Annotated in this window: 108 protein-coding genes (2 of these 108 running past the window's edge); 65 read left to right on the top strand and 43 right to left on the bottom strand. The window is 58.7% G+C overall.

The genetic code is table 11. From position 1 onward, the window contains the following. From QA646_RS26180 to QA646_RS26140, 9 genes are all read left to right on the top strand, one after another. Positions 1-1,057 carry the 3' portion of a LarC family nickel insertion protein gene (locus QA646_RS26180; RefSeq protein WP_283059643.1) on the top strand. Its footprint begins 221 nt before the window's first position, so the window shows 1,057 of its 1,278 coding nt (coding positions 222-1,278); its start codon lies off the left edge, out of view; the stop codon is at positions 1,055-1,057. Continuing rightward, positions 1,054-1,860 (top strand): adenine nucleotide alpha hydrolase, encoded by an 807-nt coding sequence (locus QA646_RS26175; RefSeq protein ID WP_283059642.1) that lies wholly within the window; start codon positions 1,054-1,056, stop codon positions 1,858-1,860. Before QA646_RS26180 ends, QA646_RS26175 begins: the two co-directional genes overlap by 4 nt. Further along, on the top strand, positions 1,857-2,537 hold the full coding sequence (larB, locus tag QA646_RS26170) for a nickel pincer cofactor biosynthesis protein LarB (RefSeq protein WP_283059641.1): 681 nt from the start codon (positions 1,857-1,859) through the stop codon (positions 2,535-2,537). The genes QA646_RS26175 and larB overlap by 4 nt, the downstream gene beginning before the upstream one ends. Positions 2,538-2,595: 58 nt before the next feature. Beyond that, positions 2,596-3,642, top strand: coding sequence for a HoxN/HupN/NixA family nickel/cobalt transporter (locus QA646_RS26165; protein ID WP_283059640.1), 1,047 nt, complete (start codon positions 2,596-2,598; stop codon positions 3,640-3,642). A gap of 102 nt (positions 3,643-3,744) precedes the next feature. Next, complete coding sequence (gene gcvA / locus QA646_RS26160) at positions 3,745-4,668, top strand: transcriptional regulator GcvA (protein WP_283059639.1); 924 nt, start codon at positions 3,745-3,747, stop codon at positions 4,666-4,668. Between the two features lie 225 nt (positions 4,669-4,893). After that, complete coding sequence (locus QA646_RS26155; protein WP_283059638.1) at positions 4,894-5,172, top strand: hypothetical protein; 279 nt, start codon at positions 4,894-4,896, stop codon at positions 5,170-5,172. Between the two features lie 60 nt (positions 5,173-5,232). Further along, entirely contained in the window at positions 5,233-6,387 is a 1,155-nt protein-coding gene (locus tag QA646_RS26150) for an FAD-dependent oxidoreductase (RefSeq protein ID WP_283059637.1), read from the top strand. Further along, positions 6,384-7,424: an alcohol dehydrogenase catalytic domain-containing protein gene (locus QA646_RS26145; RefSeq protein WP_283059636.1), complete on the top strand. Its 1,041-nt coding sequence runs from the start codon at positions 6,384-6,386 to the stop codon at positions 7,422-7,424. The genes QA646_RS26150 and QA646_RS26145 overlap by 4 nt, the downstream gene beginning before the upstream one ends. Next, positions 7,411-8,091: a cupin domain-containing protein gene (locus QA646_RS26140; RefSeq protein ID WP_283059635.1), complete on the top strand. Its 681-nt coding sequence runs from the start codon at positions 7,411-7,413 to the stop codon at positions 8,089-8,091. Before QA646_RS26145 ends, QA646_RS26140 begins: the two co-directional genes overlap by 14 nt. A gap of 98 nt (positions 8,092-8,189) precedes the next feature. Here QA646_RS26140 and QA646_RS26135 read toward each other — a convergent pair whose 3' ends face one another. From QA646_RS26135 to QA646_RS26110, 6 genes are all read right to left on the bottom strand, one after another. Then, positions 8,190-8,969: an amino acid ABC transporter ATP-binding protein gene (locus QA646_RS26135; protein WP_283060566.1), complete on the bottom strand. Its 780-nt coding sequence runs from the start codon at positions 8,967-8,969 to the stop codon at positions 8,190-8,192. A 23-nt stretch (positions 8,970-8,992) separates the two neighbouring features. Continuing rightward, positions 8,993-10,282: an amino acid ABC transporter permease gene (locus QA646_RS26130; RefSeq protein ID WP_283059634.1), complete on the bottom strand. Its 1,290-nt coding sequence runs from the start codon at positions 10,280-10,282 to the stop codon at positions 8,993-8,995. Between the two features lies 1 nt (position 10,283). Further along, the gene (locus QA646_RS26125; RefSeq protein ID WP_283059633.1) at positions 10,284-11,537 is read right to left on the bottom strand and encodes an ABC transporter permease subunit; all 1,254 of its coding nucleotides are present in this window, start codon (positions 11,535-11,537) and stop codon (positions 10,284-10,286) included. Positions 11,538-11,648: 111 nt separating this feature from the next. Next, positions 11,649-12,665 (bottom strand): amino acid ABC transporter substrate-binding protein, encoded by a 1,017-nt coding sequence (locus tag QA646_RS26120; protein WP_283059632.1) that lies wholly within the window; start codon positions 12,663-12,665, stop codon positions 11,649-11,651. A gap of 117 nt (positions 12,666-12,782) precedes the next feature. Beyond that, on the bottom strand, positions 12,783-13,250 hold the full coding sequence (locus QA646_RS26115) for a RidA family protein (protein ID WP_283059631.1): 468 nt from the start codon (positions 13,248-13,250) through the stop codon (positions 12,783-12,785). A gap of 12 nt (positions 13,251-13,262) precedes the next feature. Then, positions 13,263-14,501 (bottom strand): MalY/PatB family protein, encoded by a 1,239-nt coding sequence (locus tag QA646_RS26110; RefSeq protein WP_283059630.1) that lies wholly within the window; start codon positions 14,499-14,501, stop codon positions 13,263-13,265. A gap of 119 nt (positions 14,502-14,620) precedes the next feature. On the opposite strand from QA646_RS26110, the gene QA646_RS26105 reads away from it, so the two are divergent. After that, entirely contained in the window at positions 14,621-15,520 is a 900-nt protein-coding gene (locus tag QA646_RS26105; RefSeq protein WP_283059629.1) for a LysR family transcriptional regulator, read from the top strand. 31 nt (positions 15,521-15,551) lie between these two features. Here QA646_RS26105 and QA646_RS26100 read toward each other — a convergent pair whose 3' ends face one another. Continuing rightward, complete coding sequence (locus QA646_RS26100) at positions 15,552-15,893, bottom strand: carboxymuconolactone decarboxylase family protein (RefSeq protein WP_283060565.1); 342 nt, start codon at positions 15,891-15,893, stop codon at positions 15,552-15,554. A 128-nt stretch (positions 15,894-16,021) separates the two neighbouring features. Further along, on the bottom strand, positions 16,022-16,789 hold the full coding sequence (locus QA646_RS26095) for an SDR family NAD(P)-dependent oxidoreductase (RefSeq protein WP_283059628.1): 768 nt from the start codon (positions 16,787-16,789) through the stop codon (positions 16,022-16,024). Positions 16,790-16,895: 106 nt separating this feature from the next. Between QA646_RS26095 and QA646_RS26090 the strand changes: the two genes are divergently transcribed. After that, positions 16,896-17,435, top strand: coding sequence for a TetR/AcrR family transcriptional regulator (locus QA646_RS26090; protein WP_283059627.1), 540 nt, complete (start codon positions 16,896-16,898; stop codon positions 17,433-17,435). 148 nt (positions 17,436-17,583) lie between these two features. On the opposite strand, the gene QA646_RS26085 is transcribed toward QA646_RS26090, so the two are convergent. Next, a complete protein-coding gene (locus QA646_RS26085; RefSeq protein WP_283059626.1) occupies positions 17,584-18,465 on the bottom strand; it encodes a LysR substrate-binding domain-containing protein in 882 nt (293 codons plus the stop codon). A 151-nt stretch (positions 18,466-18,616) separates the two neighbouring features. Here QA646_RS26085 and QA646_RS26080 point away from each other — a divergent pair, with 151 nt between their 5' ends. Genes QA646_RS26080 through QA646_RS26060 form a run of 5 tightly spaced genes read left to right on the top strand, consistent with a single transcriptional unit; the run spans position 18,617 to position 23,565 of the window. Further along, positions 18,617-19,804, top strand: a complete 1,188-nt coding sequence (locus QA646_RS26080; RefSeq protein ID WP_283060564.1) for an acyl-CoA dehydrogenase — start codon at positions 18,617-18,619, stop codon at positions 19,802-19,804. Continuing rightward, positions 19,804-20,979 (top strand): CoA transferase, encoded by a 1,176-nt coding sequence (locus tag QA646_RS26075; protein WP_283059625.1) that lies wholly within the window; start codon positions 19,804-19,806, stop codon positions 20,977-20,979. The genes QA646_RS26080 and QA646_RS26075 overlap by 1 nt, the downstream gene beginning before the upstream one ends. Continuing rightward, on the top strand, positions 20,969-21,844 hold the full coding sequence (locus QA646_RS26070; RefSeq protein ID WP_283059624.1) for a 3-hydroxybutyryl-CoA dehydrogenase: 876 nt from the start codon (positions 20,969-20,971) through the stop codon (positions 21,842-21,844). The genes QA646_RS26075 and QA646_RS26070 overlap by 11 nt, the downstream gene beginning before the upstream one ends. A gap of 18 nt (positions 21,845-21,862) precedes the next feature. Beyond that, positions 21,863-22,612 (top strand): electron transfer flavoprotein subunit beta/FixA family protein, encoded by a 750-nt coding sequence (locus QA646_RS26065; RefSeq protein WP_283059623.1) that lies wholly within the window; start codon positions 21,863-21,865, stop codon positions 22,610-22,612. Positions 22,613-22,635: 23 nt separating this feature from the next. Beyond that, positions 22,636-23,565, top strand: a complete 930-nt coding sequence (locus tag QA646_RS26060) for an electron transfer flavoprotein subunit alpha/FixB family protein (protein ID WP_283059622.1) — start codon at positions 22,636-22,638, stop codon at positions 23,563-23,565. Between the two features lie 90 nt (positions 23,566-23,655). On the opposite strand, the gene QA646_RS26055 is transcribed toward QA646_RS26060, so the two are convergent. Genes QA646_RS26055 through QA646_RS26045 form a run of 3 tightly spaced genes read right to left on the bottom strand, consistent with a single transcriptional unit; the run spans position 23,656 to position 26,338 of the window. Further along, the gene (locus QA646_RS26055) at positions 23,656-24,804 is read right to left on the bottom strand and encodes an FAD-dependent oxidoreductase (protein ID WP_283059621.1); all 1,149 of its coding nucleotides are present in this window, start codon (positions 24,802-24,804) and stop codon (positions 23,656-23,658) included. 3 nt (positions 24,805-24,807) lie between these two features. Then, positions 24,808-25,128 (bottom strand): 2Fe-2S iron-sulfur cluster-binding protein, encoded by a 321-nt coding sequence (locus QA646_RS26050; protein ID WP_283059620.1) that lies wholly within the window; start codon positions 25,126-25,128, stop codon positions 24,808-24,810. Positions 25,129-25,141: 13 nt separating this feature from the next. After that, the gene (locus QA646_RS26045) at positions 25,142-26,338 is read right to left on the bottom strand and encodes a cytochrome P450 (RefSeq protein ID WP_283059619.1); all 1,197 of its coding nucleotides are present in this window, start codon (positions 26,336-26,338) and stop codon (positions 25,142-25,144) included. A 140-nt stretch (positions 26,339-26,478) separates the two neighbouring features. Here QA646_RS26045 and QA646_RS26040 point away from each other — a divergent pair, with 140 nt between their 5' ends. Both QA646_RS26040 and QA646_RS26035 read left to right on the top strand, forming a co-directional pair. Then, positions 26,479-27,402: a LysR family transcriptional regulator gene (locus tag QA646_RS26040; RefSeq protein ID WP_283059618.1), complete on the top strand. Its 924-nt coding sequence runs from the start codon at positions 26,479-26,481 to the stop codon at positions 27,400-27,402. 110 nt (positions 27,403-27,512) lie between these two features. Beyond that, positions 27,513-28,276 (top strand): IS5 family transposase gene (locus QA646_RS26035; protein ID WP_283055990.1). Its coding sequence is split into 2 segments (ribosomal slippage): positions 27,513-27,843 and positions 27,843-28,276, totalling 765 coding nucleotides; the frame shifts between segments, so codons are not numbered across the junction. Positions 28,277-28,339: 63 nt separating this feature from the next. Here QA646_RS26035 and QA646_RS26030 read toward each other — a convergent pair. The 3 genes from QA646_RS26030 to QA646_RS26020 all read right to left on the bottom strand — a co-directional run bounded on the left by QA646_RS26030 (position 28,340) and on the right by QA646_RS26020 (position 31,008). Continuing rightward, positions 28,340-28,879 (bottom strand): cupin domain-containing protein, encoded by a 540-nt coding sequence (locus QA646_RS26030; protein WP_283059617.1) that lies wholly within the window; start codon positions 28,877-28,879, stop codon positions 28,340-28,342. Positions 28,880-28,946: 67 nt separating this feature from the next. After that, a complete protein-coding gene (locus tag QA646_RS26025; protein WP_283059616.1) occupies positions 28,947-30,062 on the bottom strand; it encodes an alcohol dehydrogenase catalytic domain-containing protein in 1,116 nt (371 codons plus the stop codon). Positions 30,063-30,267: 205 nt separating this feature from the next. Beyond that, on the bottom strand, positions 30,268-31,008 hold the full coding sequence (locus QA646_RS26020; protein ID WP_283059615.1) for an FCD domain-containing protein: 741 nt from the start codon (positions 31,006-31,008) through the stop codon (positions 30,268-30,270). 166 nt (positions 31,009-31,174) lie between these two features. Between QA646_RS26020 and QA646_RS26015 the strand changes: the two genes are divergently transcribed. The 5 genes from QA646_RS26015 to QA646_RS25995 all read left to right on the top strand — a co-directional run bounded on the left by QA646_RS26015 (position 31,175) and on the right by QA646_RS25995 (position 35,309). Next, entirely contained in the window at positions 31,175-32,023 is an 849-nt protein-coding gene (locus tag QA646_RS26015) for a fumarylacetoacetate hydrolase family protein (protein WP_283059614.1), read from the top strand. Positions 32,024-32,120: 97 nt separating this feature from the next. After that, positions 32,121-33,026 carry a VOC family protein gene (locus QA646_RS26010; RefSeq protein WP_283059613.1) on the top strand — a complete coding sequence of 302 codons (906 nt, stop codon included), beginning with the start codon at positions 32,121-32,123 and terminating at the stop codon, positions 33,024-33,026. A gap of 19 nt (positions 33,027-33,045) precedes the next feature. Further along, positions 33,046-33,933, top strand: a complete 888-nt coding sequence (locus tag QA646_RS26005; protein ID WP_283059612.1) for an alpha/beta fold hydrolase — start codon at positions 33,046-33,048, stop codon at positions 33,931-33,933. Beyond that, positions 33,930-34,979: an Ldh family oxidoreductase gene (locus QA646_RS26000; protein ID WP_283059611.1), complete on the top strand. Its 1,050-nt coding sequence runs from the start codon at positions 33,930-33,932 to the stop codon at positions 34,977-34,979. Before QA646_RS26005 ends, QA646_RS26000 begins: the two co-directional genes overlap by 4 nt. Positions 34,980-35,054: 75 nt before the next feature. Further along, the gene (locus tag QA646_RS25995; protein WP_283059610.1) at positions 35,055-35,309 is read left to right on the top strand and encodes an SRPBCC family protein; all 255 of its coding nucleotides are present in this window, start codon (positions 35,055-35,057) and stop codon (positions 35,307-35,309) included. Here the strand turns inward: QA646_RS25995 and QA646_RS25990 are convergent. The 5 genes from QA646_RS25990 to QA646_RS25970 all read right to left on the bottom strand — a co-directional run bounded on the left by QA646_RS25990 (position 35,237) and on the right by QA646_RS25970 (position 40,211). Continuing rightward, the gene (locus QA646_RS25990) at positions 35,237-35,980 is read right to left on the bottom strand and encodes an aspartate/glutamate racemase family protein (protein WP_283059609.1); all 744 of its coding nucleotides are present in this window, start codon (positions 35,978-35,980) and stop codon (positions 35,237-35,239) included. The genes QA646_RS25995 and QA646_RS25990 overlap by 73 nt on opposite strands. A gap of 4 nt (positions 35,981-35,984) precedes the next feature. Further along, the gene (locus QA646_RS25985; RefSeq protein WP_283059608.1) at positions 35,985-36,806 is read right to left on the bottom strand and encodes an ABC transporter permease; all 822 of its coding nucleotides are present in this window, start codon (positions 36,804-36,806) and stop codon (positions 35,985-35,987) included. 1 nt (position 36,807) lies between these two features. After that, the gene (locus tag QA646_RS25980) at positions 36,808-37,725 is read right to left on the bottom strand and encodes an ABC transporter permease (protein ID WP_283059607.1); all 918 of its coding nucleotides are present in this window, start codon (positions 37,723-37,725) and stop codon (positions 36,808-36,810) included. Positions 37,726-37,794: 69 nt separating this feature from the next. Next, complete coding sequence (locus tag QA646_RS25975; protein ID WP_283059606.1) at positions 37,795-39,093, bottom strand: PotD/PotF family extracellular solute-binding protein; 1,299 nt, start codon at positions 39,091-39,093, stop codon at positions 37,795-37,797. A gap of 29 nt (positions 39,094-39,122) precedes the next feature. Further along, a complete protein-coding gene (locus QA646_RS25970) occupies positions 39,123-40,211 on the bottom strand; it encodes an ABC transporter ATP-binding protein (RefSeq protein ID WP_283059605.1) in 1,089 nt (362 codons plus the stop codon). Positions 40,212-40,478: 267 nt separating this feature from the next. Here QA646_RS25970 and QA646_RS25965 point away from each other — a divergent pair, with 267 nt between their 5' ends. Continuing rightward, positions 40,479-41,192, top strand: coding sequence for a GntR family transcriptional regulator (locus QA646_RS25965; RefSeq protein ID WP_283059604.1), 714 nt, complete (start codon positions 40,479-40,481; stop codon positions 41,190-41,192). 82 nt (positions 41,193-41,274) lie between these two features. On the opposite strand, the gene QA646_RS25960 is transcribed toward QA646_RS25965, so the two are convergent. From QA646_RS25960 to QA646_RS25945, 4 genes are read right to left on the bottom strand one after another with little or no spacing between them, the layout of a single operon-like run. After that, complete coding sequence (locus QA646_RS25960) at positions 41,275-41,805, bottom strand: sarcosine oxidase subunit gamma family protein (RefSeq protein WP_283059603.1); 531 nt, start codon at positions 41,803-41,805, stop codon at positions 41,275-41,277. A 15-nt stretch (positions 41,806-41,820) separates the two neighbouring features. After that, a complete protein-coding gene (locus QA646_RS25955; protein ID WP_283059602.1) occupies positions 41,821-44,784 on the bottom strand; it encodes a sarcosine oxidase subunit alpha family protein in 2,964 nt (987 codons plus the stop codon). After that, positions 44,781-45,053: a sarcosine oxidase subunit delta gene (locus QA646_RS25950; protein WP_283059601.1), complete on the bottom strand. Its 273-nt coding sequence runs from the start codon at positions 45,051-45,053 to the stop codon at positions 44,781-44,783. The genes QA646_RS25955 and QA646_RS25950 overlap by 4 nt, the downstream gene beginning before the upstream one ends. Before the next feature lie 23 nt (positions 45,054-45,076). Beyond that, the gene (locus QA646_RS25945; RefSeq protein WP_283059600.1) at positions 45,077-46,327 is read right to left on the bottom strand and encodes a sarcosine oxidase subunit beta family protein; all 1,251 of its coding nucleotides are present in this window, start codon (positions 46,325-46,327) and stop codon (positions 45,077-45,079) included. Positions 46,328-46,416: 89 nt separating this feature from the next. Between QA646_RS25945 and QA646_RS25940 the strand changes: the two genes are divergently transcribed. The 7 genes from QA646_RS25940 (at position 46,417) to purU (ending at position 53,733) form a co-directional block, all read left to right on the top strand. Further along, positions 46,417-47,409: a GlxA family transcriptional regulator gene (locus tag QA646_RS25940; RefSeq protein WP_283059599.1), complete on the top strand. Its 993-nt coding sequence runs from the start codon at positions 46,417-46,419 to the stop codon at positions 47,407-47,409. Between the two features lie 37 nt (positions 47,410-47,446). Further along, a complete protein-coding gene (locus tag QA646_RS25935; RefSeq protein ID WP_181316011.1) occupies positions 47,447-48,118 on the top strand; it encodes an XRE family transcriptional regulator in 672 nt (223 codons plus the stop codon). 274 nt (positions 48,119-48,392) lie between these two features. Then, positions 48,393-49,298 carry a glutamine amidotransferase family protein gene (locus QA646_RS25930; protein WP_283059598.1) on the top strand — a complete coding sequence of 302 codons (906 nt, stop codon included), beginning with the start codon at positions 48,393-48,395 and terminating at the stop codon, positions 49,296-49,298. 57 nt (positions 49,299-49,355) lie between these two features. Further along, the gene (locus QA646_RS25925; RefSeq protein ID WP_283059597.1) at positions 49,356-50,042 is read left to right on the top strand and encodes a GXGXG domain-containing protein; all 687 of its coding nucleotides are present in this window, start codon (positions 49,356-49,358) and stop codon (positions 50,040-50,042) included. A gap of 14 nt (positions 50,043-50,056) precedes the next feature. Beyond that, positions 50,057-51,385: an FMN-binding glutamate synthase family protein gene (locus QA646_RS25920; RefSeq protein WP_183939070.1), complete on the top strand. Its 1,329-nt coding sequence runs from the start codon at positions 50,057-50,059 to the stop codon at positions 51,383-51,385. An 80-nt stretch (positions 51,386-51,465) separates the two neighbouring features. After that, positions 51,466-52,773, top strand: coding sequence for a type III glutamate--ammonia ligase (glnT, locus tag QA646_RS25915; protein ID WP_283059596.1), 1,308 nt, complete (start codon positions 51,466-51,468; stop codon positions 52,771-52,773). A gap of 75 nt (positions 52,774-52,848) precedes the next feature. Continuing rightward, positions 52,849-53,733 carry a formyltetrahydrofolate deformylase gene (gene purU / locus QA646_RS25910; RefSeq protein ID WP_283059595.1) on the top strand — a complete coding sequence of 295 codons (885 nt, stop codon included), beginning with the start codon at positions 52,849-52,851 and terminating at the stop codon, positions 53,731-53,733. Between the two features lie 69 nt (positions 53,734-53,802). Here the strand turns inward: purU and QA646_RS25905 are convergent, their stop codons facing one another. Further along, a complete protein-coding gene (locus QA646_RS25905) occupies positions 53,803-54,987 on the bottom strand; it encodes an FAD-binding domain (protein WP_283059594.1) in 1,185 nt (394 codons plus the stop codon). Between the two features lie 372 nt (positions 54,988-55,359). On the opposite strand from QA646_RS25905, the gene QA646_RS25900 reads away from it, so the two are divergent. From QA646_RS25900 to QA646_RS25885, 4 genes are all read left to right on the top strand, one after another. Continuing rightward, positions 55,360-55,764: a response regulator gene (locus tag QA646_RS25900; protein ID WP_283059593.1), complete on the top strand. Its 405-nt coding sequence runs from the start codon at positions 55,360-55,362 to the stop codon at positions 55,762-55,764. A gap of 42 nt (positions 55,765-55,806) precedes the next feature. After that, the gene (locus QA646_RS25895; RefSeq protein ID WP_283059592.1) at positions 55,807-56,154 is read left to right on the top strand and encodes a hypothetical protein; all 348 of its coding nucleotides are present in this window, start codon (positions 55,807-55,809) and stop codon (positions 56,152-56,154) included. Between the two features lie 214 nt (positions 56,155-56,368). Then, the gene (locus QA646_RS25890; RefSeq protein ID WP_283059591.1) at positions 56,369-57,853 is read left to right on the top strand and encodes a lipopolysaccharide biosynthesis protein; all 1,485 of its coding nucleotides are present in this window, start codon (positions 56,369-56,371) and stop codon (positions 57,851-57,853) included. A 57-nt stretch (positions 57,854-57,910) separates the two neighbouring features. Beyond that, positions 57,911-58,921, top strand: coding sequence for a polysaccharide pyruvyl transferase family protein (locus tag QA646_RS25885; RefSeq protein WP_283059590.1), 1,011 nt, complete (start codon positions 57,911-57,913; stop codon positions 58,919-58,921). Positions 58,922-59,012: 91 nt separating this feature from the next. Here QA646_RS25885 and QA646_RS25880 read toward each other — a convergent pair whose 3' ends face one another. Then, positions 59,013-59,150, bottom strand: coding sequence for a hypothetical protein (locus QA646_RS25880; protein ID WP_283059589.1), 138 nt, complete (start codon positions 59,148-59,150; stop codon positions 59,013-59,015). A 125-nt stretch (positions 59,151-59,275) separates the two neighbouring features. Here QA646_RS25880 and QA646_RS25875 point away from each other — a divergent pair, with 125 nt between their 5' ends. After that, on the top strand, positions 59,276-59,545 hold the full coding sequence (locus QA646_RS25875) for a hypothetical protein (RefSeq protein ID WP_283059588.1): 270 nt from the start codon (positions 59,276-59,278) through the stop codon (positions 59,543-59,545). Between the two features lie 82 nt (positions 59,546-59,627). Here QA646_RS25875 and QA646_RS25870 read toward each other — a convergent pair whose 3' ends face one another. Further along, the gene (locus tag QA646_RS25870; RefSeq protein WP_283059587.1) at positions 59,628-60,755 is read right to left on the bottom strand and encodes a site-2 protease family protein; all 1,128 of its coding nucleotides are present in this window, start codon (positions 60,753-60,755) and stop codon (positions 59,628-59,630) included. 453 nt (positions 60,756-61,208) lie between these two features. On the opposite strand from QA646_RS25870, the gene QA646_RS25865 reads away from it, so the two are divergent. The 3 genes from QA646_RS25865 (at position 61,209) to QA646_RS25855 (ending at position 64,765) form a co-directional block, all read left to right on the top strand. Next, positions 61,209-62,762 (top strand): bifunctional aminoglycoside phosphotransferase/ATP-binding protein, encoded by a 1,554-nt coding sequence (locus QA646_RS25865; RefSeq protein WP_283059586.1) that lies wholly within the window; start codon positions 61,209-61,211, stop codon positions 62,760-62,762. A gap of 260 nt (positions 62,763-63,022) precedes the next feature. Then, a complete protein-coding gene (locus tag QA646_RS25860) occupies positions 63,023-63,670 on the top strand; it encodes a phosphoribosyltransferase family protein (RefSeq protein ID WP_283059585.1) in 648 nt (215 codons plus the stop codon). A 108-nt stretch (positions 63,671-63,778) separates the two neighbouring features. Continuing rightward, positions 63,779-64,765, top strand: coding sequence for a zinc-dependent alcohol dehydrogenase family protein (locus tag QA646_RS25855; protein WP_283059584.1), 987 nt, complete (start codon positions 63,779-63,781; stop codon positions 64,763-64,765). Between the two features lie 118 nt (positions 64,766-64,883). On the opposite strand, the gene QA646_RS25850 is transcribed toward QA646_RS25855, so the two are convergent. Continuing rightward, positions 64,884-65,219, bottom strand: a complete 336-nt coding sequence (locus QA646_RS25850) for a TraR/DksA C4-type zinc finger protein (RefSeq protein ID WP_283059583.1) — start codon at positions 65,217-65,219, stop codon at positions 64,884-64,886. 134 nt (positions 65,220-65,353) lie between these two features. Then, positions 65,354-65,638: a hypothetical protein gene (locus QA646_RS25845; RefSeq protein ID WP_283059582.1), complete on the bottom strand. Its 285-nt coding sequence runs from the start codon at positions 65,636-65,638 to the stop codon at positions 65,354-65,356. 310 nt (positions 65,639-65,948) lie between these two features. Between QA646_RS25845 and QA646_RS25840 the strand changes: the two genes are divergently transcribed. From QA646_RS25840 to QA646_RS25815, 6 genes are read left to right on the top strand one after another with little or no spacing between them, the layout of a single operon-like run. Beyond that, positions 65,949-68,033, top strand: a complete 2,085-nt coding sequence (locus QA646_RS25840; RefSeq protein ID WP_283059581.1) for a hydantoinase/oxoprolinase family protein — start codon at positions 65,949-65,951, stop codon at positions 68,031-68,033. Positions 68,034-68,043: 10 nt separating this feature from the next. Further along, the gene (locus QA646_RS25835; protein ID WP_283059580.1) at positions 68,044-69,711 is read left to right on the top strand and encodes a hydantoinase B/oxoprolinase family protein; all 1,668 of its coding nucleotides are present in this window, start codon (positions 68,044-68,046) and stop codon (positions 69,709-69,711) included. After that, entirely contained in the window at positions 69,708-70,919 is a 1,212-nt protein-coding gene (locus QA646_RS25830; protein ID WP_283059579.1) for a pyridoxal phosphate-dependent aminotransferase, read from the top strand. The genes QA646_RS25835 and QA646_RS25830 overlap by 4 nt, the downstream gene beginning before the upstream one ends. Before the next feature lie 15 nt (positions 70,920-70,934). Beyond that, positions 70,935-71,747, top strand: a complete 813-nt coding sequence (locus QA646_RS25825; protein WP_283059578.1) for an NAD(P)-dependent oxidoreductase — start codon at positions 70,935-70,937, stop codon at positions 71,745-71,747. Positions 71,748-71,756: 9 nt separating this feature from the next. Beyond that, a complete protein-coding gene (locus QA646_RS25820) occupies positions 71,757-72,950 on the top strand; it encodes an FAD-binding oxidoreductase (protein WP_283059577.1) in 1,194 nt (397 codons plus the stop codon). 20 nt (positions 72,951-72,970) lie between these two features. Beyond that, on the top strand, positions 72,971-74,656 hold the full coding sequence (locus QA646_RS25815; RefSeq protein WP_283059576.1) for a thiamine pyrophosphate-binding protein: 1,686 nt from the start codon (positions 72,971-72,973) through the stop codon (positions 74,654-74,656). Positions 74,657-74,720: 64 nt separating this feature from the next. Here QA646_RS25815 and QA646_RS25810 read toward each other — a convergent pair whose 3' ends face one another. Both QA646_RS25810 and QA646_RS25805 read right to left on the bottom strand, forming a co-directional pair. After that, the gene (locus QA646_RS25810) at positions 74,721-75,452 is read right to left on the bottom strand and encodes a FadR/GntR family transcriptional regulator (RefSeq protein ID WP_283059575.1); all 732 of its coding nucleotides are present in this window, start codon (positions 75,450-75,452) and stop codon (positions 74,721-74,723) included. Positions 75,453-75,530: 78 nt separating this feature from the next. Beyond that, the gene (locus QA646_RS25805) at positions 75,531-78,569 is read right to left on the bottom strand and encodes an FAD-binding and (Fe-S)-binding domain-containing protein (RefSeq protein ID WP_283059574.1); all 3,039 of its coding nucleotides are present in this window, start codon (positions 78,567-78,569) and stop codon (positions 75,531-75,533) included. Between the two features lie 97 nt (positions 78,570-78,666). On the opposite strand from QA646_RS25805, the gene QA646_RS25800 reads away from it, so the two are divergent. The 4 genes from QA646_RS25800 to QA646_RS25785 all read left to right on the top strand — a co-directional run bounded on the left by QA646_RS25800 (position 78,667) and on the right by QA646_RS25785 (position 82,049). After that, on the top strand, positions 78,667-79,416 hold the full coding sequence (locus QA646_RS25800; RefSeq protein WP_283059573.1) for an SDR family oxidoreductase: 750 nt from the start codon (positions 78,667-78,669) through the stop codon (positions 79,414-79,416). Continuing rightward, the gene (locus QA646_RS25795) at positions 79,409-80,146 is read left to right on the top strand and encodes an SDR family oxidoreductase (protein WP_283059572.1); all 738 of its coding nucleotides are present in this window, start codon (positions 79,409-79,411) and stop codon (positions 80,144-80,146) included. Before QA646_RS25800 ends, QA646_RS25795 begins: the two co-directional genes overlap by 8 nt. Before the next feature lie 370 nt (positions 80,147-80,516). Further along, positions 80,517-81,275 (top strand): SDR family oxidoreductase, encoded by a 759-nt coding sequence (locus QA646_RS25790; RefSeq protein WP_283059571.1) that lies wholly within the window; start codon positions 80,517-80,519, stop codon positions 81,273-81,275. A gap of 18 nt (positions 81,276-81,293) precedes the next feature. Beyond that, the gene (locus QA646_RS25785) at positions 81,294-82,049 is read left to right on the top strand and encodes an SDR family NAD(P)-dependent oxidoreductase (RefSeq protein WP_283059570.1); all 756 of its coding nucleotides are present in this window, start codon (positions 81,294-81,296) and stop codon (positions 82,047-82,049) included. A 137-nt stretch (positions 82,050-82,186) separates the two neighbouring features. On the opposite strand, the gene QA646_RS25780 is transcribed toward QA646_RS25785, so the two are convergent. Then, complete coding sequence (locus QA646_RS25780) at positions 82,187-83,440, bottom strand: D-amino acid dehydrogenase (RefSeq protein WP_283059569.1); 1,254 nt, start codon at positions 83,438-83,440, stop codon at positions 82,187-82,189. A gap of 23 nt (positions 83,441-83,463) precedes the next feature. Further along, positions 83,464-84,597, bottom strand: coding sequence for an alanine racemase (alr, locus tag QA646_RS25775; RefSeq protein WP_283059568.1), 1,134 nt, complete (start codon positions 84,595-84,597; stop codon positions 83,464-83,466). 133 nt (positions 84,598-84,730) lie between these two features. On the opposite strand from alr, the gene QA646_RS25770 reads away from it, so the two are divergent. Next, positions 84,731-85,192 (top strand): Lrp/AsnC family transcriptional regulator, encoded by a 462-nt coding sequence (locus QA646_RS25770; protein WP_283059567.1) that lies wholly within the window; start codon positions 84,731-84,733, stop codon positions 85,190-85,192. 132 nt (positions 85,193-85,324) lie between these two features. Here QA646_RS25770 and QA646_RS25765 read toward each other — a convergent pair whose 3' ends face one another. Next, positions 85,325-86,107, bottom strand: a complete 783-nt coding sequence (locus QA646_RS25765; protein ID WP_283059566.1) for a pyrroline-5-carboxylate reductase — start codon at positions 86,105-86,107, stop codon at positions 85,325-85,327. Further along, complete coding sequence (locus QA646_RS25760) at positions 86,104-86,820, bottom strand: GntR family transcriptional regulator (protein ID WP_283059565.1); 717 nt, start codon at positions 86,818-86,820, stop codon at positions 86,104-86,106. The genes QA646_RS25765 and QA646_RS25760 overlap by 4 nt, the downstream gene beginning before the upstream one ends. Positions 86,821-87,043: 223 nt before the next feature. Between QA646_RS25760 and dapA the strand changes: the two genes are divergently transcribed. From dapA to QA646_RS25740, 4 genes are read left to right on the top strand one after another with little or no spacing between them, the layout of a single operon-like run. Continuing rightward, a complete protein-coding gene (dapA, locus tag QA646_RS25755; protein WP_283059564.1) occupies positions 87,044-87,925 on the top strand; it encodes a 4-hydroxy-tetrahydrodipicolinate synthase in 882 nt (293 codons plus the stop codon). A 44-nt stretch (positions 87,926-87,969) separates the two neighbouring features. Then, entirely contained in the window at positions 87,970-89,004 is a 1,035-nt protein-coding gene (locus QA646_RS25750) for a proline racemase family protein (RefSeq protein WP_283059563.1), read from the top strand. Positions 89,005-89,017: 13 nt separating this feature from the next. Then, positions 89,018-90,268 carry an FAD-binding oxidoreductase gene (locus QA646_RS25745; protein WP_283060563.1) on the top strand — a complete coding sequence of 417 codons (1,251 nt, stop codon included), beginning with the start codon at positions 89,018-89,020 and terminating at the stop codon, positions 90,266-90,268. 27 nt (positions 90,269-90,295) lie between these two features. After that, the gene (locus QA646_RS25740) at positions 90,296-91,786 is read left to right on the top strand and encodes an aldehyde dehydrogenase family protein (protein WP_283059562.1); all 1,491 of its coding nucleotides are present in this window, start codon (positions 90,296-90,298) and stop codon (positions 91,784-91,786) included. A gap of 246 nt (positions 91,787-92,032) precedes the next feature. Here the strand turns inward: QA646_RS25740 and QA646_RS25735 are convergent, their stop codons facing one another. The 4 genes from QA646_RS25735 to QA646_RS25720 all read right to left on the bottom strand — a co-directional run bounded on the left by QA646_RS25735 (position 92,033) and on the right by QA646_RS25720 (position 98,297). Beyond that, positions 92,033-94,270 (bottom strand): HAMP domain-containing methyl-accepting chemotaxis protein, encoded by a 2,238-nt coding sequence (locus QA646_RS25735; protein ID WP_283059561.1) that lies wholly within the window; start codon positions 94,268-94,270, stop codon positions 92,033-92,035. A gap of 165 nt (positions 94,271-94,435) precedes the next feature. After that, on the bottom strand, positions 94,436-95,557 hold the full coding sequence (locus QA646_RS25730) for a tyramine oxidase subunit B (protein WP_283059560.1): 1,122 nt from the start codon (positions 95,555-95,557) through the stop codon (positions 94,436-94,438). A gap of 54 nt (positions 95,558-95,611) precedes the next feature. Beyond that, positions 95,612-96,886 (bottom strand): enolase C-terminal domain-like protein, encoded by a 1,275-nt coding sequence (locus tag QA646_RS25725; protein ID WP_283059559.1) that lies wholly within the window; start codon positions 96,884-96,886, stop codon positions 95,612-95,614. Between the two features lies 1 nt (position 96,887). Beyond that, positions 96,888-98,297 (bottom strand): DUF4147 domain-containing protein, encoded by a 1,410-nt coding sequence (locus QA646_RS25720; protein WP_283059558.1) that lies wholly within the window; start codon positions 98,295-98,297, stop codon positions 96,888-96,890. Between the two features lie 262 nt (positions 98,298-98,559). Between QA646_RS25720 and QA646_RS25715 the strand changes: the two genes are divergently transcribed. The 7 genes from QA646_RS25715 (at position 98,560) to QA646_RS25685 (ending at position 106,704) form a co-directional block, all read left to right on the top strand. Then, positions 98,560-99,228, top strand: a complete 669-nt coding sequence (locus tag QA646_RS25715; RefSeq protein WP_283059557.1) for a GntR family transcriptional regulator — start codon at positions 98,560-98,562, stop codon at positions 99,226-99,228. 596 nt (positions 99,229-99,824) lie between these two features. Next, on the top strand, positions 99,825-100,859 hold the full coding sequence (locus tag QA646_RS25710; RefSeq protein WP_283059556.1) for an amino acid ABC transporter substrate-binding protein: 1,035 nt from the start codon (positions 99,825-99,827) through the stop codon (positions 100,857-100,859). Positions 100,860-101,021: 162 nt separating this feature from the next. Then, complete coding sequence (locus QA646_RS25705; protein WP_283059555.1) at positions 101,022-102,077, top strand: ABC transporter permease subunit; 1,056 nt, start codon at positions 101,022-101,024, stop codon at positions 102,075-102,077. Continuing rightward, positions 102,074-103,171 (top strand): amino acid ABC transporter permease, encoded by a 1,098-nt coding sequence (locus QA646_RS25700; protein WP_283059554.1) that lies wholly within the window; start codon positions 102,074-102,076, stop codon positions 103,169-103,171. Before QA646_RS25705 ends, QA646_RS25700 begins: the two co-directional genes overlap by 4 nt. A gap of 107 nt (positions 103,172-103,278) precedes the next feature. Further along, positions 103,279-104,025, top strand: a complete 747-nt coding sequence (locus QA646_RS25695) for an amino acid ABC transporter ATP-binding protein (RefSeq protein ID WP_283059553.1) — start codon at positions 103,279-103,281, stop codon at positions 104,023-104,025. 13 nt (positions 104,026-104,038) lie between these two features. Then, positions 104,039-105,586: a choline-sulfatase gene (betC, locus tag QA646_RS25690; RefSeq protein ID WP_283059552.1), complete on the top strand. Its 1,548-nt coding sequence runs from the start codon at positions 104,039-104,041 to the stop codon at positions 105,584-105,586. A gap of 83 nt (positions 105,587-105,669) precedes the next feature. After that, complete coding sequence (locus QA646_RS25685) at positions 105,670-106,704, top strand: proline racemase family protein (protein ID WP_283059551.1); 1,035 nt, start codon at positions 105,670-105,672, stop codon at positions 106,702-106,704. A gap of 55 nt (positions 106,705-106,759) precedes the next feature. On the opposite strand, the gene QA646_RS25680 is transcribed toward QA646_RS25685, so the two are convergent. Next, positions 106,760-107,398: a TetR family transcriptional regulator gene (locus tag QA646_RS25680; RefSeq protein WP_283059550.1), complete on the bottom strand. Its 639-nt coding sequence runs from the start codon at positions 107,396-107,398 to the stop codon at positions 106,760-106,762. 339 nt (positions 107,399-107,737) lie between these two features. Here QA646_RS25680 and QA646_RS25675 point away from each other — a divergent pair, with 339 nt between their 5' ends. Genes QA646_RS25675 through QA646_RS25665 form a run of 3 tightly spaced genes read left to right on the top strand, consistent with a single transcriptional unit; the run spans position 107,738 to position 112,415 of the window. Next, a complete protein-coding gene (locus tag QA646_RS25675) occupies positions 107,738-109,810 on the top strand; it encodes a hydantoinase/oxoprolinase family protein (RefSeq protein WP_283059549.1) in 2,073 nt (690 codons plus the stop codon). 38 nt (positions 109,811-109,848) lie between these two features. Continuing rightward, a complete protein-coding gene (locus QA646_RS25670) occupies positions 109,849-111,576 on the top strand; it encodes a hydantoinase B/oxoprolinase family protein (RefSeq protein ID WP_283059548.1) in 1,728 nt (575 codons plus the stop codon). Then, positions 111,576-112,415, top strand: a complete 840-nt coding sequence (locus tag QA646_RS25665) for a sugar phosphate isomerase/epimerase family protein (protein ID WP_283059547.1) — start codon at positions 111,576-111,578, stop codon at positions 112,413-112,415. Before QA646_RS25670 ends, QA646_RS25665 begins: the two co-directional genes overlap by 1 nt. Before the next feature lie 39 nt (positions 112,416-112,454). On the opposite strand, the gene QA646_RS25660 is transcribed toward QA646_RS25665, so the two are convergent. After that, positions 112,455-113,756, bottom strand: a complete 1,302-nt coding sequence (locus tag QA646_RS25660; RefSeq protein WP_283059546.1) for an FAD-dependent oxidoreductase — start codon at positions 113,754-113,756, stop codon at positions 112,455-112,457. Next, positions 113,749-113,976: a tautomerase family protein gene (locus tag QA646_RS25655; protein ID WP_283059545.1), complete on the bottom strand. Its 228-nt coding sequence runs from the start codon at positions 113,974-113,976 to the stop codon at positions 113,749-113,751. Before QA646_RS25655 ends, QA646_RS25660 begins: the two co-directional genes overlap by 8 nt. Before the next feature lie 210 nt (positions 113,977-114,186). Here QA646_RS25655 and QA646_RS25650 point away from each other — a divergent pair, with 210 nt between their 5' ends. Then, positions 114,187-114,975 (top strand): shikimate dehydrogenase, encoded by a 789-nt coding sequence (locus tag QA646_RS25650; RefSeq protein WP_283059544.1) that lies wholly within the window; start codon positions 114,187-114,189, stop codon positions 114,973-114,975. A gap of 105 nt (positions 114,976-115,080) precedes the next feature. On the opposite strand, the gene QA646_RS25645 is transcribed toward QA646_RS25650, so the two are convergent. Beyond that, positions 115,081-115,343, bottom strand: the 3' end of a protein-coding gene (locus QA646_RS25645; RefSeq protein ID WP_283059543.1) for a GntR family transcriptional regulator. It continues 484 nt past the right edge of the window; the window shows 263 of its 747 coding nt (coding positions 485-747); its start codon lies beyond the right edge, outside the window; the stop codon is at positions 115,081-115,083.

Raw genomic sequence — 115,343 nt, 5'->3', positions numbered from 1 at the left:
GGATTCAAGCGCGCATGGGCATGATCACCACGATCACGAGCACCGCCATGACCATAGTCATCATCACCACCATCATCATCATGACGGCCACGCGCATCATGATCACACCCATTGGCGGGATCTTCGGGCGAGCCTCGAACGCAGCCATCTTCCCGAAGACGTCAAGCAGGCTGCGATCGGCATATTCTCCCGCCTGGCGGAAGCCGAGGCCACTGTCCACGGCAAGGCGGTAGAGGATGTCGCCTTCCATGAGGTCGGCAACTGGGATTCGATCGCCGATATCGTGGCGGCGGCGACGCTGATTGTCGCGGTCGGCGCGACGAGCTGGTCGGTAAACTCCCTGCCCGTCGGACGCGGCTTCGTGCAAACCCAGCACGGAAGGCTTCCGGTTCCTGCGCCGGCCACGACGCTGCTCCTGCGCGGTTTCGCCTTCCACGACGACGGCAGGCAGGGCGAACGGATCACGCCGACCGGCGCGGCGATCCTCAGGTATATCGCGCCAACTTCGGGTCTCGGGAGCGGACCCCGTCTGCTCGATCGCACTGGAATTGGCTTTGGCACCAAGCGCTTCGAAGGCATGAGCAACGTACTACGCATCCTGGCCTTTACGTCCGAAAAGGCGGCGGAAGATCAGGTCGGTGTTCTGCAGTTCGAGATTGATGACCAGTCCGGCGAGGAACTGGCGGTCGCATTGGACTATCTGCGCGCCACTGACGGCGTAATCGACGTGATCCAGACGCCTGCCTTCGGAAAAAAGGGACGCATGCTGGTCTCAGTTCAGATCCTCACGCGGCCTGAGGCAATCGAGCCGGTCAGCGCGATCTGCTTCCAACAGACAACCACGCTTGGTCTACGCAGCCGCATCGAGAAACGCTCGGTCTTGCCACGGCAATCGGTAACGACGGCAGACGGCGTGCGAGTGAAGATTGCGTACCGGCCCGGCGGTCTGACAGCAAAGGCGGAGATCGACGATATACGTGAACGAGGGGAAAGCCACAAGGCGCGCGCCGACACGCGGCATTGCGCGGAAACGCTGGCACTGGAGACGAAATCATGACCCGCAATGAAGACCTTCTCAATCGTCTCAATGCCATCTTCGACAGCGCTCGCCCTGCGGCAATCGCTCTTTCCGGTGGCGTCGATAGCATGACGCTTGCCTTTGTCGCCCACCGAAGGATGGGCGCCGACGCGACCATGTTCCATGCTGCTTCCGCTGCCGTACCTGCAACCGCAACAGAACGGGTCAAATCCTACGCCGATCGACATGGCTGGAACCTACATATCATCGACGCGGGCGAATTTTCCGACGAGCGCTATCTCGCCAACCCGTCTAACCGTTGCTTCTTCTGCAAGTCGAATCTCTACAGCACGCTCGCGTCCCATACCGAGGCACAGCTGTTTTCCGGCACCAACACGGATGACCTGGGTGATTGGCGGCCAGGCCTGAAGGCGGCAGAGGCAAACCAGGTGCGCCATCCCTTTGTCGAAGCGGACATATCGAAAGCCGACGTCCGAGCGATCGCCGCCGCCCATGGCCTTACCGATCTTGCCGAACTGCCCTCGGCGCCCTGCCTTTCCAGCCGCGTCGAAACGGCGCTCCGTATCGAGCCTGACATGCTCAGGGCTATCGACGAGGTCGAGACCTTCCTACGCCAGGAACTGGCAGCCGAAACTGTGCGCTGTCGGGTTCGCAGCATCGGTGTGGTGGTGGAACTGGACGAAGGCGCTTTGACAAGCCTTACCGCGACCAAGAGGTCGACCCTGAGCACGCGGATCGAGAGGGCTTTTGGTAGCAAAAAGTCGATCTTTTTTGAGCATTACGTGCGCGGAAGCGCTTTCTTGCGGGAGCATCACCCATGAGCGATGAAATCCGGTTGGACTTCCAGCGCTCCGAGCGGGTTGGCTTCGATGAGGCGATCCTCTGCGCGCGCAAATCCGACGCACAGCTTGCGGCGATCATGGATCGCGTGCTTGCGCGCGGCGCACGTTGCCTGATGACGCGGCTGGAGCCTGACGTCTTTGCGCGCATCGCTCCCGATTATCTCGAAAGACTGGATTACGACCCGGTATCTCGCACGGCCTATCTCAACTGGTCGCCGCCCGTGGACATCGGGGAAGCGCAGATTGTGGTGGTGTCGGCGGGCAGTTCCGACATGCCACAGGCCGCTGAAGTAATTCGGACACTGACTTATCTCGGCGTCCCGACACAGCAATTCATCGACATCGGCGTTGCCGGCCTGTGGCGGCTACTGGAGCGGGTCGAGGAACTGAAGAGATTTCCGGTGATCGTCGCGGTGGCTGGCATGGATGGGGCATTGCCAAGCGTACTCGGCGGGCTGGTTCCAGGCGTCATCATCTGCCTTCCGACATCAACGGGCTACGGTGTCTCGAACGGCGGGGAAACGGCGCTGCACGCAGCACTCGCCTCCTGCGCTCCAGGTCTCGCTGTCGTCAACATCGACAATGGTTACGGCGCCGCCTGCGCTGCCTTCAGGGCTCTGAACATGATCCGCAGGGCCGCCAGTGCCAATCGATGAGCGCGCTACGGGCATGCATTACCTGAGGCGGCACTCTTTGCACGCAGAGGAAATCTAGATGCGTCGCCTCTTCGATGACAGATCAGTCGGCGCGGAGTCGAAAATCATACTGGTTTTCGGCATTCTGATCGTTGCCAATATGCTCTCCTGGATATGGGCCTGGAATGCGTTCGCCGATCAACCCGCCCTGCTTGGCACCGCGCTCCTCGCCTACATGCTGGGTGTTCGCCACGCTTTCGATGCCGACCACATTGCCGCGATCGATAATGTGGTTCGAAAATTGACGCAGGAGGGAAAACAACCTTTTTCCGCAGGTTTGTTTTTCTCGCTTGGCCACTCGAGCGTTGTCGTGCTCACCTCCGTCGCCATTGCCGCAACCGCCGCCGCTATGCAAGGGCAGCTCGCTGCGTTCCACGACGTCGGTAGCGTGATTGGCACATCGGTGTCGGCGCTATTCTTGCTCGCGCTTGGCGTCGCCAACCTGTTCATCCTGAAGGGCATCTGGGCGGCATTTTCGCGCGCGCGGCGCGGCGAGCAGATCGTCGAAGAAGACCTCAACGCCTTGCTCGCTGGTCGTGGCCTGCTCGCGCGCCTCTTTCGCCGAACGTTCCGGATTGTCGCTCGATCCTGGCATATGTATCCGATCGGCTTCCTCTTCGGTCTGGGCTTCGATACGGCGACTGAAATTAGCCTTCTCGGGATTTCGGCGACACAGGCGTCGCAAGGCACCTCGCTATCAGCCGTGCTTGTTTTTCCGGCTTTGTTTACCGCTGGCATGTCCTTGATGGATACCGCCGATAGCACGCTGATGAGCGAGGCCTATGGTTGGGCCCTCGTCAATCCCGTCCGCAAGCTCTGGTATAACATCACGATAACGGCTGCTTCTGTGATCGTCGCGATCTTTATTGGCGGCCTTGAAGCTCTCGCCCTGATTTCGGAAAAGCTCGATCTTCAGGGCAATACCTGGAAGGCAGTTGCGGGTTTCAACGACAGTCTCGGGAATCTCGGTTTTGCAGTCGTGGGGATTTTTGCCGTTAGCTGGGTCGTCTCGACCATGATCTATAGAGCAAAGGGCTTTGATCGCATTCAGGTCAATCCGACATAACTCCACCGCTTCTCGTTCTCGGCCGCACCAAAGCGGCTTCTGCTGGCCGATTGCGTCTTGAATGCCTATGAATAGCTATAATACCTCTCTCGTGTGATCGTCATGACGCGAAAGTCACCCATCTATCTCAATGCTCTACGCGCATTCGAAGCGAGTGCGCGTCACGGCAGCTTTTCCGGAGCCGCCGAAGAGCTCAATGTCACAGCAGCGGCCGTCGGCCAGATGGTGCGTGGACTCGAGGACTGGCTCGGCATGCCGCTGTTTCATCGGAGTGCTACGGGGAAGGCCAGACTGACTTTGACGGAAAACGCAGAGCGCGCGTTGCCAGACATTCGCGCGGGACTGGACCGTCTTGGGATCGGCCTGGACCGACTTCGAGAGTCCGCAACCGGCGGCATCCTCAACGTTACCGTCAGTCCCGCTTTCGCCGCCAAGTGGCTGCTACCCCGGATTGACCGCTTCCAGGCCAAATGCCCTGAAACCGACATTCGGCTCGAGACGAGCTTAAGGCTTGTCGACTATAAGGCGCATGGCGTCGACATCGGTGTGCGCTATGGGGACGGCAACTGGCCGGGGCTCGTTTCGGAAAAATTGATGGACGAGGAGGTTTTTCCGGTCTGTTCGCCTGGTTTTCCTGACATAGCAAATCTGACGCAGCCAGCTGATTTTACCCGAACCACGCTGATCCACGATCTCTCCGTCGATCCGGCGATCGGCTTTGTCACCTGGGAGATGTGGCTCAGCGCGGCCGGCGTCCCGGGAGGGCAACCGCAAAGAGGCATGAGGATTGACAATTCCGCTGCTGTTCTGCAAGCCGCGATCGAGGGTCGCGGCGTGGCGCTGGCGCGAAGTATCCTGGCACGCGACGACTTGGCCGCCGGTCGCCTACTGAGGCTTTTCCCCGCCGTCCAGGTTCCTTCAAAGCTTGCCTATTTCGTTGTCTATCGGGCGGAATATGCGTCTCTGCCGAAACTGCGGACGTTTCGTGACTGGCTGATCGACGAGGCGAAGACCTTGCGATCCTGAGGAAGAACCTGCTCGACGCGAGGGTCCAGGAAAGCTGTCCCGCAAAGTTTTTCTTTTCGGCGGGCAAGAAACTCTCATTTGTCAAAACAGCTTTCGAGCGGCATCTCAGTGTCCGTGGCGCACATGCTGGCACTGGACAATCACCGTCGTCCGGGCTGCGTCACAAAGAAGCTCCGCTGACCCGTCTGTGCAGCTCATGCCAGGGCGACACCTGAGAGGACAATCATGGCTTACCTTGAAATCACACTGCAGATCGCAGCCGAAAACCGCAGCGCAGCCGCGGGCGTTTATCAGAAGAAGGCGCCGTTTCTTTCGCAGATTGCCGGTGCCACGTCAAAGGACCTTCTCGTCCGTGACGAAGACGTCCATGTCCTTCACGGCTTCAACAGCGTCGAAGACACAAAAGCCTACCTCGACAGCAAATTGTTCAATGACGATGTCGTCGAAGGGCTGAAGCCGCTCCTGGCTGTCGCACCGGAAGTCCGCATCTACGCCGTAGCTTGAGTTAAGCCGATCAAAAGGGGCCCGGATTTCCGGCCCTTCAGCTCCACAAGGAGGTCATTCGTGTCACAACCTATTCTGATCGTTGGCGGAGGGCTTGCCGGCCTGACCGCAGCCCGGCTCTTCCATCAGGCCGGTATCGGATTCAAGCTCCTGGAGGCCCGTGAGCGCCTGGGCGGCCGAATTTTCTCCGCCGATGCCGACGGCGCACCCTCCGATGACGGCTTCGACCTCGGGCCCTCATGGTTCTGGCCCGGCATGCAGCCGGCAATGGGCCACCTCGTCGACGAACTCGGGCTCGACTATTTTGAGCAGCACAGCGCAGGCGACGTCATCTTTCAGCGGATGCCTCATGAGGCCCCGCAACGCTATCGCGGCATGCGGCAAGAGCCACGCTCGATGCGGCTGGTCGGCGGCACCGGGGCAATCATCTCGGCCTTGGCCGCAAGCCTGCCGGCAGACAGTATCCAGCTCGGCGCGCGGGTGACGCATGTCTCGCTCGACGACGAAGATGTCGTCGTTCAGTCTGTCGACACCAGCGGATCGTCCCATAAGGAGCGGGTATCGCACGTTCTCTTCGCGCTGCCGCCGCGCCTTATCGAGGCGAAGATATTGTTTTCGCCGGCACTCGACTTGGCGACCTCCGAGCGCTGGCAGCGAACGCCGACCTGGATGGCACCACATGCAAAGTTCTTTGCGCTCTATGACCGCCCCTTCTGGCGCGAGGCGGGCCTCTCGGGCACGGGCCAAAGCATGGTAGGTCCGCTGGTTGAGATCCATGATGCAACGACCGCGTCTGGTCAGGCCGCCCTGTTCGGCTTCGTCGGCGTACCGGCAAGCGAACGCGCAGCCGTCGGCCGCGAAACCATTGTCGATGCTTCAGTTCAGCAGCTTGCCCGGATGTTCGGGGCTGAGGCCGCAAGCCTCCGCGCGACCCTCTATAAGGACTGGTCGGACGATCCGCTGACCGCAACCGTGGATGACACGCAGGCCAGCGGCCATCCAACTCCCGATCGGCGGCCTTGGGTGACTGGCAGATGGCGGGATTTCATCTCGCTCGCTGGAAGCGAGACCAGTGTCACCGAACCCGGATACCTGGCCGGCGCGATCGAAGCGGCCAGCCGTACGGCCAAAGATATCATCGGCAGGGTGATCAAAGATGAGAGACCTGCTTCGGCCTCGGCAGCAGCAGTAGCCTTAGAGGAGAGCGCACGATGAACGCAACCTATCGAGCCATTCAGGTCGGAGCAGCTGGAGAGCTTGAGCTGACTGAGCGGATGACGCCAGCCCCGGGCGCCGGTGAAGTGCTGATCGCCGTCGAAGTCTGTGGCATCTGCGGCGCGGATGCCAGCGACATCGACAGGGCGGATCCGGCGTTACAACCGCCTCGTGTGCCCGGCCATGAGGTGGTCGGCCGCATCATTGCCCTCGGGCCGAATACGCCTTCGATCTGGAAGATCGGGCAACGCGTGGGCGTCGGACGACTCGGCGGCCACTGCAACGAATGCAGCGAATGCCGGCGAGGCCATTTCAATCTCTGCCGCAACCAGCCTGTTCTCGGATCCTCATGCGACGGCGGCTACGCCGAGATGATGATTGCGCGCGCGACCGGCCTCGTTTCCATTCCGGACGAACTCTCGTCCGAAGAGGCCGCGCCGATCCTCTGCGCCGGCATCGCTACCTTCAACGCGCTGAAAAAGTGCGGCGCCGAAGCGGGCGACACTGTCGTCATCCTCGGCATCGGCGGGCTAGGTCATATGGCATTGCAATATGCCCGCAAGATGGGATTTCGGGTGGTGGCCGTAGGCCGCGGCGAAGACATCGCCGCCGATGCGCTGGAACTCGGGGCGCATCGCTATATCGACACGAACAAGGAGCACGCTGCCGACGAGATCAACGCAATGGGCAGTGCAAAGGCAATTCTGACCACGATCGCCAATCCCGTGGCGGTGACCGCTTTGATGCCCGCACTTTCGCCGGAAGGTCGCCTGATCGTGCTTGGCGTCGGCAAGGACCCGCTGCCGGTCTCGACGGGCTACCTAGTGGGGGCCGAACGCGGTGTGATCGGCTCGATGACGGGCGCCCCGTTCGAAAACGAGAAGACGTTGAACTTCAGTGCCCTAAGCGGGGTGCGGCCGAGGATCGAGACAATGCCGCTTGAGCGTGCCAGCGAGGCTGTTCAGAAAATGAGATCTGGTGCCGCGAACTTCCGAATAGTCCTGACGATGGGAGATCAATCCAATGCGCATCAATGAAGACCTGACGAAACCGGTGATCGTTCATTCAGCCAAGCTTGAATGGGTTCCCAGTCCATCAGCCGGCGTTGATCGTCGGATGCTCTACCGCGTCGGCGGCGAGGTCGCACGCGCGACGACAATCGTGCGCTATGCACCGGGGAGCGCCTTTCCGCGCCATGTCCATAGCGGCGGCGAGGAGATACTCGTGCTCACGGGCACGTTCCAGGACGAGCATGGCGATTACCCGGCTGGGTGCTATTTCCGCAACCCGCCCGGCACCTCGCATGTGCCGGCATCGAAAGATGGCTGCACGATCTTCGTGCGGCTCTGGCAATATCGCGAGGGCGACCATACCCAGATCGTCCGCCAGCCTGGTGAGGGCGAGCCGGTCCCATTGCGCGACGGCGCCAATGCAGCCCGTCTCCTGTTCGACGATGGAGAGGAACGTGTTTCGATCGAAGAGTGGCAGCCTGGTTCGACGGTGAGGGTCGAAAATCGCCGCGGCCTCGAATTGCTCGTGCTTTCCGGCAGTTTGGCTGCCCGGGGCGAGCAACTGCAGCCGCAGAGTTGGAGCCGGCTGCCTGCCGGCGAGTGGCTTGAAGCTGTGACCGGTCCTGAGGGCGTACAAATTTGGATGAAGGAAGCCCCGCTTCAGCATCCCAATGTGTTGCAGATACCTGGCTGATGCCTCATCGATGGTCCCTTCTTGCGCTAAGGTCAACGTGGACTCCGCCGCGCTGAAACTATGACCCGGCGGAAGTTGGCACGATGCGCGGCGTCACCTCAGTGTCCGAGGATTTGGCCGAGGAATGTGCGTGTGCGATCGGATTGGGGGTTGCTGAAGAATGCCTTGGGTTCGTTCTGTTCGACGATCTGGCCCTGGTCCATGAAGATGACGCGATCCGCCACGGCCTGGGCAAAGCCCATTTCGTGGGTGACGCAGAGCATGGTCATGCCTTCCTCTGCGAGCGCGATCATCGTGTCGAGTACCTCCTTGATCATCTCCGGATCGAGCGCCGAGGTCGGCTCGTCGAACAGCATGATCTTGGGTTTCATGCACAGCGACCGCGCGATCGCCACGCGCTGCTGCTGACCGCCGGAAAGCTGGCCGGGATATTTATGCGCCTGGTCGGGTATCTTGACCTTCTCCAGGAAATGCATCGCCGCGTCGATCGCTTCCTTCCGTGGCACTTTGCGCACCCAGATCGGCGCCAGCGTACAGTTCTCCAGGATCGTCAGATGCGGGAAGAGATTGAAGTGCTGGAACACCATGCCGACTTCGCGGCGCACCTCGTCGATCTTCTTGAGATCGCTGCTGAGTTCGATGCCGTCGACGACGATCGTGCCGGACTGGTGCTCCTCGAGCCGGTTGATGCAGCGGATCATCGTCGATTTGCCCGAGCCGGAGGGGCCGCATATGACGATGCGTTCGCCACGTTTGACGGTGAGATCGATATCGCGCAGAACATGGAAGTCGCCATACCACTTGTTCATCGCGGTGATCTCGACGGCAGAGTCTGCCAGCCGGGGCCTGTCGCCGTGCGAGAATGCCTGTTTCATCATGGTGTTGGTCATGGATATTCCTCCTAACGATGGTCGGTTTTCAGCCGGTGCTCGAGATGGATCGAGTAACGCGACATGGAAAAGCAGAAGACGAAAAACACCGCGCCGATGAAGATGAAGAGTTCCCAATAGATCCCCTGCCAATTGGTATCGGCGCGGATGGAATTGGAAAGCGCGATCGGGTCGAGAAGGCCGATGAACACCACGAGCGTCGTGTCCTTGAAGAGGCCGATGAAGGAATTGACGATGCCGGGAATGGAGATCTTCAGCGCCTGCGGCAGAATGACCAGCCGCTGCGCCTTCCAGAAGTCCAGCCCAAGCGCTTCGGCTGCCTCATACTGGCCGCGCGGCAGGGCTGCGAGGCCGCCGCGAATGACTTCGGCCATGTAGGCGCTGGCAAACAGCGTCACCATGATGACCACCCGCAGGATCAGGTCGAAGTTCGTCCCCGGCGGCAGGAAGTAGTTGAGCAGCAGCGAGGCGGTGAACAGCAGCGTGATCAGCGGCACGCCGCGGATGAACTCGATGAAGGTGACGCTCGAGAGATGGATGAGCGGCAGGCTCGAGCGACGACCGAGCGCCAGCAGGATCCCGAGCGGCAGCGACAAGGCAATGCCTGTGACACCGATGATGATCGACAGCAGGAAGCCGCCGACCTCGCGCGAGGTCACAGGAGCAAGCGTGATCGGAAGTATGGTGCTTATCTGCGTCGAGACCGGCTGGACGGTGTAGATCCACCAGAGCGCGGCGCCGAGCATGGCGGCCGCGACGGCAAGGCCTTGATTGGTGCGCGCCGTCACCAGGAAAAGCCCGGCGGCGACCGCGAAACCGCAATAGATGACAGCCGGAAACCACAGGCTTCCGCCCCAGATCAGCCAATAGGCAAGGCCGGGATAAACGATGCTGAACCAGAGCGCCCGTTGCGGGACACTGCGAAACAGGATCGGTGCGAGTGCTGCAAACAACAGGGCGAAGGCCAGAACCGGCCGCCAGTAAAGCTGCGACGGATAGAAGCCGAACAGGAGCTGCGGCCAACGGTCCCGGATGACGCCCCAGCAGGCGCCGGGCGCGCCGTCGAGGATCTGGCGACATTCGGCGAGCGAATTGGCCCGCCAGATCGAATGACCGAGCCACGGTGCGATCGCCATCGCCATCCAGGCGACCGCGACCACCGAGGCGAGCGTCAGGACCGTGCTGAGCCAGCCATTGAACAGGTTGTTTCTGGCCCACCGGACAACACTTGCCTGGCCGGTCGGCCGCGCCGAAGCCGTCACCATGTCCTGGCGTACCCAGGAGACGTTATGCATGTTCATCTCAACGCTCCTTCAGCCTGACGCGGCTGTTGTAGATGTTCATGACGGCGGAGATGGTGAGGCTGATTGAGACATAGATCAGCATCATCAAGAGCATGCCCTCGAGCTCGCGGCCGGTCTGGTTGATGGTGATGCCGCCGAGCGTGGAGCGCAGGTCCATGTAACCGACGGCGAGGCCCAGCGAGGTGTTCTTGGTGATGTTGAGATATTGCGAGATCAGCGGTGGAACGATGATTCTGAGTGCCTGCGGCAGGATCACCAGCCGCATCGTGCGTGCCGGCGAAAGGCCAAGTGCCTGCGCGGCTTCGGACTGGCCGCGGGAGATCGCCAGAATGCCGGAGCGAACGTTCTCGGCGATGAAGGCGCCGGTATAGACGCTGAGCCCGATCCAGAGCGCGATGAACGAATTGCGCAATTGCAGGCCACGGGTGAAGTTGAGACCCTTCAGGACCGGGTAGTCAAGATGAAAGCCGATCGCATAAAGCAGCGCCACGACCGGCACGACGAAAACGCACAGGCTCTTCCACCAGGTCGCCGGGCGCTCGCCGGTCGCACCTTGGATGCGCTCGGCCTGGCTGACCAATGCCCGATGCGTCAGAAACGAGAGTGCGAGCACGATCAGGATTGCCGCATAGTTGAGGTCGAAGCCTCCCAAGACGCTCGGGGCCTCGCCGAGGCTTCGCGAGAAATCCGGCACCGGCACGTAGATGCCGCGGTTGGTCACGGCGATACTGTTCCAGATGAGCATGGAGGCGGTCGGGTTTTCCCCGCGAAAGGCGTTCGGCGCCGGCATGGCCTCCGACATGACGGCGGCGACGACGATGATCCACAGCAGCGCCGGGATGTTGCGGAAGCTTTCGACGTAGACCGTCATCAGCCGGGCGACGATCCAGTTGTTCGACAGCCTGAGGACTCCGGCGAACACGCCAATGACGGTGGCCGTCACACAGGCCATCGCGGCGACGATCAACGTGTTGAGCAGTCCGACCAGGGCCGCCCGCGCATGGGTGCTGGTGCTCGAATAGTCGATGGCGTGCGGGGCGATGTCATAGCCGGCCGTGTTCCACAGGAAGCCGAACGAGAAGTCCTTGCCGAGTGCTGCCAGATTGCGGATCGTGTTGTCGACAAGCCAGCCCGCGGCAAGAACGAGCAGGCAGAAGGTCATCACCTGGATGGTCCGCGCCCGATATCGCGCATCGTTCACAAGCATGCTCAGGTGAAACGGTTCGCGCGGAGCGCCGCTGTTAATGGCCATGCGTAATCTCCCTGAAGGTTCGCTCGGCGCCTCCGGCAACAACACAGGGCCGCAGGGCGGACGAGCGCCGGAAAGCAAAGCGCGCGGGACCGGCCCGCGCGCGACACGTTTTCAGCGGAGCGGCAGGCCGTACATCAGACCACCGTTGGTCCAGAGCGCATTGAGGCCTCGGGCAAGCCCGATCGGCGTCTTGTCGCCGAGGTTCCTTGCGAACATCTCTCCGTAATTGCCTTCGGCTGCGATGGCGCGCTTAGCCCATTCCGCATCGAGGCCCAGCATCTCGCCCAGCTTGTCTTCCTTGCCGAGTAGGCGATTGATATCCGGATTGTCGGAGCCGGCCGAGAGCTTATCGACGTTTTCCGCGGTGACACCGAGTTCTTCGGCGGAAATCAGTGCGTTGAGGGTCCAACGAGCAACGTCCGCCCACTGATCATCGCCTTGCCGCACCAGGGGGCCGAGCGGTTCTTTCGAAATGACTTCCGGGAGGATGATGTAATCCTGCGGGTTCTTAAAGCTCGAACGGGTCGAGGCGAGATCCGATCCGTCTGATGTAATGACATCGCAGCCGCCAGCGAGATATTTCTGCTGAACATCCGCATTGTTCTCGACGGGGACCGGTTCGTATTTCATGTTGTTCTTGCGAAAATATTCCGCAAGGTTGAGTTCAGTGGTGGTGCCGGTTTGAATGCAGATGGTGGCGCCGTCGAGGCCCTTCGCGCTGCTGATACCCAGCGACTTCGGTACCATGAAAGCTTGGCCATCATAGTAGTTCACGCCTGCGAAGGTGAACTTCAGATCGACATCGCGGGAGAATGTCCATGTCGTGGTCCGCGACAGCATGTCGATTTCACCGGAGGCAAGAGCGGTAAAGCGCGTTTGCCCGGTCGTCGGGATGAAGTTCACCGCATTGGGATCCTTCAACACCGCTGCGGCGACAGCCCGGCAATAGTCCACATCCATCCCGTGCCAGGCACCGGAGGCATCGGGGGCCGAAAACCCGGCCTGGCCGCCGGTGACGCCACAGTTCAGCTTGCCGCGCGCCTGTACGTCGGCCATCGTGCCCGCCGAGGCGATACCGGCCGTCAGCATTGCTGCCGCGACCGTGGCAATTGCAATTGTCAATTTCATCGTCATTCTCCCGGTTTGTGATACGGAGGCGGTGGTTTTTTGCCGTTTTTCCCGCCCGTCGGATCGGTTGAGTTCCCGAATAGAAATGACCGTCGGCGAAGCCGCCGACGGTCATGGTTAGTTGGCAGTCTCGATGATCGCTTCGATCTCGACTGGAGCATTCATCGGCAGAGCCGCGACGCCGACGGCCGAGCGCGCATGCTTGCCTTTCTCGCCGAGCACGGCGACCAGCAGATCTGAAGCGCCGTTGGCAACGAGATGTTGCTCAGTGAAATCCTGAGTAGAGGCCACGAAGACAGTGATCTTTACGACCCTCGCGATCTTCTCGAGGCTGCCGAGATGGCTTTCCGCCTGGGCAAGAATGTTCAAGGCGCATTGTCTTGCGGCGAGCGACCCTTCAGCGACGTTGAGATCCCGTCCAAGGAGGCCTGTGGCGATCAATTTGCCATCGGCGAGCGGTAACTGGCCGGAGGTCAGAACGTGAGTTCCACTGGCCACAACAGGAAGATAGTTGGCTACGGATTTCGCCGCTGCAGGCAGTTCCGCGCCGAGTTCCGCCAGTCGCTCTCTAATCGTTTGTGACATTGGCTCCTCCACTCAGATCTTTGCGACAGCAGACGTGATACGCTGAACGGCATCGTCGACAGTGGAGCGCGCGCAGCCGAGATTGACGCGCATGAAGCCGTGCCCCTCGATCCCGAACTTCTGGCCTTTATCCAGCCAGACGCGGGCCTTGGTCAGCATGAACTTGTCGAGAGCCGCCGCATCCATTCCCAGCGCCCGGCAATCCATCCAGGCGAGATAAAGAGAGTCAGTCGGCAGGATCTTCAGGCGTGGATCGGCTTGGTGGATCGCCTTGGCGAAGTGCGCATGATTGGCTCTGAGATAGACGAGCATCTCTTCAAGCCACGGCTCGCCATGGGCATAGGCGGCCTCTGCCGCTACCATCCCCAGGATGTTGACCAGTTCGAAGACGTTGCGCTCATACTGGCGGTGCAGTTCGGCCCGAAGCCGCTTGTTCGGAACGAAGACATTCGCGCTTTGCAGGCCTGGGAGGTTGAACGTCTTGCTAGGCGCGGTGCAGGTGATGCTGTTTTGGGCAAACGTTTCGCCGAGCGAGGCGAACGGGATGTGCTTCTTTTCAGTATTGAGAATCAGGTCTTCATGGATCTCGTCGGAAATAACGAGCACACCATTGCGTGCGCAGATCTCTCCCATGGTCCGCAATTCGTCTTCCGACCAGACATTGCCCGTTGGGTTATGCGGGTGGCTAAGGATGAAAATCTTCGTGTTGCTGCGGATCGCCGCTTCGAACGTCTTGGCGTTGAATCGGTAGCCGTCGCCGTCAAATTCCAGAGGTGCATAGGCCAGATGCCGGCCGTTCAACAGGACATCGTTGTGGAAATGCGCATAGACCGGCGGTTGGATCAGGATCGTGTCGCCCGGTGCCGAGAAGGCCTGTACGGCCGTCTTTAGGGTGGTGATGATGCCGGAGGTTTGAAGTATCCATTCCTTGGGAACGTCCCACCCAAAACGGCGCTGCTGCCAGCCGACGACGGCATCAAGATAGGATGACGTTGCGCCGCCCGGATAGCCGAAGACACCATGATCGACGGCTTCATGAAGGGCATCTATGACGGCCTGCGGCGCCTTGAAGTCGGTGTCGGCAACCCACATTGGCAAAGGATCGGCGGCCGCTTCATCAGGTGAGAGCAGTTTTTCGGCATAAGCCCACTTCATGGAGTTGCTGTTTTTTCGGTCGATGACCTCATCGAAGATCGATGGGGCCGAGGCATTCTTAGCTTGCAGATGGTGGGCTGTTGCGAGCTTGGTCACTCTCGATTTCCTTTCGTCCGCCTGGGCTGGGCCCGGCCTACCCGTTGACGAGAAGGTTAACGTCAATGCATTATGAGCGGAAATGGTATGTTCTCATCTGACTATGAGCGGGCATCATAATGATCGATCGGCAGCATCTGGCAATCTTGAGAGAAGTCAGCCGTCGCGGCAGCGTCACTGCGGCCGCAGAGAAGCTGAACGTGACGCAATCGGCGCTCAGCCACACGATTGCCAAGTTCGAGGAGCGGCACGGCGTCAAGATCTGGATGAAAACCGGCCGCGGCCTGCGCTTGACACAAACTGGCGAGTATTTGCTCAGCGTCGCCGAGCGCGTGCTGCCACAGATGGAGCATGCGGAGCGGGTCTTAACCGACTTCGCGCGGGGGCGTCGCGGCGCGCTCCGCGTCGGCATGGAGTGTCATCCCTGCCAACGCTGGCTGACGCGCATTGCTACGCCCTATCTGACCAAATGGCCCGACGTCGATTTCGATGTGCGGACAGCCTTTCGCTTTGATGGCGTCGAAGCACTTTTAGGCTATGAGATCGACCTGCTTATCACCCCCGATCCGGTTGAATCGACGGACATCATCTTCACGCCTGTCTTCGACTACGAACTTGTCCTGATGGTGCATGAGATGCATCCTCTCGCCAGTGGGACGAGCGTGCAGCCTCAGGATCTGATCGACGAGGAATTGATCACTGTGCCAGTGACCCTGGAACGCCTGGACATTTACACGCAGTTTCTCGTTCCCGCGCATTGCCGGCCGCGCCAGCATCGCACCGCCGAAACCGTGGATCTCATGCTGCAACTCGTGTGCGCCGGCCGGGGAGTGACCGTACTTCCCGACTGGCTGCTTAATGAGGATGGTGCCGGCATGCCGATCCGGGCACTCCGGCTCGGCGAGACCGGGATTGAGAAAAGCATCAATCTCGGTGTGCGACGCGGTGAGGAGACGACATCCTACATCGAAGGCTTCCTGAAACTCGCACGTGAGATGGGGCGCTCTCCGGCACCCTGACAGCGTGAGCCGCCCCAGCGCGCCCCGCGGATTATTTCGACGGAAGCGCTGCAACCGCGTCGAAGACACGGGCCGAGTAGACCAGAGCGGCACCGGTGTTAAGTGCAATCGCAGTGCTCAAGGCTTCCGCGATCTCGCCCTCGGTTGCTCCCAACTCCACCGCCTTCTTGGCGTGTACAGAGATACAGCCGTCGCAACGGGTCGTAACCGCGACCGCAAGTGCGATCAGCTCATGGAACTTCGGATCGAGGAGGCCGGTGTTCTTTGCGCTGGCCTCAATCGTGTGCAGGCCGCGCAGAACATCGGGGGCCAATTTTGCGTATTCGCCGACGCGGCCGAGCAGAGCATCGCGGTAGGCATTCCAATCGTGCATATGCATGAGAATTTTCTCTTTGCTGACAGAGGGCAGGGCGGGCCGGCTTTCAAGGCCCGCTAAGGATGGAATTCCGGCATCCGATCAAGGCGCGCTTGATCGGATGCCGATATAGATGGTGCGTGAGCTTACTGGCGTCCGGCGGTGACACCACCGTCCACGGGGAGAATCGTACCGGTGATCCAGGAGGCGCTATCGGATGCCAGGAACAGGATCGCTTCGGCGACATCGCGCGGCTGCCCATTGCGGCCGAGGGGATGGAATGCGTCGAAGGTCGGAAGCACTTCCTTCACCTGGTCGTCGGACATGAAGGTGTTGTAGACCGGGGTCTCAACAACGGCTGGCGCCACGGCATTGATGCGGATCTTATGCGGCGCGAGTTCGATGGCAAGGTTGCGGACCATGGCATGCACGCCGGCATTGGCCGCAGAATAGGCGGCAGATGGGGTAGCACCGATCGCCTGGATGGCCCACATCGAGCCCGTTTGTACGATCGCACCGCCCTTGTCCTTCATGGCCTTTGCAGCGGCCTGCGCCGTGAAGAATTTACCCTTGAGGATCGTATCGAGATACCAGTCGTAGTCTGCCTCGGTGAGTTCGAGGAACGGTTTGGGATTGAACACCCCGGCATTGTTGACCAACACATCGAGCTGACCGAAGCGCGATACCGCCGCATCGACAAGAGCGGCGCCCGTCGCGGGATTTGCGATGTCGCCAGCGGAAACGAGAACATTCTTGCCGCTCGCATCGATTTCCCGTGCGGCTGCCTCCAGCTTGGCAAGATCGCGACCATTGATCGCGACCTTCGCGCCTTCGGCTATGAAGCGGGCTGCCGTTTCTTTCCCGATACCCGAACCGCCGCCCGTGATGGCGACAACTTTTCCTTTAAAACGCATATCTGGCTCCTTAAAACTATCTATCGATAGATAGATGATGCTGACATAGACGTTGCGTTCGAGAATTGCAAGCGCTATCTATCGCTAGATAGAGAAAGGCTTGACGATGAGCGAAATGACTGATGCGATCATGGATGCAGCCGAAAAGAGAATCCGGCAGGGCGGCTATAGCGGATTTAGCTTCCGTGAGATTGCCGCCGATGTCGGCGTGAAAAGCGCGAGCGTCCACTATCATTTCCCGACGAAGGAGAAGCTGGCCGCGGCTGTGGCACGCCGCTATACGGACCGCTTTATCGAGGCAGTGGATCGAAGACTTGAAACCGGCGAGGGCGTCGTACAGGCTTGGCGTCGCGTGTTCCACGATGCTTTCACGCGTGATGGCCAGATGTGTTTGTGCGGCGCTCTTGGCGCAACCTCGTCGGACCTTTCGGACGAAGTTAGGCACGAGGTAAAAAGATTCTTCAGGCTTGGCATCGACAGATTGAGAAAGGCAGGTCTTGGTGCCGCCGAAGCCGTGCAGGTGCTAGCCACATTGGAAGGCGCGATGCTGACGGCGACCGTGCTCGAAGATCCGTCGCTATTCGACAGCGGCACTGCCTCCCTGGCCGGAGCGGAAATCCAGTCCCGGATCGAGGCCGATGCTTGACGCGCCGCCAACTGCAGCGCCAGCCGATGCAATTCATCAGCCGTATAAGGTTGAATCGGTTGGGATTGACCTTTCAAGTCACGCGGCAACCGCGTACCAATATGAGCTTTGAGGAGCGGAAAGGCGACCTGTCCCGAAAACATGCCGCCTACGTTTCACGCGCTAGCCAATTTCGGAATGCCTCCAAAGGCGGATAGGTAGCACGAGACATCGGCCATACGAGCCAATAGGCACCCGATCCTTCAATCGACCGTTTGAGTAGGGGCTGCAAGCGGCCTTCGCCAATCTCGATATCGGCAAGATAGTCCGGCAGCAGGGCAATCCCCAATCCTGCTATCGCCGCCTGTGTCATCGTAGCGAATTGGTCAAACAACATGCCCCTTACCTGCGTGGGCGTAGCGCCCTGCGCTTGAAACCACAACTTCCAGGCGGTCGGTCTGGTTTCCAGCTGAAGCAACTGATAGTGCATGAGATCTGCGATATCCATCACCGGCCGTTCGGCAGCAAGTGCCGGGGAAATGCAGGCTGTAAGCCGTTCGTCAAAGAGCTTCATGTGGCCCGCGTCGCGCCAATCATCGACACCGAAGTGGATTGCCGCATCGAAGCTCTCCGTATCGAAATTGAAGCGCTTAAGACGGGTCGCAAGATTGACTGTAATGCCAGGGTGCGCGGTCAAAAACGCTCCGAGACGAGGAGCGAGCCAGCGCGTCCCGAGTGCCGGCAGGATCGCCAGCGATAAAGTGCCGCCCTCCAGATTGGTGGTGAATTCCATGCTGGCTCGCTGGATGAGGTCGAGCGCCCGGGTGATATCGCGTCCATAGGCCAGCGCGGCGGCGGTTGGGATAAGCTTTTGCCGATAGCGCTCGAAGAGGGGTCGGCCTAGCTGCTGCTCAAGGTTTTGGAGTAGCCGGCTGACTGTGCTTTGGGTGAGGTCCAGATCTCGCGCAGCAGCGGATGTCGAGCCAGTCCGGAGAACCGCCTCGAAAGCAGAAAGCAAGCTGACTGACGGAACGAAACGGCGTGTGCGCATGAGAGGCCTATGCATTTAATGCATTATCTAAGGGGGAAATACCGTTATCGCAGCGATCCTGCAAGCATTATCTGAATGGGAAACTTTTCGCGTAGTCCGATATCTGCCGTTGGAGTTCTCCTTGTTCCCTCAGATCAATTCGTCAAATCAACTGCATAAGCCCGCCTCCTTCGCCTGGAACGATCCTTTCCTGTTGGATGACCAGCTCTCCGAAGAAGAGCACATGATCCGGGATTCTGCTGCGGCCTTTGCGCAGGCCGAACTGATGCCGCGTATTCAGGAGGCTTATGCCGAGGAGCATACGGATCCGGGCCTCTTCCGGCTGATGGGCAAGGCCGGGCTGCTCGGCGTGACGCTGCCGGAAAAATACGGTGCTGCCGGCGCCAACTACGTCGCCTACGGGCTTGTCGCACGCGAGGTCGAGCGTATTGATTCCGGCTATCGCTCGATGATGAGCGTGCAGTCGTCACTCGTCATGTATCCGATCTTTGCCTATGGCTCGGAAGAACAGCGCGACAAGTATCTGCCGGGTCTCGTCTCCGGCGAATTGATCGGCTGCTTCGGACTGACAGAGCCGGATGCCGGCTCCGATCCCGGCGGCATGAAGACCCGCGCCGAGAAGATCGCAGGTGGCTATCGCCTGCGCGGTTCCAAGATGTGGATCTCCAACGCGCCGATCGCCGATGTCTTCGTCGTTTGGGCGAAGTCGGAAGCGCATGACGGCAAGATCCGCGGCTTCATCCTGGAAAAGGGCATGAAGGGCCTGTCGGCGCCGAAGATCGGCGGCAAGCTGTCGCTGCGCGCTTCGATCACCGGCGAGATCGTGCTCGATGGCGTCGAGGTCGGCGAAGACGCGCTTCTTCCCGGTGTGTCAGGCCTTGCCGGCCCGTTCGGTTGCCTCAACCGCGCCCGCTACGGCATATCCTGGGGGGTGCTTGGTGCTGCGGAGGATTGCTGGTTCCGCGCCCGCCAGTACGGCCTCGACCGCCTGCAGTTCGGCAAGCCGCTTGCGGGCACGCAGCTTTTCCAGAAGAAACTCGCCGACATGCAGACGGAGATCGCGCTTGGCCTTCAGGGCTCGCTACGGGTCGGTCGCCTGATGGACGAACACAAGTTCGCGCCGGAAATGATCTCGATCGTCAAGCGCAACAATTGCGGCAAGGCGCTCGATATCGCAAGGCAGGCCCGCGATATGCATGGCGGCAATGGTATCCAGATCGAATACCACGTCATGCGCCACGCGCAGAACCTCGAAACGGTCAATACCTATGAGGGAACGCACGACGTCCATGCGCTGATCCTCGGCCGCGCCCAGACCGGCATACAGGCATTCTTCTGATGGTGGGTCTGAATAGCGCGCCGCTTGCCGGCCTGAAAGTGGTCGAGCTTGCCCGTATTCTGGCGGGACCCTGGATCGGCCAGACGCTTGCCGATCTGGGTGCTGAAGTGATCAAGGTCGAAAGCCCGGAGGGCGATGATACCCGCAAATGGGGACCGCCCTTCATCGAGCGGCCGGACCGACGCGGCGGCACGGAAAAGGTTGCGGCCTATTTCCACGCGGCAAATCGCGGCAAGACTTCCGTCATCTGCGATTTCACCGATGCGGCGGATCTCTCCAGGGTCAAGGCTCTGATCGCCGAAGCGGATGTGGTAATCGAGAATTTCAAAGTGAGGAGTCTGAGGAAGTTCGGCCTCGACTATGAAAGCATCGCCGCGCTTAATCCGCGCGTTGTCTACGCTTCGGTCACCGGTTTCGGTCAGAGCGGCCCGAGGGCAGAAAATCCCGGCTATGACTTTCTGATCCAGGGCATGTGCGGGATCATGGATCTGACCGGCGAGCCAGACGGCGAACCTCAGAAAGTCGGTGTCGCCTGGATCGATATCTTTACTGGCCTGTACGGTGTCATCGGCATCCAGGCGGCCCTTGCCGAGCGCCAGCGCTCCGGCCTCGGCCAGCAGATCGACCTGTCGCTTTTCGATGTCGGTGTCGCCGTGCTCGCCAACCAGGCGATGAATTATCTTGCGGGGGGCAAAAGCCCGCATCGGATGGGCAATGCGCATCCCAATATCGTGCCCTATCAGGTATTTCCAGCATCGGATGGGCATTTGATCGTCGCTTGCGGCAACGACCGGCAGTTTGCCGCCCTTTGTGCGGTATTGCGACTCGACGGGCTCGCCGCCGATCCCGCCTATGCGACAAACCCGGCGCGGGTCGAAAATCGCAAGGCGCTGGTGGTGCTGATTTCCGAGAAGACCCGTCAAAGATCGAAGGCCGATCTCATCGCGGAGCTGGAAAGGGCCGGCGTGCCGGGCGGCCCGATCAACACGGTCGCCGAGGCGATCAGCGATCCACACATCGAGGCAAGGGGGCTGCGGATTGAGCCTGAGGGTCTTCCGGGGCTCAGGATGCCTGTGCAATTCTCTCGTAGCCCGCTTTCGCTCGAGAAGGCCGGACCGCTGCTTGGAGCGGGAAGTTTCGCCTTCGGCGGGAGAGAGGTAGAAAATGCCGATTGAAACCGTTGGCGTGGTCGGCGCGGGGCAAATGGGCAGCGGTATCGCCCAGGTTATGGCTCTTGCGGACTATGAGGTGATCCTCATGGACGTCAGTCCGGCCGGTCTGGAAGCAGCCGTTGCCGGGATCGCCGCCAATATGGACCGGCAGGTCTCGCGTGGAAAGCTCGCCGAGCCGGCAAAGGTTCAGGCGATTGGCCGCATCCGCACGACGGTCCAGCTCGGCGAGCTTGGAACATCGGATCTAATCGTCGAGGCTGCCACAGAAAAGGAAGCAGTGAAGCATCAGATATTCCATGATCTCCGGCCGCACCTGAAGCCCGAAACGATCCTGACCTCCAATACGTCATCGATCTCGATAACCCTCTTGGCCGCTCGAACGGAACGGCCTGAGCAGTTCATGGGTCTTCATTTCATGAATCCGGTTCCGATCATGCAGCTCGTGGAGCTTATCCGGGGGATAGCTACCAGCGAGGCAACCTTCAGTGCGGTTTGCAGCGTTGTCGAGCGCCTCGGCAAAACCGCGATCGTGGCAGCGGACTTTCCGGCATTCATCGTCAATCGCGTGCTGATGCCGATGATCAACGAAGCCATTTTCGTCCTGCACGAAGGCGTCGGCTCCGTCGTCGACATCGATCAGAGCATGAAGCTCGGGGCAAATCATCCGATGGGGCCGCTGGAACTCGCCGACTTCATCGGCCTCGATACCTGCCTCTCCATCATGCAGGTTCTTTACGAGGGGCTGGCGGATTCGAAATATCGGCCATGCCCGCTTTTGGTGAAATATGTCGAGGCCGGCTGGGTCGGCCGCAAGGTAGGGCGAGGCTTCTACGACTACCGTAGCGAGCCGCCCGTTCCGACGCGATAGTTAAAGAGAGCACACTTCATGAAAATTCTCGTCCCAGTGAAGCGGGTTGTTGATTACAACGTCAAGATCCGGGTGAAGCCGGATGGCACGGGCGTCGAGCTCGCCAACGTCAAGATGTCGATGAACCCGTTCGACGAGATCTCGGTCGAGGAAGCGCTCAGGCTGAAGGAGGCCGGCAAGGCTGAGGAAGTGGTGGTTGTGTCGATCGGCCCGGCCAAGGCCGAAGAGACGCTGCGGACCGCGCTAGCCATGGGTGCCGACCGGGCCCTCCTGGTCGAGACCGACGATGCCGTCGAGCCGCTGGCCGTCGCGAAGATCCTCAAGGGTGTGGCCGATGCCGAACAGCCGGGTCTGATCATCGTCGGCAAACAGGCGATCGACGATGACTCGAACCAGACCGGCCAGATGCTGGCGGCATTGCTCGGCACGGCGCAGGCAACCTTCGCCTCGAAGATCGAGATCGGCGACGGCAAGGCTCAGGTCACCCGCGAGGTCGACGGCGGCCTGCAGACGATCGCGGTCAAGCTGCCGGCGGTGGTCACCACAGACCTTCGCCTCAACGAGCCGCGTTATGCCTCGCTGCCGAACATCATGAAGGCGAAGAAGAAGCCGCTCGACAAGAAGAGCCCGGCCGACTTCGGCGTTTCGACCGAACCGCGCCTGAAGGTGCTGAAGACCGAAGAGCCGTCCGGCCGCAAGGCGGGCGTCAAGGTCAAGTCGGTCGCCGAGCTCGTCGAAAAGCTCAAGACCGAAGCCGGCGTGCTCTGAGGATAGAAAGGGAGAACTTCACCATGGCCATTCTTCTTCTGGCTGACCACGACAACCAAAGCCTGTCCGACCAGACCGCCAAGGCGCTGACGGCTGCCGTAAAGATCGGCGGCGATGTGCATGTGCTGGTGGCCGGCAAAGCCGCCAAGGCTGCCGCCGATGCCGCGGCAAGGCTCTCCGGCGTCTCAAAGGTGCTGCTCGCCGAAAGCGACGAGCTTGCCAACAATCTCGCCGAGCCGCTCGCCGATCTCATCGTGTCGCTGGCGGCAAGCTACGACACCATCCTGACGGCTGCCACCTCGGTCGGCAAGAACGTCATGCCGCGGGTTGCCGCCCTGCTCGATGTCGCCCAGGTCTCGGAAATCATCGAGGTGGTGTCATCCGATACCTTCAAGCGGCCGATCTATGCCGGCAATGCCATCCAGACGGTGCAGGCAAGCGACGCCAAGCGAGTGATCACCGTGCGCACCGCCTCGTTTGCCTCGGCCGCAGAGGGCGGTTCGGCTGCGATCGAAGCCATCCCGGCGGTCGCCAATCCCGGCCTGTCGACCTTCGTCAAGGATGCACTGTCGACCTCGGACCGTCCGGAACTGACCTCTGCGAAGATCATCATCTCCGGCGGCCGCGCCCTCGGTTCGGCGGAGAAGTTCAAGGAAGTGATCCTGCCGGTTGCCGACAAGCTCGGGGCGGCGGTTGGCGCTTCCCGCGCTGCCGTCGATGCCGGCTATGCGCCGAACGACTGGCAGGTCGGCCAGACCGGCAAGGTGGTGGCGCCGCAGCTCTATATCGCCTGCGGCATCTCCGGAGCGATCCAGCATCTGGCCGGCATGAAGGACTCAAAGGTCATCGTCGCCATCAACAAGGACGAGGAGGCGCCGATCTTCCAGATCGCCGACTACGGCCTCGTCGCCGACCTCTTCGAGGCATTGCCGCAACTCGAAAAGGCGATCTGAGTGGTCTCTCCGATGCGAATGCCGGGTGCGATCTCATTTTTTCCTACAGTGAGATCATGCCGGCGATCGGTTAGACCCATGCCATGTCCTTTATAAGCCAAGCCGCCGTTTCGCCTGCATGAAGCTGCGCGCATCGTTCAGGCAGTCGACGGCCAAAAGCCGATCGCCGTCCAAATAGGAAACGGTCATGCTGCCTTCCGTCGCACCAGGCGTAACCGTCGTTCGGTCATAGCCCCGGTTGAGGCCGGCGATCTGTAGCTTCGTCGCGTATTGATCCGACCAGAACCACGGGCGAGGGCGGTAGCTGATAGCGGCGCCCAGGATATTGCGAGAGACGTGTTCCGCCTGGTCTATGGCGTGCGGCACAGATTCCAACCGTGTCATCTCCCCATCGTGTAGGAATGTGGCACAATCCCCGGCCGCCCAGATGGAAGGATCTGACGTCCGGCCAAATCCGTCGACCACGATCCCACCGTCGGCTTCGAGTCCGGCCTCTCGCGCAAGCGCTGTGTCGGGTTGGACGCCGATGCCGACCACAACCGCATCGATGGACAGAGACGATCCGTCTTCCAGCGCGGCTAAGACCGCAGCACCGTGCGCTTTGAGCCCGGTCAGGCCGATGCCTTCACGAATTTCGACGCCTTGGGAGCGGTGCAGGTTACGGAAATAGGACGCCGTCGGTTCAGCCGCGACGCGGTTCAATATGCGTGGTGCCATCTCGACGACCGTCACAGCCGCGCCGACCTGTCGAGAAGCGGCAGCCACTTCCAGCCCGACGTAACCGCCTCCGACCACGAGTATCCGTACGCCATTGCGCAAGAAGGGGCGCAATGAATCCGCATCGGCTTTGCTCCTCAGGTAGAAGATCCCATCGACACCGTCCGTCATGCGCGCCGGCAGTCGGATCGGTCGTGATCCGGTAGCCAATATGAGATGATCGTAGCGAAGGCATTCATCCCTCGTAGCGACAGTCTTGGCCGTACGGTCGATCGAGAGGGCCGGCAGGTTCGGCCGGATATCGATCTGCTGCTGCTGATAGAAGTCGCTGGTGCGAAGGGACAGGCGTTCCGCTTCCAATTTGCCAAGCAGATACGCCTTGCTGAGCGGCGGGCGCTGATAGGGCAGCACACCCTCGGCACCGAGAAGGGTAATCGCGCCTTCGAATTTTTCTTGTCGCAGCTTGGCGGCCGCAGCTAAGCCCGCCTGTCCAGCCCCGACGATGACGATCCGTTCCGCCATTGCTTACGTCTCCGCCGGGACGCGGATCGTTGCGCCGTCCAGGCGCGCGTCTACCCTGATTTGACAACTCAGTCGACTACCGGGTTCGCGTGCCGCGGCTGTGAAGTCCAGCATGTCATTCTCATGTTCGCTCACCGGATCGAGCGAACCCGCTAAGCTGCCATCGACAATCACATGGCAGGTTGCGCAGGCGGCCGCTCCGTTGCATTCCGCGATGATGCCGGACACTGAGTTCTGGAGCGCAACCTCCATGAGGCTGAGACCCTCCGGTGCAATACAAGAGCGTCGCGTTCCATCTGGAAGAATGAATGTAACGTCGGTCAAGTGCTTTCTCCTCTCATGCATCCCAGATCACGGGCAGGGTAACGGGGCCGCGAAAGACCCAGCCATGAATGCGTACCGCCTCACGATTGCTGAGACGAAGGTTACGGAGGCGTTCAAAGAGCCTCGGCACGACGAGACGCCCGACCATGTGCCGCGCGACCCAGGTGCCGGCGCAGAAATGCGGACCGGCGCCGAAGGCGAGATGCGATTTCTTTTCCCGGAAGACATCGAAGCGATCCGGATCGGAAAAGCGGCTTGCGTCCCGATTGGCCGCGCCGACGCAGAGCCCGATCTGGTCACCCTCGCGCAGTTGGACGCCGGAAAAGACGACATCCCGTGTTACGCGCCGCGGGTACATTCCGATCGGCGATATCCATCGCACCGACTCCTCGAATGCCGTCGGCCAGAGGTTTGGGTCCGCTTTCACTCGTTCGAGCTGATCAGGGTTTTCGAGCATGCCGAGAACCAGCGTCAGGATTGAATCGCGTGGCTCATTGAGCCCACCGCCAACAGCGACTTTGATGTTGGCATAGATCTGTTCGATCGTGTGAGGATCCTCGGCATGGATCATTGAGGACAGCACCGACGCATTCGGATTGTCGCGATGAAAGGGCAGGGCGCGGTTGATGGCATCTTCAACGCCCTTGGCAGCATCTTCCGCCTTGCGGGAAATCTCCGGATCTCCCGAATAATTGCCCGCGCCGTCGATCAGAGATTGCGACCAGAGCGCCATGGTTTGCCAACTGACGTCCTGGAAACCAAGCACCTCAGCCAGAGCGCGTCCGGCCATCGGAGCCGCCAATGCGTGGAAAAGATCGGCCTCCCCATCGTTTTCGAAGTCGGCGATGACCTCATTGAAAATGGTTTCCAGCCGCGGCGCCCAACAAGATTTGACGGAGCCCGGACGCAATGCAGGCTCGATCGCCTTGCGCTCCCTGGCATGAGCCTCGCCGTCCTTGCGCATCATGGTATGACCCATGACCTTGTTGACCAGCGATTGGGGGTTCTCGGACGAGAAGATCTCGGAGTCGCGCTCCATAGCCATGATGTCGTCGTAGCGGGTCGCGACCATGATGTTCGCCGCCTCGATCTTGACGATCGCTGCCATATCGCGCGCCCGGTCGAATGTCGGATAGGGATCCCTCAAAAGCTCTTCAAAAGACACATCCGAAATTGCGGGCACGGTCGCTCTATTGTCATCCGCGAGCATCGGTTCTCCTCCCATCTCGCCCTCCAGCAAGTTTTCTCGGACTAGGGTATGCGGGGGCTGTTCCTAGGACAATTGGATGGATACGATGAATGCCATCGAATTATTCGATGACATTGGGAGGGCGAATGATCCCCGAGGAATTGGCGCTGATCGATCTCAGATCGATGCAAATCCTTGTCGCTGTTAGCGACGCCGGTTCGTTTTCCGCCGCGGCGATTCAGCTCGATATCAGCCAATCGACCGTGAGCTACGCGATCGACCGTCTTCGACGCGCGTTTGGCGATCCGCTCTTTGTGCGGCAAGGCAACCGGATCGCGGAAACGGACAAATGTCGGGACCTTGTTTCGCAGACGCGCGAGACGCTCAACCGCATGCTTGCGATCGCTGTCCCGCAGGAGTTCGATCCTATGACGGCGGAGGGCGCGGTAACCCTTTCCTGCAATCATCACGAACGTTTCCTGCTCTTGCCCGCATTTATCAGGACGCTGCGACAGGCGGCACCGAATGTTGTTCTCAATGTCCTGGAATCTGCGGTGAACGGAAAGCAGCAGCTGAAGGAAAACATTGCGGACATCGTCTTAGGCCCCGTCCGCATCCTCGGCGAGGGTTATTTCCGCCGAAGGATATTTTCCGATCACTATTCTTGTGTCATGGACGCAGATAATCCTCTGGCAACGGGCGATCTAACGCTACAGCGTTTTCAGAATGCCGCGCACGTTGCCATAACCCATAACGGCCAATGGCAAGCGCTCTATTTTGCCGCGCTTCGCGAGCGAAACATCGTCCTTGCGCCGCAGCTCACACTTCCCAGCCATGACAGCCTTGAGCTGATGATCGTCGGAACGGATCTGGTTGCAACGATTCCAAACCGATTGGCGAGTGCTTATGGCGGGAGGCTGGCTGCACGGCCTTTCCCTATTCACATTCCAATCGACATCGATATGTACTGGACGGAGCGGACGCACAAATCAGGCTTGCATCGCTGGGTGCGTCAGCTCCTGGCTGACGTGGCGCGTGCCGTGGCTCCCGACCAACTTCAGGAAGGATGGCCTCCTGAGATGTAAAGAAGCCGGCATCCTCACGATCCGGCTTCTAGGCTGTAGTGACGAATTAAGGAATTGGGGTTCCGTTTTGGGAGCAAATCAGATTCAACGCTGACTTTTGGAGGTCGGCGATGGATGGTGAAATTCTTCGAGATGATCAATGGGAGCGTCTGAAGCCGTTCGTTCCCGGCGGGCGCAAAGGTCGACGCGGCCCCCGCAGCGACGGGCGCCGGTTCTTCGATGCGATCTTGTGGCTGGCCCGATCCGGTGCACGTTGGCGTGACTTGCCTGAAGATCGTTTCGGCCCCTATCAGACGGTCAAACGACGTTACTATCGCTGGATCGAACAGGGCGTATTCGACCGGATTTTCGAAGCGGTGACAGCCGCTCCGGACATGGAGTGGCTGTCGATCGATGCCACGGTGATCCGGGCGCAGGCACAAGCGGCTGGCGGGCGCCGTAAAAGGGGGGAACGAAAGCCCAGGCTCTCGGTCGTTCCCGTGGCGGATTTGGTAGCAAAATCCATGCAGTAGTGGATGCACTCGGGCTACCGGTTCGTTTCCACCTTGGCCCAGGCCAGCAGAACGATATGGCGCCGGCCTGTGATCTCGTGCGGGGATTGCCTGCCAACCAGGTGCTCGCTGACCGCGCCTACGATGCCGACAGCCTGCACGACATCATCCTTGACCAAGGCGGCGAGCCGGTCATCCCGCCGCGTCGTCATCGCAAGTATCAGCATGGCTATGATCGCATTGCTTATAAACAGCGATGGGGCATCGAGAGCTTCTTTGCCAAGCTCAAACAGTGGCGTCGCATCGCAACGCGATACGACAAACTCGCCGCCAACTTCCTCGGCTTCATCAAGATCGCAAGCATCATGATCTGGCTTAAATAGTTAAATCGTCACCACAGCCTAAAGAGTTCCAAAATTATATCGGCAGATGCCGCAGTTGTGTGCTCAGTCGACCTTCGCGCCGATCAGCACGAACGCGATTGTGGCCGGCTCGCTGTTTGGATTACGCCAAGCGTGACGTGCCCCGTGCTGAACGAAAGTGTCGCCTGCCGCAAGATTCACGACAACGCCATCGTCGAGTTCCAGCGTTATCTTTCCTGTGAGAACGACACCGTAGTCCACTGTCGGCGTGGTATGCATCCCGGGATTGTCCATCTCGAACGTCTCGGCGATGCCCGGCGCGGCGGCGAGGTGCTCCGGACCTGCGAGATTGGGCCGAAACTCCGGCGACATCATCACGCCATCTGGAGGAAAGGTGACCACGAAGAAGGTCGATCCACCTGCAGGCTGCAACAGCGTACCGCTACCGGCCATTGTATCCTTTCCGTCGAACGGAAGGGTCGGCACATCTGCAATCGTCCACATGGGAGCCGATATAAAGCCTGGCGTGTGTTTAAGTGCGAGTTCGCGTGGCGACGTGCCATCGCTGACGACGACGGATTTTCCGGATGCGTTCTTGGCGGTTACGACGCGTCTGAAGGTCATGATCTACTCCCAAAATCATGTGAAAACTAACCAAGCCCGCCCGCAACGGGGCAGGCCGGTGCTGCGCTCAGGGGCAAATCACGAAGTTCGAAAAGCCGCCATGGCGCCGTGCGATGCCGGAAATCGCAATGTTGACATCGGAAAGAGGGAAACTCTGCGTCTCCAGAATGGAAAGATCCACGATACCGGCGGCAACCATGTCCGCCATCTCCTGGCCCTCTGCTGTCGTCAGCCACGCTGAACCATAAAGGCGCTGATTGCGGTCCATCAAGCGGTGAACGTCAATCTCGACCAAACCTGCGATCGCACCTATATCGACGGCGATCCCACCGCGACGGAGGCTGAGCAGGCCTTGACGGAAAGTGTCGTGCAAAGCGCCCGGCCCATTGCAATCGAGGAATGCGTCAACTCCTTCGCCCTCAGTATGCTTCATCACGAAATCGGTGACATTACCGTCATTGATCGAGAATATTTCAATGCGATGTGGCGCGAACGCTTTGATCTCCTCCAATAGCGCCTTATCGCGACCAGTCCCGAGGATTTTCTTGACGCCCATTGCGAGACCGAAAATCGCGGCCCCGATGCCCAGAGTTCCGCTGATCCCGTTCACCAGGATCGTGTCGCCGGGACCTGCATTGACTTTCTTGAGCGCTGAATAGGCGGTACCGAGATAACCGAGACGCGCAGCCTGATCGAAGGTCATGTTGTCGGGGATCTTCACGATCGCCGAGGCCGGAGCGGCGGTGTATTCACTCAAGCCGCCGATCGGGTAGTCCTCAAAGGTCTGAAAGGCATGTTCGGAGAAGCCAAAGTATCCCTGAAAAGCGTAGTGCTTGCAGGAGATGGAGTCACCGCGCCGGCAGTGCCGACAGGTACCGCAACTGCGGCCCGGATTGACATAGACGCGATCACCGACCTTCAATCCATGAACTTGACGACCAACGGCAGCAATCTCGCCGGCAGGATCGAGACCGAAGACAGCCGGAAGCGGCGGCTGCGGCATGTGCGGAAACCAGGTTGGCCAGTTGGCTAGAATATTGTGTAGATTGGGAACGATACCGCAGGCTTTCACCCGGACCAGGACATCCATGTCGCCCGGCTTCGGCATCTCCAATGTTTCGATCTTCATCTCTCCGCCGACCGTGTGCATACGGGCAGCAGTCATCGTCTGCGAAATCGTCATCAGTTCGTTCCTCCTCACGACAAATAATGCCCAACCGGGCAGGGGTTCCTCTTGCCATAAGAGGTAACGACAAAATTTCGAAATAGCAATTAATTTCGTAAAAAATTCGTTTGTCGAAAAATTGACGTGCCGTGCTTCGCGATTGTCCTAGAGGACCTCGGGAATAAGCTAGAGTTTGGGTATGGCGACCAGCTAGGTGTCGCCGTCACTCGGCAGCAACAACCGCTGACCGCTTCGAACCACGACGCGGTCGGCCGCTCGGCAGGTCTGGAAAAAGATGGCCTGCGTGTTCGATAACATTTTCACTTGTTTCGCGGATATGCCGCTCAATCAGCCCCAGCGCGGTATCGATGTCTCGATCCAGCACTGCATCGACGATCATCTTGTGCTCGACGTCCTTTTCTCGCCATTGCGGACGAAACTGCGACGACATCCGCCGATAGCGATGGGCCCGTTCGAACAGCTTGGCTCGCATTTCGAGCAGCACGGGTGAGCCACATGCGGCGACAAGCGAGAAGTGGAACTCTCCATGCATGACGCTCCATTCGTCGGAGAGGTAATATTCTCGGCCGATTCGCTGCTGGAGCCTATCCATCCTGTGAAATGCCGAGAGGATGTTACCTTCCCAGCGATCGTCGCCCTTGCGAATGGCTTTGGCGAGCGCCTCCCGCTCAATGAGAATGCGAACGTCCGTGAGATCGTTGAGATCGGCAATGGAAACAGGTGCAACGATGAAGCCCCGTTGCCCCTCGGCTATAACGAGATTTTCGGCAGAAAGCCGCGATAAAGCCTCTCTCAAAGTCGAAAAACTTACCTGATAGCGTTCGCGAAGACCTTCGAAGCGCAATTTTTCGCCTGGCTTGAGAACGCAGTTTACGATGTCCTGCCGCATGCGCTGCAGCACATCGCCAGCTCTCGTTTCGCCACCCGCATTCTGCTGTTCCAAGAGAGCCTCCGTGTAACAAGATCATCGCCGCCTTCAATCTTGGAATCTACGGAAAATTTCGAAAAAATCAACTTTGGCGAAAACTATGCGTCATAACGAGCCAAAATTCTTGAGTGCCCACAAATTTACGATAATATAAATTATTTTCGTAAATAATGGAGAGGGTATGCGATATTTGAGTTTCTTGCGCAACGGTCGCGCGAGCTACGGCTGCGTCGTAAATGAGGGCGTCTGCGATCTGAGAAAACGCACCGGCTATCCGGATCTCGCTACCCATATCTCACGCCGTTTCGACGCGCTGGGAACGGAAAACGACGCCAGCGCCGATTTTGCGCTCGCCGAGATACAATATCTGCCTGTCATCCCGAACCCATCCAAGGTTCTGTGCGTCGCAACCAATTATCATGGGTCGGACGAGGTGAGAAACGAGAGGCCGGATTACCCTTTGCTTTTCACCCGTTTTGCCGCCTCACAGACCGGACATTGCCAACCTTTAGCCAAGCCCAATCTCTCAGAGAAGTTCGACTACGAGGGCGAAGTTGCGGTTATCATTGGCCGCACTGGCCGGCACATCGCGGAAGCTGACGCGCTTTCCTATGTTGCCGGCTATTCCTGTTTCAACGACGGAAGCGTGCGCGATTGGCAGAAGCACTCGACGCAGTTCACACCCGGCAAGAATTTTGCAAGAACCGCTGGCTTCGGCCCCTGGATGGTATCGGCGGATGAACTTTCCGATCCCGCAGGTCTCGAACTGCGGACCCGGGTCAATGGCGAGGTGCGTCAGACAAACAATACGAACCGCCTGATTTTCACGATCCCCTGGCTGATTTCCTACGTGAGTTGCTTCACAATCCTCGATCCCGGCGACGTTATCGTAACGGGAACCCCCTCGGGCTTCGGTTCGTCTCTCAAACCACCTGTTTTCCTGAATGTCGGCGATGTCATCGAGGTGGAAATCGAAAAGATCGGGACGCTTCGCAACCACGTCGCAGCCGAAAACGATGCCTTCAGATAATTTCGATAATTTTTTTTATTTCGAAATATATTGCGATCGTCTGGCGTTTGCGGTATCAAACGCCAGACGATCGCAGGCATAGTTCAGGGAGGAAATCATGACGCACATCGCGCACGCTGTCGGCCATATGAAGGTCAATGTCATTGATCCAGAGGCCGTGATACGAGATGCGACGCAAATCCTCGGCCTGCACGTCACCCATCAAAAAGATGACCAGACCTGGCTAAGTTCAAATGGCCGCGCGGCGGAACTCGTTCTCGTTCATGCCAGTGAGAATTCGGCGCATACAATCGGCCTGGAAGCATTGACGCCGGAATTGGTGGAAGAAGCCGCTTCGCGGGTGGAAGACGCAGGCTGCCGCATTCTGACGCGAGAGCCGAGCCTCGATTGTATCGCCGCTGGCGTGACCTTTGCGACGCCCGAGGGGCTGCGGTTCGAAATCCACTCGCCGATCCGCAATGTCACCTACGGTCGGCGCTATCCGACCACCGGCGTCGGCGCCAACCGGATAGACCATATCAACCTGATCACGCCGAACCCTGCTGCCACCCGAGCACAGCTCGAGGCGATCGGCGGTCTGAAGCTTTCCGAGCGCATGATCAACAATGCTTTGAGCTGGATGTACGGCGGCAATCGCCAGCACCACATCCTGGGCCTCGTGCTCGGCACGGCTCCCGGCCTGCACCACGTTTCCTTCGAGTTCCTGGAATTTAATCAGTATCTGCGTTTGGGCGACATTCTCGATCAATTTGACCGGCAGCTCCTATGGGGGCCCGGCCGGCATCGTCCCGGGGACAATACCTATGCCTACTATACCGACGCGAGCGGCATGATGATCGAGTGTTCCGGCGTAATGGCCCACATCGCGGACGATGCTGATTTCACGCCGAACGTGATCACCAACCTGGCACGTCCCGGCAACGTCCGAGACATGAATGTGTGGGGCACGCCGGCGCCTGCCGAATGGCGCGAATACCACTACCCCTTCGCCAAGATCGCCTGACAAGACAGAGGTAAAGCCGATGCAGGAAAAACTGGAGTTCATGTCCGACGGGCTGAAGCTTTCGGGAGTGTTGCACGTTCCGGAGGGCCGCAAACCCGGCCAGAAGCTGCCCGCGTTCATTGTCTGCCACGGTTTCGTCGGCTCCAAAGACGAAAGCCACGCGCAGATCCAGGCTGAAATGATGGAGGCCTTCGGGTATATCGCCCTGCGTTTCGATTTTCGCAGTTGCGGCGAAAGCGAGGGTGAACGGGCGCAGGTTCGCTGCTTCGACCAGGTTGCAGACGCCAAGAACGCACTGACGTTCCTTGCCACCCGCGAGGAAGTCGATCCGACGCGGATCGGCATTACCGGCCACAGCTTTGGTGCAGCGGTATCGGTCTACACCGCAGGGGTAGACGACCGTATCGCCTGCTGCCTTTCCTCTTGTGGTTGGGGGGACGGCGAGCGCAAGTTCCGTGGACAACACCCGACGCCGGAATCGTGGGAGAAGTTCATCGGTATTCTGGAGAAGGGGCGCAAGCACAAGCAGGAGACTGGGGAGAGCCTCTGGATGTCGCGTTTCGATGCGGTGCCGATCCCGGAGCATCTGCGCAAGAACCTGTCGCCGAAGGCGATTATGGAAATCCCGGTTGAAACAGCCTGGTCCATGTACAATTTCCGTGCTGACGACGTTGTCGCCAACATCGCGCCCCGTCCATTGCTCTTGTTTCATACGGCAAACGACATCATCACGCCGACGAGCGAATCGATCCGGATGTTTGAAAAAGCGGGTCACCCTACGGAGCTGATGCTGATCGATACCACAGCGCATTTTCCGCTGGCGCCAGGGGACGCACCTCGAACCAAGGCGATGATGAAGGGATGGCTTGACAAGTTCTTCCCGTCGCCGCTCGGTGGTGTTGCATGACGGCGGAAAAAAAGTGGATCGGCAAACAGGCGCTGATGGACTTCGCGACTGCTCTGCTTGTGGCCGGCGGGTTCAAGCCGGATTACGCCCGACAATCCGCCGATCTCCTGGTCTGGGCCAACTTGCGGGGTGCCGATTCGCACGGCGTTCTGCGTATCCCACGCTATATCGAAATGGTTGAGCTTGGTATTGTAAACGGTGAGGCCGAACCGACGGTTTTGCATGAGTTCGGTGCGATTTGCCGTCTGGATGGCCACGGCGTTCCGGGTGCAGCCGGTATGACCGTCGCTATCGATAAGGCCGTGGAGTTGGCCGAACGGTTCGGGATCGGCCTTTGCGAGATCTCGCGGACCAGTCATGCCGGCGCCGTCGGCTATTTTGCGGAGAAGATCGCCCACGATGGGATGATCGGTATCGTGATGTCCGCCTCGAAGCCTTTGATGGTGTATCATGGCGCGCGCGGAGAGGGCGTTTCAACCAACCCGATCGCGATCAGCGCTCCAGCGGGTGACGGTAGATACCCAATGATCCTTGACATGTCGACCGCGGCTGTTGCTCTCGGCAAGATCATGGCCGCACGGGATTCCGGCCAGTCGATCCCTCCGGAGTGGGGGGTTGACGAACAGGGTGTGCCGACCACTGATCCCAGCAAAGTTAAAGCCGTCCTGCCCATGGCTGGGCCGAAGGGCTCGGGACTCTCCCTGATGATCGAGGTTCTGGTCAGCATTCTGGGCGGAAACCCGCTTATCTCCGCTGCCCTTACCGAGAAAAGGGACAACGGGTTCAACGGTCTGGCGATTGCCATCAATCCTTTGGGATTCGGACTTTCGACTCCAGTCTCGGAAGAGGTGGCGTCGCTTGCGGGAGCGATCAAGGCGCTACCTTTGGCGGCTGGCGTCGAAGAGGTGCTTCTGCCGGGCGAACGCGGGTTCATCACGGCTGAAAAGCGGAGCGTCGAAGGTATTCCGATCGCTGCTCTGACGGCCAACCGGCTTGCTGAGGAAGGTCGCAAGCGCGGAGTGTCCGTGCCTCCCGAATTCAACTGACACATTGACGCGCAGATCGCTGTTCCCAGGCATTCGGCGGAACTGTACTCTTCATCCTTTGCAAGAGGTCTTTCCATGCTCGTCCTTGATACCGAAATCACGATCGACGCTCCGCCGCAACTTGTCTGGAGCGTTCTCGATGATCTGGAAAGCTATCCGGCGTGGAACGAAGTCCTTCCAGAGTTAAAGGGCCGCACCACGGTCGGCGAATCGGTCAAAGGTATCGTGCGGCAGGGTGAGCCCGTGCCGGACACGGCTCAACCGGAAGTGCGGGCTGGCATGAACTCGCTCATTGCGCCGACAAAAGGCTTCGGCAGCGGCGAAGCATAGGAGCCTCGCTTGCTGGTGGAAAGGCCAAGCGAGACCAATGCTTCCGCCTGTTTGACAGCCGCCGCGACGCCGTCGATCACCGGTACGCAGTAGATCTCCTGCAACTCACGCGCAAGATCGGTCATACCGGCGCAGCCGAGCACGATCGCTTCCGCCCCGTCTTCTTCCAGCGCCCGTTCGATTTCCGCCCGCAATTTGCCGATCGCGCCGGAGGCGGCATCCTCGAGTTCCAGCACGGCGATATCGGAAGCGCGCACCTTCGCCCGACCCCCCATGCCATAACGTTGAACGAGGTTGTCGATCAGGATGCGCGAACGCTCCAGCGTTGTCACCACCGTAAAGCGCTGGGCCAAGAAACCCGCGGTCGCGACGGCGGATTCGCAAAGCCCGAGAACGGGGACATCCGAAAACGTCCGTGCGGCTTCGAGGCCGGTATCGTCGAAACAGGCGATGATCGCCGCATCGTAACCCATTGTCCGGCGCTCCTTGAGTTCGCTCAGCAGGCCGGGAACGGCAAGCGCTCCGTCATAATATCCCTCGATGGAGGCTGGCCCCATCCGTGACGTGGCGGCGATGATTTCCGTCCCGGGGGCCGCGACAGCGCGGGCAGCAACTGCGGCCTTTTCAGTCATCGACGCAGTGGTATTCGGATTGATGAGCAATAAACGCATGATCTCAGTTCTTCTTGGCCTGCCGGCGGCCGAGCATGGTCATGATGCCGAGCGCCACGAGAATGATGGTGAAGGAAAAGAGGGTCGTCACGGTTCCCAATGCATAAAGCACTGGTGTGGTGACGTTGGTGGTCATCCCATAGATTTCGAGGGGCAGCGTGTTGTAGGTGCCCGATGTCATTAGGGTGCGGGCAAACTCGTCATAGGACAACGTGAAGCCGAACAGACCGACGCCGATCAGGCTCGGCGCGATCATCGGCAGCACGACATGGCAGAAGGTCTGCCACGACGTCGCCCCTAGATCGCGCGCGGCCTCCTCGTAAGCCGGCGAAAAGCGATTGAAGACGGCAAACATGATCAGCACGCCGAATGGCAGCGTCCAAGTCAGATGCGCGCCGAACGCCGAGGAATACCAGGCCGGAGCAAGGCCGCCCTGTTGGAAGACGACGCCGATGCCGAGAGAGATGATGATGGACGGAACCACCAGACTGGCGACTGTCGCGTAGAACAGCAGCGATGCTCCGCGGAAGCGACGGCGGAATGCCAGGCCGGCCAGCAGCGACACGACGACCGTGACGACCATCACCATCAGCCCGAGCGTGAACGATCGGCGGAACGAGGCGCCAAAATCGCCGACCGCCTGCTTCTCGAACAGGTTTGCAAACCAATGCAGCGAGACACCGTTTAGCGGAAAGGTCAGCCCGCCATCCGGTCCTTGGAAGGAAAGAATGATGACCGCCGAAAGTGGGCCGTAGAGAAACAGCACGAACACAATGAAAAAGATGGCAAGGACGTAGAATTCCAGGCTGCGCTTTTCGCGTTTCATCTCAAAGCTCCTTGCGGATATCGACGACCCGCAGGATGGCGGAAACCATCAGCAGGACGAGGATCAGCAGCACCACGGCGTTGGCGGCCGCGGCCGGATATTGCAGCAGCGACATCTGATTTTTCATCATCAGCGCGATGGAGGCGCTTTGGCCGCCAGACATGACCTGCACAGTCGAAAAATCCGCCATCACCAGGGTGACGACGAAGATCGTGCCGATCGCCATGCCGGGCTTGGCAAGCGGTATCACCACGTTCCAGAGGACCTGCCAGCCGCTGGCGCCGGCGTCGCGGGCGGCTTCGAAGAGCGAGCGGTCGATGCGCATCAGCGTGTTGAAGATCGGTGTCACCATGAACAGCGTATAGAGATGCACCATGGCGAGCACGACGGCAAAATCCGAATAGAGCAGCCATTCGATCGGTTTCGGAATGAGCCCCATCTGGATCAGGGTCGAATTGACGAGACCATTGCGCCCGAGTACCGGGATCCAGGAGATCATGCGGATGATGTTCGACGTCATGAAAGGCACGGTGCAGACGAGGAAGAGGATCATCTGCGTCGACGTGCGGCGAATATGGAAGGCGAGGAAATAGGCGACCCAAAAGCCGATCACCAGCGTCAAGGCCCAGACAATGGCGGTAAACTTCAGCGTGTTGAGATAGGTCTTCCAGGTGACCCACGAACCCAGCGTGTCGATGTAATTCGTGGTCAGGAGGGCGGGATAGAGACCGGCGAAATCATAATCCCAAAAACTGACGATGCCGATCATGGCAATCGGCAGTAGGAAGAAGAAACCCAGGATTAGAAACAGCGGCGCCGCCTGCAGATAGGAAACGAGCCACAGCGGCACGCCAAAACCACGCCCGCGACCCACTTTTCGCGCTGGCTGGTCCGTCTCTGAGGAAGCGATCGTCGCCATGTTCCGGTCTCTCCGTTTGCGGTTTCCTCCCCCCGCTTGCGGGGAGAGGATTTCCTTTAAGGGTGGTGCTTAGGCGGCGATGAACTCGTTCCAGCGGCGGACCATGTAGCGATCTTCGTCCATCACCGAATTCCAGCAGGCGACCGCGCCCATGCGGGCTTCGAACGAGCCGCCGTCGCGAACGGCGCCGGCCTTTTCCATGACCTTGCCTTCCGGAGACAGGATATCGCCCTGCGCCGGTTTGCCCTCGATCCAATAGCCCCATTCGTCGGCCGACATGAATTGCTTGGCCGTTTCCATGCAGGCCGAGTAATAGCCCTGGCGGTTGAGATAGCCCCCGACCCAGCCGGACGTGTACCAGTTGATATACTCATAGGCAGCGTCGAGCTGAGCGCCCTTGAGATGCGAGGCGAGGCCGAGACCGCCGCCCCAGGCGCGATAACCTTCCTTGAGCGGCTGGAAAGTGCAGGCGATGCCCTTCGAACGGACGGCGGCAACGGCTGGCGACCACATCGACTGGATGACGACTTCGCCCGATGCCATCAGGTTGACGCTTTCGTCGAAGGACTTCCAGAAGGCGCGGAACTGGCCGTCACCCTTGGTCTTGATCAGGAAGTCGATCGTCTTGTCGATCTCCGCCTTGGTCATGTTGCCCTTGTCGGCATATTTGATCTTGCCGGCAGCTTCCATGATCATCGCCGCATCCATGATGCCGATCGACGGGATATTGAGGATTGCGGTCTTGCCCTTGAAGGCCGGATCGAGGATGTCGGCCCAGCTCGTGATCGGACGGCCGGTCAAGTCCGGACGGATGCCGAGCGTATCGGCGTTGTAGATGGTCGGAACCATCGTCATCCACTGCGTCGGCTCCTTGGCGAATTTCTTGGAGCCCTGCGCTTCGACGAAGCCGACTGTGTGCGGCGCCGTGCCCTGGGCGATGACGCTGTCCGGCTTCATCTTGCCGTTGATGAACAGCGGCACGATCTTGTCGAAATATTTGAGCTTTTTGACGTCCATCGGCTGCAGGACGCCGGTCGGGAAGACCTTCTTGGCGATCCAATATTCGATATCGGCGATGTCGTAGCTGTCCGGCTGGGTGACGGCGCGCTGGGCGGCGGCGTCGGAATCAGTCGCCGTCATCTCCAGCGTGATGCCGAGATCGGCCTTGCACTTCTCGGCGATCGCGTTGATGTTCGAGACGCCAGTGCCGAATTGGCGAAGCGTGATGTTGGATTGCGCCCAGATGGTCGGAAAGCCGGTGATGAGGCCGGAGCCGGCAATCGCGCCGGCGGCGGCAGCGCCGGTCTTCAACAGCGAGCGGCGGGAGATTCCCTTTGCTGCCTTGGTCGTCTTCGTTTCATTCGTCATGTCAGTTCCCCTTTTGTGATGTGTGGAATTCATGCGGAGGCCCGACCAAGGAGGATTGCGTCCTCCAAGGCCCAGCTCAAAGACACCGCATCGCCGACCGATACGGGTTTGGTGAAATAATCGCCGTCGCTGGCAATGACCGTGAAGTCATCGCTGCCCGCGCCGATGACGGTGATCTTCACCGACGCGCCGCGATATTCGATGTTGGAGACGATGCCATTGAAGCCGAGGGCCTTTTCGGAGGCCTCCTCAAGGCGCACGCGGTCGGTGCGGATGCCGATATCGATGGTCTCGCCCACCTCCCTGCCGCTTCCGCGCACGGAAAATGTCTGCCCCTCGGGCACTGTCATCGTCAGAACGCCATCCTCGCTAGACGCAACCCGGCCAGAGAGTACGTTGTGATCGCCCATGAATCGGGCGACAAAAGCCGTCGCCGGACGCTCGAAGACTTGACGCGGCGCAGCCGCCTGCTCGATCCTGCCATCGTTCATGATGACGATGATATCGGCGAGCGCCATGGCCTCTTCCTGGCTGTGCGTCACGTGTACGAAGGTGATTCCGAGCGTCTTCTGCAGCTTCTTCAGCTCGGCGCGCATGCGGATCTTCAGGAATGGATCGAGCGCCGACAGCGGCTCGTCGAGCAGCAAGGCCTCGGGGTCCGTAATCAGCGCGCGAGCGAGCGCCACACGTTGCTGCTGCCCGCCGGAAAGCTGCGCGGGACGCCGCGTGGCATAGGCCTCCATCTGCATCAGCTTCAGCATGTCTAGCGCCTTGGCCCGGCGCTCGTCCTTGTCGACGCCCTTCATCTTCAGGCTGAAAGCGACGTTGTCGATGAGATCGAGATGGGGAAAGAGCGCGTAGGACTGGAACATCATCGCGGTGCCACGCTTGGCCGGCGGGAAATCGGTGACGACGGTGTTTCCAAGACGGATATCGCCCGATGAAATACTTTCATGACCCGCAATCATGCGAAGGGTCGATGTCTTGCCGCAGCCGGAAGGTCCTAGAAAGCAGCAATAGGAGCCGGCCGGAATCTTCAGGCTGATCGCATGCACGGCAGTCGTCGTACCGTAGACCTTCGAAACGGATGCTATATCGATCTCTGCCGCTTTCGACATCGTGTCTTCCTCTGTTTGAGAAAGACAATGCATCTGCCGTGCCAATTCTGGTGCAGTGCATCAATCCATTGTGAATAATGGCTTTTTTCGGAAATCTGTGAAAATTGCCTCGTGAGAAGCAAACATCTGTCTGCACATGAAATAGGCTTTTGTCTGCAATATCAGCATAAAATCGTATACAATTTAGCCGCTATTTTGCGGCAAATTCCGTTTAACTTTTGTAACGAATACGGCTACCATCACGCCGATTATCAGGTATTCGATTTCATGAACTCTACAGTCGACGCGCTTCAGACAACCTCCGATTCCACTGAAACCGGCGCTCAGCAGATCCGCGATGCCATTCGCGAAGCGATCGTCGAGCGCAGGCTTTCGCCGGGCACGAAGCTTTCGGAAAGCGATGTCGGCAATCTGTTCAATGTCAGCCGGACGCTGGCGCGCGCCGCCTTGCAGGCCCTTTCCTATGAAGGACTTGTCAATGTCGAGAAGAACCGGGGCGCTTTCGTAGCCTATCCTTCGCCAGACGAAGCCCGCCAGATCTTCGCTGCCCGTCGTCTGGTGGAGCCCGGGATTCTCAGCGAAGCGGCAAGGAGGATCACGCCTTCGGAGGTTCAGCACCTGAAACAGCTTCTGCTTGAGGAAGGCCGGCTGATGAACGAGCGCGGCCAGTCCGCACGCCGCGCCGAGATCAAGGCTTCGGGCGACTTCCATCTCATGCTTGCCTCGATCTCCGGCAATTTGATCATGCAGCGCTTCATGGAGGAGCTCATCGCACGTTCGTCGCTCGTGATCGCACTCTATGGCCAGTCAAGTGTGTCGAGCTGCGGCCATGCGGAACATGGCGACATCATCGCGGCCATCGAGCGCAACGATATCGAGACAGCGCGCCATCTCATGCTCCACCATATTTCGCACATCGAGGCGGATCTCGATCTGCGGGAGCGCAAGGGCTTCGGTCTGAAGGAAGCCTTCGAGCCTTAGAACGGACCGCGCACTGCGCCTTAACCGCAACTCGACACGCAATTCAAGTTGCGCAGTGTTATGCAGCCGTGGTCGGCTTGCCTTAGCTGAACTCCACGCTCATCTGCGCCAGATCGTCCCAAAGACTTTCGGCAAAACCCCGGAGTACGATCAGTTCGAACGCCTCTTCCTCGGTACGCGTCAGATGTACGGCAATATGACCGATGAGGGTCGTCGTTGACTGTCCAACGGCAAATTCGGCGAGTGCAAAATCCACAGCACTGCCCTTCGCGAGAACACGCGTTGCCATGTGACCGCGGATGGCAGTCCGCACGCGCCCATGGCTCTGATCCACTATATCTGCTTTGGGTTTCAATATCGCCTTCAGCTCGTTCAGTTCGGCAAACGGGAACGGTGTGGTGCCGACCGCAAACCATTGCCCTGGAGACAAAGTGCGTAGCGAGAGACCTGCTGCTTTGGCTTCTGTATCGAGTGCGGGCATGGTTGTGAAAGACGTATTCGCCAGCAGATGCAGAACCGTTCCTTCAGGGAGCGCTTCGATATACACGCCAGATCGGGCGATCGGCGGTCGGCCAGCCAATGCGGGGCGAAGCGTGACGCGGAATTCGGACATCGGATACCTCCCGGTTTAGGCGTGTAACTTTTCGTTAGCGGGATCGTAGAAGACTGGGCTGCACAGTCGGGCGGGCGTGAATTCGCTACGCAGACCGTTCCACACCAGCACTTCTTCTCCGTGGCGTTCTAAACCGCGGCGCACGAGGGCGAGGCCGATGGTCGAGCCAAGATGCGGCGAATAGCAGCTTGAGCTCACATAGCCCTGGTCGTTCTCCAGCGTCGGCGCCGCATCTTTCTCGAGAATATGCGAGCCGGTGCGGAAGCTCGTTGCCGTATCGAGCGGCATCACCCCGACAAGCTGATGGCGTTGTGGGTCGTTCAACCCCTCGCGTTCCAGCATCCGTTTGCCGATAAAATCCGGTTTCGTGGCCGAGACCATTTTTGCGAAACCGAGATCGCCCGGCACGACTGTACCGTTGATCTCGTTGTGGGTGACATGGCCCTTCTCGATACGCAACACTGACAGAGCCTCGACACCATAGGGCTGAATGCCGTGGTTGGCGCCGGCCTCCATGATCGCATCGGCGATGGCCTCTCCATAGCCGGCCGGCACGGCCAGTTCATAGGCCAGTTCGCCGGAGAAGGAGATGCGGAACAGGCGGCCATGCACTTGGCCACCGAAGAGCGAAACCTCCGACGCGGCCAAGAAGGGAAAGGCTTCGTTCGAAATATCGGCATCGACTATATGTTTGAGGATCGCTCGCGACTTAGGCCCGGCAATCGCCATCTGTGTCCACTGATCCGTCACTGAGGCAAGGCGGACGTCGAGTTCCGGCCAGAGCGCTTGCGCGCAAAATTCCAGATGATTTATGACGCCTGCGGCATAAGCCGTCGTCGTGGTCATGAAATAGCGGTTCTCATCGAGGCGACTCGTCGTGCCGTCGTCATAGATCATACCGTCTTCGCGCAGCATCAGACCGTAGCGGGCCTTGCCGACCGGCAGCTTGAGGAAGGCATTGCAATAGACCCGGTTGAGAAATTCGGCGGCATCCGCGCCGGTGATCTCGATCTTGCCGAGCATCGAGACATCGCAAAGACCGGCGTTGAGGCGGACGTTTCTGACTTCCCGGTCGACGCTTTCGCGCCAGCCGGTTTCGCCTGCCCGCGGGAACCAGGCGGAACGATACCAGAGGCCGGTTTCGACAAAGGTCGCGCCGTTCTTCTTCGCCCAGTCGTGCAGCGGCGATTTGCGCACCGGCTGGAAATGGCTGCCATGCGAGGGGCCGGTCAGCGCACCGAAGGAAACCGGTGTGTAGAATGGCCGGAAGGTCGTCGTGCCGACCTCGGCAGGAGAAATGCCGCGGGCTTTCGCGAGCAGGGCTATGGCATTGATATTGGAGAGTTTGCCCTGATCGGTCGCCATGCCGTTGGTCGTGTAGCGTTTGGCAAGCTCCACATGGCCATAGCCTTCCTGCACGGCAAGATGGAGATCCTTATGGTGGACATCATTTTGGTAATCGACAAAGGCCTTGCCGCGCGCGCCCGGTATGGTCCAGAGCGGCTTGGCCGGCGCCGTTAAGATCTCGCCGGAGACGGCGCCGAAATCGGGCCTTGTGGCGGTGAAGCCGAGTTCCTCCGCGATGGCCGCGCCCTTTGCGGCGCCGTCTTCTAAACAGGCTGCCAAACCGTCGATGCCGGCAGCGGCACCCGCCAGAGCCAATCCCTTCAGGCCCGATGGGGCCAGGAAAGCCGAAAGCTCGTCAGACCATTGCGGCTTGCCGCCGCGATGGCAGGCGAGGTGAATAACCGGGCTGAAGCCGCCGGACATGGCGAGCGCATCGACCTTCAGCGTTTCACTGCCGTTGCTGCCTTCGATGGTGATGCCGGACAGCGCCTTGCCGCCGGTGGCATCGCGGACGACCGCCCCCGAAATGATCCGTGCCCGGCCCTTGTAGGCGGAAGGTGCAGCCGTGCGACTGTCGATGATCGCCACTGGTACGATGCCGGCGGCTTCGAGATCCTGCGCCAGTGCATAGCCGCTGTCGTTGGTGGTGAAGATCGCCACCTGCCGGCCAGGCGCAACGCCGTAGCGGTTGAGATAGCTGCGCATGGCGCCCGCCATCATCACCCCCGGAATATCGTTGCCGCCGAAGACGAGCGGACGTTCTTCGGCGCCGGTGGCGAGCAGCGCCTGCTTGGCGACGATGCGCCAAAGACGCTCCACGGGAAGTTTGGCGGACGGGGTGGCGACATGCTTCTGAACGCGCTCGACGGCGCCGAAGACATTGCCGTCATACCAGCCAAAGACCGTCGTGCGCGGCATAACGGTGACATTCGGAAGGGCGTCGAGTTCGGCCAGTACTTCCTTCACGAAGGCCTGTGCCTTCGCTCCGCCGATCGCGGCAGTTTCCGACAACAGGCCGCCACCTGACTGCGAATGCTCGTCGGCTATGATCACCCGCGCGCCGGCACGCCCGGCTGAGAGCGCCGCGGCAAGGCCGGCAGCACCGGCGCCCACGACCAACAGGTCGCAATGCGCCCAGCTCTTCTCATAGCCATCCGGATCGGCTTCGTAGGTCGCCCGACCGAGACCGGCGGCGCGGCGGATGAAGGGTTCGTAGAGCTTTTCCCAAAGAGCCGCTGGCCACATGAAGGTCTTGTAGTAGAAGCCGGCGCCGAGGAAAGGCGACAAGAGGCTGTTCAGCGATCCGATGTCGAAATCGAGCGATGGCCAGCGGTTCTGGCTTTTCGCTTCCAGCCCCTCGTAAAGCTCCTGCATGGTTGCGCGCGTGTTGGGCTCGGTGCGCCCGCCCTGGCCGATCGTCATCAGCGCGTTGGGCTCGGCAGCACCGGCCGTCAGGATGCCACGCGGGCGATGGTATTTGAAGCTGCGGCCGACCAGAAGGCGGCCGTTCGCCAGCAGCGCGGAAGCGAGGCTGTCGCCTTCAAAGCCCTGCATGCGCTGGCCATCAAAGGAAAAGAGGAGGGGTTTGCTGCGCTCGATGAGCCCGCCAGCAGAGAGACGATGAGGGGTCATGCTGTCACCTCGCGGCGCTCGGCGGCATCGCGGCTTTCGAAAACCTCATGGGTTGCCGTGTCACGGGTCACCACCAGCCAGCGACGGCAGCCGGAGGTGTGGTGCCAGTATTCCTGATAGGCGCCGCGCGGATTGTCGCGCAGATAGACATAGTCGAACCAGGTTTCCCCGTCCGCTTCGGGCGAGGGGCGGCTTAGTGCGGCACCCTTGACGGTGAATTCTTCCTTGGGTCTTTTGCCGCAATGCGGGCAGGGGACGAGGCTGGCCATTTCGGTGTCCTTGCTACAGCGGATCAGTGCAGATTGGGTTGGGCGCCTTGGCCCTTTTCGTCGATCAGATAGCCGCGCTCGAAACGGTCGAGGCGCATCTGCCGCGTGGTGGGATGCGGCGTGTCCTTGGCCAGCAGATGGGCGAAGCAGAAGCCGGAAGCGGGCGTGGCCTTGAAGCCGCCATAGCACCAGCCGGCATTGAGATAGAGGTTGCTGATCGATGTCTTGTCGATGATCGGCGAACCGTCCATCGACATGTCCATGATGCCGCCCCAGGATCGTAGCAAGCGGACGCGCGACAGCGCCGGTATCATCGCCTTGCCGGCTTCTGCGACATGCTCGACGGTCGCGAGATTGCCGCGCTGGGCGTAGGAATTGTAGCCGTCGATATCGCCGCCGAAGACGAGGCCGCCCTTGTCGGACTGGGATACGTAGAAATGTCCGGCGCCGAAGGTGCAGACGCAATCGATGAAGGGCTTGAGGCCCTCGGAGACGAAAGCCTGCAGCACATGGCTTTCGATCGGCAGCTTCATGCCGGCCATTTCTGCGACGCGGGACGAGTTGCCGGCCGCCGCCAGCGCCAGCTTGCCGCAGCCAATGAAGCCTTTGGTCGTCTCGACGCCGACAACGCGGCCGTTCTCCTGGCGGATCCCCGTCACTTCACAGTTCATGATGATGTCGACACCCCGGCTGTCGGCGCCGCGTGCATAGCCCCAGGCAACACCGTCGTGGCGCACTGTGCCGCCGCGACGCTGCAGAAGCCCGCCCTGGATTGGGAAGCGGGCATTGTCGAAATCGAGGAAGGGCAGCATCGCCCTGATGGCGGTGCGGTCGAGAAGTTCCGCATCGACGCCATGTAGTCGCATGGCATTGCCGCGCCGCGTATAGGCATCGCGCTGCGCATCCGAGTGATAGAGGTTCACCACACCGCGCTGCGACACCATGGCGTTGAAATTGAAATCCTGTTCGAGCCCTTCCCAGAGCTTCATCGAAAGTTCGTAAAAGGGGTTGTTGCCTTCCAGCAGGTAGTTCGAGCGGATGATGGTCGTGTTGCGCCCGACGTTGCCGGAGCCGATATAGCTCTTTTCAAGAACGGCAACGTTGGTGATGCCGAATTCCTTGGCGAGATAGTATGCGGTAGCAAGACCGTGACCGCCGCCGCCTACGATGATGACATCATAATGCGGCTTGGGCTGCGGCTCGCGCCACGCGGCACCCCAGGTCCGGTTGCCTCGCAAGCCCTTCAGGAAAATGGATAGAGCCGAATATTTCATGTCCCGATCTCACGTTGATATCGATTGACCTAACATGCCTTCCATCGCAATTATTGCTGCAGAAGGACGCATTTTATGTGTTTTGGGACATGACCGACAAGAACGTGACACAAAGGATTGGGTTCGTACCGGTCCGCAATTTCGCTCTCATGAGCTACGCCTCGGCGACTGAACCGTTGCGAGCCGTCAATCTCCTCGCGGGCAGCCCTTTGTATGAGGTTGTTCCTCTTTCGGTGAATGCAGCTCCTATAAGCTGTTCTGCGGGGTTTGACCTGAAATGTCAGGACTTGGCCGAAACGGGAGACACCTTTCATACGATCTTCGTTTGCGCGGGCGGTGGTCCGGCGGACTGGGCCGGAGCAGATAGCCTTTATCCTCATCTGCGGAAGCTCGCTCGACAGGGCGTGAAGATTGGCGCGATTTCAGGCGGGGCCTATATGCTCGCGGCCGCTGGCCTTCTTGATCATCATGAATTTACGATCCACTGGGAATATGCTGCATTGTTGCGCGAGACCTTTCCTAACCTCACGCCACGGCAGACGAGATTCGTTATCGACGGAGCACGGATTACGTGCGGCGGCGGTGTGGCAGCATTGGATATGATGCACGCCCTCATCACCGATCGCATGGGAGCCGATTTCGCTCGACGAGTTAGCGATTGGTACCTTCACACCGCGGTCGGAGATTCGGTCGATCCGCAGAGAGGTTCGTCGGCCGAACGATTTGGGACCCATCATCGCGTCCTGCTTTCCGTTCTGGAGAAGATGGAGACCTCCATAGAAAACCCTCTTAGTCGAGATGCGATGGCGAAGTGGGCAGGCCTGAGTACCCGTCACCTGAACCGACTGTTTCTCGAGCATCAGGACACGACCTTTTCCAATGCCTACCGCGCGATACGCCTGAAGCATGCCCGGCGACTGGTGGAGCAGAGTGCCTTGTCGGTCTCACAAGTTGCCTTTGCGACGGGATTTTCCAACGCCGCACAGTTCTCGAATGCCTTCACGGCATTCTTTGGCTTGCGTCCCAAGGATGCACGAAACACCGCGAAGACTGCACGAAGCGCAGAATATGCTTTAGAGTAAGATTGAAGAATCCAATGACGCGGAAAGCGACCCATAAATGACTGCAGAAAAACTCGCGGAAGCGATGGCCGTAAAACACTGGCTTGATCAAAATCCCCATGCTGTCCGTGAACCACGTGAAAACAATCTTGAGCTGGCTATCGGCCACGCTGTCAAAGAGTGCCGGAAGAAGCTGAACATCACCATCGCGGATCTGGCGAGCGCAACGGGTGTTTCGTCGGGGATGCTCTCGAAGATCGAGCGGGGAAACATCTCCCCCTCGCTCGGCACTTTGCAATCTCTATCCAAGGCGCTCGGAGTGCCGATCACGACCTTTTTCCGTGGATACGAGGAGCCACATAAGGCGACGTTCGTGAAGTCGGGGCAGGGGCTGAATATCGAGCGAAGAGGCACGCGTGCCGGCCACCAGTATAGCCTGCTTGGACATATCGATAACAACACAACCGGCGTTTCGGTCGAGCCCTATCTCATCACGCTGACGACGGCGTCGGATGTCTTCCCGACATTCCAGCACGATGGCATGGAGTTCCTTCATATGCTCGAAGGTCGGGTTGTTTATCGTCATGGCGATCAGCTCTATGATATGGAGCCGGGGGATAGTCTTTTCTTCGACGCTGATGCTCCCCATGGGCCGGAACAGCTCGTCCAGCTTCCATGCCGTTATCTTTCGATCATTTCGTATCCAAACAAAGCTGGCAGCGAAGCCTGACCGGCTTCCAGCCCGTCGAGTTGCACCGATATCGCGGCCCTTGGCATCCTTGTGGTGCCAAGGGCCGCTGCTTTTGCACGCCGAATTTTCCCCGAACGCATCCCTGAAGTGTCGACTAAATGTGCATTTGCCCCGTTTTCCGGCGTATTTTTTATTCATGCTGCCCACTCTCTGACCAGAATGTTTCTTCTGACGAACTTTTGGTTCTTCTTAGTTGATATCGGATCATCTGCATGGTAGCTGTTTCTCCATCAACTGAACGGAGGGACGCGCTATGTGCGGCATTGTTGGACTGTTCCTCAAGGACAAGAGCCTTGAGCATCAGCTTGGAAATCTGCTCTCGGATATGCTGATCACCATGACGGATCGCGGGCCGGACTCGGCTGGTATCGCAATCTATGGGGGCTCTTCTGAGGGCCGGGCGAAAATTACGATCCAGTCCGCCAATCCGGGCGTGGACTTCGATGGCCTTGCCAGTGACCTTGAGAAGGCCGGCATCAAAGCCGAGGTGTCGATCAAGAGCACGCACGCGATCATCGAACTGGAAGCATCCAAGCTCGGAAATGTGCGCAAAGCGCTCGAAGAGATCCGCCCGGCAGTCCGTCTCATGGGATCGGGCGAAAGCGTCGAGATTTACAAGGAAATCGGTCTTCCAAAAGACGTCGTGGCGCGGTTCGACGTCCGCTCGATGAGCGGAACCCATGGCATCGGCCATACCCGCATGGCAACCGAATCCGCAGTCACCACGCTCGGCGCTCATCCGTTCTCGACCGGCGCCGACCAGTGCCTCGTGCACAACGGCTCGCTGTCCAACCACAATAACCTGCGCCGCGAACTAGTTCGCGAAGGCATGACCTTCGAAACGCAGAACGATTCCGAGGTCGCAGCCGCCTATCTGACGGCCGAAATGGCCAAGGGCAAGGATCTCGGCCAGGCGCTGACGGGCGCGCTCGACGATCTCGACGGCTTCTTCACCTTCGTCGTCGGCACCAAGTCCGGCTTCGGCGTCGTGCGCGACCCGATCGCCTGCAAGCCTGCTGTCATGGCCGAGACGGACCAGTATGTCGCCTTCGGCTCGGAATACCGCGCACTGGTCAACCTTCCCGGCATCGAGAATGCCCGTGTCTGGGAACCGGAGCCGGCAACAGTTTACTTCTGGGATCACGACAAGGCCGCCTGAGGGACGCCTGAAAAGTAGGAGCCGGCTCAGACCGTCTCCCGGAACAATGAGGATTCAATGCCCACATTCGATCTTTCCAACACCCCTCTTCGCGAACTGAACAGCGCGCTGCATGCCCTTTCCAAAGGTGCCAACGACACAGAATTCGAAGTCATCAACCCACGCGGCAGCCATGCCGTTGCCGTTGGTATCGATAGCCCCGTTACGGTCGCTGTCCGAGGATCGGTCGGCTATTACTGCGCCGGCATGAATGACGGCGGCAGGGTTACGGTTCATGGTTCGGCCGGTCCGGGTGTAGCTGAAAACATGATGTCCGGCACCGTAGTCATAGAGGGCGACGCCAGCCAGTATGCCGGCGCCACCGGCCGCGGTGGCCTGCTCGTTATCAAGGGCAATGCTGCATCGCGCTGCGGCATTTCGATGAAGGGCATCGACATCGTCGTTCATGGCAGCATCGGCCACATGTCGGCCTTTATGGGCCAGTCCGGCCATCTCGTCGTGCTGGGCGATGCCGGCGATGCGCTGGGGGATTCGCTCTACGAAGCCAAGCTTTTTGTCCGCGGTGAGGTCAAGAGCCTTGGTTCCGATTGCATTGAAAAAGAGATGCGACGGGAGCACCTGGAGAAGCTTGCCGAATTGCTCGACAGGGCAGGGGTCACTGGCGTCAGGCCCGAAGAGTTCAAGCGCTACGGCTCTGCCCGCAAGCTCTACAATTTCAACATCGATAACGCCGAAGCGTACTGAGGCGAGGGACACCCATGAGTTATCACAACCCTTATACCCCGCCACGCAAGTCTGCGACCTTCGACGATTATACGCTCGCCGAAATCCGCCGCGCCGCTGCGACAGGCATCTACGACATCCGCGGCGCTGGCACCAAGCGCAAGGTTCCGCATTTCGACGACCTGCTCTTCCTCGGCGCCTCGATCTCGCGCTATCCGCTCGAAGGCTATCGGGAGAAGTGCGATACGACCGTGGTGCTCGGCTCGCGTTTCGCCAAGAAGCCGATCACGCTCAAGACACCGATCACCATTGCCGGCATGAGCTTCGGTGCGCTTTCCGGCAATGCAAAGGAAGCACTCGGTCGCGGTGCGACGATCGCTGGCACGTCGACCACGACAGGCGACGGCGGCATGACGGATGAGGAACGTGGCCATTCGCAGACGCTGGTCTATCAATACCTTCCCTCTCGCTACGGCATGAATCCGAAGGACTTGCGCCGCGCCGACGCTATCGAAGTGGTGGTTGGCCAAGGTGCCAAGCCCGGCGGCGGCGGCATGCTGCTCGGCCAGAAGATCTCCGACCGCGTCGCCAATATGCGCAACCTGCCGAAGGGCATCGATCAGCGCTCGGCCTGCCGCCATCCGGACTGGACCGGTCCCGATGATCTCGAAATCAAGATCATGGAGCTGCGCGAAATCACCGACTGGGAGAAGCCGATCTATGTCAAGGTCGGCGGCGCGCGTCCCTATTACGACACCGCTCTGGCCGTGAAGGCCGGCGCCGATGTCGTCGTGCTCGACGGCATGCAGGGCGGCACGGCGGCGACGCAGGACGTCTTCATCGAGAATGTCGGGATGCCGACACTCGCCTGCATTCGCCCGGCTGTTCAGGCGCTGCAGGACTTGGGCATGCATCGGAAGGTGCAGCTCATCGTTTCGGGCGGCATCCGCTCGGGCGCTGACGTTGCCAAGGCGCTGGCGCTGGGCGCCGACGCGGTCGCGATCGGCACGGCGGCACTCGTCGCGATCGGCGATAACGATCCACGCTGGGAAGAGGAATATCAGAAGCTCGGCACAACTGCCGGCGCCTATGATGATTGGCATGAGGGCAAGGATCCGGCCGGCATCACGACCCAGGACCCGGAACTCGCGAAGCGGCTTGATCCGGTTGCGGCCGGGCGCCGCCTTGCCAACTACCTCAAGGTCATGACGCTCGAAGCTCAGACGATCGCGCGCGCCTGCGGCAAGAACCACCTGCACAACCTGGAGCCGGAAGACCTGGTAGCACTGACGATCGAGGCATCGGCCATGGCGCAGGTGCCGCTCGCCGGCACCAATTGGATCCCCGGCAAGACCGGTTTCTAAAAAACGCCCGGCCGGGTGCGTTTGGGAGGATGCGGCCGGCCTCACCAGCAAGTGTCTAAGATCAACATAAGGGGACAAACGTGACACTGGACCTCTCGCAATACGCCTCCGAAAGAGGCATCAAATATTTCATGATCAGCTACACCGACCTGTTTGGCGGCCAACGCGCCAAGCTGGTTCCGGCGGAAGCCATCGCCGATATGCAAAAAGATGGTGCCGGCTTTGCCGGCTTCGCCACCTGGCTCGATTTGACGCCTGCCCATCCCGATCTGTTCGCGGTTCCCGATGCTTCCTCCGTCATCCAGCTACCGTGGAAGAAGGACGTTGCATGGGTTGCAGCCGACTGCGTTATGGAAGATCAGCCTGTTGAACAGGCTCCGCGTGTGGTGCTGAAGAGACTGGTCGCTGAAGCAGCGAAAGAAGGGCTTCGGGTAAAAACCGGCGTGGAGCCGGAGTTCTTTCTGATCTCCGCGGATGGCTCCGTGATTTCAGACCAGTTCGATACCGCCGAGAAGCCCTGCTACGATCAGCAGGCCGTTATGCGTCGCTATGACGTCATTGCCGAGATCTGCGACTACATGCTCGAACTCGGCTGGAAGCCTTATCAGAACGACCACGAGGACGCGAACGGCCAGTTCGAGATGAACTGGGAATATGACGATGCTCTGAGGACTGCGGACAAGCACTCCTTCTTCAAGTTCATGGTCAAGTCGATCGCCGAAAAGCACGGCCTTCGCGCCACGTTCATGCCGAAACCTTTCAAGGGCCTGACTGGAAATGGGTGCCATGCCCACATCTCGGTTTGGGACATCGAGGGCAAGGTAAACGCCTTCGCGGATAGGGAAATGCCCTTTGGTCTCTCAGCTCAGGGTAAAACCTTCCTCGGCGGCATCATGAAGCATGCTTCGGCGCTGGCCGCCGTTACCAACCCAACGGTCAATTCTTATAAGCGGATCAACGCGCCGAGGACGATCTCGGGCGCGACTTGGGCGCCGAATACCGTCACCTGGACCGGCAACAACCGCACGCATATGGTGCGCGTGCCTGGCCCGGGTCGCTTCGAACTCCGCTTGCCGGATGGCGCGGTAAATCCGTATCTCCTGCAAGCGATCATTATCGCTGCCGGCCTTTCAGGCATTCGATCGAAAGCCGATCCCGGCTGCCACTATGATATCGATATGTATCGTGACGGCCATACCGTGACCGATGCTCCAAAGCTGCCCCTCAATCTTCTCGACGCGCTGCGTGAATACGAAAAGGACGAAGAATTGCGAGCTTCGCTTGGTATGGAATTCTCCTCCGCTTACCTCAAGCTGAAGCACGGCGAATGGAACACCTATTGCTCGCATTTTACCGAGTGGGAGCGGAGCACCACTCTGGACATTTGAGTTCTCCCCGCCGCATCCGCGGCTATCTGGCCCGTGCCACCGGCACGGGTCCTTCTTCTTTATTCGGATAGTCTCATGTCTCAATACATTCTGACGGTTTCATGCAAGTCGACCCGCGGCATCGTCGCTTCGATATCGGGTTATCTTGCCGATAAAGGCTGCAACATCATCGACTCCTCGCAGTTTGACGATCTTGAGAACTCCAGGTTCTTCATGAGAGTGACCTTCGTCTCGGAAGACGGCGTAACCCAGGCAGAAATCCAGGAGGGTTTCGAGAAAGTCGCCAAGAAATTTGAGATGAGCTTCGAATTGGTCGACGCATCGCGTCGGATGAAGGTTATCCTCATGGTTTCCCGCTTTGGGCATTGCCTGAACGACCTTCTCTACCGTTGGCGCATTGGAGCGCTACCGATCGACATCGTCGGGGTCGTGTCCAACCATCATAACTATCAAAAGCTGGTCGTGAACCACGACATTCCTTTTCACCACATCGCCGTGACCAGAGCCAACAAACCCCAGGCCGAGACGCGTTTGATGGAAGTCGTCGAGCAATCAGGCGCCGAACTGGTCGTTCTTGCCCGCTACATGCAGATTCTTTCGGATGCGCTTTGCCAGAAGATGTCAGGCCGCATCATCAACATCCATCACTCGTTCCTGCCGAGCTTCAAGGGCGCCAACCCTTACAAGCAAGCCTATGAGCGCGGCGTGAAGCTGATCGGCGCCACGGCTCACTACGTCACCGCCGATCTCGACGAAGGTCCGATCATCGAGCAGGATACGGTGCGCATCACCCATGCGCAGTCCTCTGAAGACTATGTTTCTCTCGGACGAGACGTTGAAGCCCAGGTGCTGGCGCGAGCAATTCACGCCCATATTCATCATCGCACCTTCATCAATGGCAACCGCACCGTCGTATTCCCGGCAAGTCCCGGCTCCTATGCCTCCGAGCGAATGGGATAAGCCAGGTGAGCTTATTCGGCCGCAAGCCGAGTAATTTCGCCGGACCCCTTACTCGAAGGCCCAGAACCCTTACTCGAAGGCATAGTGCGGGAGCCTGAAATCATCGCGCATTTGGCGCCCCAGCAGCAAATTGGCCATCGGCGGCAGATCGATCAGTGAAGTCAGCCCATTGCGAAACGCAATCCCAAAACCGGTCTTTGGAACGAAATATGAAGCAAACCGGGCTGCTGTCTTCTGTTTGTTCTCCAGGAAAGGCATCATGGCCAGCTGATAACGAGCAAGACCTGCCACAGGATTATTGCTTGCGCGCGCAAGCTCGCCGGCAAGCACATAGGCTTCAGTCATGGCCAGTCCCGATCCTTCGCCGGCTAGCAGCGATACACAAGCTGCGGCGTCGCCGAGCAAGGCGGTCCGCCCCTTTATCCAATTGCGCATTCGAATTTGACTGACGCGATCGAAGTAGATCTCCTCTGCCGCGTCCATCGCCTCCAATATTTGCCGACACTCCCAGCCGGCATTGCGGAACGCATCATGCAGAGCCGCCTTTCTTCCCGCATCGGTGATCGGTACCTCACCAGATTCGTGATCGCGATATATGAACAGAAAGAGTGTCGTATCGTTCCGCATGGAAAACCGTGAGACTTGCCGGCCCGGCTCCGCGTAGCTGATATAAATCAATTCATCGCGCGGCCGATACCCGGAAATCTCAAATGCCGCGGCCTTGTAGCCCAGATAGAGCTCGAATTGCTCCTCTTGTCCAAACCGAAGTTCACGGACATGCGAATGCAACCCATCAGCGCCGACCATAACGTCAAAGTTGCGGTCAGGGCCGCGATCAAAGCCAACACGAATACCGGAAGCGTCTTCATCGATGGTGGCGATGCTATCGCCGAAGATCGTTTCAACCTTGCCGTCGATCGCCGTATAAATTGTGGCCGCAAGGTCGCTTCTCCTTAAGCTGACGAAACGCTTTCCCAACACCCGCCGTATTGCGTCCGTGGTAAAACCGCCCCGCCGCCGACCGTCGCGGCCGACAAAACGTACTTCTTTGACGCAATAACCGCATTCTTGCAGACGAGGGACAATGCCCATCATCGTTGCCACGTCATAGCCATGGCCCCAGAAGTCGATGATATATCCGCCTGATCGGAGCCTTGGTGCCCGCTCGATCAGCACCGGCTCGTGACCGTAACGGCGGAGCCAATAGGCCAATGTCGATCCGGCAATGCCGGCTCCGCTGATTGCAATTTTCATGGGCCATCCTTTTTCTCGTACAAGCCGGCCTGCCGGTTCTGGTTGCCGAGGCATCACGTTTCCGGACGTTTCGGTTTCTCCATGTTCGGCTCGTTACGAGCGCAGCCCAGTGCGATAAGTGACGGTTCGCTTAGGTCCGAGCTAATTCGGGCTATCTATTTATATCATTGCATGATACTTCATGAAAGTCGAAGAAATTAGCGATTCTGAACATGGAATGAACGACGGGATAGTTCAGTGATTTATTCGAGAGAAAATCCCGGAAATGATAAAATAAAATTCGAAAATTTCAAAAGAAATTGAAATTATATTGCATTGCGGCGAAATCGTGCCATTTCGTAAAGTTGGGCGATTTCATGGCGGAGACGTTGAATGAAGCATCGAATACTCATTGTCGAGGATAACCCTCTGATCGCCATCGACCTTCAGGAGACTATTCACGAACTGGGGTATCCGACATCGGGGATTGCCCATGATTTCGACAGTGCGAGACGGCTGGCGCCGCACTCCGATTTTGCCTTGGTGGATGTAAATCTCAGCGACGGCGAAACCGGTCCTCGTATCGGCCGATATCTTTCCGATGAATTCGGCATTGCCGTCGTTATGGTCACCGGCAACCCGGAAGCCGTGCAAAGTGGCATTTCCGGCATTGTCGGCGTTGTTTCAAAGCCGGTTACTCCGATCATAATTCAAATGCTTCTGGAATTTCTGCATGGCCGAAGGAATGGAAGTTTAGGTCCGCCTCCGCCCGCCCTGCGATTGTTCGCACCAAACTAGAGGAGCAAACCTCGGCCGCTCGAGCGAAAAACCGGAGGCGTCATGAATGAGCGTCAAGCGATAGCCGTCCTGTCGTCATACCTCGAGCATCTGCTACGATTACACGGTGTCCTCGACAAATACGGTGAGATCAAATTAGACAACGCAGGCCGCTTGCCGGTTGAGATACGAGACAGACTGGACGGCTTCATCGAGAATGCCGCGGAACTCAGGGGTCTCATTAACATCGGCCGTGACGCCCGCCGAGGCGAACCGATTTCTCCTGCAGTTGCTAATGCAGCTCGATTGATGGCCGAAGAAGTCTGCCGCGCGCTCTCGGGGAGCGATGAACTTCCGGAAGCCAGACTCCACCGATGCGGCACGCTTAAGCCATGGACAAGAGGATCCTAAAATGATGCGAGAATGAACTGAAACTGACGCGAAAATGATTTTGGAATGTTGACATACTGATCCTTCGAACTAGTTCCCGCTGAGACGCAGGGGTTCGCCTCATCGACTGCAACCGTGCAACTCGTACAGCCGTACCAAGCCGTAAGGGATTGATACGGAAGGGATATCTGTGCGGTATAGCCGCGTCACAGTGCAATGGGGACGTCAATATCGTATGACTAGCATCAGCGGACGGCTCGTCAAGGGAAGCATGTGGTTAAGCCTGTCTCGGACGATCGTGAACGGGCTTGCGACCCTCAGCACGTTCGTATTGGCACGGTATTTGGCGCCCTCTGATTTCGGCGTGGTCGCTCTCGGCATGACGATACTCTTGATCGTTACGACGGTGACAGAGCTCTCGCTTTCCGAAGCGCTAATCCGTCATACGGCCCCGGACGAATCCCATTTCAGTGCTGCCTGGACCCTCAATGCCGCGCGCGGGCTGGCGATCTGCATTCTGTTTGCGATCTTTGCTTATCCGACCGCCGTCCTGTTCAACGAGCCGAGATTGACGGGCGTAATGCTCGCGCTGGGTGTCAGCATGCTGATGGGCGGTCTTACCAATCCGCGTCGCATCATGCTCCAGCGCGATCTGATCTTCTGGCAAGAATTCGTGCTTGCCGTTTCGCAGAAGTTCGCCGGCTTTACTGCCTCGGTCGCGATAGCGGTGATCTATCAAAGCTATTGGGCGCTGGTCATCGGCACCCTCATAAGCCAGGCGACGAATGTCATAGTCTCCTATCTGGTGCTGCCCTTCCGGCCCAGGATTACCTTTCAGCACATGCGGGAGTTCTTCTCCTTTTCCGCCTGGCTCACCGCCGGCCAGATCGTCAGCACACTCAACTGGCGCTTCGATTATCTGCTGGTCGGCAAGATGCTCGGCGGAATCCAGCTCGGCTATTATTCGGTGGGAAGCAATCTCGCCATGATGCCGACGCGGGAAGCGACCGCACCGCTGACACAGACGATCTATCCGGCTTTTGCCGGCATTCATAACGACCCCGGCAGGCTCGCCGCTGCCTATCAGCGCGTGCAGGCGCTGGTCGCCGCCGTTGCGCTTCCAGCCGGCATCGGCGTTGCTGTAACCGCCGATCCGCTGGTCAGGCTTGCGCTGGGTGACAAGTGGGCGCCGGTCATCTTCATCATCCAGTCGCTTGCCTCTGTCTTTGCGCTGCAGACGCTTGGCTCGCTGGTGCAACCACTCGGCATGGCGAAGGGCGAAACGCGGGTGCTGTTCGTCCGCGATGCCCAGATGTTCTGCCTGCGGGTGCCGATCATGGTCGCCGGTCTGATGCTCTATGGCCTTCCAGGGGTCATCCTCGGCCGCGTGTTCACCGGCTTGTTCAGCACTCTCGTCAACATGATGCTCGTACGGCGCTTCACGGGGATTTCCGTGTCGAAGCAGTTGTCCGTCAACCTTCGGGCGCTCGTCAGTGTTGCAGTCATGGCAGCCGGCGTCTCGCTCGCTTCGAGCCATTTGGCGTTTACGGACGACAAGGTCGTGCTCGTGACGCATCTCGCAATACTGATCCTGCTTGGCGGCCTCATCTACTGCGGCACAACCTTCCTGCTGTGGATGTTGATGAAGCGGCCGGCCGGCCCGGAAACCGAGGTCCAAACCATACTCGGGAAAGTGCTGCCGAGACTACATCTCGCCTGAAGAAGGTGCGGCCGATCACGGCTGGACTGCCTTGTCATCTAAACGGGGAATGGGGAAATGACATTGCAATCAAATCGAACCTTGATCACGAAATTGGAAAGCATGGTCCACGATTGCCTCAAAGACTACATCAGCCATGATGAGCCTTTGGCAATCCTCGACTTTCCGGACATCCGCAACTGCGGCGACTCGGCCATTTGGTTGGGCGAGATGGCCTATCTGAAGAAACGGTACGGCAAGCGGCCGACCTACGTGTCGAGGATCGATGATTTCTCGCCTGAGCAGCTTAACCGCATCATGCCGTCCGGCCCGATCTTCATTCATGGCGGTGGCAATTTCGGTGACATCTGGGATGCGCATCAGGATTTCCGCGAACGGGTGCTGGAATGCTTTCCCGACCGTCAGATAATTCAGTTCCCACAATCCATCCACTACAAGTCCCGGTCGCGCGTGGAAGAGAGCGCTCGCGTCATCGGACGCCACAAGAATTTCGTTTTGCTGGTGCGCGACGAGGAGTCGAAGGAATTCGCCCTGAAGCATTTCGATTGCGAAGTGCGGCTTTGCCCCGATATGGCCTTCTGCATTGGTCCTATCGAGCCGGAGGTATCGGAAATTCCGGTTTTGGCCATGCTGCGATCCGACCTCGAAAAGGTCGGAAATGCCGACCTTTCCGCCTATCCCGATATTCCGAAAGAGGACTGGACCACCGAATCCGCGAGAAGCGTGCGCCTCTCCAAGGCGCTTGGCGCGGCGACGGCTCTTCTGGCTCTCAAACCCGCCGAAATACGGCTGTGCAAACTCGACGCGGCCGCCCATAATCGACTGCGTCGCGGCATCCGCCAGATCTCTCGCGGCCGCACGATCGTCACCGACAGGCTGCATGTTCACATCTGCTCCCTGCTGCTCGGACGGCCCCATGCGGTGCTGGATAATAACTACGGCAAGATACGTCGGTTCATGGCCGCATTTTCGGGCGGTACGGATCTGGCTTACAAGGCGACATCGCTTGACGATGGGATCGCATGGGCACGCTATAAGGCCGATCAATCGCTAGTGCCTGCCGCTTAACTGGTGTGCGGGATGCAGGCTCGAAAGCGGCCTGTCAGGCGTGAGGAAGACAGGACGGCCAGCCTCGAACAGGACGGCATCCATAAGGTTTTTATCTCAACACGGGATCGTCGAGAGCGCTGGCTCCGGACAACATGAGATCGCAATAGAGAGTCCGCTGCGCAAACGCGGCGGCAGCCATGCCACGCTCGGGGTAGATGCTCGAAACATCGAAGGACGATGCTGCCAAGGCGCGCTTCTCCCGACACCGGGCCACGATCGAGGCAAGACTGTCGGAATCCTGTTTGCGCTTTTCCAGCCACGCCGTAGTCGCCGACGGAGGGAGGATCGCCGATCGCTGCGGAATGACGGCGCGTGCTTGCAAAGATCAGGCGCGCTATCAAAGACAAATGCAACGACGCAAAGCTCAGTGTGAGTGATTTCGACGCGGCCACCTGCTATGCCATGGAACTCCTGGAGGCGGCCGAAGAGAAAGTAGATCTGGACCAGCAGGCAAGCTGCAAGCGAAAAAAACGTCCGAAAACAGCGTTCAAGTTCACGCTCGAACATAGTCGTGGCGGATCGATATTGCCGCGTCCGTCGAATGCTCTTGCACAACGGTTTGGCAGGAAGCCGCCAAGGTGATGCTCCACCTGCTTCGATATATCATGAGCGCGATGCCACAATCCGCGGTCAACGCATTTTTTAGCGCAGTGGCCGGAGGTACTCAGAAGCGATAGTTCCGCCGGTCATGGCGCCGATGACCAAGCTTGAAATCACCGGATGTCGCGGATCGCACCATCAAGATCTCACCAATTGTCTCGTAGTTGATGAGGCCGGACAGCGAACCGGCGTCATCGACCACCGCCACCACAGGGGCATCTTCCTCCCGCATGCGCCGTAAGCCTTCCTTCAACGGAGAGCGATAATCGATTTCCGGTATGTTGCTCCGCATGGCCTGAGTGACGGGCGTCCCAGGCCCTTGCTCCTTCAGCGCCGTGATGATGCTGTTGCGGGTCAGCAGGCCCATCAGGCGCCCATCAGATCCCACGATAGGAAAATCGCCTTGTGTCGTCGCAAGCATCCTGTCGACAGCCTCTTCGATGGAGGCAGAGCGTGACAGGGTCTCGAATTCGGTAATCATCACATCGGACACGCAGACATGAGCAGCGACATCCTCGATCTGCGCTTCCCGTTCCTCGCTGGTCGCGGCAAGATAGACAAAGATCGCAATCACGATGAGCCAGGGATTGTAAAGCAAGCCGAAGAGACCGAGCGCGAAGGCGATGCCCTGTCCGATCGCTGCGGCAATCTGTGTGGCCCGAACCCAGGGCAGCCAGAAGCACAGAACGGCACGCAGAACTCGGCCGCCATCCATCGGAAACGCCGGGATCAGATTAAACAACATAAGAAAGATGTTGACGCCGGCCAATCTAACGAGAAAGCCGATGCGGGGATCCTGAGGCTCGAAAGCCTGGTCCAGACTTCCTGTTCCTCCGAGCGCCGCAACGATCAGTGCGGTTATGGCAAGGTTCACCAGCGGGCCGGCGATGGCGATCAACATCTCTTGCCGTGGTTCCTTGGGAAGTCGCTCGAGGGTCGCCACGCCTCCGATCGGCAGCAACATTATCTGGGGCGTCTTGATGCCGAAGCGACGCGCAACGGCGATATGACCAAACTCGTGCAGTAATACGCAGCCAAATACCGCAACGACAAAGGCCAGTCCTTCCCAAGCCGCTCGCGCTCCACTGATTTGATAGTGGGCCAGCCATATCCAGACGAGCAGGACGACAAAAGTCATATGCACCCGGATCGCGGTTCCAGCGATCGTGCCGATCTTGATTGACCATCTCATGCCTTAATCCTCATCTGAACTTAACGTGCTGTCATGTCGAGCGATGCCTACGGTCTCGACGCACTTCGGGCCGCGCAGTGCGGATCCGTTCAGGGTGCAACGCAATTGCGATCACCGGAACTTCTGAAGATAAGGCCTGACATCCGGCCCGCAAGATATTGGCTGGCAAGATCGGCGGAAGTCACGGGCGAGCCGTCCTGCTGGCACTTAGAAAGGTGCCGCTTTTTTCAGGGGAGCCGATGGCTTCGCCGGCTCTTCGAACGATCAGCATCAATGCCCCGACAGGCTGTCGTCGCGAGGAGAGGTCCATCGCACCGCTTTCCATGATATTCTAATACTGATGTTTTCGTGGAACACGAGACCTGCCACGTCATTGATGCGCGTCAATGCGGTACGTGCCATCTGTGAAACGATGGCGCATCCCGTTGGAGCCGCCACGCGAGAGGTTGGCATATGATCACCGAAGACCAATCCGAAACTATCGCCTTCATCGAGCACGTGCTTTCCCGAACAGGCCCGGTCGAAACGATCGAGACGCATATCTCCCGCATATTTCTTGCGGGAGACCGCGCCTATAAGATGAAACGGGCCGTAAGACTGCCGTATGCCGATTTTTCCACGGCCGAACGAAGGCTGGCGGCCTGCCAGAAAGAGGTGCAGTTGAATAGCCCGACGGCTCCGGGCATCTATCTCGGCGTTCGCGGTATTTCGCGTACGAATGACGGCAGCATGGCCTTTGACGCCGGTGGGCCGTTCGTCGATGCGTTGGTCGAGATGCGGCGTTTCGATCAATCCGCCTTATTCGACCGTATCGCGGGTGCGTGTGGGTTGACGACGTCGTTGATGACGGCGCTCGCACAAGCCATCGTCGATTTCCACCGACGCGCACCGGTCATTCGCGCGGGCGGTGGCGCGGCTAACGTAGAGGCGGTGCTGAAGGTCAACGAGGCGGGCTTCGCGACAAGCCATGTTTTCTCTGACGAAGAGGTCGAACAGTTGACTGCGGCTTTCAAGCGTCGACTTGCGGCCCTTTCGGAGTTGTTGGACAAGCGCGAGGCGGCCGGCAAGATCAGGCGCTGCCACGGCGACCTTCATTTGCGCAATATTTTCCTGCTCGATGGCAAGCCTTGCCTATTCGACTGCATTGAATTCAACGACCAGATTGCCACCGTCGACATTCTCTACGATCTCGCTTTTCTGCTGATGGACCTTTGGCATCGCGGATATCCGCAATTTGCGAACCTTGTCATGAACCGCTATCTCGATGAGACCGGTGAGGACGATGGTTTCTCCGCGCTGCCGTTTTTCGTTGCTTTGCGCGCTGCGGTTCGGGCGCATGTGATCGCTACCCAGGCAGAGGAAGCGGACGCTCATGCGCCGACCCTTGCAGCCGAGGCTCGTTCATATTTCCGGCTTGCATACACATTGCTGCAGCCCGCTAAGGCGCAGCTCGTTGCAATTGGTGGCCTTAGTGGATCGGGTAAAACAACGCTTGCCGAGGCATTGGCACCGCGCCTTGGCCTCGCCCCCGGTGCGCGTATCGTCGAGAGCGATCGCGTGCGCAAATCCATGCACGGCGTTTCGCCGGAGACGCGGTTGCCGCCGGCAGCCTATCGTGCCGAGGTTTCGGCCAAAGTCTACCAGGAGCTTGGCCTGCGCGCACGCTTCATCCTGGCGGAGGGCGGCTGCACTGTAGTCGATGCCGTTTTCGATAAACCCGGCAATCGGCGGATGATTGAAGAGGCCGCAGGTGAACGAAGGCGCCTCGTCTCCGGTTTCTGGCTTGAGGCCGATCCGGCCTTGCTTTGGCAGCGTGTCGAGGCGCGAACGGGTGGGTGTTCAGACGCGACGGTGGACGTCCTGGCTCATCAACTGTGGAAAGGTAGCGGCGCGGTCGACTGGATCAGGCTGGAGGCGGCCCTTCCCGCAGAAAAACTCGCCGACGAAATCTTGCGTCACCTTGCTATAAAAGAGGCCGACTTTGTTTCGGTGGCCGCTGACATCTGAGGAGACGGCGACTGACTCGTTGATAGGAGTAGCCGTCACGACCGGGTTGAAACCGGCGTATGCTCAACAAGTTAGAACTTTGACCCTTTCTACGCAGTCCTGCGGTCGTCATGCGCCGGCGATGACTGCACAGCCGATTGGACAGGCATTCGATGTTGGTTGCCGTCAAACAGAGGTGCTTTATATTAGTGAAAATCCATATAAATGGACACTTCTGCGTTCGGTTGGAAGTTTGCATCTCGTCCCTCGGAGATCGGATCATGTTTGAAGATCGAATGGAAGCAGGGCAGAAGCTTGCAAAGGCGCTCCGTCACCATCGCAATCACGATGTCGTCGTTCTTGGGCTACCTCGAGGCGGTGTTCCAATTGCATTTGAAATTGCCAAGGCCTTGCATGCGCCTATGGACATTGTTTTCGTGCGGAAAATCGGCCTCCCCAGTGCGCCGGAGATTGCGATGGGCGCTGTTGTGGATGGTGCCCGCCCCCATATCTTCAGGAACGAGGCGGTCATCCAACGCGTCAGCGTGACGGAGGAGGTCTTCCAATCTGCGGTTGAAGATGAGTTGCGCACGATCGCCAAGCGAAAGGCTGTATTTAAGGATGTTCTGCCTCGCAGGGACATAAAGGGCAAAACGGTTATCTTGGTTGACGATGGCCTGGCGACCGGCTCGACAATGAAGGCTGTCCTGTCGGCTATTAAAGAGAGCGACGTTGGCCACACCATTATTGCCGTTCCTGTGGCGCCCGCCTCAGCAATCTCCGCTCTTGAAAACGAAGCAGATGAAATCATCTGCCTGGAGGCGACGCATTTCTTTCGGGGCGTCGGCGGTTTTTACCGCCATTTTCCTCAGCTCTCCGACGACGATGTGATCGGATATCTCCGCCCACAAATGCTTGCACAGAGTTGAGGACACGACCTTTTTCATCAATGCTAAGCTGCCAATATCGACGGCGGCGGAATTGGAAAGGATCCGGCACCCCTCATTAAACAGGAACTTAGCTTCAGGGAACAGTCCATGCGGGCAATGGTGATGGAAAAGGTTGGCGCACCGTTGCGCATGATGGAACGGCCGGATCCTGTGCCCGGAAAGGACGAGCTTTTGGTGCGTGTCGAGGCTTGTGCTATCTGTAGAACGGATTTGCATGTGTTTGACGGCGATCTGCCCAACCCTAAACTTCCGCTCATTCCCGGCCATGAAATCGTCGGCATTGTCGAAGGGGTTGGGAAAAACGTGTCTCCAGCAAGGATAGGGCGAAGGGTCGGCGTGCCCTGGCTTGGCCATTCTTGCGGCGAGTGTTCTTTCTGCCTGAGGGGGCAGGAGAATCTCTGCGACAAGCCCTTATTTACGGGCTACACCCGTGATGGCGGCTTTGCCACCCATACGGTCGCGGATGCTGATTTCGCCTTCGACCTCGATGAGGAGGCCGATCCCGTCGCTCTGGCTCCGTTGATGTGCGCAGGTCTCATTGGCTGGCGCTCGCTGAAGCAAGCTGGCGATGCGAAGCGCATTGGACTCTATGGCTTTGGCGCGGCCGCGCATATCATCTGCCAAGTTTGCCGGTGGCAAGGAAAAGAAGTCTATGCGTTTTCACGACCCGGAGATGACACTGCCAAGCAGTTCGCGCTTAGTCTCGGCGTGAAGTGGGCAGGCGGTTCCGATCAATCGCCTCCGGTGCTCCTCGATGCGGCAATCATCTTCGCTCCCGTCGGCGAGCTCGTTCCTGCTGCGTTGAAGGCGATCCGAAAAGGCGGGCGCGTGGTCTGCGGCGGCATTCACATGAGCGATATCCCATCAATGCCCTACCGCCTGCTATGGGAAGAGCGAAGCATCATATCCGTCGCAAACCTTACGCGTCAGGACGCCCGTGAATTCTTCCCGATTGCTCGCGAGGCGATGGTCAAGACGCATACGAGCGTTTATCCCCTTGCCGAAGCCAACGCGGCCGTTGCCGACTTGCGGGCGGGCCGAGTGAGCGGCGCGGCCGTGCTGAAGCCAGAGTAGACGAACAGGCATAATACTCGATAAAGCGTCATCCCTACCCCTTGCTCCATTGGAGTGTCCCGCTTTACACCTGATCAAGCGAAGGCTTGTGAAGTTGCTGCTGCGAATTGATCGCACCTCAGCTTGCCTCACTCGCCTGGTCGCGGGCACAGTCGACGCAATAAGGCGTAAATGGCAAAGCTTCCAACCGCTTTTCACTGATGGGCGCATCGCAGAGAACGCATTTTCCGTATTGTCCATTGTCGATACGGGACAGCGCGGCCATGATCGCTCTCAGTTCTTCACGCCCGCTGCGTTCCAGTTGCGCCAGGACCTCTTCATTCTCCAGCTCGACCGCGCGCTCATCGCTGTCGTCGTCGAGCGGCTGACTGATGTCATTGTCGATGGCGCCAAGGCGCTGTTCGATCGAGCGGCGGCGAGTTTCAAGATTTTGTCTGAAGTGTTCTATATTCATTTCCTTGCCTCGTTGCTCGGTGAGGAATTCAGATGGCATGTCCTTCAGACGCGGCCGTGAAAGAAGACTCGTTGCTTCCCGGCGCGATTTCAGGTAGGCACTACAGATGATCGCACCACCCCTAAAATAGGTCCCTACCGCTCCGCCCGACGAACTCGGTTGGCAATTCCTTTGGTGTGGGCTTCCTTCAGGAAGCGATCGGCGCTCAAGATGTCGACGAGCATGTCATCACCCAGGCATTGCCCCAGAGCGCAGCAAAACTTACTGTGAAACCATGCGGGCGCGGGGGATAGTACAATAATCTTCCATTGATCGCTGCGCCAGCGATCAATGCGGAAATCAGCTTCCGAAGACTGCGGAGTATGGAATCCGGCTCCAGCCAACAGAGCTTCCGTCGTACGTGATATGTCCATGTTCATGGCTCCAGTCCTCGCTTGGAAGTGCGCCTAGTCCGACAGCTCCGCAGGTCGAGCGTTCAGGTGCATCGCATTGCGAACAGGTTCTGCTTCCCTTTCCTATGGACAGAAATCTTAGGTGTGCCCGGCTGAGCCGTCATTGATGCGGGTCAATATGCATTGCCGCGTGTCCACATGCCTCTTCCAAAAAAAGGCGAGGCGGGTCCGGGTGATTTGCTTCGTTAACTTGACACTTATATGATAAGTGATATGAAGAGATTCAAGCCGAATTATTGAGAGTCCGCTGCTGCAGAGGACAAAAGTGGGGAATGAGATGGTGAACAACGCACCGCGAAACTGCCGGGTCGGGGTCGACATCGGCGGCACCTTTACCGATATCGCGCTCGATCTGGGAGGGGCGCTTCACTCGACGAAGGTCCTGACGGACTACACGGCGCCCGAGCGCGCGATCCTGAAAGGTGTAAGGGCGGTCGTCGATATGGCGGGCATTGCGCTTTCGGATATCGACATTCTCATTCACGGCACGACCCTTGCTACCAATGCGCTGATCGAGCGGCGCGGCGCGAAAACCGCCTTCGTGACGACGGAAGGTTTTCGCGATGTGCTGGAAATGCGCACCGAGAACCGCTTCGAGCAATATGATCTCGATATTTCCCTGCCGCCGGCCCTTATTGCACGCGCCGATCGCTTCGTGGTTCGTGAGCGCGTCGATGCGTCGGGCAAGGTCCTTCTGGCGCTTGACGAGGCCTCGGTAGCGGCTGTCGTCGAAAAGATCGCCGAAGGAGGCTATGAGAGCGTCGCCATCGGCTTCATCCATGCTTATGTCAACGGTGCGCATGAAGTCGCCGTTCGCAATGCCATCCTGAAGCGCCTTCCCAACGTTTCGGTGTCGATCTCCTCCGAGGTTTCGCCGCAGATGCGTGAGTTCGAGCGTTTCAACACGGTTTGCGCCAATGCCTATGTGAAGCCGGCGATCAAGTCCTATCTCGACCGCCTGATCGTTTCGCTGAAGGATATCGGCGTCGGTTGTCCTGTCTTCATGATCCATTCAGGCGGCGGCATCATTTCCGTCGAAAACGCCTCGGAATTTCCGGTACGCCTGGTCGAATCCGGCCCTGCCGGCGGCGCAATCTTCGCGGCGGACATTGCCCGTCATCACGGCCTTGAAGCGGTTCTCTCCTTCGACATGGGCGGCACGACTGCCAAGATCTGCCTGATCGAGAACCAGGTTCCCAAGACCGCCAAGACCTTTGAAGTCGCTCGCACCTATCGTTTCCGCAAAGGTTCCGGCATGCCGATCTCCATTCCGGTTGTCGAAATGGTCGAGATCGGCGCTGGTGGCGGTTCGATCGCTTCCGTTGACGGCATGCGCCAGATCCGCGTCGGACCGCATTCGGCAGCGTCGGAGCCTGGCCCCGCTTGCTATCAGCGCGGGGGCAAGAATCCTACCGTGACAGACGCCGATCTTATCCTCGGCAAGCTCGATCCTGAAAATTTCGCGGGCGGTGCCATCCGGCTTTCCGTCGATGCAAGCCGGAAGGCGATGGACGACGATATCGGCTCAATCATTTCGCTTGATCCGGAAGCCGCGGCTTACGGAACGTGCGAGATGGTGGACGAGAACATGGCCAATGCCGGCCGCGTTCACACCGTCGAGAACGGTAAGGACATTTCCGATTTCACGATGATCACCTTCGGGGGTGCCGGTCCATTGCATGCCGCGCGGCTGTGCGAGAAAATGGGCATTTCCACCTTCCTTGTTCCGCCGGGCGCGGGCGTGGGCTCGGCCATCGGCTTCCTCAAGGCGCCGTTCGGCTATGAGTCGGTGCGCAGCGCCGTCTTCAACCTGTCGAGTTTCGATTTTCGGGAAGCCAACCGATTGCTGGATTCCATGAAGGCCGAAGCCCTCGGCTTCGTTGAAGGTGGTCTCGAAAAGGGAGCGCCGACGATCGAACGCACCCTGTTCATGCGTTATGCGGGGCAGGGCTGGGATATTCCGGTCGCGCTCGAAGATAACCGGTTCGATGCGGCCAGTGCCGAAAAGATCACTGCTTTGTTTGAGAGAGAATACGAACGCTTCTTCGGCCGCGCCATCGAAGGGCTCGATATCGAGATCGTCAGTTGGTCGATCAAGGCAAGCTCGCCGCTTCCGCCTGTCGAGCGTGTTCCGTCAATCGCTGAAGGCCATGTTGTCAAGCCGAGCAAAACCCGTCGCCTGTTCGAGGCTTCGCTGGGGGCTTATCTCGAAGCCGGCATTCATGAGCGCGCCGGCTTGAAGCCCGGTGATGTCGTGAAAGGCCCGGCCGTCATCGTGGAGCGTGAAACGTCGACGATGCTGACCTCTTCATTCAAGGCAGTCGTCCAGAATGACGGCTGCCTGCTTGTAACCCGGCTTTGAGGATCGCCAAATGAACCAGTCCATGATCGATATCCATATGCAGGTCATGTGGAACCGCCTGATCTCGGTCGTCGAGGAACAGGCGCAAACGCTGATCCGCACGGCATTCTCCACCTCCGTCCGCGAGGCGGGCGATTTGTCGGCCGGTGTCTTCGACCTGGACGGCCGCATGCTGGCGCAGGCCGTGACCGGAACGCCGGGCCATGTCAACGCTATGGCGGAATCCGTCGCGCATTTCATCCGAGACATCGGCCCGGAGAACATCTTTGAAGGCGATGTCTATATCACCAATGATCCATGGAAGGGTACGGGTCACCTGCACGACATCACAGTCGTCACGCCGTCATTCCACCACAGCAAGCTGGTCGGATATTTCGCCTCCACCGCCCATGTCGTCGATGTCGGCGGCCGCGGTTTTGGGCCGGATGCACGCGAAGTCTACGAAGAAGGCATCTTCATCCCGATCATGAAGTTCTTCGAGCGCGGCAAGCTCGACCGAACGCTGATCAACATCGTTCGCAACAATGTGCGTGAAAGCGACAAAGTCATCGGCGACTTCCATGCGCTTGCCGCCTGCAACGAGACCGGCCATCGCCGGCTCATCGACATGCTGACGGAGTTCAATCTGGAAGATCTGTCGATGATCGGCAGCTTCATCCTCAAGCATAGCCGTGAGGCGACGCTTGAGCGCTTGAGGAACCTTCCGCATGGTTCCTGGGACTACAGCCTCGATCTCGATGGCTATGACGAGCCGGTGCACTTGGCCGCAAAACTGACCATCGGCCCGGATGGCGTCGTCGTCGATTTTGATGGAACGTCGGGAATGAGCAGGTTCGGCATCAATGTGCCGCTGGTCTATGCGAAGGCCTATGCCTGCTACGGCATCAAATGCGTCGTCGCCCCGGAAATCCCCAACAACGCCGCCTCGCTCGCTCCGTTCGATGTCGTCGCGCCGGAAGGCTGTATCCTCAACGCCAAGCGTCCGGCACCGGTCGCTGTCCGCCACGTGCTCGGACATTTCGTCCCCGATCTCGTTCTCGGGGCGCTTCATCAGGCGCTTCCCGGACAAGTGCCTGCAGAGGGCGCAAGCGCCCTCTGGAACCTGCATATGAGCGTGCGACCTGTTTCGGATCAGATCGGCGGCAAGGGCGCCGAAATCCTGATGTTCAATTCCGGCGGGTCCGGCGCGCGTGCTTCGCTCGACGGCCTCAATGCGACGGCTTTTCCCAGCGGCGTTCATACCATGCCGATCGAGGCGACCGAAAATGTCGGACCGGTCATCATCTGGCGCAAGGAGTTGCGCGAGGGATCGGGCGGGGCGGGCGAGCAGCGCGGCGGTCTCGGACAGATGATCGAGATCGAAGCGGCCGAAGGTTACAGCTTCCGCTTCTCGGCAATGTTCGACCGGCTCAACCATCCGGCGCGTGGCCGTGACGGCGGGCAGAACGGTGCCGCCGGCGGGGTCGCGCTTGATGACGGCACCGAACTGAAGGGCAAGGGCCTGCAATTCGTGCCGGAAGGCCGGAGGCTGGTTCTTTCTCTGCCTGGTGGCGGTGGTTACGGCGATCCGGCAAAGCGCCCGGCGGACGCCGTCCGTCACGATCTCAAGCATGGCTACATCACAAACGAACAAGCCGCTGAATACGGGCTGGTCCAAGCCCAGGGAGTAAAGGCATGAATATGATCGCTTTTGAAAGCAGCCGTGTCGCTACGATCAAGTCGTCGCCATCCATGGCGGTTTCCATGGCCGCCAAGGCGATGCGGGCGAAGGGGGAACAGGTTGTCGACCTTTCGCTCGGGGAACCGGATTTCGATACACCGGCCCATATCGTCGAGGCGGCGATCGAGGCCATGCGCAAGGGTTTGACCCGCTACACCGCACCCGATGGCTTGCCGGAATTGCGTCAGGCAATTGTCGCGAAGTTTCAGCGCGAGAATGGTCTGCAATACGCCATGGATGAGATTTCCATCGGCAATGGCGCCAAGCAGATTCTGTTCAATGCCTTCCTTGGCACGCTGGAGCCGGGTGACGAGGTCATCGTTCCCGCGCCTTATTGGGTTTCCTACACCGATATCGTCATTCTACATGGCGGGATGCCGAAGGTCGTGCCTTGCGGTGTGGAAGACGCCTTCAAGATCACGCCGGAACGGCTCGAAGCGGCAATCACTCCCAAGACACGCTGGTTCCTGTTCAACTCACCGTCCAATCCTACCGGCGCAATCTACACGGCAGAAGAACTGAAAGCCCTCGGTGAGGTGCTGGCGCGTCATCCGCGCGTCGCGATCATGTCCGATGAAATCTATGAGCATATCGTCTGCGGCAACGTGCCGTTTACCTCCTTCGCCGTGACGTGCCCGGATCTCAAGGACCGGACCTTGATCATCAACGGGGTATCCAAGGCCTATGCCATGACTGGCTGGCGGCTGGGTTACGCCGCGGGTCCGAAGAATCTCACCAAGGTGCTGAACAAGCTCCAATCCCAGAGCACGACATGTCCATCCTCGATCACCCAATACGCCGCCGCGGCTGCGCTGAACGGTCCGCAGGATTTTGTAAGGAAAGCTGTCGAGGAATATAAAGCGAGGGGCGATCTCGTCGCGCGGGGCTTTGGCGCCATTCCCGGACTTGAGGTTCGCGCGCCCGAGGGAGCATTTTATCTCTTTCCCAAATGCACCCCCTATATCGGCAGGACGACGCCTGGCGGAACGAAAATCACCAACGACACGGAATTGGCGTCCTACCTTCTCACGGAGGGCAAAGTCGCGACCGTGCCGGGCGCTGCTTTCGGCGTCGAACCTTATATTCGCCTGTCTTTCGCAACGTCGCGCGAAAACCTTTCCCTTGCCATCGAACGGACAGCCGACGCGCTGACCAAGCTTCGCTAATCAGGACGAATTCTCATGACCGACTACAAACGTACGCTTCTGACGGGCGCGGCAGGCGCTCTTGGCACCCAGCTTCGCAAGTCGGGAACAAAGCTCGGACAGATCGTTCGGCTTTCTGCGCGCAATCCTTGCGAAAACCTCGAGTCGCATGAAGAGGATTTCCCCGCGGATCTTGCCGACTTCGATGCCGTTTCCAGGGCCGTCGAGGGCTGTGAAGCCATCATCCACATGGGCGGTCAGGGGCTGGAAGCCCCCTGGAAGACCATCCTCGATGCCAATATCGTCGGCAGTTACAACATCTACGAGGCTGCGCGGCAGCATGGCGTCAAGCGCATCGTCTATGCCAGCTCCGTTCACGCCATCGGCTTCTATGAGCGAACCGAAACCATCGACGGCAACGTCCCGACGCGTCCCGATAGCCTGTATGGCGTGTCGAAGACCTTCGTCGAAAACCTCGGCCGCTACTATTTCGACAAGTTCGGCATCGAAACCGTGAGCCTGCGCATCGGCTCGTCTTTCCCCGAACCCACTGACCGGCGTCATCTCATCACCTGGCTCTCCTATCGCGATTGCCGCCAGCTCGTCGAAAAGAGCCTCGCGGCGGAACGCGTCGGTTTCATGGTTGCCTATGGCATGTCCAACAACAGTCGAGCGTTCTGGGATAACCGCACGGCGGCGTCTCTCGGCTACAAGCCGGAGGATAGCGCCGACGACTATGCAGAAAAGGTGTTTGCGAAGACCAAGCAGGGCGATCCGAACGATCCGGCTGTTCGCTTTCAGGGCGGCAGCTTTGCCGCTGCCGGCCATTTCGAAGACGAGAACAAGTGAGGCGCCGCGATGCAGGCTTCCAAGTCATCTTATGACGTGGTGATCGTCGGCGGTGCTGTCGTCGGCAGCGCCACGGCTTATTTTCTCGCGACCAATCCCGACTTCAAGGGGTCGGTTCTCGTGATCGAGAAGGACTGGACCTATCAGCGCTCGGCAACCGCGCTGTCCTCCAGCTCTATTCGTCATCAGTTCTCGAATGCCATCAACGTCAAAGTCTCACAATTCGGCACACAATTCATCCGGGACTTCAAGAGGAACGTCGCTGTTGATGACGATACTCCGGAAATCGGCTTTCACGAGGCGGGCTATCTTTTTCTGGCCGAGGACGAGCGCGGCGAACAGGTCCTGCGCCGCAATCACGAAACGCAGGTGTCATGCGGCGCGGAAGTGACGCTTCTCGACCCCGAAAGCCTGGGCAGACGATTTCCCTGGCTCAATCTCGATGGGCTGACGCTCGGCAGCACCGGCGAGCGGGGTGAGGGCTGGTTCGACAGCGTCGGCCTTCTGCAAGGTTTCCGCAAGAAGGCCCGTTCACTTGGCGTCGAATACATCGAGGACGAGGTCGTTGCGGTCAATCGTGACGGTAATCGCATCGTCTCCGTAACGACAAAGGGCGGCCAGACGATTGCCTGCGGCACGATGGTGAATACGTCCGGCACCAACGGAAAGAAAGTGGCAGCGATGGCTGGCCTGGATGTGCCGATCGAGCCACGTCGCCGCTCGCTCTTCGTCGTCGATTGCCGTACGCCCTTGGAGGGCAAAGTGGGCCTGACCATCGATCCGACCGGGGTTTTCTTCCGCCCGGAAGGCAAGTTCTATCTGATGGGCACCTATCCGAAACATGATCCGGAAGTGGACCCGAACGATTTCGACGTCATGCACGACGAGTTCGACGAGGAAATCTGGCCGATCCTTGCGAACCGCGTGCCCGCCTTCGAAGCGATCAAGGTGGTCAACTCCTGGGCCGGTCACTACGACTACTGCACCCTGGACCACAACGTCGTTCTCGGGCCCCATACGGACGTCAAAAACTTTCTCTTCGCCAATGGCTTTTCGGGCCATGGTTTGCAGCAGTCGCCCGCAATGGGCCGGGGCCTGTCGGAACTCATCACCTATGGCGGCTTCAAAACGCTCGACCTTGCGCCTTTCGGCTATGAACGGGTGGTCGCGAACCGCCCCTTCCTCGAAGACGCCGTCATTTAACGAACAGGACAGGGGAACCCATGAGGTACGAAACTTCGAAGCGCAGTGGCGGCCAGGTTCTGGTCGATGCTCTGCGAATCCATCGCGTCGATCGCGTGTTCGGCGTGCCGGGCGAAAGCTATCTCGCCGCGCTCGATGCTTTTCACGACGCGGCTGACGCCATCGAATTCGTTATTTGCCGTCAGGAAGGCGGGGCTGCCTATATGGCCGAAGCCTATGGCAAGATGACCGGCAAGCCCGGCATCTGCTTCGTCACCCGCGGACCGGGTGCAACGAACGCTTCCATCGGTGTGCACACCGCCTTCCAGGACTCCACCCCGATGATCCTGTTCATCGGTCAGGTGGCGCGCGATCAGATGGAACGTGAAGCGTTCCAGGAGATCGATTACCGGCGCATGTTCGGCCAGATGGCGAAGTGGGTGGTCGAGATCGAGGATGCGGCGCGCATTCCCGAGCTGATCAGTCAAGCGTTTCACCGCGCCGTCAATGGCCGTCCCGGTCCAGTAGTTGTCGCCTTGCCTGAAGACATGCTGACCGACATGGTCGATGTGGCCGACACGCCGGCCTACAGACGCGTCGAAGCCTATGCCGGAGAGCCGCAGTTGCAAGAGCTGCTGGCTCTTCTGTCCAGGGCCAAGCGTCCGATGGCTGTCGTGGGCGGTGGCGGCTGGACGCAGCAGGCGGTTGCCGATCTCAAAAGCTTTTCGGAAACCTTCGGCCTGCCGATCGCAGCCTCATTCCGCTGTCAGGACCTGTTCGACAATACGCATCCGAACTATGCCGGCGACCTCGGCCTTGCGGCGGGACCGAAACTTATTCAACATATGAAAGAATGCGACCTGCTGATCTCCATCGGTGCTCGTCTCGGCGAAATGACGACGGGCTCCTATACTCTGATCGATATTCCGGTTCCGAAGCAAACTCTCGTTCACATCCACCCCGGCGCAGAGGAACTCGGTCGCGTCTACCATCCGACATTGCCGATCAACGCCAGCGTCACGGGCTTTCTGTCGCAGGCAGTGAAGCTCAAGCCCGCAGCAGCTCTCGCCTGGATCGATTGGACGGAGGCGGCGCATGCCGACTACCTGGAGAACCTCAAGCATCCGCAGGTTCCGGGCTCTGTCCAGATGGGCGCTGTCATGGAATGGCTGCGCGGTCACGTGAAGCCGGATGCGATCCTGACGATGGGGGCAGGCAACTACACCGCCTGGGCCCACCGCTTCTATCAGTATCGCACCTTCCGGACCCAGCTCGGTCCGACCAACGGCTCGATGGGCTATGGTGTTCCGGCGGCGGTTGCTGCGAAGATCACGGATCCCTCGCGAACCGTAGTCGCATTCGCGGGCGACGGATGTTTCCTGATGAATGGACAGGAGCTGGCGACCGCCATGCAATATGACGCGCGCGTCATTTTCCTGGTCATCAACAATGGCATGTACGGGACAATTCGCATGCATCAGGAGCGCAACTATCCCGGCCGCGTGTCGGGCACCCGGCTGACGAACCCGGATTTTGCGTCGCTGGCCCGGTCCTACGGGCTGCATGGTGAAACCGTGGAGGCGACGGAGGATTTCGCTGGCGCCTTCGAGCGCTGCGAAGCATCAGGCAAGCCGGGTCTGATCGAAATCCGGATCGATCCGGAAGCGTTGACGCCGAAGATGAGCCTTTCGCAAATTCGCGATCGGGCGATCGCACAGGGCAAGTAATAAAAGACGCGTCGCCCGGCTAAGCTGGGCGGCGTTGAAAGCATCGAGCGAAGGTCGTGTTTCCTTACGCCTCCGTTTCGCTGCTCACGGGCTCGTCGAGCAGCGAGCGATAGCGATTGAGGCTTTCTTCCAGATGAGTCGCCAGCGCGCTTTTCGCTGCCTTGGGATCGCCTTGAGTAATGGCGGCCAGAATGGCGGCATGTTCCTTGTTGATCTTCTTCAGGTAGCTGCCGTAGTTGCGCGCGGATTGACGGTGCTTCAGCAGCAGATCGAAGTTGATTCTCTCCATCACCGCTTCCAGAAAGTTCGGGAAATGCGGGTTGCGGGTAGCCCGTGCAATCGCGAGGTGGAATTCGAAATCGGCGCGCGCCTCGATTTCCGCATCGTCTGTCGCGAGCGTTTCCAGCCGGTCATAGGCGCGTGCGATCTCCGCAAGAGCCTCCGGCGTGCGGCGCGCGGCGGCGAGCGCTACCGACTGCATCTCCACGCCTAGACGAAGTTCGAGGATCTGCATGGCCGAACGAATGTCCTCAATACGGCCGATCTCGAAATTGAGCGTCTTCGCATCCTTCTCGGTCACGTAGACGCCGGCGCCCTGACGGGCCATCACTCGGCCGCCTACCTTCAGGGAGGTAAGCGCCTCGCGAATGACGGTCCGGGACACGCCGAACTCTTCGCAAAGCTGCGCACTTGACGGTATCTTTTCACCGGGCGCATAAAGACCGGAATCGATACGCTCACTGAGTTTCGCAACAACGATTTCCGCGAGATTTCCCCGTTGCGTGATGATCGACACCTGATTTGCTCCGATTTCTGTGGATCGAATTTAACACATATCATATATCATGCCACATTCGATCGCCGGATGCTCGCGCTAATCTGCAATTATTTCATTCATGACTTCAAACGGATGCGTGATCCTTTTGTGATCCATCTGCTTGACTTGAGATCGGCATGAATAGCCCGTGGCCATGAGGATATTGGCTTTGTTCGCTGCATCGACCTCGCCTTTCCAGCTCATCGCATAGAGTCGTTCGGCGATGGCGCGGTTCCGCGCCTCGTGGCCGAAGGTGCCTGCCATGCCGCAACAGCCTATGTCCGCCGTCTGAAGCTCGATGCCTAGCCTTCCAAACACCGCTTTCCATTGTGCCACGGAAGCAGGCGCATTCGTGCGCTCCGTGCAATGGGGCAGCAATCGGAAGCTCTTTCCTTCGGCGGTCGGCGCCAAAGCGGCAAGCTTGTCGAGATTGGCAGCGAGCCATTCCTGCGGCAAAAGGACGGTTGCCTTCAGCCGAGCGCCGAGCAGGCTTTTGTATTCGCTGCGATAGGCAAGCGTCATCGACGGATCGAGGCCGACGAGGGGTATGCCGCTGTCGGCCAGCCGATTGAGATAGTCAGCGGAGAGCATAGCCTTTGTCCTGAAACGGCCGAGATAGCCGTGGACATGCAACGCCTTGCCGTTGGTATGAGGGGCGGCGAGAAAGGGCGACAAGCTCATCTTCCGCGCCAGTTTTATCGCGGCGACAGCAACTTGCGGGTCGAAATGTTCCGTGAAGGTATCAAGCACGAAAACGACGCTCCGTTGCCGTTCGTCAGGGGACAAGGCTTCGATCCGGCTCGATGTCGCGATCGGAACACCGAGGCGGGCGGCTTCTCTTGTCAGGGAGAGCCGCGGCAGAAGAGGCAGGGCGGTCAGCCCGACGATGCGCATCAGTGCCTTGCCTAACTGTGTTCCCATGAACAGGTTGTAGAGGGGGCGTATCCCAGCCATCAAAGGCAGCGTGGTTTCGATGGACGCGACAAGCGGATCTTTCAGGGGACGCAGGTAGCGTCCATAATAGAGTTCCAAAAACTTGGAGCGGAACGATGGGACGCTGACTTTCACGGGGCATTGGCCGGCGCAGGCCTTGCATGCCAAGCAGGTGTCCATCGCCGCGCGGACCTCATGCGAGAAATCATTGCGGTTCTTGGGGTTCAGCGAATTTAGGGCGCGCCGGACAAGAGCGACAACTGGATTGGCGCCGCGCATCCGCTCCGCCTCCTTGCGCGGATCCACGCCTTTTTCAACAAGCAGTCTCAGCCATTCCCGCATCAATGCGGCACGGCCTTTCGGAGAAAAGCGCCGGTCCCCCGTCGCCTTATAGGAAGGACACATCGGGCTTGTCTCGTCGAAGTCGAAGCAGGCACCGTTGCCGTTGCAATAAGCGGCATTGTCGAAGGCGGCACGGATCTCGTTGCCGAGAATACGGTCGACGTTACCACGAAGCGGCACCTCGTCGATTTTCAGAAGCGGTTCATCCGAAGGAGCCGCGATCTTGCCGGGATTGAGCCGGTTCTCCGGATCGAAAGCCCGCTTAATCTCTTGCAGGCTGGGATAGAGGTCACCGAAGAATTCCGGCACGTACTCCGAACGCACGCCTTTGCCGTGCTCTCCCCAGAGCACGCCACCATATTTGCGGGTGAGCGCCACCACGGCATCGCTGATGTCGCGCACCAGCGGGATATGATCCACGCGGGTTAAGTCAAGCGCCGGTCGCACATGCAACACGCCCGCATCGACATGGCCGAACATGCCGTACGAGAGACCCGCATCATCGAGCAGCGCGCGGAACTCGCGGATATAGGCCGCGAGGTTTTCTGGAGGCACGGCCGTATCTTCGACGAAGGGCACAGGCCGGACCGGCCCTTCGACATTGCCGAGCAGACCGACGGCGCGCTTGCGCATCGACCATATCGCTTCGATTTCGGCATGGTTTCGCGCGATCGTATAACCTCTTCGCAGTGCGTTCGCACCCGCGTCGATCGCCGCGGTAACCTCGAACAACTTGCGTTCAAGTTCGTCCTCGTCATCGGCGAGCACTTCCGCGATATTGATCCCGTTTGCCGGTCCGACGGCATCATCGGGGAAAAACCGGGCGATGCCATTCCAGACAATATCGCCCTTGGCGAGTTTCAAAACCGTCTCGTCGATGGTTTCCACCGAGGCGACTTTTAGCGCCGTCAGGGTCCGCGCATCCTCCAGTGCCGTGTTGAAATCGCCGTATCGGATGTTGATCAACGCAGCGTGGGCTGGAAGCGGTAAAAGATTGAGTTCCGCTTCGGCGATCATCGCCAATGTGCCCTCCGAGCCGCAGAGAATGGCGTTGAGATCAAAACGCTCGTCGGGGCCAAGGACGTGGGCCAGATCGTAACCGGTCATGTAGCGATTGAGGTTCGGGAAGATGTCCGCGATCCGGTCGCGCTTTTCGCGTGCGATCCGCTCGACCGTCCTGTGAATATCTCCGATCTGGTCCCCTCGCGCCATGGTCTCGGCAAGCGCGGCCGCATCGAGCGGGCGCGACCACCATTCGCCGCCGCCGATGAGCACGATACGCAGGCCGAGCACATGATTGCTGGTCTTTCCATAGAGACAGGAGCCCTGACCGCAGGCATCGGTGGAGATCATGCCGCCGATGGTGGCGCGGTTAGCGGTGGAAAGCTCAGGCGCAAAGAACAGGCCATATGGCTTCAGAGCGCGATTCAACTTATCCTTGACGACACCGGCCTCTACACGTGCGACCCTTCGCACCGGATCTATATCCATTATGCGATTCATATGCCGCGAACAGTCGACGACGAGGCCCGATGTCAGCGACTGCCCGTTTGTGCCGGTGCCGCCGCCTCGCGGCGCAATAGCGATCGTGCGGAAGGCCGGTTCCGAAAGGACGCTTGCGACAATTTTCAGATCTTCAGCACCCTTCGGAAAAAGAATGGCTGCGGGTTCCACTTGGTAGATGGAATTGTCTGTTGCAAAAACCGTTCGCGCCGCAGCACTCGTTTCTATGTCACCACGGAAGCCAGCCTCGACGAGCCGATCGAAAAGATCGGCCGGAGGCAGGGGCGTGGCGAAATTCGTCCGGAGACGTGGAATCATCGTGAAACCTTCATAAGGCGCTTGAGCTTTGCTGAAGTTGACATATAAGTGATAACATACAAATTAAGCCGTACAATGTAAAACAAGGAGGTGGAACTTGAAGAACCAAACAGCAATCATCGTCGGTGGTGCATCCGGTCTCGGGCTGACGACTGCGAAGCTTATGATTTCCCACGGTGCCACTAAGATCGGCCTGATCGATCGTAACGAACAATTGTTGGCTTCGTCCGCACAGGCGCTGCGTGCGCTCGGCGCGGAGGTCGCAACGTCGGTCGCCGATATCTCCCGCGCTGAAACAGCGCATCGGGGTTTCAGTGACATCGTCGGGCAGCTCGGCCGTATCCATGTTCTCGTCAATAGCGCCGCCATCTATCCGCGTCGACCGATTCTCGAAATCACCGACGAGGAATGGGATCTCGAAAACGCTATCAACGTGAAGGGCACTTATCACATGATGGTGGCGGCCGTTCTCCACATGCGCCAGCATGTGAATGCCCCGGAAGTGACGGGACGCATCGTCAATGTCACATCGGTCGACGCGTTCAAGGCTCACCCGCAGAATGCCCATTATGCTGCCACGAAAGCAGCCGTGGTCAGTCTGACGAAATCTTTCGCGCAAGAATGCGCCAAGGATCAGATCCTAGTCAACTCCGTCGCGCCGGCGGGCTTTGCAACCGATCGCGCCAAGGAGCTCGGCTTCCTGCCGGAACTCGCCAAGGCCAGCGCGCTTGGCCGCGCGGCTGAGCCGGCCGAAATGGCGGAGTGGATCGTCATGATGGCCTCGAGCCGCAACACCTATGCCACCGGTGAAAACGTCGTCATCAGCGGGGGCTACATCTATGTCTGATGTCTATCGCACCGCGGTCGTTACCGGAGCGACGAGTGGTATCGGCAAGGCAATCGTCGTCGCTCTTAGGCAACGCGGGTTCACTGTCTACGCCGTCGGCCGCAATGAGGATGCGCTCAAGCAACTCTTTGAGACCAGCGGTGCAATCCCGATCAAGGCCGATGTGCGTGATACGCATATGATCACTGAAGCGCTGAAGGGAATTGAGGTCGATATTCTCATCAACAATGCCGGCATCCTGTCTACCCGCGCAACTTTTCATGAGATCGATCCAGGCGAGATCGACGCCATGATCGACGTCAACCTGAAGGCGCCGATGCATCTCACCAGGGCGATTCTGCCGGGAATGGTGGAACGCAAGCGCGGTCATTTGATCTTCATCGGCTCGATCTCGGGGCAGGCCGCCTTCCCCAATTCGTCGGCCTATGGCGCCTCCAAGGCCGGTTTGAGCCTTTTTTGCGATAATCTTCGTCTTGATCTGCTCGGGACATCGGTGCGCGTCAGCGAGATCGTTCCCGGACGTGTCGAGACATCACTTTACCGGACCTCCATTCCGGGCGGTCAGGCGAATGCCGTACTTTACGACGGCTATCGCTCCATTCAGCCCGAAAACATCGCTCGCGTGGTCGAAAATATCATCGACCTGCCCGTTTTCGTCGACGTCTCGCGTGTCGAGGTCTATCCCACGGATCAGGCAGCGGGCGGGGGAACTATGGTGAAATTCCAGTAGTAAGAAACGACGCATCTCCCTTGATTTCGGGTGGCCGGGGAGGGGCCAATGGCAGGCACACTGCAAGAAGAGTGGCGCCTGCGCCCGAAAATTTACCCTCGTCGATGCTGTCAGCATTGATGCACCGGCAAGCCACCCTAGCGCTATCGCAGTCCAGATCTTGGAGCCGCAAGCCGTTGGCTTGAACTATGCGCTGGACGACGGCGGCAGCGAAGCGGCAAATATCGCTTGACTTTGTCGACACGGAAACGACACAATCCGCTAAAGACGCCAATCGGGCGACAGGGAAAATCCAGCCGCCTCGACTGAAAGGCGATCGGGCGGCTAGGAGGCCGAGATAGCTCGGCTGCCTTTCGGGGAGGACAGTTAGATGAGCAAGTCGCTTGAGGGATTGAATATTCTCGTGACTGGCGCGTCGGGAGGCATCGGGGCCGCCGTCGTCGAACGGCTTGCTGCAGAAGGTGCCCGTCCCATTGTTCATTATGGACGCGACAAGGCAGGTGCTGAGGCCCTGCTGGCTCGGACAAGTGGTGCCGGTTGGATCGTCCAGGGTGATTTGTCGACCGCCGATGGGCCTTTTGCGCTTTGGCGCGCAGCCGTCGGAGCTGCCGGGCGCGTGCATGGTCTGGTCAACAATGCGGGTATTCGCACGGAGATATCCATCGATGCTTCGCCCGATGATTGGAAGGCCGCTTGGCAAAAGGAGTTTCAGATCAACTTCTTTGCAGCCGCGGATCTTTCGAAAGAGGCAATCCGTCACTTCAAGGCTAATGGGGGCGGTCGCATCGTCAATATGGCAAGCCGAGCCGGTCAGCGCGGCTACGCAGCCGATGCCATGCCCTACGGTGCCACCAAGGCTGCTCTGGTAAACCTGACGAAGTCCATCGCTCGCAGTTTTGCGGCAGACGGGGTCACCGCGGTCGCGATATCGCCGGGCTGGGTGCGCACCGATATGGCAGAAGACTTTATCGCAACTCATGGAAAGGCTGCCGCTGTCTCCGACATCCCCATCGGGGAAATGGCGACACCTTCCGAAGTTGCCGAGCTCGTAGCTTTCGTCCTTCGCCCCAGCCAAGCATCGCTCAATGGAGCGACCCTCGACGTCAACGGCGGAAGCTATATCCGATAACCTCAAGGAAGATTGGTCATGAAGCGCTTTACAGGAAAGGTTGCCGTCGTCACTGGAGCGGGAGGCGGTATCGGTTCGGCGATCTCTCGCCGGTTGGCGTCGGAGGGCGCCTTGGTCATCGTAACCGATGTGAACGCCGAGGCAGCGGCGCAGGTCGCAAAGGGCATTGAAGCGGAAGGTGGCGCCGCGCAGGCCATTGCAGCGGACATTTCGAAGAAGGAAGAATGTTTTGATCTCGTTGGCAGGGCCTTCGGGCTTCGTGGTCGCCTCGACGTTCTGGTAAATAATGCCGGCATCAATCGGCGCGGCAATCTTCTGTCTCTCTCCGACGAGGATTGGGATATCAGTTTCACGGTCAATCTGGACGCGATGTTCCATCTGTGTCGCGCGGCACTTCCGCATATGATTGCCGCTGGCGGCGGTGCGATCGTCAATACGGCGTCGCAGTGGGGCCTTTATCCGGCGCCCAACCATATCGCCTACAACACGACAAAGGCTGCTGTTGCCGCGTTCACGCAAAACCTTGCGCGCGACTATGCGCCCGATAAAGTTCGGGTGAATGCTGTTTGCCCTGGCGAAATACACACTCCAATGCTCGAGGCAGGCGTGAAGCAGTCGGGTAGAACGATCGCAGATCTCGACAAGCTTGTGCCCTTCGGCCGTATCGGCCGGCCCGAAGAAGTGGCAGCACTTGTGGCATTCCTTGCGTCGGACGAAGCCGCATTCATGTGCGGATCACTGGTCGAGATCACCGGCGCCCAAGCTGTGGCCTAGCGACTCGGGCCGAAACCTTCGTAATCGGATCGGCATTTTGCGCTGATTTTTCTGAACGGCGATTACGACAATTAAAACGGGCAGCATCCTATGGGGCTGCCCGGATCATGATTTCGCTCCGTTTCGAGAAATGCCGTTCACGCCGCGTAACGGGTGATGGCGAGATCAGTGGCATCGATGTCCGGCTTGCGGCCCGATACAAGATCGGCGATGACGCGCGCCGATCCCGAGCTCATCGTCCAGCCGAGCGTGCCGTGACCGGTATTGAGGTAAAGGCCGGCAATCTTCGTCGGACCGATCACCGGTGTACCGTCCGGCGTCATTGGCCGTAGCCCGGACCAGAAGGATCCCTTGCTCGCGTCCCCACCCGGAAACAGGTCCATGACGGAATGTTCGAGTGTGCGTCTGCGGGCGTGGCCAAGGTCGTTGGTATAGCCGGAGATTTCCGCCATTCCGCCGACGCGGATGCGATCGCCGAGGCGGGTGATCGCAATCTTGTAGGTTTCGTCCATCACGGTCGACTCCGGTGCGCGAAGCGGGTCGGTGATGTCGATGGTGAGGGAATAGCCTTTCACGGGATAGACCGGCAGGCGGATGCCGAATGGCCTGACCAGCAGCGGCGAGTAACTTCCAAGAGCAACGACGACCGCATCTGCGGCGAGCTTGCCGGTATTCGTGACGACACCGCGGATACGGCCGCCGTCGACATCGAGACGCCGGATTTCGGTGCCCCAGGAAAAGTTTACGCCAAGTTCTTCCGCCCTCTTGGCCAGCGCGTTGGTAAACTTGAAGCAGTCACCGGTTTCGTCCTTCGGGGTCAGCAGGCCACCAACGATCTTTTCGCGGACATGCTTGAGGGCAGGCTCGACGCGAATGCAACCGTCGCGGTCCAGGACCTCGAAGGGGATGCCGTCGGCAGCAAGCGCCTTGACGTCCTTTGCCGAAGCGTCGAGCTGTGCCTGGGTGCGGAAGAGCTGCAGCGTTCCCTGCATGCGTTCGTCGTAGGCGATGGCGGTTTCCTCGCGCAGTGCAGCAAGCGAAATCCGACTGTAATCGGCAAGGCGCAGCATCCGGCTTTTATTGACGGCATAGCGCGTCGACGTGCAGTTGGAGAGCATTTTCGCCATCCACGAGAGCATGGCGGTGTCGAGCTTGGGCCGCAGGATCAACGGCGCGTGCTGCATGAACAGCCACTTCATTGCTTTCACCGGAATGCCGGGAGCGGCCCATGGCGAGCAGTAGCCGAAGGAAACCTCTCCCGCATTGGCGAAGCTTGTTTCGAGGGCCGGGCCGGGCTGACGGTCTATGACCCTGACTTCGTGACCGGCTTTGGCAAGCTGGTAGGCCGACGTGACGCCGAGAATTCCGGCGCCAAGGACGATGACTTTCATTGTATCCTCACAGGGCGATTAGACTAGCGGTACTGCCGCTCGTAGCGATGACCGAGACCGGTCAGGATCTCGTAGGAAATTGTGCCGGCGTCGCGTGCGACATCTTCCAGCGTCTGGTGCGGGCCAAGAACTTCAACCAGGCTTCCAAGCTTCAGTCGGCCCTGCGGCAATGCAGAAATATCGATGGTGATGCTATCCATGGACACACGTCCGACGATCGGCAGGCGAATGCCGTCGCAATAGACAGCGCCGCGGTCGCTGAGGCTGCGCGGCAGGCCGTCTGCATAGCCGGCGGCGATGGTGGCTAAACGGGTTTCTTCTGTCGTGACATGGGCGGCGCCATAGCCGACTCGCGTGCCGGCCGGCACGGTGCGCGTCTGCACGACGGACACATCGAGGTGAACGACGGGTTCCATCGGGTTCTTGCGGCCGGCAGTCGGTGCGCCGCCATAGAGCGCGATTCCAGGACGGGCGAGCACGCCATGATAGGCCTTGCCGAGGAAAATTCCGCCTGAATTGGCAAAGCAAGCCGGCAATTGCGGGAATTCCGTCGTTATTCGAAGCATCTCCGCGAGCTGATTGTCGTTCTGGCTGCTCTTGGCATCGTCGGCAGAGGCCAGGTGGCTCATGACGAAGAGGACCTCGACTCCGTTTTCGTCCCTAACAAGCCTTGCGAGCTCTGTCCGTTCTTCCGGGGGGAGGCCAAGCCGGGACATGCCGCTATCGAATTGCAGCACAGCCGGCAAACGACGCCCCGCGCCCTTTGCTGCAGCCGCCCATTGGTGCCATTGCTCCAACGAGTTGATGACGGGAACAAAACCCTCGCGCACGCATCGGGTTTCATTTCCAGGCTGAAGACCGTTCAGCACAAATATCTGCGCATCGACGGCAAGCGTTGGACGGAGTCGAAGCGCTTCGACGAATTGTGCCACGAAAAAGTGGCGGCAGCCGTGTGCGTAAAGTCTTGATGCCACGCGCTCGGCGCCAAGCCCGTAAGCATCGGCCTTTACGACCGCCGCCGCACGTGCAGGCGAGACCTTTGACGACAGCTTTTCATAGTTGCGAGCGAGTGCTGCGAGGTCGATCGTCAGGTAACCGGAAGCCCCGTCCGTCCCGGCCTGATATGCATATGCTTCTTCCAATCTAACTGCTCGCATGGTCCGGTCCCAATGGATTTCAGGTAACGGCAATTTATTGAAATCATCGTCGAATTTCCCCCGATTTTGTAATTGATTCGATCAAACGGAAATAATATTTGAAAGAAACAACGAATTTTTGAAGGATTCCACCGTGGCCTCAGTTGACACGATCGACCGCAATATTTTGCGTCTTCTTCGGGTCGATGCGCGCATGAGCAATGCCAAGCTGGCAGCGGAGGTCGGGCTATCGCCCTCGGCATGCATGCGGCGCATCAAGATCATGGAAGAAGCGGGTGTGATCCGCAGTTATACGGCCCTGGTCGACACCTCGAACGTCGAAGCAACGATTGCCGTGATCATCAATATTACGCTGGAGCGACAGACGGAGGAGCATCTCGACCGGTTCGAAGCCGCGGTCAGACGCTATCCGGAGATCCGGGAATGCTTCCTGATGACCGGCGGGTCGGATTACCTGCTTCGTGTGGAAGTGGCCAATGCCGGTGAATTCGAGCGTATTCACAAGGAAATATTGTCGACCTTGCCCGGGGTTCTACGGATTCATTCCAGCTTTTCAATCCGCAACGTCCTTGCCACGAAGCCAAAGCGTCGGTAGCGCGGGTCAGTTCCCAAGGAACTCCCCAGCGGCGCCTATGGCTTCCGGCTGCATTGCGTCGACTTTGATGTCGTCATTCCATTCTTCGCCAGGCAAGGCCCGAGGGCCCTAACGGGTTGATCGTCGACTTCGCTATTTCGTGATGCGGAGCAGGACACGTTCGAAGGCTTCGATGAGCGCTCCCGTTCCGCCGTGCTCATCGAAATCCATCCAGACCTGTTCGTTAAGACCGCCCTTCGTGGCATATTCCCGTGCAAGGGCATGAAGAGGCTCATCCTGTCGTGTTGCCGCAACTTTGGCGAGGCTCTGAAAATGAGCGGAGAGGTAAGCACGACCACTTGCCTGGGGAAGCCCTTGGGATTCGAGCCAATCGACAGTGCGTCCCATAAGGCCGAAATAAAGTGCCATTGTGGAACTTGCAGCCGCTAAAAGATCATACTCTTTTCGCGTTTCGCATTCGACAGCAACGCCCAGCCTATTGAAGAGATCAGCCACCCGGGCGTTGCGCGGGAAAATCGCCGTTACGCCCTCGCGATTTTCGACGAAGGGTAGCGGAATGGCTTGCGCGAGTTCCACATCAGCTCCGATCCAATCCAATAACCTGGCTCGTTCGGTAGCGGCAATCAGGCTGATGACAAGCTGACCACTGCGGAATTTCAGCAGCGGAATTACCTCTGCGGCGATCTGGGGCCGAACTGCCAGGAAAACGATATCTGCCCGATCCACGACCGTCTGATTATCGTCAGCTATCGTGACCTGCGGATGAGCAGCGGCAAGATCTGCCGCTATGTCCGCGTTGCGTGGAGAGACGATGATCTCTGAGGCGCCGACATGGTCCGAAAGCAAGCCTTTGACGATGGCCTTGGTGATCGTTCCCGTCCCGACGAAGCCGATCCGTTCCGCAATTTCTGTCATTCGGCCGCATTCAGCGGCGTCAGCGTCACGTCGGTCGTGTAGTTCTCGCGCATGAAGTTGACAAAATTGCTTTGGAACTGACGCGTATGGGCATGGGCGAGTTCGTCCGCCCGCTCGATATCCTTCGCGCGGATTGCTTCCAGCATCAGGTCATGCTCGTCCGTTAGCAGATAACCCTCATGAGTCCGTTCGAGATATTCGAAATGGAGGTGGAGCATGCGCTGGCCTTGGCCAAGCAAGCGCTCATAAAAATTGGCGAGGAAGGGATTTTTGCCCGCATGGGCGATTGCCATGTGGAAGCGCTTATTGGCTTCCGACATGGCAAGGTGGTTGCCGGTCTTCACCGCCGCCTCGAATTCCTTCTGGCGCTTTGCAATGATCCTCAGATCGGCCTCTGTACGCAACGCGGCGGCAAGTCGCGTGTTCATGCGTTGGGCAATATCGAGAGCTTCGACATATTTTGGAAAAGTCGCGACTTCGATCGGCGCGACGATGGTGCTGCGGTTGGCAAGCGTCACCACCAGTTCCTCGCCGGCGAGGCGAATTAGCGCCTCCCGAACCGGCGAGCGCGACATGTCGAAACGCTCGGCAAGCGTCGTTTCATCCAGTAGCTGCCCCGGCTGAAGCGTCAGCGCCAGGATTTCACTTCTGAGTGTGTCATAGACGCTTTTCCACCCGGTACCTCTAACTCGTTTGTTTTCTATCGCGTCCATTTCACACCCTCTTTGTAGTGCATGGCAGCATACTGTTTAGGAAACATTGTGTCGACATCGATTTTTGCGCTTGACACTGTCGACAATAAGACGACATAAATATCGACGAATTTATAGTCGGAACCCCAGCTTTAAGCGCTCGGATATAAGTCAACTGTGCGGATGCTTTCCGCGCGGCTGGCGCCAAATAACTCGTCGCAATTCCCGCTCCAAGGAGACCAATATGAAACTTTCCGGCGTCATGCCCGCGCTCATCACTCCGTTCGATGCCAACAACAAGATCGATTTCAAATCCTTCGAAAAGCTCTTGGGCCACCTGCGCGACGCCGGCGTGACCGGCTGGGTTCCGAACGGTTCGACCGGCGAATACTTCAGCCAGTCGACGGAGGAACGTCGCGACGTGCTGCAGTTCGTGAAGAGTTTTGCCAAGCCAGGTGAAATTCTGATTGCCGGCACCAACGCTCCTGCTACCCGGGAAGTGATCGACCAGACCGCCATGGCCAAGGATATCGGCTATGACACAGTCCTGCTCGCGCCGCCCTTCTATACGCGGCCAACCCAGGCGGAACTCATCAAACACTATGAAACCGTCCTTGCCGCCGTCGACGTCAATTTGGTGCTTTACAGCTATCCGGCCAAGGACGGGTCCGATATCAGCTTCGAGCTGATGGATCATTTCGCGGACAATCCACGCGTCATCGGCATCAAGGAAAGCTCCGGCGTTCTGCAGCGCGCTATCGACATCGCCAGCCGCTATGAGGGCAAAATTCAGCTCGTCAGCGGTTCGGACGATATCGCGCTCGATTTCATGTTTTGGGGCGCCGAAAGCTGGATTTGTGGCCCGTCGAACTGCATGGCCAAGGCGTGCTGCGATCTCGACCGTACCTACAAATCCGGGGACATCGCCAAGGCCCGCGAGATGATGAAAACAATCTACCGTGCGATGAACATCCTCGAGTCTGGCAAGTTCGTCCAGAAGATCAAGTACGGCTGTGAACTTCAGGGCCTGTCGGTCGGCGAGTGCCGCGCACCGCTCGGTCCTCTGACGGACGATGAGAAGGCCGAGTTCCGCGCGGCCATGCAGCCGATTCTCAACTGGCAATAATTGCTCGTCGCCGCTGACAATTCCCTGCGATCACGGAGCGAATGATGCGTTTCAAGAAGGTTTTGTCCGTCGTCGAGTGCCATGCCGAAGGCGAGAGCGGCAAGGTCATCGTCGGCGGTGTCGAACAGGTGCCCGGCAAGACCATGTTCGACAAGAAGCTTCACCTCGAAGCGCATATGGACGACATCCGCAAGATGGTCCTCTTCGAACCACGTGGCGCGGTCTGGCACAATGCCAATATCGTGCTCCCTTCCAATCATCCGGAAGCGGACATGGGCTATGTGATTTTGGAGACCACGGAATATCCCGCTATGTCGGGATCGAACACAATCTGCGTTGCGACCGTACTTCTGGAGACCGGCGTCCTTCCCATGCAGGAGCCGGTCACCAATCTCACGTTGGAATCGCCCGCCGGCCTGATCCGCGTCCAATGCAAATGTTCGGACGGCAAGGTTACGAGCGTCCGCCTCGTGAACCAACCTGCCTTTTGCTATCATCTGGATGCGAATATCGAGGTCGCCGGGATGGGCACGGTCCGAGTGGACATCGTCTACGGCGGCATGACCTATACGATGGTGAATGCGGCCGATCTCGGCTTCTCTATCGATCCATCCGAAGCGCGTGAACTTTGTGAGATCGGACAGAAGCTGAAATTCGCAGCCGTCGAGCAGCTTGCGGTCGAGCATCCGGAGAACCCGGCTATCCCCGGCATCACCAACACCGAGTTCATGGGGCCGTTGCGGCGCGAAAACGGCCAGCTAATGGCCAAGAACTGTGTTGTTGTCTCGCCCGGTCGCTGCGACCGTTCACCCTGCGGCACCGGCTCCTCGGCACGGCTCGCCCTTCTACACGCCAAGGGTCTTATGAATGAGGGAGAAACCCTCATTCATGAATCCATCACCGGCAGCAAATTCGCCTGTACTATCGATGGTATCGCGAAGGTCGGCCCATGTGACGCCGTCATTCCCGCCATTGCCGGCCAAGCTTGGATCACCGGATTTCACCAGATGGGCATGGATCCGACCGATCCGTACCCGCAAGGCTTCACCGTCGCCGATACCTGGATGACCACTGTCTGATATCGAGGAACACATCTTGAGCAACTCACGAGCCGTAGCAATCGTCGGCGCTGGTGTTATCGGCACGGTGCTTGCCTATGAGCTGCAACGGAGAGGATATTCCGTCCAACTGATCGACCGTGATGGCCCGGGCGAGGGGGCAAGCTTCGGCAACATGGCGAGCATCGCCGTCACCGAGTTCATGCCCGCCTCGCGGCCGGCGATCTGGAAACAGATGCCGAAATGGCTTCTCGACCCGGAAGGGCCTGTGCGGGTGCGGCCTTCCTACCTGCCGCGCCTGGTCCCGTGGTTCTTGCGCTTCCTTGATGCCAGCCGCCCGTCAAAGCTTCGCAAACTCGAAGCGGCAGGTGCGGTGCTTTGCCATCGCGTGCATGAAGATCTCGATGCGCTCCTGAAAGAAACCGACCTTACTCATATGCTGAGTGCGGAAGGCTGCCTTTGTCTATACGCCGATGAAAGGGAGTTTCAGGCCGATCGCGACCACATCGAAATCCTCGAGCGCTTCGGCTTCCGCCACGAAATCCTCGGTGGCAACGCGATCCGCGATCTCGAACCGGCGCTGACCACGAAAATTACCAAGGCGGTTCTTTTCCCGGATAACCGCTCAGTGTCCGACCCTTACAGGCTGGTGACGGCAATCGCGGAACGTTTCCGGGCCTTGGGCGGTATGATCGTGAATGGTGAGGTGGGTGGCTTCACGACTCGAGAGGGCGGAATTTCCGCAATCCGGCTGAAAGACGGTCGCACGATCAAGACGGAAAAGACCGTCTTGGCGGCGGGCGTGTTCACCAGCAAAATGGCGAAGGAGCTTGGCGAGCCAATTCCACTGGAGACGGAGCGGGGCTACCACACGCAGATCATGGCTCCAGGCATCTCCATGCGCCATTCGATCATCTGGCCGGCGAAAGCCTTCATGGTTACCCCGACGGCCGGCGGCATCCGCATCGGCGGCACGGTGGAAATGGCTGGCATGGATGCCGCCCCCGATTACCGCCGGGCCAAGATCACGGTGAAGCGCGCCCAAGAGGCGCTGCCTGACCTGCAGGTGCGGGAGACGAGCGAATGGATGGGCCATCGCCCGGCCTTCCCGGATACCGTTCCGGTGATGAGCGCATCGGCAAAACATCGCGGCCTTTATTACGCGACAGGTCATGGACATCTGGGGCTTACCTATGCCGCCACCAATGCTCGGCTGATGGGCGATCTCATTTCCGGAGTCACCCCGCCAATCGATCTTACCCCCTATCGCGTCGACCGGTTCTGAACCGGTATCTTATCGGATGGAGTTATCATGCACGACAAGCTTTATATCGACGGAAAATGGGTTGCCCCTCTGAAGGGCGGAAAGGCGGATGTCATCAATCCCGCCACCGAGGAGGTCATTCAGCAGATTGCAACGGCGACCGAGGAAGACGTCGATCTCGCCGTGAAGGCCGCACGCCGCGCCTTTGACAAGGATGGCTGGCCGAAGCTCTCCGGCGCCGAGCGAGCGAAATATCTTCGCGCTATCGCGAGCGGCATCCGAACCAACCAGGCCGGGATCGCCCGGCTGGAAGTGCTCGACAACGGCAAGCCTTTCCCGGAGGCGGACTGGGATATCGCCGATGCCGCTGGTTGCTTCGATTTCTATGCTGGTTTGGCCGAGGAATTCGACACGAAATCCGCTGAAACCATCGTGCTGAGCGACTCACGTTTCACTGCAAGGGCGGTCAAGGAGCCAATGGGCGTCGTCGGCGCCATCGTGCCCTGGAACTATCCGCTGCTCATGGCATCCTGGAAGGTCGCGCCCGCGCTTGCTGCCGGCTGCACGGTCGTTCTGAAGCCTGCCGAACTCACCTCGCTGACGGCGCTGGAACTGGCTGACATCGCCGACAAGGCCGGCCTGCCGGCGGGTGTGCTCAATGTCCTGACCGGGGCTGGATCCGTCGCGGGACAGGCGATTGTCGAGCACCCGTTGGTGGACAAGCTGGCCTTCACCGGCTCAGGCCCCGTTGGCTCGAGAATAATGACTGAGGCCGCACGCGACATAAAGCGCATCAGTCTCGAGCTTGGCGGCAAGTCACCCCTCGTCGTCTTCAACGATGCCGACGTTGAACAAGCCGTCGAGTGGATCATGTTCGGCATCTTCTGGAACCAGGGTCAGGTCTGTTCCGCCACCTCCCGCGTCCTGGTGCAGGATGGCGTCTATGACAAGGTGCTCGCCTGCCTGGTCGAGGAAACGAAAAAGATCACCATCGGCAACGGGCTTGATGATGGCATCTTGCTCGGCCCGCTGGTTTCGGAACGGCAATATTCAAACGTCGTTCGCGACATCGAAAAGGCGAAGGCAGCAGGTGCGTCAATTGCCTGCGGCGGCAAGCGTCCGGATGGCTTTGGCAAGGGCTATTATCTCGAACCGACGATTTTGACAGATGTGCCGCTCGACAGTGAGGCCTGGAACGAAGAAATCTTCGGACCCGTCGTCTGCATCCGATCCTTCTCCACCGAAGAGGAAGCAATTGCGCTCGCCAATGACAGCCGTTTCGGCCTGGCTGCAGCGGTGATGTCGACGGATCATGAGCGCGCCGAGCGTGTCGCTGCGGCCTTCCGCGCGGGCATCGTTTGGATCAACTGCTCGCAGCCAACCTTTACCGAGGCGCCGTGGGGCGGCTACAAGCAGTCCGGCATCGGACGAGAGCTCGGCCGCTGGGGCTTTGAGAACTATCTCGAGACCAAGCAGATCACGCGTTTCGTCAGTGAAGAGCCATGGGGCTGGTACATCAAGCCGAAGGTCGGCGCGTAAACTCGATCGAGATTGCCGCCACCGGTGCGCCGGGGCGGCATTAGGCGTACCATCATGGAGGCGCTGGCGACGGGGTATCCATCAAGGCCGCGATCAATGCATATCCGAACGTCCGACCGCCGAGATCGGCGGTCTTGGCTTGGACTACGGGTGCTGTGGTCAACTGTAAATGTCGACTTACGGATCTGGACAAGTTTTCACCACTGCTTTCCAAGCACGGGAACGCTCTTGGCCAGTTGGGGGATATCAGGCGACTTTTGCATGCGCAGTCGTTGCGCCATCGCTCAGTTCGAATTGACTGATGAGATGCAGGAGGTGAGTTGCTTCACTCGCCAAAGTCTTGCAGGCAGCAGTGGATTCCTCGGCAAGCGCCGCTGTCTGCTGAGTCGACAGGTCGATTTCCCTGATCGTTGAGCTGAACTCTCCAAGGTGCGTCGCCTGATTGGAAGCGGTAGACGCGATATTGGAAACGACAGATCTGATGAGATCGATTTGACTTGCAATCTTCTTCAACAGTTCGCCGGTGGAGCTGACAAGCTGTGTCCCGCGCTCGACACGACGCGATGAGGTGTTAATCAACTCCTTGATTTCTTTGGCAGCTGCCGCCGACCGCTGCGCCAGTGCACGAACCTCGGAGGCCACGACGGCGAAACCCTTTCCGGCGTCGCCGGCCCTTGACGCCTCGACACCGGCGTTCAGGGCGAGAAGATTGGTCTGAAAGGCGATTTCGTCGATGACATTGACGATATTGGCAATTTGCAACGAAGATTCTTCAATCTCGCCCATGCCGGAAATCGCTTGAGACACGATCTCGTCGGAGGAGGAAGCCGTGGCGTGCACTTCGGCTACGATCGTATTGGCTTTGCTTGCAGCCTCGGCCGTGCGATTGACGTCCGTCGAGACTGCGCCCAGCGTATTGACAGCGCCTTCCAGGATGATGGCCTGATGCTCGGTCCGCGTGGCGAGCGAATCCATTGCACTGCTCATTTCGCTGGCAATGGAAGATATCGAGTTTGCCTGCGTGGCGAATGTCAGGACGGTGTCCTTCAACTGCGCCACAGCGTCATTGAAGTCGTCCTTCAATTTTTGGTAGTCTGCTGGGAAGTCCATGACAATCTTGTGAGACAGAATACCGTTGGCAAGCGCGGAAAGACTATTGCCAATTTCGGTGACGACCCCAGCTTGGACGCGCAGTCGCTGCAGCCGATCGCTTTCCATAAGCCTGCGTTCACTATCCGCTTCAGCCTCGGTTCTTCGAGCGTCTTCTTCCGCAACCCTTTTAGCGATGGCATTATCCCTGAAGACGACCACTGCACGGGACATATCTCCGACTTCGTCGGCGCGGGTTGTTCCGAACACCTCGCCGTTGGTGTCTCCGGAGGCCAACCTTTTCATTTCGGAAACCAACCGGACGATTGGCCGGGAGATGGAGCGGGAAGCGACGACCGCCAGAAGAAGCGCGGCCAGAGCGGTCAGGACTGATATGGCGAGGATTTTCCAAAGCATGTCGATGGCCGGAGCGAAAATCGACGCGGTCGGTTCGACGGCAATGATGGACCAGTTCTGCCCACCCCACGATAGAGGCTCGGAAGCCGCCATTACGTCCCGGTTGTTATAAGAGTTGAAAGAGATTCCCGGCCTAAGCAAACTCTCGTCGATCGACAAGGACGTACCCTTGCTGTCGGAGAAACGGGATGTTGAGCGCGCCAAACCATCCGTGCCGGCAACAAGCGCTTCACCCTCAACACTAAAGCCGGAGCTGTCATGCATGATCGCATCAACGGCGGCGGAACTCATGGCGACAAGCAGTGTACCGCCGCGCTCGTCGGGGATTAGTGCGTTGGCGACGGCAACCGCGAAATAGGCAACCCCAGGCCCGGTGCTCGAAGGAGGCGTGAAATCTGTCATCACAGCGCCCGTTTGCTTCTCGGAAAGTTCAATGGCTTTGGCAAAAGGACTGTCTGGCTGAACCGCGCCGAGTCGATCCTGCCCTGTGCTGTAGATGAGCTCGCCTTTAGCATTGACGAAAATAATATTCGCATAGCCGTGTTCAGTACCGAGAGCTTTCAGCCAAGGGTCGACGTTTTTGTAAGTCCCGAGATAAAACTGCGCTTTCGCCGTATTCCCGGCCTCCAAATCCTTGCTTGCAGCCTTCAGGTCCGACAACGCCGTCATCTGATCTGGAGGTAGTATCTTGTAGCCCGTAACCATGTTGTCGAACGCTTTTACGAGCGCTGGGTTGACGGCCAAGGCTTCGATGTCGAGCTTTGATGTATTGAGCTTCGTCGCCAATATGTCCCGTTTTGTGCTCGCTATATATTCAAGATGAGTTCCGATCAGGTATTTGGTCGTCGATAACGAAGTAAGGCTCGCATAACCGGCGACGGTGCCGCAGGCAAGTATTGCGACCCCAACCATCAATGCTGGAACTTTCCGGCTTATCCTCCAGTTCAACTTGGCCATGAGTTTGGTGCCCAGCTTCATTGTCGCTCTCCGTCAATCGAAGCTTAAATATTGCCCAGGTTAGTTAAATAGAAATTAATGTCGACATTCTGTCGTCATTTGTTGTGCAAGCCAGCCTGGCATGTAAGCAGCCAAAATAGGCCTGCCGGGCAAACCAGGCCCGGCAGGTGATGTCATCTTTGCCGCTTAAGCCTGGTTTGGCTTCTCCCACAGGTTCAGCGACTGACCGATGCCGTTCTTCAAGGCAGTCTGGTAACATTCATAGCCCCAGCTAATATCGAAGACGGCCATACCGCAGGCAATGAAGATGACGCGGTCCTTGGGTGTTTCACGACCGGGCTTCTTGCCGTTGACCACGTCACCGAGGCCGGTCGAATCGTTGAGTGCCGGCAGTTTTCCGGCATCGATCAGGCGGAAGAAGGGGCCGCCGATGACGCCGCCATAATAGGCGTCCTTATTGCCCGAGGCGACGGCATCCTCGACATAGGCTTCCTGCAGTGCGGTGTGGTCGTAGACGATCTTGGCGCTGGTGAGAAAGCTTTCCTCAGTATTGAAAGGCCCGGAAACAAGGATGGTGGCGCCTTCCTTGATCCATTCGTCATTGAAGAAAAGCGGCTTGAGGCGCGAGGCAGCAACGGTGACCACATCCGCACCACGGAAGCCAGCCTCCGGATCATCGACGCCGACGGCTGTGACCCCGTAGGTTTCGCTGACCCAGCCAGCGAATTCATTCGCCTTGTCGAGGAAGATGTCGAAGCAGACGACCTTCTCGACCATCTTGAGCTGGGTCATGATCGCCGAAAAGCAGGCCTTGTTGATCGGCCCGCAGCCGATCACCGAAACGACCTTCGAATCCGGATTGGCGAGGTGCTTTGCAGCCACGCCGGGCACGCCCCCGGTGCGCGCGGCGCTCAAGAGATTTGCCGACAAGAGGGCGAGCGGCGCACCGGTATCCTTGTCGTTCAACATCATGATCAGGACGGAGCGCGGCAGGCCCTTTGAGGCATTGGCATGATTGGAACCATACCATTTGTTGCCGCAGACATCGAAACGCCCGCCCAGATAGCCCGGCATGGCGGCGAAACGACGGTCCGGGCCGGCAACCGGCATGTTGGGAAACCTTGTCTCCTTCGGGAACACGATGTTCAGGCCGTGGCTGTTATGGTTGGCGCCACCCATGAGGTAGTCGCCTTCGCCGAGCAGGCTGAAGGTTTCCTCACAAACGGAGACGCAGCGTTCCGCATCCAGAACGCCTGCTGCTATCATGTCGGGTTCTGAGAGGTAGAGAAAATCGATCCTGGGATACATTGGAGGTAGCCTTCTTGAATGAACGTGGAATTGTTTCGCGACCTTTGTCCGGGCTCAGAAGCGGAGAAGGGGTTTGATGTCGTAGAGCCGGCAACCGGGGCTTCGGGCATTCGCGCGCATCAAGAAGTTCAGTTTCTCGATGCGTTCGCCGGAGCGCGGCGCGCCGTTTTTCTGGAAGGGAACCTGCAGTCCCACCGAGAAATCCATCACGACGTCATCTACCACGCCGCCAGAACGACCGGACGGCACAGCGATCATCCCGTGCTCGGATGCAAAGCGATAGGCGTCCATCGCCTCGGTGATGGTGCCTACCTGATTGGGCTTCAGGATAAAGCCGTCGACGGCATGTGTTTCATGCGCGCGACGCAGCAGGGGCAGGCTCGTGACCGTGAGATCATCGCCAAGGATGATCGTTCGGGGCAGTTCCTGCACAGCCTTCTGGTATCCCTCCCAGTCATTCTCATCGAGGAGGTCCTCGATGAAGACGAAATCGAAGGACTCCGTGAGTTTCCGGACGTAGGCAATCAGCGCACTGGAGCTCACGCGCTCGCCCTTCAGAAGATAGGTCCGGGTCGTCGCGTCATATATCTCGCTCGAGGCGCAATCGAGCGCGAAGGAAATCCTGCCGCGATACCCGCACTCATCGATCGCCCTGCGCATCATGGAGAGGATGACGGCCGGATCTTCCGAAGGTGCAGCATAGCCGTAAGAGCTAGCCACCTGCGGCTTGTGGCCGAGGTAAGCGGTCAGCACGTCGTTGAGACGATGGAACACCGCCACGGCCATTTCGACGGCCTCGTCGATACTGTCCGCTCCATGGGGGACGATTAGGAACTCATTGAACGGCTGAATGAAATTTTCGTAGCGGCCGCCATTAATAACATTGAAACAGGGCACCGGGACGGTTTTGATATCGCCGCCGGCGATGTGATTATAGAGCGGAATGCGCTGCGAAGCCGCTGCCGCGCGCAAGGCGGCGATCGACGCCGAGTAGATGGTGTTGCCGCCGAGATTGCGCTTATCCGGCGTGCCGTCGAGCGCGATCATCTTTTCGTCGATGGCCCGTTGATCGAAAACATTCATGCCGATGAGGGCAGGGCCGATGATGTTCACGGCCTTGGCCACCGCCTTATGAACGCTTAGGCCGTTGTAACTTGCCGGGTCGCCATCACGCAGTACGAACGCTTCATACATGCCGACGGATGTGCCGGTTGGCGCGGCACCCAGGCCGATGGCGCCGCTTTCGGTACGGATTTCCACTTCGACGGCTGGGCGGCACTTGCAGTCTATGATCTGCTGCGCGCGAAGAGATACGATCTTGTCCTGCATCTCATGTACCTCGCTTGATATCCGGAACGTAGAGAATTGTGAGGTCGCAGAGATTAGTGCCGGTGTTGCCGGTGAAGACGGCCGAGGAAACGGCATCGAGTGCTTCGAAGCAGCTATGGTCTCGCAGGGCCTGGAAGAGGTTTATCCCCTTATTCGCTGCAGCCTTCACGGTGACCGAGTCCGTGATGCCGCCCGCCACGCGCGTCGTCCCGTCGGTGCCCTCGGTATCGACCGACAGCAAGCAGGCGCCCGGCGCCTTCGCGGCGGTGATGGCAAAGCTCACGGCCATTTCCTGACCTGGTCCGCCATGACCGCGGATGACGCTGTTGTCCTCGATGAGGGTCGTGACCTCCCCGGAACTCAGGAGTACGCAGGGCGGCTTTATCGGGTTGCCGTAGGTCTGGATTTCTCGTGCGATCGAGGCGAAGAAGGTTCCGGCGTCACGCGCTTCGCCCTCGAGAAAGGACGAAACGATCATGGCCGGAATGCCCATCTCCTCGCAGATTTCCCTGGCGTAGACGCACGAGTCCGGCAGCGTGTTTAGAAGGAAATAGGTGTTGTCCGGAAAGGCCTTCGGCGTCTCGGCTTCAGGTCCCGCATTCATCAGGTAGTCGACCACCGTTTTCGGCAGGCGCTCGGCAACGTTGCGGTTGATGATCGTCGCACGCGCATCGTCGAGTGTCGTCGGGTCCGGCCCGATGGGCGTGCTTTTGTAGGCGGCATAGGGCACGGCAATGTCGCCCGTTGCCGGATTGCCCACCGCATCGCTGATGCCGAAGCCGATGAGTTCCGCACCCACGTCCTGGATGCGCTTCGCCAGCATGCCGCCGTTGAGCGCGGAAATATGCCGTCGGATTGCGTTGATCTCGTAGATGCCGGCACCGGATTTCAGGAGGACATCCGTTGCGTCAATCTCGTCCTGAAGGCTGATCCCATCGATAGGGCAGGACATCAGCGCTGAGCTTCCACCGCTAATCACGCAAATAAAGAGGTCGTCGGGACCTGATTGGTCGACGATCTCGATAATCTTTTTCGATGCCCTATGGCCGTCTTCATTCGGAAGCGGATGGCCGCCCACGAAGACCTCGGTCCTGTTGAAGCGATCCGCTTCCTCAAGCACCTTCACGATGGCGATGCCCTTGGTCAGCCTTTCGCCCAGTACGTGATCCACGGCCATGGCCATGTGATTACAGGCCTTGCCGGCACCGAAGAGATAGACATTGCGCTTCTTCGACAGGTCCCAGGAGCGCGTACCAATATGCAGCACGCTCCCTTCCATCCGCATGATGGCTCTCATACGGCGGTAACTATCCAGCCGGTCGAGCGTCCGGTCGGCGATCTCGAGCACGATCTGCCGCGAGGAGCGATCTCCCCCTGACAGTATTTCATCTGCGTTTCGTATCTTCTTCATTGTTGGACACTCAGTTGCTGCGTTGCGCGCCTGGAGGAGCGAAGGACGCAAGGGGTTGTCCGCTACCGGGCGCTTCCCTGGCGGTCAGAAATAACGGTCGATCTGATTTCGGCGGCTCATGCGAGGGAGCCGGTGAAGGGCAACATACGCAAAAGGGCTATTGTCGACAATAGCCCTTTTAAGATATTTTTTGCCTGGTCTTCTTGTTCCGTCCCGGTCCAAGGCGATAAACAGATGGAAACGCGGCCGACGAGGCATCACGATGGATCGAACGAAACTTCCCAAAATTGAAAAAATGCCGGCCGACGTGCGGGCGCTTAATGTTTTGCGCAGCAAGATCATCGACGGTTCGATTCCGGCCGGGGCTCGGCTGACGGAAGTGCAGATTTCAGACGAAATGGGGCTTTCTCGCGCGACCGTACGCACCGCACTTCACCAGTTGGCGCAAGAGGGGTTGGTCAGTCTCGTCCCGTATACAGGTTGGACGGTCGTCAAGCTGTCGCGACAAGATATCTGGGAACTCTACACGCTGCGCGGGGCGGTGGAGCGGCTCGCAGCCGCGCTCGCGGCGAAAAGTGCCGACAATGCGTTGATCGATGGTGTTCGGGAGGCGTTTTCCGTGTTGGAAAGTGCCTGCGGTGACAACGATCCAGACGCAATAGCCGAAGCCGATTTCGGTTTCCACAAGGCGATCGTCGATGCTTCCGGACACTCCCGGCTGCGGTCGCAATATAGCCTGATCGAACAACAGATCAGAGTTTACATCCGTTCCAGCGATGCGCTTATTTCTGACCCTAAGGAAATCCTGGGTCAGCATCGGCCGATCTTGGATGCCGTCATGGCTGGGGATTCGTCTCTGGCGGGCGATTTGTCCGAAGGACATAATCTTCACGAAGGCGAAAAGCTCACCGCATCAATGCTGCCCTCTTGATGCGCTTTCACTAACCAAGAGCTTCTGGCAGGCGAAAAGTCAGCAACCCCCGCGAAATCGGTTGAGTACACTCATCACGCTTTAGGCCTCATCGTCTGAGCATGCTAACGTTCGGCCTGGCAAAAAATTTGACACATATATGACAAGTGACATAAGATAAATTGCCGCCGGAGAGCCTGCGGTGTTTTGCTCTTGACTCATGCTGGCACGGCGGTGATACTTAGGTGTCGACATGGAGACGACAAGAGTGGAGGAAAAATAGTGCTTGACATTGTCGACATTAGAACGACTATCTTTGCAAGTCGACATTAGAACGACAAAGATTGGCTCAGCCAACATTGGGAACTGCGCTCGAGGCGCCTGTAATGGGAATCATAAAAGAACTCTCTTCGAACGAGGGCTTTGCCGCAGCTTGTCTGGGAAGGCGATTAGCTTTGCTTGGAACGAGGTTCTGACTGATCGACGCCGATCAAAGGTCCGCGCCCGGTAGGCCGGTAGCGGCTTGGGACCGGTGGGGAAGTGGAGGCTCACAGCATCGAAGCTTCCGCTGCTGGCAAGTCAAAATAATTTTAACAACCAACAGAGGATGGAATCTAATGAAAAGTGCCTTGAAGCTCGCAATTGCGCTTCTTTCGTTCGCGGCAGCTATGCCGCATGCTGCTTCGGCAGCCCCAGGGGATACGTTGAAGGCCGTGCAGGCTCGCGGTGCCCTCAATTGCACGTCGAGCGACGGCAATTTCGAAGGCTTTGCAGAAGTTGATGCCCAGGGAAAATGGCACGGTATGGATATTGACTACTGCCGCGCCGTCGCGACCGCAATTTTTGGCAACGACGACAAGCTAAAGCTCATTCCGATCAGTTGGGCACAACGTTTCCCGTCCCTTCAGTCGGGTGACCTCGATCTGGTCATCAAGGCCACTGGTTGGTTGATGAGCCGTGACACCGAACTCGGGCTGCAGTTCTCGATGCCCTATTTCATCGGGGTTACCCAGTTCATGGCGCACAAGGATCTGAAGGCTAAGTCACTTGCCGATCTTGCAGGCGGCACAGTCTGCCTTGCCGGCGGTACGAGCACGGAAAAGCTGGTGAGCGACTACATCAAGGAAAAGAAATACGACATCAAGGTCGTGACCTTCGAAAAGAATACCGAAGCTACCGCTGCCTATTTCGCAAACCGTTGCGACGCTTACTCGGAATGGGGTCCGATCGTTGCGGCAACCCGCGCAACGTCTGCCGACCCGGACAATCATGACATCCTTTCCGATGCGCTGTCGCTGGAGCCGGAAGCGGTTGTCATGCGCCAGGGCGACGATTCCTGGGTCGATCTCGTAAACTGGGTCATCGCCTCGCAGCGTATCGCCGAAGAAAATGGCGTCACCAGCAAAAATATCGATGAGATGAAGGCAAACCCGCCGAACACAGTGGTCGGCAAGCTTCTCGGCGTTACCCCGGGCATCGGCGCTCGCCTCGGCCTCAAGGACGACTGGGCCTATAACGTGATCAAGAAGCTCGGCAATGCCGAGGAGATGTACAATCGCAACTTCGGCACGGAGTCGCGCTACAAGCTGCCGCGTGGCCTCAACTCTCCGTGGAACAAGGGCGGCGTCTTCTTCCCGCCGGTTCTTGATTAAGGATAACGCTCCCCGCCGGATGCAATATCCGGCGGGGCTTTCGGAACAGGCCCCTTGTCGAGGCACAACGGAAACGGAACCATGACTTCCTTGTTCGGAAACCGGAAACGGCGGGATTTGGCCCTCCAAGGCCTGTTTGTCACGTGTATCGCCGCCATTTTAATGATCGGCATCACAACTACCCATCGCAACCTGGAAATCCAGGGTGTCAGCATGGGCTGGAGCTTTCTGGATTACTCGACCGGTTCTTCAATCGCTTTCAGTCTAATTGATTATGATATCAATTCCAGCTTCGCACGGGCATTGCTCGTTGGGTTCATCAACACGCTGTTCCTCGGCGTCATATCGGTCTCGCTTGCGGTCCTTTTGGGCACTGTCATCGGCACTGCTAGGCTTTCCGGCCACCGGCTGCTGAACTTTATCGCAGCCTTGTATGTGCAGATATTTCGCAATATCCCACTGATTCTTCAGGCCTTCTTTTGGTACGCGATCTTCGCCAACTTTCCGTCTCCTCGGGCAGCAATCGCATTGCCGGGCAGTGTTTTCGTATCGAACCGTGGCATTTTCTTCCCAAGGCTGAACGTGGAGCCGTGGCATTTCGCTATTGCTCTCATCGTATTCGTTCTGGGTTCGGTCATCGCCATCGGCTGGGCAAGGCGAAAAGGCCAGGGATCATCGCTTATCGGTGTCGTTGTTGCTCTGGCCGTTGCGGTGCTGATCGCCGCTGCAGGCCGTATCGCCGGCACGCCGCTCTTCGACCTGCCGCAGCCAAGTGGGCTGCGCTTCATGGGCGGTATGACACTGATACCGGAACTCGGCGCGGCGATTGTCGCAATCTCGCTCTTCGGGGCTTCTTATGTGGCTGAAATCGTGCGTGCAGGGTTTCTGGCCATTCCCGTTGGCGTGATCGAGGCTGCATGTGCACTCGGCCTCAACGGCTGGCATGTGTTCTGGCGCATTCGTCTCCCATTGATGATCCGCAAGATTTTGCCGACTATGACCAACCAGATCATCTGGCTGATGAAGGCGACAACGATCGGCATCGCGATCGGTTTCCCGGATTATTTCGGTGTCGTCGCCAACTCCATCAATCACTCTGGCCAGACCATTACGCTGATTTTCCTGCTCATCATCGGTTTCTGGGCCATCAACATGAGCATCTCGTTCGCCATGAACGCGATCAACCGGGCGCTTGCCCTGCCGGGACACAAAAAATGAAAGTGGAGACAATGACAGCCACCACCGACATTCAAGCGCCTGCTTTGAACGGCAACTTCGTCAGAGACGTCAAGCGCGATTATTTCTCCTCGGTCGGACGCACAATTCTGACCGTCACCTGCTTGGCATTGATCCTCTACACGATCTGGTTCCTGGTGAACTGGGGATTGATCAACGCTGTTTGGTTCGGTACGCCCGAGGATTGTCACAAGGCTGCCGGCGCATGCTGGGCTGTCATCACCGATCGCTATCGTCTGATCTTCTTCGGCCTCTATCCCTACGAGGAGCAATGGCGCTCGGCCCTCGCCTGCGTTGCGATCCTCGTAACGGTCGTGCTTTCCTGCGTGCCCTTCTTCTGGTCGGCAAAGCGTCTGCCGGTTCTCTGGATTGTCGGCTATGGCCTGTTTTACTTTCTGATGAGGGGAGGGGTTTTCGGTATGCCGACCGTGCTGGAGACCCAGTGGGGCGGGTTGGCACTCACGGTATTCGTCTTCTCTTCGACTGTCGTCATCGGCATGCCGCTTGCCATCGTTTTAGCGCTTCTTCGACGGTCCAGGCTTCCAGTTATCGCGACGATCACGGCCCTGTTCATCGACGGCGTTCGCTCGTTGCCTCTCCTGTCCATTCTATTCACGGCAGCAATCATCCTTCCGTTCGCCTTGCCGGACTTCTTGGTCGGGGACAAGCTCTACCGCGTGATCGTCGGTGCCGCGCTGTTCTTCGCCGTCTATCAGGCAGAAATCATCCGAAGCGGCATCCAGTCGTTGGCGGCTGGTCAGGAAGAGGCGGCGACCGCGCTCGGCCTCAACTACTGGCAGACGACCACCCGCATAGTCTTGCCGCAGGCCTTCCGTTTCGCCCTGCCGCCGACGATCAATCAAGTGGTAATCGCCTTTATGGAGACGGCGCTGATCGTCATTCTCGGCTTTTTCGAAATCACGGCGTCCGGCAATGCTGCCTTTTCGGCTGGCGGATGGAACACGTTCCATATCGAAGTCTACAGCTTTGTGGCGATGATCTACTTCGTCTTCACCTTCTCGCTCTCGCGATACGGAAGTTATCTCGAGCACACGATGAAGCGGTCGTCTCGCTAAGTCGCATGAGCATCCAAGAGCCGACTTAGCTGCAACAGAGCAGCGTACCGAATGCAGATGCCGGCCACCCCTTCAGGTTTCGCCGCAGGTTTCAAGGAGTAAGAAAGATGACGAAAACGACGATTGCGATCGAAGTCGAGCGTCTTGCAAAATTCTACGGCACGCATCAGGTGCTGCATGATGTAAGTCTTACCGTCAAGTCGGGCGAGAAAATCGTCGTTTGCGGACCTTCGGGGTCCGGCAAATCGACATTCATTCGTTGCATCAACAAGCTTGAAGATCATCAGAGTGGAATGATCCGCGTGCTTGGCACCGAACTCAACGATCAGATTGATAACATCAACGAAATTCGCCGAGAAGTCGGTATGGTATTTCAGCACTTCAACCTCTTTCCGCATCTTTCCGTGCTGGAAAATTGCGTATTGGCGCCAATGCTGGTTCGTAAGGTCGACCGGAAAACGGCCGAGCAACAGGCCATGGCATACCTCGAACGCGTCAAAATTCCTCAGAAGGCTCGCAATTACCCTGGCGAACTCTCCGGTGGCCAGCAGCAGCGCGTAGCCATTGCCCGCGCACTTTGCATGAAGCCGGAAATCATGTTGTTCGATGAGCCGACCTCGGCACTCGATCCGGAAATGATTTCTGAAGTCCTCGACGTCATGATCGAACTTGCTCAGGGCGGCATGACCATGGTGTGCGTGACCCACGAAATGGGATTTGCGCGCAAAGTGGCGGATCGTGTGATCTTCATGGATCAGGGCCGCGTTGTGGAAGATGCCCCGCCTGCCGATTTCTTTGACAACCCGCAACACGAGCGTTCGAAACTCTTTCTGAGTCAGATTCTCGGGCATTGAGAGGAGCACCGCGGTGAAGAAGCCGAATATCCTGTTGGTGATGGCCGATCAGATGACGGCGATCGCGCTGTCGATCTATGGCAACAAGGTTTGCCGGACGCCCAATATTGATCGGCTGGCCGCCCAGGGCTCGGTTTTTGAGAATGCTTATTGCAACTATCCGCTTTGCGCGCCGTCCAGGTTCGCGTTGATGACGGGGCGCCTGCCTTCGCGAATCGGTGCTTTCGACAATGCATCGGAATTCCCCGCGGCCGTACCGACGCTTGCGCATTACCTCCGCGATGCCGGTTATTACACCTGTATATCGGGAAAAATGCATTTCGTCGGACCAGACCAGCATCATGGCTACGAAGACCGTCTGACGACGGAAATCTATCCGGCGGACTTTAGCTGGGTTCCGCCGAAGACCTATGATGAACTAAAAGCAGAGGAGCTGAACGCCAAGGGCTCAGTGCCGTTCGGAGTATCCAGTGTCGAGACCATCGCCGATGCCGGACCACTCGCCCGGTCGCAGCAGATCGACTACGACGATGAGGTCGCCCGCCGTGCCACCCAGCATATTTATGACTGGCGACGCTACGGGGACGGGCGGCCAATGTTCATGACGGTTTCCTTCACGCAGCCGCATGATCCCTATGTCATCACCCGCGACTATTGGGATCTCTATACGGACGAGGCAATCGATCTGCCCCGGACGCCGAAAATCCCGCTGGAAGAAATGGATCCGCACAGCCGTTCGCTCTATTTTCACTACAGCCTCGACAAGTTCGAAGTGACAAACGAAATCTATCGCCAGGCCCGCCGTGGCTATTACGGCATGATCAGCTATGTGGACAGGAAGCTCGGCGAGCTGCGGCAGACGCTGGAAGATGCCGGCATTGCCGACAACACAGTAGTCATCTTCACCTCCGATCACGGCGACATGATCGGCGAGCGTGGCCTGTGGTTCAAGAAGAACCTATTCGATCCGGCAATCCGCGTTCCTCTGGTGCTTTATGATCCGCGTGCACAGGGCTTGAAGCGGGTTATGGCACCCGTCTCGCTGATCGACATCATGCCGACGATGGTGGAGCTCGCAACCGGTTCCCTGGAGCCAATCATCACTGCGCATGAAGGCGATAGCCTCTTGCCTCTTCTTTCACAGGACGAGCCGGAGCGCATTGTGTTCGCCGAACATCTCGACGGCGGTACCAGTGCGCCGCGCGTCATGCTCAGGCGAGGCGCCCACAAACTCGTGGTTTCTGAAGCTTATCCCCCGCAATTCTACGATCTCGCGAACGACCCCGGAGAAACGCTTAATCTCGCGGGCGAACCGTCATGGCAGACGGCTATGGCGGCGCTTGAGGAGCAGGCGAGAGAAACCTGGGATCTTGCCCGATTGAAGCAGGATGTCATGCAAAGCCAGCGCATCCGCCAATTCGTGAACCGCGCCATGCTGAAGGGCAAGCCGCGCGACTGGGAACACTATCCGGATCCAATCCGAGAGCACACCAAATTCGTCCGGACAGGCGATCGTTTTCCCGAAGTGGAGAGGCGATCCTATTTGCCCTACGCAGATTAACAACGGGCGGCCCGCTTATGGCGAGTGCTGCCTTCAATCATTCCAGTGTCTTGGGCGCCGGCGTCCAAAATTGAGAGGCCTACATGATATTCGACCGCAAGCTTGAGATTCTCCAGGTGCATTGCCAGGGGGAAATCGGCAATGTTCTCGTGGGCGGCGCCCCGGAAATCCCGGGTGCGACCGCGCTCGAAAAAATGAACTACATCAATAATGTGGATGACAGCCTGCGCCGTTTCGTGACCTTCGAACCGCGCGCCAATGTAGCCATGACCGTGAACCTGCTTCTGGAGCCTACCCGTCCCGACGCGGATGCCGGCTTCATCGTGCTACAGGCCGATCGTGCGCATGCGATGTCGGGTTCGAACAGCATCTGCGTCGTAACCGCGCTTCTCGAAAGCGGACGCGTGGCCATGGTCGAACCGGAAACCATCGTGCGGCTTGATACGCCGGCCGGCCTCATCACCGCACGGGCTCGCTGTGAGAATGGCCGCTGCCTTTCCGTCAGCATCGATAATGTGCCGAGCTTTGCCGAAGTGCTCGATCAGGAAATCGTCACGCTGCGCTGGGGACGCATCAAAGCCGACATCTGCTTCGGCGGCGTCTACTACGGCCTCGTCGACGTAGAGCAGATCGGCCTTGCCATCGAGCCGAACAATGCACGCGCACTGGCGGAAGCTGGCATTGAGCTCAAGGCGCTGCTTGCGGAGCAGGTCAAGGTCAAACATCCGATGCTGTTAGGTGTGGACGAGATCGCCTATGTCATGTTCCGCTCGCGCGAGCCGGACGGCGCAATCAGAACCTGCACCACGCTAAAGCCCGGCCGCGTCGATCGTTCGCCTTGCGGCACCGGCAGCTCCGCAAACCTGGCAAGCCTGTACGCACGCGGGCTCGTATCCGTGGGAGATAAAAAGATCTCGCGCTCGATCATCGGCGGAGAATTTCATGTACAGGCGTTGGCGGAAGCGGAAGTGGGAGGGCGCAAGGCGGTCATCCCGCGGATTTCCGGCCAGGGCTTCATCTATGGAAAACAGGAATTGCGGCTGGTCTCTGACGATCCTTTTGCCAAGGGCTTTGCTCTTTCGGACACCTGGGGACCGCAGGTGCACCTTCTGGACTAACGGCCTCCCAAGCAGACTGGACCCCATGCACGAAGTATGGGGTCCCTTTTTTGCTTCAAATGGATGCCGGCGGGTTGCGAAGATAGGCAAGGGTCATATCGACGGCCATCTGCTTCTGGGAGGCAATCGCGTCAGCCTCGGCCAGATTCTTCTCAAGCACGATGCCCAGCGTATGCATGTTGGAAAAATAGAAATAACCCAGCGCGGAAATTGAGATGTAGAGGTGCTTGAGGTCGATGCCCGGCCGGAACACGCCCTTGTCCTGACCGTCGCTGATGACCTTTTCCAATTTTTCGAGAAGCGGTGTGTAGAGAAGCTTCACCGAAAGGGTCTCTTTCAAAAAGCGCGCATTCAGCACGTTCTCATGGGTCAGCATTCGCACGATGCGCGGATTGTTGGCAAAGGTATCAAATGTGCGCTCGACCAATTGGCGCATACAGACGACCGGATCGGGATCGTTAAGGTCGATCTCATGCTGCGAGGCGCGCATCTTCTCATAGGTGCTTGCGAGGCTCGCGATGTAGAGATCTTCCTTGCTGTTGAAATACTTGTAGATCAGGCTTTTGTTGGTCTGGGACTGTTCCGCGATGGCATCGATGCGCGCCCCGTCGAGCCCCCGCTCGGTGAATTCCTCGATCGCGAATTCGATGATGCGGCTTTTTGTCTGCTCGGGATTGCGGATACGTTTCTTCACTGCCGCCTCTTGATTTTCGGTCATTCCCTTTGGGCCATTTGGCTATCCCTAAAGAAAGATCGTCAAAGTCGCAAATGCCCAATTGAAAGGGTTTGCGGAAGAGGCGCATTCTCTTCGCAAGCCTTTGTAAACTCATATCTATTTCGTGGCTTTATGCAATTTTCCCGTTGACGGACATCTCCTTCTTCGTTAGCAATAGCGTTATTAAACTAATTAGTTCTATAGCGTGAGGCGGACGGCTGGTCAACCGCTCAATGCGGGTCCGGCAGGGCTTCGCGAGGCACGGCATCTTCACCTCATCATGACCTTTCACAAGCGCTGACGCGCAGGAGGCAAGCAATGAACAACGCACGCATAGGCGTGGATATTGGCGGAACGTTCACCGATCTGGTTCTCTTCGGCGACGGCGGCGAGACCTTCTTTACGAAGGTACCCTCCACACCGGCCAAACCAGAGGAAGCAGTATTGACCGGCATCCGTCAGATCACGGAAACGGCCAGCCTTTCCGTCGCGGCCGTAACAGAAGTGGTTCACGGCACCACCGTTGGCTCCAACACCCTGCTGCAGAAGGTCGGCGCGAAAACAGGGCTGATCACCACGAAGGGCTTTCGTGATGTGCTGGAAATCGGACGTGTCCGCACGCCCACTATGTTCGACCTGAGCTGGGAAAAGGCCGTGCCGCTGATTGCCCGCCGCTACCGTTTGGAAGTGGATGAAAGATCGACGGCCGACGGCCGGATCCTGAAAGAGGTGGACGAGCAGGAAATCATCGAAATCGGCCGGTTCTTCGAGGCCGAAGGTGTGGAATCCGTCGCGATCTGCTTCATCAACTCCTATCGCAATCCCGAGAACGAAACGCGGGCATTGGAAATCATGCGCAAGCATTTTCCAAAGATGTGGGTCACGGCTTCGGTGTCGGTTCTCCCCGAGATCCGTGAATACGAGCGTACCTCGACGACGGCGGTGAACGCCTACGTCTTGCCCTCGCTGCGCGCTTATTTCGAGCGCCTCGAAAACGGGCTGCGCGACATCGGCGTTTCTGCGCCGCTGCTTATCAGCAATTCCAATGGCGGTCTTTCCAGCGCCAGAATGGCGCAGGAGAAGCCCGTCTTCTTCATTTCCTCCGGCCGTTCGGCCGGTGTGGTCGGTGCGGGCCGCCTGGGCGATGCGGCAGGCGAAAAGGATCTCGTCGTCTTTGATATGGGCGGCACGACCGCATCTGCCTCGCTGATCCACAAGGGGGAACTCTCCCGTGCCAACGAATATGAATTCCGCGCTGGCATTTCCACGCCGAGCCGCTTCATCAAGGCGGGCGGCTACCTGATGCGCGTTCCCACGGTCGACGTTGCCGAAGTGGGCAGCGGCGCCGGCTCCATCGCCCGCATCGATGAAGGCGGCCTCTTGCATGTCGGTCCGCTTTCGGCAGGTGCCGATCCGGGCCCGGTCTGCTACGGCATTGGCGGCACCTCTCCGACCGTGACCGATGCCAATGTCGTGCTCGGCTTCCTGCCGCCGGTGCTTGCCGGAGGCACCATGAAGCTCGACGTCGAAGGCGCCCGAGCCGCCGTCAAGCGCGATCTTGCCGAGCCGCTCAAGCTCTCTATCGAGGATGCTGCCTTCGGCATCCGCGAAGTGGTGAACATCAATATGGCACGCACCATCAAGGCAGTGACCGTCGAGCGTGGCGTGGATCCGCGCGACTTCGCGATCCTCGCTTTCGGTGGTTCGGGTCCGGTGCATGCCTGCGATCTTGCCCGCACGCTCGGCATCTCCCGCGTGATTTTCCCGCGCTCGCCGGGCGTTTTCACAGCAACGGGCATGCTGGCTGCCAAGGTGGAGCGCTATTTCCTGCGCAGCCTCAACGGTATGCTGGACCAACTGCCTGTGGAGCGCGTCAATGCACTGCTGAAAGAAATGCGTGCAGAGGCCATCGCCTCGTTGGCGGAGGAAGGCTATTCGGAAGGTCAGGTCGAGTGTGGCTTCGAGGCGGATCTTCGCTTCAAGGGCCAGGATTTCGAGCTGCCGATTGCACTTCCTGAAAAGGTAACAGAAGAAGATCGGGCGCGCTTGCGTGCCGACTTCCGCGAGGCTTACAAGGCGATCTACGGCTATGCCTCAGACGACAGCGTCGAAATCGTCAACATCAGGCTGAACGCAAGCGGCAACAGCGGCAACCGGCTGGCTTTCACCGCACACCGGCCCGAGGACGGCCCTGCGGATGTCACCGTCCGCAAGATCTATTTCTCCCGCAAGGATGGCTGGATCGACACGCCGATCCACAAGCGCGCCACCTTCCGAGGCGGCGCGGCCGGGCCGCTCATCATCGAGAGCCCCGACACGACCATCGTCATTCCGCCGGGTGCGAAGGCCGATCTCGATGCCTTTGGCAATGTCGTCGCCTCGCTTGCCTAAGACCCGTTTGGCCTGAACCCATTCAAGGAGCTGTTCCCATGGCCCAGAAACACAACGACCCCATTACGTTCGCCGTCATCAAGAACGCGCTCGACACGATCGTCGACGATATGGCCTTTGCCGTCATGCGCACAGCGCGCTCGCCGATCGTCCGGGACGTGCTCGATTATTCCGTGACGCTCTGCGACAAGCATGGCCGCATCCTCTCGCAGGCGAAGACGGTGGCCCTCCATCTGGGCGCCGTGCCGGATGCGATGGCTGTCATCATGGAGCGCTATGCCAATGATCTCGCGGCCGGCGACGTGATCGTCTTCAATGACCCCTATGAGGGTGGCATGCACCTGCCGGATATTTTCATGATCCGGCCGATCTTCCATCAGGACAGCCTGCGCGGCTTTTCGGTGGTAATTGCCCATCATTGCGACGTCGGCGGTCGTGTACCCGGTTCCAATGCGGCCGACTCCACGGAAATCTTCCAGGAAGGCCTGCGCATCGCGCCGATGAAGCTTTACAGCAAGGGTGTGCTCAACGACACGCTGATGCGGATCATCGGCAAGAACGTCCGCCTGCCTGAACTGGTCTTCGGCGATCTCGAGGCACAGTTCGCCACGTGCAACCTCGGCGAACGCGAACTCCTGCGTCTCATCGAACGCTACGGCGCGGATGAACTCGACAGCTATTTCGATGACCTGATCGACTACGGTGAGCAATTGACGCGCGCAGCAATCCGCTCCTGGCCGGATGGAGAATACAGCTTCGAGGACTATATCGACGGCGATGGCTTCTCGACCGATGCGATCCCGATCCGCGTCAAGCTAACGGTCGATGGCGATCATCTCAACGTCGATTTCGCCGGTTCTTCGCCACAGGTGAAGGGCGCGATCAATTCCACGCTCTCCTTCGTCAAGTCGGCCACCTATCTCTCGGTGCGCTGTGCGCTCGATGCCGAAGTTCCGAACAATGCGGGTGTCTATCGCTGCATCACCATCGCGGCGCCGGAAGGTTCGATCCTCAATCCGCAGATGCCGGCGGCCGTCGCGGCACGCGCGCTGACAGGCTATCGTGTCGTTGATACGGTGCTCGGAGCATTGTCGCAGATCGCCCCGCGTAAGGTCATGGCGGCCGGCGAGGGGGGTAATACGGTTCTCGCCTTCGGCGGTTGGGATAAAGAAACCCGCGAGCCGTTCGTGCTGGTCGATATGATCAACGGTGCCTGGGGCGGGCGCTGGAACAAGGATGGCGTGGAGGGTGTCACCAATCCGTCCCAAAATATGTCCAACCTTCCGGTCGAGACGCTGGAAGTCCGCTATCCTCTGATGATGGACGAATACAGTCTGCGGCCGGATTCTTGCGGCGCCGGCGAATATCGTGGCGGTCTCGGTCTCATCCGCCAGTACCGCCTGCTTGCCGAGGAAGCCGTTCTCCAGATCCGTGCTGACCGCCACGACCATCCGCCTTATGGGCTGTTCGGCGGCAAGCCGGCGGCGCCCTGCGTCAACATCCTCGATCCGGATGGCGAAAACATCGTCCTGCCTGCCAAGATCACCCGCACTATCGGAAAGAATGTCGTGGTTCGTCACGAACAGGCTGGCGGTGGTGGGTATGGCAATCCGCTGAAGCGCTCGCTGGAACTCATCTGCGACGATCTGTCGAACGGCAAGATCACGCGTGCATATGCCGAAGCGCACCACGGGGTCGTGTTTGCAGACGATGGATTTTCTGTCGACGAAACAAATACGGCCAAGCGCCGCGGAGGCGCAGCGTAATGAGTGGATACGATCTTTCCCGCTTCGCAATCAATCAGATCACGACCCCTAAATGGTCCATGCCGCAGGCTATCGAAGGCTATGCCGCCCAAGGCATCCGCGGAATTGCCGTCTGGCGGAATTTCCTCGATGACTACGGTCTAGGGGCGACCGCACGCCATTTGCGAGATGCAAACATGTGGGTTGCGTCGCTTTGCACCAGTGCCTGGGTGAACGAAACCGACCCGGCGAAGCTTCGCGCCGCGATCGACACCAACAAGCGCATCCTTGACCAGGCAGCGGCCATCGGCGCACCTTGCGTCGTCATGGTTGTCGGGGGCCTGCCTGTGGGAGACAAGGATCTGGCCGGTCAGCGGCGTCGGATTCGCGACGTCTTGGTGGAGCTCGCACCTTATGCGCGCTCTGTCGGGGGCAAGCTGGGGCTTGAGCCTCTTCATCCGATGTATTGCGGTGATCGAAGTGCCATGAACCTGATCACCGAATGCAATGACCTTATCGACGAACTGGGTGATGAATCGGCCAGCCTCGTCCCGGATGTCTATCATTGCTGGTGGGATCCGGCATTTGAACGGGAGCTGCGCCGCGCCGGCCCTACGCGCATCCAGACCTTCCATTATTGCGACTGGCTTGTTCCGACCAGAAATCTGCGTGATCGCGGCATGGTGGGAGATGGCGTCATCGATCTTCCGCGAATTCGCGGCTGGCTGGACGACATTGGCTACGACGGCCCGTTCGAGTTGGAGATTTTCTCCGAGCTCGATTGGTGGGAGCGCGATCCGGCGGAAACGGTGCGCATCGCTATCGAGCGCTGCGGGCCTTTGGTCGGCCCACGCAAATAAAGGAGGCCACTTGCCGAGAGGCAAGTGGCGTTATCCCGCTCAATTTAGAGGGTAGCGAATAAGATCGTTACCCTCTTTCGGCGTTGGTATTTTCTGTCCCAGAGAAAATCGAGTGGCCTTGTAAGGCGTGAGATCCAGCGATGATTTCCGGCAGGTGACCAGATCTGCAACCAATTTCCCGGTCGTGGCGCCGAGCGTCATGCCAACTTGTCCATGACCGAATGCCATCACGACGTTCGCGTGATCTGTTGCCCTGTCGATGACGGGCATCGTATCCGGCATGAAGGGCCTCGGCCCCATCCATTGCTTTCCACCTATGATGTCCAGACCTGGAAGAACAGCTTTTGCCTTTTCGGCAATGATATTGGCACGTTCGAAATTGGGTTTGGGATCAAGCCCCGCGACCTCTATGGTGCCGCCAATGCGCAGGCCACTTTCCATGGGGGTGAGAACGAAGCCACCATTCGAATAAAGAATGGCGTGATTCACCTTCACATTCGGATTGGGCAGATGATGATGGTAACCCTGTAATGCCGCGAGCGGCACTTTAATCCCGAGGTCCCGCGCAAGCTTGGCACTCCAGGCACCTGCAGCCAACACAATGCGCTTTACGGCTATCTGCTCCCCATTTGAAAGACGGATAGCAGACACTCTCCCGCCCTGGGTCACAAGGTTTGTGACCGACCCTTTCCGTAGGAAGCCACCCCGCGTCTGAAAGAATTCGGCAAGCTTATTCCGGACGATGCCAGGATCAGAAAACTGCAGCCAATCCTCCAGAAGCAGCCCGCAGGTGATCGGTCCAGAAAGCGCCGGTTCGATCGCCTTCAGATCCTTGCTGTCTAGAAAGCGATGTTTGAATCCGTGTCGGACCCGGAGGTCCCAGGTGAAGCTATCGGCATCTATATCGGCCTTCGAATTGAAGGCCATAATATTAGGCTTCGTGACAAGCTTGTCGGATAGTCCGGCGGATTGCAAAAGGGCTCGATAATCATCCTCGGCTCGGGAAAGAAGCGGGGTCATCCCCGCTACGATTTCCAAAACCCGGCTCCGTCTGCCGGACCAAAGAAAGCGCAGCAGCCAAGGCATTTGGCCGATCATGTCCTTCGGACGAACAAAAAGCGGGCTCTTCGGATCCGACAGCCATTTTGGAATTTTTTGCAGAATGCCCGGCTTGGATATCGGGACAATCTCGCCTGCTGCAAGCAAACCGCAATTCCCGTAGCTCGCCGCTTCCGTTTCCACGCCGCGATCCACCAGTTCGACGGCAAAACCTTCATCCTGAAGCGCAATGGCAGAACATATGCCGATGATGCCACCGCCAATTACCGTGACATCACTCACCTGAAAGAGCCTTTTCTCGCGCGATCACCGTAGGGGCTCTTGCATCAAGCATGGCACCGCTTTTTGACCAGTTGCTCCGTTCATACTCGCTAAAGACGATCTGGACGTCATCCTCGGTGCATTTTGCGATACGCGCGAGTTCTGCCGTGAAAACCTTGGCGATCTCGCTCTTTTGTTCATGGGTTCGGCCCGCAAGCATATCGATGCGAATGACTGGCATAAGAAATCTCCGAATTTGGAATGATGCGAAGCATGCGACCACCACCTCGGCGGACGACCGGATTATGGGAGCCGCTGTCCGTCTCGATGGCTCGATCCATCAGCGAAATATTGCATATCTAATGTCGACATTCCATACGCAATGTGCAAGAAAAGTTCGAAAGATGATTGTGCTTGCTGCGGTTGGCGCTTCGGAAAGGTCGGAGGAAAAATGATTACCGGGACTACAAAGATCTTTTACATGCTGGCGCATCCGATTTCGCATGTCCGTACTCCGGAGCTGATAAATCCGTTGTTTGCAGCTCGTGGCATCGATGCCGTCATGGTGCCGGTACATTTTGCTCCTGAGGATTTCGCCGCCGGCTGGGATGCGATCAGGAAAACTCGCAATTTGGGAGGGCTCGTCGTCAGTGTTCCGCACAAAGAACATGCGTATGCCCTTGCCGACGAAGCGGAACCCGCCGCCGAGGAATTGGGAGCTGCCAATGTCATCCGCCGCGAAGCCGACGGTCGAATGATTGCGACGAATATGGATGGCCCGGGATTCTTAAAGGGAATGCTGAACGACGGACGCGATGCAGCCAACCAGGATGTGCTTCTTATCGGTGCCGGTGGTGCCGGAAAAGCGATCGCCTTCTCTCTTGCGAGAAGTGGCTGCAATTCGCTTCGGATAAACGATACCGATGCCGCGCGCGCCACTGCGCTCGCAGAAGATATCAAGAGGCGCTATCCGCATTTGGCCGTTTCGGCGACCAGTAGCGACCTTGAAGGCATTAGCATGCTAGTGAATGCAACGCCATGCGGGCTTCATCCCGAAACGGATCCGCTTCCAGTGGACATACGCAACTTGCAGCCCAACATGCTGGTTGCCGATATCATCATGAAGCCGCGCGAGACGCCCTTGCTTAAAGCCGCGATGGCTTGTGGGTGCCAGGTTCGTTACGGAGCGGGCATGCTCGATACGCAAATCGAGTTGATGATCTCGTACTTCGGCTATTAAAGCGATTCAGCGTTTCACGGAATCGCTTTCCCGCTCTATTCCTTTGTTTTTACGCATTCCGGACGGAAACCGCTGCGCACTTTTCCTGGAAGTGCTCTAAACACCTCAACCCTGGTTATCGGCAAAGTCCAGACTGAGCTTGGCGGTTAGATTCCGGTTCAGGAATTCCATGAACCGGCCCCTGAATTGTACCGCATGGAGATGTGCTTCGTGTTCGGCTCGATCGGCGTCGCGCATTTCGATGGCATCAATGATGGCAACGTGTGCGGCCGACACCTCCTTTTGGGTCAAATTTGGGTCCAGCGACTGATATTGGAAGTGAAAGAACAATAGTCGGCGACCCTCTTGCAAGAGACGACGGTAAGAGT

Origin of the sequence: Rhizobium sp. CB3090 (assembly GCF_029714285.1) — a bacterium.
Taxonomy (GTDB): Bacteria; Pseudomonadota; Alphaproteobacteria; order Rhizobiales; family Rhizobiaceae; genus Rhizobium.
Note: the sequence above shows the minus strand (reverse complement) of the source record. Positions and strands in the feature narration are given on the sequence as shown.

Bases quoted from the DNA above. Each gene is read 5' to 3' on its own strand.
- QA646_RS26175 (WP_283059642.1), top strand. From the start codon at position 1,054: ATGACCCGCAATGAAGACCTTCTCAATCGTCTCAATGCCATCTTCGAC.
- larB (WP_283059641.1), top strand. From the start codon at position 1,857: ATGAGCGATGAAATCCGGTTGGACTTCCAGCGCTCCGAGCGGGTTGGC.
- QA646_RS26165 (WP_283059640.1), top strand. From the start codon at position 2,596: ATGCGTCGCCTCTTCGATGACAGATCAGTCGGCGCGGAGTCGAAAATC.
- gcvA (WP_283059639.1), top strand. From the start codon at position 3,745: ATGACGCGAAAGTCACCCATCTATCTCAATGCTCTACGCGCATTCGAA.
- QA646_RS26155 (WP_283059638.1), top strand. From the start codon at position 4,894: ATGGCTTACCTTGAAATCACACTGCAGATCGCAGCCGAAAACCGCAGC.
- QA646_RS26145 (WP_283059636.1), top strand. From the start codon at position 6,384: ATGAACGCAACCTATCGAGCCATTCAGGTCGGAGCAGCTGGAGAGCTT.
- QA646_RS26140 (WP_283059635.1), top strand. From the start codon at position 7,411: ATGCGCATCAATGAAGACCTGACGAAACCGGTGATCGTTCATTCAGCC.
- QA646_RS26135 (WP_283060566.1), bottom strand. From the start codon at position 8,969: ATGATGAAACAGGCATTCTCGCACGGCGACAGGCCCCGGCTGGCAGAC.
- QA646_RS26130 (WP_283059634.1), bottom strand. From the start codon at position 10,282: ATGAACATGCATAACGTCTCCTGGGTACGCCAGGACATGGTGACGGCT.
- QA646_RS26125 (WP_283059633.1), bottom strand. From the start codon at position 11,537: ATGGCCATTAACAGCGGCGCTCCGCGCGAACCGTTTCACCTGAGCATG.
- QA646_RS26120 (WP_283059632.1), bottom strand. From the start codon at position 12,665: ATGAAATTGACAATTGCAATTGCCACGGTCGCGGCAGCAATGCTGACG.
- QA646_RS26115 (WP_283059631.1), bottom strand. From the start codon at position 13,250: ATGTCACAAACGATTAGAGAGCGACTGGCGGAACTCGGCGCGGAACTG.
- QA646_RS26105 (WP_283059629.1), top strand. From the start codon at position 14,621: ATGATCGATCGGCAGCATCTGGCAATCTTGAGAGAAGTCAGCCGTCGC.
- QA646_RS26100 (WP_283060565.1), bottom strand. From the start codon at position 15,893: ATGCACGATTGGAATGCCTACCGCGATGCTCTGCTCGGCCGCGTCGGC.
- QA646_RS26095 (WP_283059628.1), bottom strand. From the start codon at position 16,789: ATGCGTTTTAAAGGAAAAGTTGTCGCCATCACGGGCGGCGGTTCGGGT.
- QA646_RS26090 (WP_283059627.1), top strand. From the start codon at position 16,896: ATGAGCGAAATGACTGATGCGATCATGGATGCAGCCGAAAAGAGAATC.
- QA646_RS26085 (WP_283059626.1), bottom strand. From the start codon at position 18,465: ATGCGCACACGCCGTTTCGTTCCGTCAGTCAGCTTGCTTTCTGCTTTC.
- QA646_RS26075 (WP_283059625.1), top strand. From the start codon at position 19,804: ATGGTGGGTCTGAATAGCGCGCCGCTTGCCGGCCTGAAAGTGGTCGAG.
- QA646_RS26070 (WP_283059624.1), top strand. From the start codon at position 20,969: ATGCCGATTGAAACCGTTGGCGTGGTCGGCGCGGGGCAAATGGGCAGC.
- QA646_RS26065 (WP_283059623.1), top strand. From the start codon at position 21,863: ATGAAAATTCTCGTCCCAGTGAAGCGGGTTGTTGATTACAACGTCAAG.
- QA646_RS26060 (WP_283059622.1), top strand. From the start codon at position 22,636: ATGGCCATTCTTCTTCTGGCTGACCACGACAACCAAAGCCTGTCCGAC.
- QA646_RS26055 (WP_283059621.1), bottom strand. From the start codon at position 24,804: ATGGCGGAACGGATCGTCATCGTCGGGGCTGGACAGGCGGGCTTAGCT.
- QA646_RS26045 (WP_283059619.1), bottom strand. From the start codon at position 26,338: ATGCTCGCGGATGACAATAGAGCGACCGTGCCCGCAATTTCGGATGTG.
- QA646_RS26030 (WP_283059617.1), bottom strand. From the start codon at position 28,879: ATGACCTTCAGACGCGTCGTAACCGCCAAGAACGCATCCGGAAAATCC.
- QA646_RS26025 (WP_283059616.1), bottom strand. From the start codon at position 30,062: ATGACGATTTCGCAGACGATGACTGCTGCCCGTATGCACACGGTCGGC.
- QA646_RS26015 (WP_283059614.1), top strand. From the start codon at position 31,175: ATGCGATATTTGAGTTTCTTGCGCAACGGTCGCGCGAGCTACGGCTGC.
- QA646_RS26010 (WP_283059613.1), top strand. From the start codon at position 32,121: ATGACGCACATCGCGCACGCTGTCGGCCATATGAAGGTCAATGTCATT.
- QA646_RS26005 (WP_283059612.1), top strand. From the start codon at position 33,046: ATGCAGGAAAAACTGGAGTTCATGTCCGACGGGCTGAAGCTTTCGGGA.
- QA646_RS26000 (WP_283059611.1), top strand. From the start codon at position 33,930: ATGACGGCGGAAAAAAAGTGGATCGGCAAACAGGCGCTGATGGACTTC.
- QA646_RS25995 (WP_283059610.1), top strand. From the start codon at position 35,055: ATGCTCGTCCTTGATACCGAAATCACGATCGACGCTCCGCCGCAACTT.
- QA646_RS25990 (WP_283059609.1), bottom strand. From the start codon at position 35,980: ATGCGTTTATTGCTCATCAATCCGAATACCACTGCGTCGATGACTGAA.
- QA646_RS25985 (WP_283059608.1), bottom strand. From the start codon at position 36,806: ATGAAACGCGAAAAGCGCAGCCTGGAATTCTACGTCCTTGCCATCTTT.
- QA646_RS25980 (WP_283059607.1), bottom strand. From the start codon at position 37,725: ATGGCGACGATCGCTTCCTCAGAGACGGACCAGCCAGCGCGAAAAGTG.
- QA646_RS25975 (WP_283059606.1), bottom strand. From the start codon at position 39,093: ATGACGAATGAAACGAAGACGACCAAGGCAGCAAAGGGAATCTCCCGC.
- QA646_RS25970 (WP_283059605.1), bottom strand. From the start codon at position 40,211: ATGTCGAAAGCGGCAGAGATCGATATAGCATCCGTTTCGAAGGTCTAC.
- QA646_RS25965 (WP_283059604.1), top strand. From the start codon at position 40,479: ATGAACTCTACAGTCGACGCGCTTCAGACAACCTCCGATTCCACTGAA.
- QA646_RS25960 (WP_283059603.1), bottom strand. From the start codon at position 41,805: ATGTCCGAATTCCGCGTCACGCTTCGCCCCGCATTGGCTGGCCGACCG.
- QA646_RS25955 (WP_283059602.1), bottom strand. From the start codon at position 44,784: ATGACCCCTCATCGTCTCTCTGCTGGCGGGCTCATCGAGCGCAGCAAA.
- QA646_RS25950 (WP_283059601.1), bottom strand. From the start codon at position 45,053: ATGGCCAGCCTCGTCCCCTGCCCGCATTGCGGCAAAAGACCCAAGGAA.
- QA646_RS25945 (WP_283059600.1), bottom strand. From the start codon at position 46,327: ATGAAATATTCGGCTCTATCCATTTTCCTGAAGGGCTTGCGAGGCAAC.
- QA646_RS25940 (WP_283059599.1), top strand. From the start codon at position 46,417: ATGACCGACAAGAACGTGACACAAAGGATTGGGTTCGTACCGGTCCGC.
- QA646_RS25935 (WP_181316011.1), top strand. From the start codon at position 47,447: ATGACTGCAGAAAAACTCGCGGAAGCGATGGCCGTAAAACACTGGCTT.
- QA646_RS25930 (WP_283059598.1), top strand. From the start codon at position 48,393: ATGTGCGGCATTGTTGGACTGTTCCTCAAGGACAAGAGCCTTGAGCAT.
- QA646_RS25925 (WP_283059597.1), top strand. From the start codon at position 49,356: ATGCCCACATTCGATCTTTCCAACACCCCTCTTCGCGAACTGAACAGC.
- QA646_RS25920 (WP_183939070.1), top strand. From the start codon at position 50,057: ATGAGTTATCACAACCCTTATACCCCGCCACGCAAGTCTGCGACCTTC.
- purU (WP_283059595.1), top strand. From the start codon at position 52,849: ATGTCTCAATACATTCTGACGGTTTCATGCAAGTCGACCCGCGGCATC.
- QA646_RS25905 (WP_283059594.1), bottom strand. From the start codon at position 54,987: ATGAAAATTGCAATCAGCGGAGCCGGCATTGCCGGATCGACATTGGCC.
- QA646_RS25900 (WP_283059593.1), top strand. From the start codon at position 55,360: ATGAAGCATCGAATACTCATTGTCGAGGATAACCCTCTGATCGCCATC.
- QA646_RS25895 (WP_283059592.1), top strand. From the start codon at position 55,807: ATGAATGAGCGTCAAGCGATAGCCGTCCTGTCGTCATACCTCGAGCAT.
- QA646_RS25890 (WP_283059591.1), top strand. From the start codon at position 56,369: ATGACTAGCATCAGCGGACGGCTCGTCAAGGGAAGCATGTGGTTAAGC.
- QA646_RS25885 (WP_283059590.1), top strand. From the start codon at position 57,911: ATGACATTGCAATCAAATCGAACCTTGATCACGAAATTGGAAAGCATG.
- QA646_RS25870 (WP_283059587.1), bottom strand. From the start codon at position 60,755: ATGAGATGGTCAATCAAGATCGGCACGATCGCTGGAACCGCGATCCGG.
- QA646_RS25865 (WP_283059586.1), top strand. From the start codon at position 61,209: ATGATCACCGAAGACCAATCCGAAACTATCGCCTTCATCGAGCACGTG.
- QA646_RS25860 (WP_283059585.1), top strand. From the start codon at position 63,023: ATGTTTGAAGATCGAATGGAAGCAGGGCAGAAGCTTGCAAAGGCGCTC.
- QA646_RS25855 (WP_283059584.1), top strand. From the start codon at position 63,779: ATGCGGGCAATGGTGATGGAAAAGGTTGGCGCACCGTTGCGCATGATG.
- QA646_RS25850 (WP_283059583.1), bottom strand. From the start codon at position 65,219: ATGAATATAGAACACTTCAGACAAAATCTTGAAACTCGCCGCCGCTCG.
- QA646_RS25845 (WP_283059582.1), bottom strand. From the start codon at position 65,638: ATGAACATGGACATATCACGTACGACGGAAGCTCTGTTGGCTGGAGCC.
- QA646_RS25840 (WP_283059581.1), top strand. From the start codon at position 65,949: ATGGTGAACAACGCACCGCGAAACTGCCGGGTCGGGGTCGACATCGGC.
- QA646_RS25835 (WP_283059580.1), top strand. From the start codon at position 68,044: ATGAACCAGTCCATGATCGATATCCATATGCAGGTCATGTGGAACCGC.
- QA646_RS25830 (WP_283059579.1), top strand. From the start codon at position 69,708: ATGAATATGATCGCTTTTGAAAGCAGCCGTGTCGCTACGATCAAGTCG.
- QA646_RS25825 (WP_283059578.1), top strand. From the start codon at position 70,935: ATGACCGACTACAAACGTACGCTTCTGACGGGCGCGGCAGGCGCTCTT.
- QA646_RS25820 (WP_283059577.1), top strand. From the start codon at position 71,757: ATGCAGGCTTCCAAGTCATCTTATGACGTGGTGATCGTCGGCGGTGCT.
- QA646_RS25815 (WP_283059576.1), top strand. From the start codon at position 72,971: ATGAGGTACGAAACTTCGAAGCGCAGTGGCGGCCAGGTTCTGGTCGAT.
- QA646_RS25805 (WP_283059574.1), bottom strand. From the start codon at position 78,569: ATGATTCCACGTCTCCGGACGAATTTCGCCACGCCCCTGCCTCCGGCC.
- QA646_RS25795 (WP_283059572.1), top strand. From the start codon at position 79,409: ATGTCTGATGTCTATCGCACCGCGGTCGTTACCGGAGCGACGAGTGGT.
- QA646_RS25790 (WP_283059571.1), top strand. From the start codon at position 80,517: ATGAGCAAGTCGCTTGAGGGATTGAATATTCTCGTGACTGGCGCGTCG.
- QA646_RS25785 (WP_283059570.1), top strand. From the start codon at position 81,294: ATGAAGCGCTTTACAGGAAAGGTTGCCGTCGTCACTGGAGCGGGAGGC.
- QA646_RS25780 (WP_283059569.1), bottom strand. From the start codon at position 83,440: ATGAAAGTCATCGTCCTTGGCGCCGGAATTCTCGGCGTCACGTCGGCC.
- alr (WP_283059568.1), bottom strand. From the start codon at position 84,597: ATGCGAGCAGTTAGATTGGAAGAAGCATATGCATATCAGGCCGGGACG.
- QA646_RS25765 (WP_283059566.1), bottom strand. From the start codon at position 86,107: ATGACAGAAATTGCGGAACGGATCGGCTTCGTCGGGACGGGAACGATC.
- QA646_RS25760 (WP_283059565.1), bottom strand. From the start codon at position 86,820: ATGGACGCGATAGAAAACAAACGAGTTAGAGGTACCGGGTGGAAAAGC.
- dapA (WP_283059564.1), top strand. From the start codon at position 87,044: ATGAAACTTTCCGGCGTCATGCCCGCGCTCATCACTCCGTTCGATGCC.
- QA646_RS25750 (WP_283059563.1), top strand. From the start codon at position 87,970: ATGCGTTTCAAGAAGGTTTTGTCCGTCGTCGAGTGCCATGCCGAAGGC.
- QA646_RS25740 (WP_283059562.1), top strand. From the start codon at position 90,296: ATGCACGACAAGCTTTATATCGACGGAAAATGGGTTGCCCCTCTGAAG.
- QA646_RS25735 (WP_283059561.1), bottom strand. From the start codon at position 94,270: ATGAAGCTGGGCACCAAACTCATGGCCAAGTTGAACTGGAGGATAAGC.
- QA646_RS25730 (WP_283059560.1), bottom strand. From the start codon at position 95,557: ATGTATCCCAGGATCGATTTTCTCTACCTCTCAGAACCCGACATGATA.
- QA646_RS25725 (WP_283059559.1), bottom strand. From the start codon at position 96,886: ATGCAGGACAAGATCGTATCTCTTCGCGCGCAGCAGATCATAGACTGC.
- QA646_RS25720 (WP_283059558.1), bottom strand. From the start codon at position 98,297: ATGAAGAAGATACGAAACGCAGATGAAATACTGTCAGGGGGAGATCGC.
- QA646_RS25715 (WP_283059557.1), top strand. From the start codon at position 98,560: ATGGATCGAACGAAACTTCCCAAAATTGAAAAAATGCCGGCCGACGTG.
- QA646_RS25710 (WP_283059556.1), top strand. From the start codon at position 99,825: ATGAAAAGTGCCTTGAAGCTCGCAATTGCGCTTCTTTCGTTCGCGGCA.
- QA646_RS25705 (WP_283059555.1), top strand. From the start codon at position 101,022: ATGATCGGCATCACAACTACCCATCGCAACCTGGAAATCCAGGGTGTC.
- QA646_RS25700 (WP_283059554.1), top strand. From the start codon at position 102,074: ATGAAAGTGGAGACAATGACAGCCACCACCGACATTCAAGCGCCTGCT.
- QA646_RS25695 (WP_283059553.1), top strand. From the start codon at position 103,279: ATGACGAAAACGACGATTGCGATCGAAGTCGAGCGTCTTGCAAAATTC.
- QA646_RS25685 (WP_283059551.1), top strand. From the start codon at position 105,670: ATGATATTCGACCGCAAGCTTGAGATTCTCCAGGTGCATTGCCAGGGG.
- QA646_RS25675 (WP_283059549.1), top strand. From the start codon at position 107,738: ATGAACAACGCACGCATAGGCGTGGATATTGGCGGAACGTTCACCGAT.
- QA646_RS25670 (WP_283059548.1), top strand. From the start codon at position 109,849: ATGGCCCAGAAACACAACGACCCCATTACGTTCGCCGTCATCAAGAAC.
- QA646_RS25665 (WP_283059547.1), top strand. From the start codon at position 111,576: ATGAGTGGATACGATCTTTCCCGCTTCGCAATCAATCAGATCACGACC.
- QA646_RS25655 (WP_283059545.1), bottom strand. From the start codon at position 113,976: ATGCCAGTCATTCGCATCGATATGCTTGCGGGCCGAACCCATGAACAA.
- QA646_RS25650 (WP_283059544.1), top strand. From the start codon at position 114,187: ATGATTACCGGGACTACAAAGATCTTTTACATGCTGGCGCATCCGATT.